We start from the raw sequence: 115343 nt of genomic DNA on the forward strand, positions 1-115343 counted from the left end.
GCACTGATCCCGGTGGCCGCGTGGCCGTCCATGCTCCCGGGCGAACGATCCGCCCGGCGGTGTACGGAGACGGGTCAGCGGCTGCGTTCGTAGTGGCGGCGGGCCTTTTCGCGGTTGCCGCAGACGGCCATCGAGCACCAGCGGGCACGGTTGGCGCGGCTGCGGTCGATCAGGAACAGCCTGCACGCCTCGTTTGCGCAGGGGCGCAGCCGGCCGGGCAGTTTCTCCTCGGTGTCCGCCCAGGCGAGAACGGCCTCGACGGCCAGCCGGGCGTGCGGGGGAGTCCTCACCGCCCACCGGAGACCGGCGGAGGTGATCTCCGGAGTCCGGTGGACGCCTTCGAGCAGCGGGCTCAACGCGGCGGGCGGGCGCTCTCCGCGCACCACGTCCCGCAGAACGTCCCGCGCCTCGCGGAGCAGCGCCAGTTCCTCGGGGCTGCCTTCGCCGCCGTGTTCCCGCGCCCAGCGCCGGCCTGCGGCCGGGTCGCGGAGCGCGTCCTGTTCCTCGCCGTTGACCACGGGCCTGCTGTTGAGCAGGTCCAGCAGGGTGTCCATCGGGCACCGCTCCCTCTAACCGTATTGATTCGTTTGACAGGTTAGCTCGCTCGCCTCATGCTTGCACAGCGACGAACTAACCGGATAGACGACGTTAAGGGGTTAGGTATGAGCTCGGTGCACCATCGGACCGCCATCATCGACGGTCACGAGATCTTCTACCGCGAAGCGGGCCCCGCCGACGCCCCCGCGATCGTCCTGCTGCACGGCTACCCGACCAGCTCGTTCATGTTCCGCGACCTGATCCCGCTCCTGGCCGACCGCTACCACGTCATCGCGCCGGACCACCTCGGCTTCGGCCACTCCGACGCCCCTCTCGCAACGGAGTTCAGCTACACGTTCGACGCCCTCGCCGGACTCACCTCCCAACTCCTCGACCGACTCGGCCTGGACCGCTACGCCCTCTACGTCCAGGACTACGGCGCTCCCATCGGGTGGCGCCTGGCACTCCAGCACCCCGAACGGATCTCCGCCCTCGTCACCCAGAACGGCAATGGCTACGAGGACGGCTTCATCGAGTCGTTCTGGACCGACGTCTGGGCCTACGGCGCAAACCCCGGCCCCGACACCGAACCCGCCGTCCGTGGCGCGCTGGGCCTCGACGCCATCCGCTGGCAGTACGTGCACGGCGTGCCCGACCCCAGCCTGATCAGCCCGGACACCTGGGAGCACGACGTCGCCCTCGTCTCCCGCCCAGGCAACGACGAGATCCAGCTGGCACTGTTCCGCGACTACCGGAACAACCGCCCTCTCTACCCGTTGCTGCACGATCTCCTCCGCCGCGGAGAGATCCCGGTACTCGCCGTGTGGGGGCGCAACGACGAGATCTTCGGCCCAGCCGGTGCACTTGCCTTCGCCCGCGACGCGAGGGACGCGGAAGTACACCTGATCAACGGAGGCCACTTCCTGCTGGAAAGCCACCTGCACGTCGTCGCGGGATACATCCGCGGCTTCCTCGGGCGGGTACTGGGACAACCAGGCCCAAGGCCGGCCGGAACACCGGGCCGCGCGGCGTGAACGACAGCGACGCGCCCTGCGCGATCGGCCAGGCGTGTTCGCGCCGGATGCGCAGGACATAACACCAGCGTCGGTCAGGGCGGAGCGGCTGAGACCGCCACTGGCCCAAGGCCTGACGGGCGGCATGGCCCGCATGCCCACGGCGCAAGGCCCCGCCCGCGTCCCTGTGAGGAGACGCGGGCGGGGTTCGCGAGGATGGCGGGTCAGTTCTTGGCGGTTCCCTTCGTGGGACTGCCCGTGAAGGTGAACTGCGAGCCCGGCTCGACGAGCAGGTCGCCGTCGCGCGAGTTCGAGATCGTCACGTTGGAGAGCGTGGCGTCGCCGCGGGCACCGCTCATCGCGAGGATGCCCGAGCCGTTGTTCGACTTGTCGATGCGCACGTCGGAGATCTTCGTTCCGGTGTACTGACCGCCCCCCGTCTTGAACTGGATGCCGTCATAGGTCGAGTCGAGGATGTCGGTGTTCCGGATGGTGACGCCCGGGATGCTGGTCGCCTGCGCGAAGAGCGTGATGGCGCCGAACTCCTGGTCCTCGTTCCAGAACGCCCCGCCGGTGCGGTTCAGCGTGTTGCCCGCGATGAGCGTCTGGCCGCTGAAGGGGATGGGGTCGTGGTCGGTGGCGAGCATGATGCCCGGGTAGTTCATCGTGTCGGAGACGACGTTGTTCTCGATGGTGTTCCCGAAGCCGCCGTAGATCGCGATTCCGTTGGCCCGCCAGGGCAGTTGAATGGTGTTGTTGCGGAAGTGGTTGTTGGAGCCGACGTCGACCGAGGTGTCCTTGACGTACTTGCTCGACCAGACGGCGAGCGAGTCATCGCCGGTGTTGCGGAAGGACGAGTTGTACACGGTCGAATTGCGGGTGCCGTTGGTGAAGTTGATGCCGTCCGCGTACGTGTCGCGAATCCGCATCCCGCTGAACTCCAGGCCGTCGCCCGGCCCCCACAGCTCGGGGATGTTGGAGTAGTCGCGGCCGACCCAGACACCGACGTTGGCGTGCTCGATCCACACGTTGGAGATCTTGGTGTTCTTCCCCAGGCGTCCGTTGATGCCGACGCCGCCCTCCGCGTTGCCGTCGCCGCCGCGGATTCGTCCGGAGCCGAAGATGGCGATGTCGGAGATTTGCGTGTTGTCGTCGATGTCGAAGCCGAAGTTGCCCTCGTGCGGGTGGTTGATGCCACCGGCGTCCTGCGGCTGGGTGAGGGTGTGGAGCTGCGAGTACCACATGCCGGCGCCCACGATCCTCACGTTCTTGATGCCGACCTGGTTGTACTGGCCGCGGTGCTGCGGGTCGGGCGTGAGTATCTTCTGTTCCTGGCGCCACTGCCCGGCAGGGATCCAGACGCAGGAGATCTGCCCGGCCTGGTCCGCAATCACGGCTCGCTGAAGGGCGTCGGTGTCGTCGATGCCGTCGTTGGGGACGGCGCCGTACTCGGTGATCGAGGTGCACTCGGACGGCTTCGTCTTCGCCGGGGCGACCTGTTCCAGGTCCACGAGGTCCACGATGTAGAAGGCCGCGGAGTCCCCGGCGTCGCGCTGCAACCGGAACTTGGTGCCCACCGGGTAGGTCTGGGCGAGCAGCGCGTTCGACTCGTCGAAGAGGCGCCGCGCGTCCCCGCCGGGGGTGTTGGTCAGACCCTCGGGGTCGTCGGTCGAGCCGTAGAGCCACGAGTGCTTCGAGGAGAGGTCGAGCTTGCGGACGAACTTCCCGTCCGCGTAGAGGCTGAGCGTCGCGGCCTGTCCGCCGCCCCCGGCGGCGTCCGGGATGGAGTTGCGCACCACGATCGAGTTGGTCGGGTTCGTGGAGGTGAACTCGACGTACTCACCGGTGTTGTCGAGCCGCACCGACTTGCGCCCGCTGGACTCGGTGGCGAAGTTGGTGTGGCCGAAGGTGCGCTTGGCGTCGCTGGTGAGCAGCTTGCCGGTGTACGTGCCGTTCTCGGCCTCGTACTCGGTGTACGGCACGGCGGCGCCCCGGCCGACGACGATCGAGCGGGCGAAGGTGTTGTTGTTCTCGTCGGTCTCGGCGACGGTGTTCGTCGCGTCGGCGCTCGCGCTGAGCGTCGCGCCGCCGTCGGTCGCGGTCCAGGTGCCGGAGATCGGCACCTGCACGGAGGCGCCCGCCGCGACGGCGGGGGTGGTGCCGCTCAGCGTGGTCGTCCCGGCCGTCAGCCGGGTGACGGTGCCGGCCGTGACGGCGCTCGTGCCGCGGTTCTTGACGGTGACGGTGAAGCTGACGCTCGCTCCGCTCGCCGGGCTCTCCGGGTTGGTGGCGATGCCGGTGACCTGGAGGTCGGGTCCGGGGCTCTGTGTGACGACGAGCGGCGTGGCGCCCGCCCGGCTGTTGTTGCTGTCGTCCTGCTCGACAACGGTGTTGTTCGGGTCGACGGCGGCGGAGACCGCGTAGGAGCCCTGCGGGTGCGTGCCGGTGTCCACCGTGACGGTCGCCGTGGCGCCGGCGGCGAGCGCGCCGACGGCGGCGGTGCCCGCGACGGTGCCGTCCAGACTGACGGCGACGGTGGTGGCGGGGGAGGCGGCCGTACCGGCGTTGCGGACGGTGGCCTTGACGCTCACCGCGTCCTTCTCGGACGGGGAGGCGGGCGTCCAGCTCAGGTCGGTCAGCGTGAGATCGGGGTTGGGCGCTGCGGTGCCGACGACCTCGACCTCGGCGATCTGGGCGCCGGGCGCACCGGAGTTGGCGCTGAGCGAGAGCCGGAGGTCGGCGGCGCGGCCGGAGACCGGGATGGTCACGGTGTTCTTGTTCCCGGCCGGGCTGAAGTCGTAGTTCGCGCGCGCCTTGAGCGTGGTGAAGGCGGAGGCGCTCTGGCCGCGGCCGCTCACCTCGATCGCCTGCGTCCGTGGGCCCCACGAGGTGTCGGGGTTGAGCTTCACGACGACGGCGGAGAGCTCCGCGTCGGCGCCGAGCTTCACGGTGAGCTGGCCCGGCAGTCCGGCGGACTCCCAGTACGTGTTCACGTCCCCGTCGTTGGCGTTGGCCGGGACGAAGGTGTGGACGTAGCTGTCGGCCTCGACGGGCTTGCCCTTGGCGAGGTTGGTGCCGGTGGGCGGAGTGCCGGGGTCACCGGGATCACTTCCGCCGCCCGCACCGCGGACCTCCAGTTCCGAGAGCTGCGCGGCCTGCCAGCCGGTGTTGGCGGTGACCTGCACCCGGACGTACCGGACGTCGGTGGCGCCGAAGCCGATGGTCACGGCGCCGGCGGCGACGGGGGTGAAGGTGCGCTCGGCGGAACTGGAAAGGGTGCTCCAGGTGTCGCCGTCGGTGCTGCCCTGCACGGTGAGTGTCTCGTCGCGCGCCTCCCACGTCGTGGGGAGCTTGAGGGTCACCTCGTCGACGGAGGTCCTGACGCCGAGGTCGACACGGATCCACTGCGGGAACGAGTTGGCGGGCCCCTCCCAATAGCTGGCCTGGTTCCCGTCGGTGACGTTGCCTGCGCCGTACTCGCCGTTGGCACCGCTGGCGGTGGCCGGACGGCCCAGGGCGAGGTTGGGTCCGGCGGCGACCGCCTGCGGCGCGGCGGCGTGCGCAGTGGAGGTGAGGAGTCCGACGGGGATCAGACAGGCCGCGAGCAGCCCGGCGACCAGTCGTCGGACGGATGACTTCCGTCTCATGCTGTCCTCTGTTCGGTGAGGGGTGGGGAGTAGAGGCGGGACGGTCCGCCCGGCCGGACGGACCCGGACGGGCGGCGGCCTCCGGAGGCGGAGACCGTGGTGACGCGTGGAGCAGGTGGAGCCGGGTGGGGCGAAGTCCCGCACCCAGGAGGGGTGGTGGTGATTTTTTAAGTGAACGCGTCGTGTTTTTGCAGATACTTGGAGACAGGTTTCTGACGCGTTAAAGATTTGTCAACGGTTCTAGCCATTCCGTTACGCTCGGTGGTTCCATATGTCTCATCGTGTGACAAGTGGAACGGGGGCTTCGGAGTTGGGTCTGGTCGTTCCGGTGGGGCCGGGGCGGGAAGACGGCACCGGCCTACCCGTCCCGCGCCGCAAACGTCCCGGGACGGGAGTCCTGCCGGGCGAATAGGGGGGAAACGCCGAGCACCGGCGAGTCCGGGCCCGCGACGAGCGTGCCTTCGCCCGGATGAAGTACTGCAAGATCCTCCGCGACTGCCGGCTACGCGGCACCGGCCACCATGCGGTCCGGGCGGTCGCCCACAAATGCGACCTCGCCCTTGCCGCATGACCGGACGAGTACCGACACCGACACCGGCTCCGAGCTGCCGGACGCCTCTTCAACAGGCTTCAGGGAACGATCAGCTCCGTGTCCGCCCACGGCGCGAGGGCAGTACGTTGACACCGATGTCGGTCCGCTCGGGCATGATCAACCCCGATCGGACTCTGCGATGGGGTGGTTTGGCGTGGGCGAGTGGCGGACCGATCCGACGTTCGCGATGTGCCGGGCGCTGGTGGACGGGGCCGAACTGTCCTCGTTCGCCGGCGGACCCTTCGACGTGCGGGCGGTGGTGGACGCCATCCGGCCCGAGGCCAAGGACGGATGTCTGCTCGGCGAAGTTCCCTGGGAGCACTTCCCTCAGGGGGATCGTGCCAGGGAGGCCGTCCACCTGCTGCACACCGGCGACTCGCCCGCTCGCACCAGAACAGGCGTGGTGAGCGGCATGTGCGCCAACGACATGCGGGCTGCTGCCGTGCTCGCCGTGCCGTTCTTGATCCGGATCGCCGCCGATGCCGGCCACCCTCGCCGTGCCGACGCGCTTGCCGAAGTGCCCTGCCCGGCTCGCGCCCGTCACTTCGGCGTCGCCTCCCGTGACCACATGCTGCTCCATCGCTCCGAGATCTACGACGATCTGTACGACGACTACGGCGTCGAGGTGAGTGGGTATCCGGCGGGCTGGTCGATCGCCGCCGCCCGGGCCGCGATCACCGCCGACACCGGCCTCCTGACGCCACTCCTCGATGACCCCGTCCCTGCTATCAGGATCCGCGCCGCTTACGCCCTGGCCTCCGCCGCCGACCCCAAGGGCGCGGTCCGTGCGGCCTTCCGTGCCCGGCTGGCCGCCGAGCCGGATCCGATCGTCGGAGCAGCCCTGGTCCTCGCCACCGCCGAAGCCACCCGTGCTCACCCCCACCCGCCGACCACCGGGTGGATGGGGGAGCAGTGGCGGGACGGGACGCAGGCGCCCGAGGTCCGGCTGGCCGCCGCGATCGGCTGGCTCTGCCTCACCGAGGAACCCGTCTCCGACGAGTTGCGCACCACCGTCGATACCCTCGCCACCGAGGAGCGCGCCCACGCCATGGACGTCCTGCCCTGGATGGCGGCCGCCGGCGGATCCGGCGAGACAGGTCTGCAGCGCTCCGTCCGAGAGATGGTCCACCCCGAGCAGCCCGATCCGATCGGGCACGAGGATCCGTGGGCTCCGCGTCGCTGACGACTGGTTCGCTGTCGAACGGGGATCGAACCTGTTGGGTGTTTTCCCAGTTCACCAGGTGTGGGTCGCGGGCTGATCCTGCGCTGCCGCGGCCGATGGGACCGGGTGATGCGCAAGCCCGTTCCAGTGCCGTCCGCCGCAGGGTGGACGGCCCGCCCAAGCGCGGCGAAGAGTTCGTCTTCGGTGCCCCGGCCATGTGGAGCGAGGTCGCCGCGATGGTCGTCCTGCTCCGCAGGTGCGGTCGGCGCGGTCTGTTCGTGGGCCGTTTGGTGGCCGTGTGCGGTGCTGCCCTACTGGTCCTTCGACAGTTTGCGCGCGATGTGGCCGAGGGCGGTGAGCTCCTCGGGTGTGAGGCGGTCGACGAAGTGCCGGCGCACGGAGGCGACGTGGTGGGGGGCGGCTTCCCGGAGCGTCTCCCTGCCGGCGGGGGTGAGGGCGAGCAGGCATCCTCGGCCGTCGGCCGGATCGGGTGCGCGGTGGATGAGGCCGCGGGCCTCCATGCGGGAGGCGTGCCGGGACAGGCGGCTGCGTGACCAGCCCATCTTTGTGGCCTGCTCGTGCAGGGTGCTGGTGCCGTCCGGTCGTTCGGACAGGGTGCTGAGCACCTCGTAGTCCGGTTCGGAGAGCCCGAGGGCGGCGAGGTCGTGCGCGGTGCGGACCTGGACGGTGGTGACCATGCGCAGGTAAGCCCGCCAGTCGCGCTCCTCGTCGGGCGAGAGCCAGTAGCCGTGGGAGTCGCTTTCCTCGTTCGTTGACATGTAATCAATCTACTGGCTACTTTCGTTTACATGACAACGAAGACTCTGCGTGTCCTCGTCCTGATCTGCAGTACTCGTCCCAACGCGCTCGGCCCCGCCGTCGGGCGCTGGCTGACGCAGGCACTCGCGCCGAGTTCCGTGGCGCTCGGGGTGGAGCTTGTCCCCGTATCGATCGGCGACCTCGACCTGCCGTTCCTGGACGAGGAGCAGCACCCGTCCAGCGGCATCCATCACCACGAGCACTCCCGCCGCTGGAGCCGGATCGTTGACGAGGCCGACGGGTTCGTAGTCGTGACGCCCGAGTACAACTACGGCATGCCGGCGACGTTGAAGAACGCTCTGGACTACCTGGGGCCCGAATGGGCCTGGAAGCCGGTCGGCTTCGTCAGCTACGGCCACACCTCGGCCGGCACCCGCGCGGTCCAGCACGCCAAACAGGTCGTGAGCACCCTGCGACTGGTGCCCCTGGGAGCCACCGTGGCGCTGCGGATCGCGGAGATGACGGGCGCCAACGGTCTGGAGCCCGATCCCCGCCACGTGGACGCGGCACAGGGTCTGCTGGCGGAACTCGTCCGACTCGCTCACGCCCTGAACCCGATGCGCGAGCGCGAGCATCCGGCATCCGTTCAGGGGCCGCTCCCTGGCTCGTACGCACGTCGGCTCGGCCCGCACGACGCGCCCGAAGTGCTCGTGCTGCAGCGTTGCTGCTGGACGGAGGAGGCGCTCGCCAACGAGACGCTGACCATCCCCGCCCTCCACGAGTCACTCGCTGACGTCCGCGCATGGCTGGCCGACTGGCACACGAGGGGCCTGTGGCGCGACGGCCGGCTCCTGGGCGTGGTCCGCGCCCGGCGTGCCGGAAGCGACCTGCACATCGGGCGGCTCGCCGTCGCCCCCGACTTGCGCGGACTCGGTATGGGCCGCTGGCTGCTACGGGAAGCCGAGTCAGTCGACGAGGGCTGCACCCGGATCGTCCTGTCCACCGGCGCGGCCAGCCACCGCAACGTTTCCTTCTATCTGCGCCAGGGCTACGTCCGCGTCCCAGGCCGCCACGAGGACGGCACCGTCAGCCTGGCCAAACCGGCTGCTGCCTGAGCACCCGCCCATTCCGGACCACGGGGGGCTGACCTGCCTTTGTTGATTCCGCCTGGCGATGACCAGCCCATGGCCGCACCGCGGGTCGCCCGCCCGCAACGCCAGTCGCAGTTTCCCGGGAGCCGCTCTGCCCGTACCGGCCGCTGTGTCGTGCGGCTCCGGGCGGCGAGGCAGACCTCGTGGTTCGAGGACTTGGCCGACGACCTAGGTGGGCCCGGGGCTGGTGTTCGCGGCTTGCCTCGCCACCGCAGGCCCCGAAGGTTCCGGCTCACTCGCCGAGTTCCTGATCCGCGCTCACCTTGACCGCTGATCACCAGGGGCGAGAGCCGGGCCCCTTCCGGGCGTCGGGTGGCCGCCCCTCATCCGGCAGCAGCCCTCAGGGCGTCGTCCGGTTGTGTACGTCCCGTTCCCGGTTCCGTGCCGCTCTGTACGGCACTCTGGTTTCCGGCCGTAGTGCGCCCTCGGCGATCGGGCAGGAGAACACGCTGACCTGAGTGGAGAGTTGGGGCGCGATTCAGAAGCCGGTCATCTGGCGTCGCCCGGTGAAAATCGCTCCTTCCCTCTGCAAGGGCTGCGGCGGCCGAGTGTTCTTCATGCTGGTCAACGCGTCTGGAGCGGAACGTGAGTGTTCTGCCTGTGGGATTCGCGCGTTCATCGCGGACAGCGAGGAGTACTGGAACGAGGAGTCCTGGGAGGACGACGAACCCGGTTCGGCCGGCTGCCCATGTGGGAGCGAGGAGTTCGAGGCCGCGGTCGCGTTCTCGCTCGGCGACGACGTATCGGTTCGCTGGGTGACCGTGGGCCTGCGGTGCACCAAGGACGGACTCTGTGGGGTGTACGCCGACTGGAAGATCGACTATGGCCCCACGGATCACCTCCTGACCATGGTCTAGGACTGGGTTGCTGCCCGAACGGGCTGGGATTCGTAGAAGGTGCCGTCCCTGAGCATCGCCAAGAGGACGTCGGCCGGTCGTCCGGCGGGGCCGAGCAGGGGCCCGGATGCGGTGCTTGCCCTGGGCGATCCATGAAGGCGTCCAGGCGTCCACCACCTACCGCGGCGAAGGACCTCGCCGTACGTACACCGAATGGTGGAGCCGGACCGGGGGACGACACCGGCCGGTGTACAACACGGTGTCACCATCGGGACGACGCGGCCGCCCCCGCCCCCTCCGTAGGTTCTGGGGCATCGGAACGACACGGAGGAGGACGGTATGACGGCGACGGACACGGCTCCGGCCGCGGGGGTACGGGCCCCGCTCACCCTGATCGGCATCGGGGCCCTGGCGATGGCCGTGGTGGAGACGCTCAACCCGGACTACGACCTTGTGAGCGAGACGCTCAGTCGCTACGTACACGGCACGGCCGGCTGGCTCGTCCCGGTGGCGCTGCTGGCCGTCGGCGCCGCATCCGCCGTCCTCGTGGCACGGCTGGGAGGCGGGGTCCACCGTGCCGGCCGGGCCGCGCTCGCGGCGTGGACGGCGGGCATTCTGGTCGCGGCCGTCTTCCCGGCGGACCCGCCCGGCCGATGGAGCCGCCCCTCCCTCTCCGAACTCGTCCACGGCAACGCCGCCTTCCTCGCCTTCGCGGGCCTGCCGATCGCCGCCGCGCTGCTCCGCCGGACGCTCGCGGCCCGACGGCCCGGCCTGCGAAGGGCCCTCGACACCCTGACCGCGGCCTCGGCCGCAGCGACGGCGGCACTCGCGGTCTTCCTCGTCGATGTGATGGGCGGCGGCCCGTCGCTCGGGCTCGGCGGCGCCCCCACACTCATCGGTCTCGCCGAACGCCTCGTTCTCGTCGTGGACTTCGGGTGGGTGGGGCTCGCACTGGCGGCGGCAGGTGTCCGCCACGAGCGGGGGCGGGGCCGTCGTGCATGATCAAAGCATGGACCGACCCGACGGCCGCACCCTCGCCACCCCTGGCACGGACCGTCTCGTCGACGGGCTCCTCGCGGCCGGAACCGCGGTCGCCGTCATGGCCGTCACGGTCCGGCTCGGCGGCCGCCCAAACGCCGCGGGGACCCTGCCGCTCGCCTTCTGGCTGGGCGCGCTGCTCCTGATGCGCCGTCGCCGGCCGCTCGCCGTGCTGCTGCTCAGCGTGCAGGCCGTCGTCGTGTTCCGCACCACCGGACTCACCGACGCCGGCTGGGTATGGCCGGCCTCAGTAGCGTATGCCGCCCTGGCGGCAGACGACCGGGCCGGCCGGTCCGGCTTGCCCTGGGCGGCGGGTGTGGGCCTGGCCGAGCTGGCCTTCGCCGGCGCCTGGGAGACGAGCGCCGGGGGTGCGACCGCGCGCGAGGCCCTCGGCTCCCTGGGCCCCGAGGCTCTCTGGCTCGGGGTGCTCCTGGCCGCCGCCACCGCTCACCGCAACCGGCTCCGCTGGCGTGCCGAACTCGCCGAGCGTCTGCTGCGGGCCGCGCGGGAACGGGACTTGGAGGCCGGCCGGCGGATCGCGGAAGCCCGCCTGGACATCGCCCGAGAGCTCCACGACGTCGTCGGGCACACCCTCACCGTCGTCGGACTCCAGCTCAGGGTCGCGGCCGAGGCCCTGGACGACTCCCCGGAAGAGGCGCGCAACGCACTCTCCACCGCGCAGCAGGTTCGCACCGAGGCACTGCGGGACCTCCGCGCGCTCGTCCACCTTCTGCGTGCGCCGGGGGACGGGCCGGTGGACCCCACGGCTGGGATCCCCGAGATCGCCGCGCTCGTCGACGGCATGCGGTCGACGGACCTGGACATCCGGCTGGAGACGGTCGGCGACCTCGACACCGTCCCCGCACCGGTCTCCCTCGCCGCCCACCGGATCGTCCAGGAGGCGCTGACCAATACGGTCCGGCACGCGGAGGCGACCCGGGCCGAGGTCGGCATCCGGTGCGGCGACGGGCGGGTCGAGATACACGTCATCGACGACGGCCGGCCCTCGGCCCAGCCACCCGCACCGGCCGGGCACGGGCACGGGATACGGGGGATGGACGAACGGGTCCGGGCGCTCGGAGGCGACTTCTCCGCCGGACCGCACGCAAAGGGCGGATGGCTCGTGCGGGCCGACCTCCCTGTGTCAGGCTTCCGCCCATGACGATCACAGTGCTCCTCGCCGACGACCAGGCCTTGGTACGCGCGGGATTCGGCAGCCTCCTCGCCCGCGCTGAGGACATCCAGGTCGTCGGTGAGGCGGGCACGGGCGACGAGGCGGTCCGCGTGGCCCGCGCCGTCCGCCCCGACGTCGTCCTCATGGACATCCGCATGCCCGGAACGGACGGCCTGGCCGCCACTCGTACGATCGTCCGGGACCCCGGACTGACGGACTGCCGCGTCATCGTCCTCACCACCTTCGAGACCGACGAGTACGTCTTCGCGGCCCTGCGCGCGGGCGCGAGCGGTTTCCTGACCAAGGAGACAGAGCCCGATGAACTGCGCCAGGCCGTCCGGGCGGTGGCGGCCGGCGAAGCCCTGCTGTCACCGGGCGCGACCCGACGCGTGATCGAACAGTTCGCACACCGTCCGGCAGCCCCCACCGACACCGCCGAACAACTCGCCGCCCTCACCGCGCGGGAACGCGAGGTCACCCGTCTGATCGCCACCGGCCTGTCCAACGACCAGATCGCCGCACAGCTCTTCATCAGCCCTCTCACCGCCAAGACCCACGTCACGCGCGCCATCGCGAAACTCGGCGTTCGGGACCGCGCCCAACTGGTCATCCTCGCCTACGAGACGGGCCTGGTCGCCGTCGGCGGCGGGTGCCCTTCGGAGAAGGGGCCATCGGCCGGCACTGCATCGAGCCGCCTTCCGGCGTGACAGACCTCCACCGCCCGTCCGCCGGTCCGGGCCCTCATCCGCGATGTGAAGCGAGCAGAGTATTGGTCGCGCGCAGCACGGCCTTCAACCGGGCTCCTCGGCCTGGTCAGGAGTTGGATCCTCCGGTTGAGGAGCCCGACCGGGCCGATACCGCGCGTCGTCGCAGGGGAAGGGTGCGCGGACGCCGCGCCGGCACGGCCCCTTCCGAGGGCTGTGCCGGCGCGGGGCGCGAGGTGTGTGTCAGCCCTCGCGGTGGTGCTGCGGCTTGCGGCAGCCGCCCTTGTCGCTTCGCTTGCCGCCCTGCTTGTCGCAGTCGGGCTTCGGCTTCGGCCGGCCGTCGGACTTGACCTTGACCGTGACGGTGGCCGTGGCCCGCTCGCTGGCGATTTCGTTGCCCTGCGGGTCGGTCGCGCCGGCGCGGGCGACGTTGGTGATCCGGCACTTGACCGTGCCGCCGCCGTCTCCGCCGCGAGGGCCGCTCCCCTGGCAGCGGGCGATGTCGGCCTTGGTGATCCGGTAGGTGCCGCGGCAAGTGGTGCTTGCGCCGGGCGCCAGCGTGGTCGCGTCGCAGTTCACCGGGGTGACCCGGTTGTCCGCCACGTGCACGTCGTGCAGCTGGGTGCTGCCGGTGTTGGTGACCGTGTAGGTGTACCGGACCTCGGAGCCCACCTTGAACGGGCCGCTGGAGACGACCTTCTTGCGCAGCGTCAGGTGGGGTTTGCCGACCGGGACGGTCTGGTACGTCTCCGGCGAGGTGACCGTACCCCCGTTCGCGGTGCCGGTCGCCGTGGCGGTATTGGTCACGGAGCCGGCCGTACCGTCGGCCTCGGTGATGGTGTAGGTGCCGGTGCAAGTGGTGCTGTCACCGGGGCTCCCGGCCGGGGCCAGCGTGGTCGACTCGCAGGCGATGCCCGTGACGTGGTCGTCCTGCACCGCGATGTCCGTCAGCTCCGTACCGCCGGTGTTGCGGACGGTGTACCGGTAGGTCACGGCCTGCCCGACCGCGTACGGGCCCGGGGTCTCCACGTGTTTCTCGATCCCGATGCCCGGCGTCCGCTCGATCGGCACGCTCTCCGACGACGGCGGTGAGGTGACCGGGCCCCCGTTCGAGGTGCCGCCCGCCGTCGCGGTGTTGTCGATCGACCCGGCGGCCACGTCCTCGGGCGTCACCGTGTACGTGGCCGTGCAGGTCACCGTCTCACCGGGGGCGAGTCGGGTCACGGGGCAGGAGACCGGGCCGATCTTCGGGTCCTCGACAGCGAGGTCGTCGATGGCCGTTCCGCCCGCGTTGGTGACCACGAAGTCGTACGGAACCTGCGTTCCGGCCGTGATGTCGCCGGGCAGCGGCTCCCGGGCCTGCTTCACGAGGTTCAGCCGGGGCAGCGGCCGCTCGGTGCGGACCGCCACGTTACGGATGAGGTGGGTGTCCGTGAACAGGCCGGTGGAGCCGGCGAACCCGAACTTGTACGTCGAGGGCACGGGGGTCGGCGCGGCGGTCTGGAGCACCTGCTGGGAGCCGTTGCCGTCGTTGAAGTCGATGGACACGGTGACCTGTGGGTCGGGGGCCGGGGTGATCACCACGTGCACCCGGCGGCGCGAGGGCTCCAGATCCTGCTCGGCCTGGACGGGGTCGTCCGACACCTCGGTGGTGGGCCCCTGGAGTTGGCCGGGCAGGGTCGACGGCCAGGGCCCGGTGGTCGAGAAGTTGCTCGTGGTGGCGGTGAGGAAGCAGTAGCCCTCGATGCCGTTGCCGGGACCGCGCAGGGTGACCATGTTCGGACCGGGCGCGGGCACGTGGAAGGTTGTCCCCGCGGGGGAGCGCTTGTCGGGCGGGCAGCCGTTGCCGCGGTGCTCCCAGTCGCCGAAGTAGTTCCCGAGGACGTCGAGTCCTACGCCCAGGTAGCCGTTCTCCACACCGGGGATGAACTCGGCGGCCGGGTCGTCGTCGGGCAGCTTCTGCGCGTATCCGAGGCTGCCTCCGAAGGCGCCCGGGCGGGTCAGCTCGGTGCCGCCGTCGACCAGGAAGAAGGAGATGCCGTCGGCGGGGGCGATGTTGCCGGTGGTGGTGCCGTACTGCCACTGGTCGAAGGTGACGTCGAGTCCTTCGGTGGCGGGCAGGGCGTGGTTGTAGAGGACGGCGCCCGACTGGTCGGGTGCGGAGTCCGTCAGCCGCAGATAGCCGTGCGGGGCGGCGTCGTTGGGCGGCTCGGGCCCGATGCCCTCCGTGCAGCCGCCGAGCGGGTGGTCGCCGGCCCCCGGCAGGGCGTCCACCTGCGGGGCACCGGTGAGACAGGCCGAACCGACCCCGGTGAAGTCCGGGGCCGTCGCCTGGGTGAACGTCTCCTCCAGGAGGAGGGAGCCGCCCTGCCGAGGCTGGGCCCGGGCGAGTTCGCCGGTGCCCGGGACCAAGAGGGGGGCACCCACACCGAATGCGAGGGCAAGCGCCGCCACGGCGAACCGTGGAGGCCGTACATGGCCGCAGAGCGGCGATGAGCGTGCTTTTCGTTTCATGGGGGACATACCTAGCAGTCACGTTATGTAATCGACCGCCCTGGGGAACATGTGTCCGCATGAAGCACCCGGCCAGCGCACCGCTGTGCGGGCAGAGGCCCGGGGTACCGGTGAACCGGCCGATCCGGCGCCTCGCCCGTACGGCCTCATGCCCGGCGCGTTCGCCGGAGGCCGTGGCAGGACCGGGCTAGGGTCGATGCGCACGCCGGAGACGGTGAACCCTTCTGCCCCCCGTCCCGCACCGACGTCATCCGTAGGGAGCGTGTTCAGCTTGGCCCGCAACCGCCGTCTGATCCTGAGCAGCCCCGCTGAGGTCTGGAGCCTGCTGGCCGACGGGCACCGCTACGGCGAATGGGTGACCGGCACGCAGCGGATCCTTGCCGCGGACCCGCACTGGCCGCAGGTGGGCGCCCGGCTGCGCGTTCGGGTGGGGGCCGGCCGGCTCGTCGTGGACGATACGTGCGTCGTCCGCATCTGCGAGCCCGAGCGCCGCCTGGAACTGGAGGCGAGGGCGGAGCCGTTCGGCGCGGCCCGTATCGCGATGAAGCTGGTGCCCTGGGGCGATGCCACACTCTTTGTCCTGGACTGGCACGCGCTGCGGGGCCCCGGCATCCGCATGCACGGCCTGCCCGTGGACTACCTCGTCGAGATCCGCAACGGCATGATGCTGACCAAGCTGGCCCGGATCGCGGTCCGGGAGCACAGCCGTGCGCTCGAAGGCGCCCAGGGGTGACGCACTCGGCCGACCACACCGCAGACCGAACGGGCAGTGAAGAGCGAGGAGATATCGTGCAGCACCCCATCATCGCCGGAATCGACGGCACGCCGGACAGCCTGCTCGCGGCCGGCTGGGCGGCCGACGAGGCCCGGCGCCGCGGCGCGCCGCTCCTGCTGCTGCACGGGCACGATCCCTCCTTCCTCGCGGATGCCGACACCGAACGCCGGGCCGGCGAGGAGGCTCTGGCGGGCGCCCTGGCCTGGGTGCACGAGCACTACGAGGGCGTCGAGGTACGCGCCGAACTGGCCGACCGGCCCGAGGCCGACCTGCTGACGGAGCGGGGGCGCGACGCTTTGATGATCGTGGTCGGGTCCCGCCGGCCGGGCCCGGTGACCGGCTTCCTCCTCGGCTCCGTCGGCCTGCGGGTCCTGAGCCGGGCCGACTGCCCCGTGGTGCTGATCCGCGGCGGCGACGTCAGCGGGCGTCGGCGGCAGGGCGAGATCGTGGCAGGCGTCCCCGAAGACGGCCAGGAGGCCGAGACGGTCCTCTCCTTCGCCTTCCGGACGGCGGCCGCGCACGGCGTCCCGCTGCGGGCGGCGAGGGCGTGGGACCTGCCCACGATGTTCACGAACCGGTCCGGCGTCCTGGGCCTCTCGAACCGGCCCGCCGAACTCGCCGAGCAGCACCGCCAGGCACTGATCGCCCTCCTGCGACCGTGGCGCCGACGCTATCCCGACGTCACCGTGACCGAACACACGGAAGTGGGGTTCGCCGCAGAGATGCTGGTCTCACTGGCCGCAGGCGCCCAGCTCCTGGTGGTCGGGCGCAGCAGCAGGACGGGCAGCCGGTACGTGGGACACGTCGTCCACTCGACGCTCCACTTCGCCAACGCCCCCGTCGCCGTCGTCCCCACGAAGGAGACCCCGGCGGACTGAGGCCGGGCAGCCGGGACCGGCGGGCCTGTCCAGGAGCACCCGGGACACGGCTACTGCACCTCGGGCGCCCTTCAGCCTCCGTGAGGCTGCACGCGCCCGGCCGCACTCCTCACTCGATCCTGAGGTCGGTCATCCAGCTAAGCTGGCGTGGTGACGGATGAGCAGGAGCGGGTGCGGCCGTCAGGAGTGTGGGCCACGGCTGTGGGGGTGGCCCGGGTGCGGGCGCTGGAGACCGAGCGGGAGAACGCACTGTTCCATGATCCGCTGGCCCAGGCCTTCGCTGCCGCCGGCGGCCTGTGGCCCTCCGCGCAGCCCCTGACCGGTGACGAGGCCGCGCGCCGCCGGCGGCTTGCGGTGTCGTTCTCCATCGTCATCCGGACGAAGTTCCTTGACGACCTGTTGCAGGAAGCTTCCGCGTCCGGGGTCCGACAAGTCGTGCTCCTCGGCGCAGGCATGGACAGCCGGGCCTTTCGGATGGGTTGGCCCGAGGGCACCCGCCTGTTCGAGGTCGACACCGCCGCGCCCCTGGACTTCAAGGCTTCGGTTCTGCGCCAGGAGCGCGCCGTCGCACGCTGCGAGCGGATCACCGTCGCGGTGGACCTGCGGGAGGACTGGCCGGGCGCGCTGGCCGCCGCTGGGCACGACCCGGCCGCGCCGACCGTGTGGATCGCCGAGGGGCTGCTGATCTATCTGCCTCAGGACGCGGTGGAGCTGCTGCTGGCCCGGATCAGCGCGCTGTCGGTGTCGGGCAGTCGGATGGGGTTGACGTTGGGCTCGCGTGGCGTGATCGAGCGCTTCGGCGCGGATGCCGTGCCGGGATCGGCTTCGTCCATGTGGGTCTCGGAGATGCCTGACGACCCGGTGGGCTGGCTGAGCGGGTACGGCTGGAGGGCCCACAGTTACACTCTGCGTGAGCGCGCTGCCGCCTACGGCCGCCCGAGCAGCGGTCCTCCGCAGCGCGAGGAGGGGCCCGGCGGTCTGATCTCAGCGGTCCGCCGGTAGACCGCGCCCCCTGGCGGTCAACACCTGGTCCCGTCGTGGGGGAGTCGTCCTGCGACGGCGTATGCGACGCAGGAGCCGGTACACGACGACCAGTTCCTACGTCGCACCCGCTTCGCCCGCCCGCCGACGCGGTCCGTGGCGAGGTGGGTGACCGACGCGTGGACCTCGTTGCCGGCGAGCATGGTTGCGGCAGCGGTCGGTGTTCTCGGCCGCCGCCCGCCGGAACTGCTGGGATCAGGTCGCGTAGACCTGGAGTCGGGCTATCTGGCCCGCGGGCCAGCCCGTGTTGGCGGTGAAGACGAGCCGCAGATGGCGGGTGGTCGTGGCGGCGGGCAGGGCCAGGGTGGCGGTGTTCCCGGTGAGCGGATCGAAGGAGCAGTCGGTGCTGCCGCGCAGCACGGAGAAGGAGGTGCCGTCGGTGCTGCCCTGGACGGTGATGGTCTGCGTGCGCGCGGCCCAGTCGGCGGACGGCGGCAGGGCGAGGACGACGCGACGGACGTCTGTGGTGGTTCCCAGGTCGACCTGGATCCACTGGGGAAAGGCGTGGTTGGCGCTCTCCCAGTAGGTGCCCGGATCGCCGTCCACCGCGTTGTTCGCGCCGTAGGTCTGGGTGTGGCTGCTTTCCGCGACCGGTCGGTGCAGGGCCAGGTCGCCCGTGGGGGTGCCGCCGCCGGCAGCTGTGGTGACGGTGACCCGGGCCGAGGCCGGGGAGACGGAACCCGCTGAGTCCAGCGCCTGGACGTCGAAGGTGTACGAGGTCGAGGGGGAGAGGCCGCTCACCGTGCACGTGGTGCTGTTCCCGGGGGCGGTGCCCACGGTGGTGGCCGTGTCGCCGGTGATCCGGCGCACGCGGTACCCCGTTACACCGGAGTCGTCCGTCGAGGCGGTCCAGGCCAGCGTCACGGTGGTGTCGGTGACGGTGGTGGCATGCGGGGTGCCGGGTGCTGTCGGCGGCTGGTTGCCGTTGCCTCCGACGAGCGGTGGGGTCGGCCGGGTGGCGGTGACGGGGAGCAGGCCCTTCAGCATGCGGCCGCCGTCACCGGTCAGCCGGAGGTAGTAGTCGGACGAGCAGGCGGTGCCGTCCTCGTCGAGCGCGAGGAAGCCCGATCCGGCCGGCACCCAGTCCCGGGACTCCGCCGTCTTGGCGATCTGGTTGCCCTCGTTGTACTCGTCGAACATGGAGATGTAGACGCTGGTGACCCCGGCCCGGCCCATGTTGTAGAACTGCCGCCACATGAAGTCGCCGTGGGCGCGCTGCCGTTCGGTGACGCCGCCGGGCAGGACGCACGGCTGGTAGTCGATGCCGTGCGCGGTGCACTCCGCGAGGTCGGGCACGGTGGCGGCGTTGTAGAAGTTGTCGGCGTCACCGGCGTTGCCGATCCGGCCGACCAGCCACGGCGAGAGCATGTCGAAGGCGTGGTAGACGCCACTGAAGCCCGGCCGGGAGTCCCGGTCGCCCGTTCGCCACCATGTAGGGACCCCTCCGATGACGTAGCAGCCCTGGGCCTTGAACCAGTTCAGCACGTCCAGACAAGCCTCCGGGGTGAACGGCCGCTGGGCGTCGTTGAAACCGAAGCCCCATATGCATACCACCGGTTTGCCGTTCTGCCGCGCATAGGCGGAAGAAGCGGTGTACGCACGCATCTTGGCTGTCCAGTCGGCCTTGATGTCCGTCTGCATGGCCGTCCAGTCGGACACGTCGTACATGATGTAGAACTTGACGCCCTCGGACTCCGCGGCGGCGCGCACCTTGCTCGCCATCGCGTCGCGCGTCGGCCCCTCGCCGCCGGTGGGGTTGAACCGCTGGAGGGCCGCCGCATCGATGCCGTACTGCTTCATCCACCGGAAGTGTGTGTCGACGGTGGACTGGTCGTAGGAGGAGAACAGCGAGGCCGGCCGTCCGTTGCCCAGGTTGCCGAAGGCGGTCTGGTACGTGGTCGGGTAGTCACGGACATCGGGCCAGGCGACGATGGCGTGGTTGGACGGGGAGGGGGTCTCTCCCCAGTTCCGCGCCCAGTGCCACCAGCCGTCGATCGGGGCGCCGTCGCCCTTGCACGCGAACCAGCCCTGATACCCCACAGTCACCTTGCCCACCACGTCGCCCGGTCCGCCGGCTGTGGGCGCCGCGTGCGCGAGCACGGCCTCCCCGCCGGCGATGGCTCCTGTGAGCCCGGCCGCCGTCGCTGCCCGTAAGAACGTGCGCCGCGTGAATCCCACCGAGAGCTCCTTCGATCAGTTCTCCACTGCGGCGCCCGCCGGACCGCGACCGGACCACCGGTAGCGCTGCAACTTTACGCGGGGAACTGTATTGACGTGAACACGTCTCCGCAAGGGATCGTCATGAGGATGAAAAAAACAGAGCTTCCGTGTGTCCGGGGCGGCTGTCCCGCTCGATGACTACCTTTCAGCCGGCCGAGCCGGGTGCCGGACGTGCGGCGACCCCGAGGAGGACGTTGTCGACCAGAGCGGTGACGAAGCCCTCGGTGACCGGCTCATCAGGTATCAGGAGCCGGTGGTACACGGCTCCCCAGAGCTGGTCCACCAGGACCTGCACATCGACGTCGGGGCGGATCTGCCCCCGCGTCTGCGCCTGTCGCAGCCGCTCGCCCGCGAGCCCGCGGCGGTGGGCGGAGTACAGGTTGCGGTAGGAGACGGCGAGGTGCGGATCGGTTTGTGAGGCGCCGATGAGCTCGGTGAGGACGCGGCCGCCGGGTGTCCGGGTCATTACCTCGGCGAAGGCGTGCAGCTGGGTGAGCAGATCCGCCCGGATGTCCCCGGTGTCGGGGAAGGCGAGGGTGTCCTCGACGGCGTGGCAGTATCCGTCGAGGGCGAGTGCGCCGATGGACGGCCACCACTTGTAGAGGGTGGTCTTGCTGGCGCCCGATGCCTTGGCGATCCGCTCGAAGGTGAGCCGGCCCATCCCCTCCGTCAGGAGCAGTTCGCCCACTGCGTGCAGGACCTCCGCCCGGACTTCGTCGGCGGGTCGCCGTCCGCGGCCTCTGTTCGCCGGTTCTTTCGCTGTCTCTGACACGAGCGCTCCTGGTGTTGTGAGGGGGTTTACGCTGCGGTGCGTGCCAGCGGCATGCGGGCCGAGGCCCGTACACCGTCGGTGCGCGGTCAGTGCCCGCCGCTCAGCAGGTCGGCGAGACCGATACGCCCGAGGAACGTGGCGCGTATGCGGTCGGCGGTGTCCGAGACCTCCTCCGACCCGTCGTTCGCGGGGTCGACGTGCACGCGGAAGGGCCGGTCGCCCGCAGGCAAGGCGATGATGCGCGCGATCTCGTCGGACACCATGGACGCGCTTGCCCCGGCCGGGGCGAGGGCCGCGAGCTTGTCCGCGACCTGGTTCATGAGCCCGGGATACCTGCTCTCGTACTCGGCCTCGACGGTGGTGTCCGCGGGGTGGCCGGAGTGGGCGAAGTGGTTGGTGCCGCTGGTGAACGAGCCGGGCACGACGATCGAGGTCTCGATGCCCCAGCGCGCCAGCTCCGCCGCGTAGGACACGGCGAGTGAGTCCATGGCGGCCTTGGCTGCGAAGTAGGGGGCGAGGTACGGGGGAGTGCCGCCCTTGACGCTGCTGCTGGACACCCAGAGCACGAGCCCTTGGCCCCGGCGGCGCATACCGGGCAGGGCGGCGCGGTTGAGGCGCTGGGTGGAGAGGACGTTGACGTCGTACAGCTCGGCGAGCTGTTCCGGGGTGAAGGCTTCTGCGGGGCCGGTGGCCATGTGGCCCGCGTTGTGGATGAGCACGTCGATGTGGCCGGACTCGGCCTCGACCTGTGCCACGGCCGCGTCGACGGAGCCCTGCGCGTTCACATCGAGCTCGATGGCGCGCAGATCGACGCCGTGCTCGCGGGCATAGTCGGCCGCGGCCTGGACCTGTGGCGCATTGCGGCCCGTGGTGTGGCGCATGCCCGCGTACACGGTGTGGCCGGCCTCGGCCAGGGCCCGGGCGGTGAGGGCGCCGAAACCGCTGGAAGCGCCCGTGATGACTATGACGTTGCATGTGGGAGACATGGGTGAACCTTTGGGTGGAGGCGGCTGGGGCCGTGTTACGCGAGGCCGCCGTTGGCGTAGATGACCTGGCCGTTGACCCAGCGGGCGGGGCCGGCGAGGAAGGCGACGGTCTCGGCGATGTCTTCGGGCCGGCCGAGGCGTTCCAACGGGGCGGCTTTGGCGAGCTTGTCGATGGTCTCCTCGTCCTTGCCCTGCAGGAAGAGGGGGGTGGCGGTGGGGCCGGGCGCCACGGCGTTGACCGTGATGTCGCGGCCGCGCAGTTCCCTGGCGAGGACGAGGGTCATGGCCTCGACGGCGGCCTTGCTGGCGACGTATGCGCTGTACTGGGGGAACTGGGTGCGGACCACGGACGTGGAGAAGTTGATGATCGCGCCGCCGGGGCGCACAGCGCGTGCGGCCTGCTGATTGACGACGAAGGTGCCGCGGATGTTGGTGCGGTGCATGCGGTCCAGCTCGGCGAGGTCGAAGGTCTCGACCGGGGCGAGGACCATGATGCCGGCCGTGTTGACCACGACATCGAGGCCGCCGAACGCGGACCCCACGGTCTCGAAGGCGGTACGCATCGCGTTCTCGTCGGCGACGTCTCCGCCCACGGCGATCGCCCGGCCGCCGGACGCGCTGATGGCTGCGACGGTCTCCTCCGCCCTGGCCTGGTTGCCGGAGTAGTGAATGGCGACCGAGAGCCCGTCCTTGGCCAGCCTCTCCGCGACTGCGCGGCCGATGCCGCCGGAGCCGCCGGTGATGAGAGCGACGCGGTCGGGTGCGGACGTGTTCATGAGGTCTCCTTGCTGTTCGATGGCCGCATATGAACGACACGTTCATATAACCATGAAATGAACGAGGTGGCCATTTCGGTGGGGGAGTAGGAGGGAGTGCCGGGGTGGGGCGGTCGGTGGCGCTGCACACCAGCGGCAACACCGGAACCTCCGTGGCAGGGGGCCGTCACCTGCCCCGGCGGAGGTCGTCGAGCCGTGCACGGAACGGGCGCTCACCGTGATGGAGGCGAAGGTCGTGTGCGTGCTCCGGGCTGTGCCCCTGGCCCCTGGGTGGCGTGGATCGAGAAGCGGCCGACGGCCGGGGCGAAGTGCATCCACGGCGACCGGGCCGCGCGATGGGCTCCCGCCCGGCCGTAGGGGCCGATGGCAGCTCCCGCCGACTCAGCCTTCCAGGCGTAGAACCGGCCCGGACCGGCGACACATCACAGGCGAGCGTCCTCGCGTTCGTCGAAGTCCTCGCGTGCGCGCTCGATGGCGGGCATGTGCTGCGAGGTCCACGCCAGTAGTACGTCGATGGGACGCCGGAGGGTCTTCCCCAGCCCCGTGATCCGGTACATGACGGCCACCGGGCGCGTGGAGACGACCTCGCGCTCGATCACACCGTTCCGTTCGAGGCGCCGGAGTGTCGCGGTCAGCGACTTCTGGGTGACCTGGGGGATGGCTCGGCGGAGTTCGTTGAAGCGGCAGGGGCGCTCGCAGAGTTCGTTGAGAACGGCGAGCGACCACTTGTCGAGGATCTGGTCGAGCAGTTCGCGGTGCGGGGCATCGATGCGGACTTCGTCGGCGGTATCCAAGGCGAAACCTGGTCTCGTTGAAGTGTCTTCTGCCTACTAAGTACCTTCACAATACCTAGAAGGACGAGGAGAGCCCCATGACTGTTCACCACTTCACTCCGCACGGCATGCTCCAGCCGGTCCCCTACCACCACGTGGCCGTGGGTACCGGGGCGAAGCACGTACACGTCAGCGGTCAGATCGCCCGCCGTCCCGACGGGACCCCCGTCGCCCCCGGCGATCTGGCCGGTCAGGTCGCGCAGGCGCTGCGCAACACCGCCGTCGGTCTGGCGGGCGCGGACGCCACGTTCTCGGACGTACTGCGCCTGACGTTCTACGTGACCGGGTGGGCGCCGGAGAAGATCGGCGACTTCATGGCCGGAGTGGAGGCCGTCGCCGAAGAGATCGGCCTCCCGACCCCGCTGCCTCCGGCCTCGCTCATCGGTGTCGACTACCTCTTCGAGCAGGACGTGCTCGTCGAGGTCGAGGCGACCGCTCTCCTGGACTGACCTTGGGGGGTGGTCCGGCTCGGCGGGCGATCCGCGAGTGAGTCGCCAGGGTCGTCCGGTCGGGCCCGAACGCCCGCGAGCGTTCGGCGTGTGAGCTCCGAGCTGACCCCGAGTCGCGTCACGACCGGAGGTTGCCCGCTGCCTCCGGCGTGAGGTGGCGGGCCAGCACACCCAGCGCCTCGCACACCGTGCGCAGCGTCTCAGGATCGTCGGTGCCCAGCGCTGCGCTCAGTGCGCCGTCGATCCGGGCGGTCCGCACCTCGGCCACCCGCTCCGACGCCTCGGAGGCCGTACGGATCAGCTGTCGCCTGCCATCAGTCGGGTCGGGGGCGGTGACGAAGGATCCGGTCTCCTTGAGCCGGGCCACGGCGCCCGATACCTGGCTCTGGGGCAGACCGGTGCGCGCGGCGATCTCGCTCACTGAGGTGCCCTGGTGCTCCAGGACGTCGCTCAGCACGACCAGGGCGGCCCGGGTGCCCCCGCGTCGTGCGGCGTCGGCGGAGGGCACCGGCTCGGGCAGTGCCTCCTCGCCGATCTTCATCAGGGTCCGGCCGAGCAGGAAGAGCTGGACCGGGGTCATCGAAGCGCTCATGAGCCGACTCTACTGTCATCCATCACTACAGATGCATCTATCTGAATCCATCTCTATTGATGCATCTAAATAGATGCACTATGGTGGAGGCACCCGCCGACGCCATCCGCGCCGGTCACCAGACGCCACCAGGAGAGCCTGATGTTCCTCGACACCAACGGCGCCACCCTGCACTACCAGGTCCAAGGCGCCGGTCCTCTCTTGCTCGTCGCCCAGAGCGGGGAGGGTGACGCCGACCGGAGCGCCGACCTCGTCAGACATCTCACCGACCGGTACACCGTGGTCACGTACGACCGCCGAGGCCTGTCCCGCAGCACGGTCGCGAACCCGGAGCGCGGCGTGACCATGGAGGAGCACGCCGACGACGTGCACCGGCTGCTGGAACGACTCACCGACGCGCCCGCGTTGATGCTCGGCTGCAGCATGGGCGCCGCGATCGGGCTCCACCTCGCGGTGGCGCACCCCGGTCAGCTCCACACTCTCGTGGCGCACGACCCGGTGTCCCCCTCCCTGCTCCCTGCCGGACCTCGCGCCGGACACGCGGCGGAACTCGTCCACCTGCAAGACGTGTACGCAGAGGGCGGGTTGCGAGCCGCGCTCCCGGAGATCGCCCGCGTCCTCGGTATCGACCCGACCCGCCAGGAGACCGAGCCGGACCTGACGCCCATGCCGCTCACCCCGGGCCGGGCCGCCAACTTCGGGTTCTTCATCGCACACGACTTCACCGCCGTCATCGAGGCCGAACTCGACGTGGAGGCACTGCGGACGTCCCCGGTGCGCATCGTGCCCGCGGGCGGTGCCTCCACGGCGCCGGACGTCTTCGTCGGCCAGTGCGCGCGTCAACTGGCCGGCCTGGTGGGGCGGGAGGTCGTCGCGTTCCCCGGCGGGCACAACGGGAACACCACCCACCCCCGGGCGTACGCCGCGCGGCTGCGCGCGGTTCTGGCGTAGGCCCGCGGCCGGCACTCGTGTCAGACGATGGGGCAGGAGCGCAGCTGATGGCGGGCGTGTGCCGTAGCGAGACGGACGGTGTGATGTGCCCCTGCCGGCCGCTGCGTTGAGCCATCGTCCTCCTCGCTGGAGGGGTCTTCACCGGTGGATCGCAGCTCCAGGACGTCGCACTCCGGCTCCGGGGCGATCTGAAGGCGCTGCGCGCACCCCTTTGACCGGACTGAGGATCGTCCCTGGGCGCGACGTGCAACCTGGACGATGTCGTCCCCACTGTGTGTGTCTCCACGATGCTGCGACACTGCCCGGATGAATGCAGACTTCTATCCGGACGTGATCAGGGCGGGTGGCTTGGCCGCCGCGCTCACGGAGTGCGCGGCGATAGCTGACACCCCGATCACCGTTGTCCCGAACGCCGGGAGAAGTCCCGAATCGGTCGCCATCGCCTCCGCCGCACCCGGACGGCTTGCCCTGGACGTCTTCCCGCGGACCGAGTGCCGTGTGTTCCAGATCATCGGCAGTTCCGCGGGCGTCGACATCGTCACCGGTGTGACCAGCAGCCTCCGCGAGGTTGTGGCGGTCAGCGCCGCCTGGGGAGCGGGCGCGACCGTGCCGCGGATGCGGGAGGCATTCCCCTTCCTGCAGTTCGCCCCGGTTGCCGAGGCGCACGAGCGCGGACCCGGCGCAGCGGTTGCCGCCCAGTGGGAGGTCCTGCGTGAGAAGGCGGCGGCCACACCCGGATTCCCGGAGTTCGCCGCGGTGCTGGAGGCCGCGTACGCGGAGTCCCGGCTGCGGTCACTTTTCCCCTTCACCAGCCACTGGACCGTCGCCTTCAGCTCCCGCACCGGGCGCCCCTACCGGTGCGAGGTGGCGATCGCTCCGCAATACGGCGGTGGGCCGTACCTGGTATTGCGGTATACGAACACCGGCGTGCACGGACAGACCACCACCGCGGCACAGGCGGTGGCGCTGGCCCTGGAACACCTTCCGGACTCCGTGGGCCCGGCCACCGCGGGGTTCGACTTCCCGCTCGACCGCGAATGACGAAGACCTGCAGAAAGACCCCGAGGTCCTGGGGGAGCGGGTCGCTCCCGATCTCCCACTCCTGTGGCCCTGTCGAGGCCATCCTGAGGGACCGCAGCTGGTGGAGCGGCACCGGGATGAACGCCGCGCTCTTCCAGGCCCGGGCGGCCCCGGGATTCGTTCGGACCCGCATGTCTGGACGGCGACATCCCTTGTCATGGCCGGGGTGACGCCGCGGCCAGGAGGGTGTGCCCTGCCTCGGTGAGTTCGTACATGGTCGTGCGGCCGGCCCGGCTGTGATCGACCAGCCCGGCATCCCGCAGGATTGCCAGGTGTTCGCTGGCGGTCGGGGCGGTGACGTTCACCAGTGCGGCCACCGCCGTCGTCTGCAGCGGAGTGGTGAGCGCGGTGAGGATTCTCGCTCGCGTCGCGCCCAGGAGACGGTGGAGGGACCTCGGAGCGGGGGGTGCCGCCCATAGGTACCGTCCGGACGCGGGGTAGTAGATCGCCGGAGTCCACTGGTCCGAGGTGGTGCACTGAACGCGGTCGGTGATGAACAGCGACGGAACGAGAATGAGCCCCTCCGGGCAGTCGACGTCGATGTCCACAGGCTTCTCGACGATGACGGTGTCATCTGCGTACGCCGCGGAGGGGTGCAGGCGCGGAAGGACCGCGCGCAGCCCCTCCCGGTTGACCTGGATGGCCCGGTCCAGCAACTCGGCACGCAGCGCCTGCCGCATGCCCACCCACTCCGGTTCCACAACGGTCTCCCAGAGGCGGCGCAGCGCATCGGCGGCCTCGGACCTGGCTCGCTCGGGGGCGTCGAGCAGGCGGCCGCCCACGCCTGTCTCACGTCCCCGCATGGCATCGACCAGTTCCGCGTGGGTCTGATCCGCCGGTGTGGCGAGGAGGGCCTCCATGCCTTCCTCGAACGTCGGCTCACTGGTCATCGGCGACGGGTCGAGGAAGTCGGGCCGGTACGCGCCGTCGGCCATGAAGACGGTGAGCGCCCGCAGGTCCGGGTGCGAGAGATGGAGGTGGCGACGGCGAAGCCAGGGTTGGAACACCGTGTGACGGTGCGGTTCGGTCAACAGCTGGGCAAGGCTGACCACTTCGTGGATCGGCGACATCGCCCACCGCACACTCGCAGCGCCGGCGCCCAATCGGTAGCGGATCACCCCCGTATTGTTAGGCCACCGCCGAAGTGAGCGCGAGCGGAACGGTGAACCCCCGAGACTCGGGCCATGACCGACACGCAGTCGAATGCCCCGTTCTCCAAGGAATCCGAGCGAGCCCAACAGACGCGAACGATCCGGCTGGGCGCCAGCGGATCGACCATCGAAGTCCTCGCCGGTCCGGTGGAGACCGGCGGGACGGTGAGCATCTACCGGTGGCGCATGTCGCCCTCCAGCCGGGGACCCGCCCCGCACTTTCACACGGCCTTCAGCGAGACCTTCATCGTGGAAGAAGGCGAAGTCGACTACTTCGACGGGCTGGCATGGCGGACACTGCAGCCCGGCGACACCGCGCACGCACCGATGGGCGGCGTCCACGCCCTCCGGAAGGAACGCGCCGAACCAGCCACCCTCCTGATGGCACTCTCGCCCGGAGTACCGCGGGAGGAATACTTCGCGCAGCTCGCCACGATCGACGAGCGGGAGTTGAGCAGGCTTCACGAAGCCCACGACAACCATTTCGTAGACCCCGACGAGCGGTGACGGCGGCGCACCCTGTCGGCTCTCGACGGCCAGGGTGCCTCAAGCGCCCCTCGGCAGGATCGCCACTGCCGCATGACCCCTCCCACTGCCAACCGATTTACGTGAAACGAACTCCGAGGCGTATCCCGCCTCGGAGTTGGGCCCGCTGCGCCATCGAAAGTCTCTGCCTCTCCGACACCGCCACGAAATGGATGCGTTTCATGCTCGTCGCCATCGCCACCACTCTGGCCGCCCTGATCGCGGCCGCTGTCGTCCTCGTCGGGGCCCGTTCCGTGTGGGCACCCCGCTCCGCCGTCGGCTTCGGCATCCCCAACACCCGCCCCGATGACCCGGCCATGCGATCATGGCTGGCCATCATGGGGGTGCGCGACATCGGCACCGGCCTGATTCTCGGGGTCCTGCTCATCGGCGCCACCACTCACCTGCTGGGCTGGGTCATGCTGGCCGCCGCGCTGATACCCGCCGGTGACGCGGTAGTTGTGGCCCGCAGCAAGGGGCCGCGCTCCGCCATCTACGGTATCCACCTCGGCACCGCCGCCACCATGGTGGTCATCGCTGCCCTCCTGGTCCTGGCCTGAAGGGCCCAGGGGGAGGGAAACCCGGCCTGGTATTTGTGCGCCGCCCGCCGTGCCACTCGACCGCGGGGCGCCTTGGCGCAGCCCGGCAGGGCCGGTTGTCGCGGTCTCCAGTACCGGCATGGGCTTCAGCACCCAGGCGGTACGGTCGCCGATTCCACCCGCACGGCGGGCGAGCGCAGACGTCAAGGGCCACTGGTTCCGTCCAGCTGTTCAGGCCCTGACCCGCGCCGGCCGGAGCCACAGCTTCATCGCCCGCGAGAGCGGCCCGGATCCGCTGATGCCCGGCCCCGCAGTCGCACTTGTGGATGGCGGGGGATCTCCGCCGCACGCGCGGAGGCATCACGCGGCCTCGTACCGGTGGGCCCGGCCGCCGCGCCACTGGACCCACGAGGGATCGTCGAGGAGCCGCTCGGCATCGGGCAGACCGGCCCTGCGCAGGAACTCGACGACATCGGCGTCGTCGTGGGCGAGTCCCACGATCTGCCCACGGATGGTGACTCTGCGCCCACCGGTGGGGGAGGGATGGTGGATGACGATGGGCGCGCTCATACACCCAGCGTGCTCCTTCACGCCGCCGCCTGCGATTCCGCCGGCCGTACGGGCTCGTGGTGTCCGGCGGCGGGCGGATGCCCGGTCCCGCTGCGCCGGGCTGCGGATCGCGTCAGTGGTCGGACCCCGGAGACGGCTTCCAGCCCTCCTCGGCCCGGATCGCCTTCATGATGCGGCGGCTGATGGCGAGCAGCTGTCGGGTCTGGGCCTGAGTCAGGGTGTCGAAAACCAGCCGGTTGACGGTCGCTACGTGGCCCGGGGCCGCCTGGTCGACCTTCTGGGCGCCGGTGTCGGTCAGTGTCGCGAGGGTGTAGCGCCCGTCGGCCGGATCCGGTGTGCGCCGCAGCCAGCCCTTCGTCTCCAGGCGCGCCGCCGCGCGGGAGAGGCGGGGCAGGGAGCTGTTGGCGTAGCCCGCGAGCGTGCTCATCCGCAGTGTGCGGTGGTCGGCATCGGCGAGCGCGAACATCACCCCGTACTCGAAGTGTGTCAGCTCGGCATCGCGCTGCAGCTGTGCGTCGAGGGCGGCCGGCAGCCATTCCAGGACCGTGGCCAGGGCCGCCCAGGTTTCCAGATCGTCGTCGCTGAGTCGTGACATGGGGGCATCCTAGCGTCATTGACTTGACCAGGAAAGTCATCGGACTTACGTTTCACTTGCTTGAGCAAGTGAAAATCACCAGCGACGCACCACAGGGACGAGCACGACTCATGGATCTGCGACTGAACGACAAGACCGCCTTCGTCAGCGGTTCGACACGAGGCATCGGCTTCGCCATCGCGCACGCTCTGCTGCGCGAGGGCGCCGCGGTCGTCGTCAACGGGCGAAGCGACACCGGTGTCCAGGACGCCCTGCGACGGCTCCGGGCCGAGTTCCCGGGCGCACGGGTCTCCGGCCTGGTCGCCGACTTCGGTGATCCCGCACAGGTCCGGGACCTGCTCGGATCGCTGGGCGACCTCGACATCCTCGTGAACAACGTCGGCCTCTTCGGCCTCGCCCGCTTCGAGGACATCTCCGACGACGAGTGGGGGCGCTACTTCGACCTCAACGTCATGAGCGGTGTCCGACTCTCGCGCCATGTGCTCGGCGGCATGCTCGACAGGAACTGGGGCCGCATCATCTTCGTCGGCAGCGAATCGGGCGTGAACATCCCCGCCGACATGGTGCACTACGGGGCGACGAAGGCGGCGATGCTGGCTCTCGGCAACGGTCTGGCCAAGCTCACGCGGGGCACCGGCGTCACCGTCAACACGATCCTCGGCGGACCCACGTACTCGGACGGCGTCGCGGACACGGTCACCCGGATCGCCCAGGATCAGGCCATGACGGCCGAGGAGATGAAGGCTGCGATCATCGGCGCCAACCGGACCACGCTGCTGCAGCGGTTCATCGAACCCGCCGAGATCGCACACCTCGCGCTCTACCTGGCCAGCCCACACTCATCGGCCACCAACGGAGCAGCGCTCCGCGCCGACGGGGGCGTTCTGACAGCGATGGTCTGAACGGCGTCGGAACGACCACGGACCGCGAACGCCGTCGTCACTCGGAAGGGCGCCGAGCGGCATCGTGCAACAGGACGATGGGTGCCGCGGCAGGGAAGGCCGGGGCGCCCGCCCGCCTGCCGGACGGGGCGCCGCGGTCCGTGTCGCGCCCACCGCCGAGCCCGGCAGTGGGACCACGGGCCACGGGCTGGTGTCAGTAGCGGTATAACTTTACCGGTATAACTTTACCGAATACTCGTCTGTCACCAGGAAGGCCCACATGATCGAGATCTTGAGCCCCACCCAGCTCGTCCGGGCGAGGAGTACGGGGGCGCTGGTCGCCGAGATACTCCGCACGCTGCGCAGCCGTATCTCGATCGGCACGAATCTCCTGGAGATCGACCAGTGGACGCGGAGGATGATCACCGAAGCCGGTGCGCAGTCCTGCTACGTGAACTACGCACCGTCGTTCGGACGCGGACCGTTCGGGCACTACATCTGCACCGCAGTCAATGACGCCGTGCTCCACGCGATGCCGCACGACTATGCCTTGGCCGACGGGGACCTGATCACGCTCGATCTCGCGATCGTCAAGGACGGGCTCGCCGCGGACGCTGCCGTGAGCTTCCTCGTGGGGCGGTCCCGCCCGCCGGAGAGCGTCGCACTCATCGACACGACCGAACGCGCATTGGCGGCCGCGATCTCGGCCGCCCGGCCGGGCGCACGCATCGGGGACCTCTCCCACGCCATCGGCACCGTCCTTTCCGAGGCCGGGTACCCGATCAACGTCGAGTTCGGCGGGCACGGCATCGGCTCGACCATGCACCAGGACCCGCACGTGGCGAACGCAGGACGCCCCGGCCGTGGGTACCCTCTCCGCCCGGGGCTGCTCCTTGCGCTGGAACCGTGGGTAATGGCGGACACCGACCGCCTCGTCGTCGCCGCCGACGGCTGGACGCTGCGCAGCGCGACCGGCTGCCGGACAGCGCACAGCGAGCACACCATCGCCATCACCGAGAGCGGCGCCGAGATCCTGACCCTCTAGGTCCCCAGGCGTCATTGCGACGCTGCGGCGTATCCGGCTGGAGCGCCGCGACCTGCGCCCCGACGACTTTGTCGTCCGGATGGACGGCTGCGGAGTCTGCCACTCGGATCTGCATGCCTTCGAACCCCGCAACGGCCAGGACGGCCTTGTGCCCGGCCACGAATCCACGTGCGTGGTGGCCGAAGTCGGGCCGTCGATTCCCTGATTCGGCGTCGGCGACCGTGTAGCGGTGGGAAACAAAACCACGTCTGCGGGTCGGTAGCGGGTGTGGTCGGGGGGCGGCTCCGGGAGCGGTCAAGGGGGCGACGGCGGTGATGCGGCGGAACGCGACGACGGCACCCACGGCGCCGAGGACGATGAGCTCGCCGTGCTGCCGCGCGAGCGGATGCCCGCCGCCTACCGTGAGGGCCGGGCCTCTGCCCGAGCGGCGGCTCAGGCCCCCCAGGGCGCGATCGGGTACCAGATCAGGTCACGCCGGGCCAGGATCCGCACGTCCCAGTACAGGAGCAGGAAGACGCCCGCCGTGATGAAACCCACCGCCATGAGCGCGGCGGTACGCTTCGGCGAATGCGTCATCCACCGGTGCAGCCGGTCGCCGAGGAAGCCGGTCACGAGCAGGAACAGCACCCCCATGACCAGGATGTTTCCCAGACTCTGAAACACGAAGGCGGCCGCTCCGTACAACACGTTGTGGCTTTCGGCGGCGTCCCGGAACAACTGGCGGAAGAGCGGGAAGGGGCGGCCTATGAGGAAGGCGCCGATCAGTGCACCCATGAACATCATGGGCACGCTGGGATGCTTCTCCGAAACCTTTGCCAGCGGGTCGCGTACGAAGCCCAGAGCGGCCAGACCGAGGTACGTCATCATCGCACCGATGATTCCGAAGACCACCATGGCCTGAATGAGCCGCCCCGAGATGCCGTTGCCCTGGCTGCTCTGGTCGAACTGGGCCATGTCCGTTCCGGTGCTCGCGACCACCGCACCGTACACGGCGGACACCACGACCGTTCCGGCCGCGAGATGTCCCAGCGGTCGAAGCCCGGCGGCCATCCGGCCGCGACGGGAGCGGGCCTGGCCTCCGCTCAGCGGAGCCAGCGCACTGAACACCGCGATGTTGCACGCGGTGAATGTTCCGGCGACGCCCGTGACCAGGGCGAAGAAGATGCCGGCCAAGGCGCTCGTGATTGGGGTGCCCTTGGCGGTGTGGCCCAGCAGTGTGTCCGCGACCGTGTCACCGATGGTCTGGTCGACGAACTTCGCCGACCACACCACCGTCAGGCCGAAACCGAGAACCGCAGCGATCACGAGGACCAGCATCCGTCGGCGGGGCGGGTGCCCGTTGAAGAAGAAGGACGTGGTGGGGTGTCCGGTGGACGCGGATCTGCTCCGCGCGGAATCTAGTGTGGCGGGTATCTGTGCCAAGGCGTGCCGCCTCCCCTGGAAGGAGTGAAGGAGTGGGAGATACGCGGGGAACGTTAGGGGGTGCCGAGGCTTTGTGGCGGGCAGCACCGAGGGTTCAGCACGCAGAGATAAATCCGGCGGATTCGACGTCGGGTCTGTCCCGAATTCCGTCCCTGACGCCGACGGATTGGGCTGTTTCGAAGAAGCTGCTGAAGACCATGTCCTATGTGGCGGGTTTGAGCAGCCGCTCGCACCCCGCCCCATGACGAGTTCAGCGACCGCCTCACCACACAGGACACGGTCTTGGGCCGACTCCGTGGGATCTTTCCTATTCAGCGGCGTCCCACTCTGCCTGCACCCAGGTCAGTTGTAGGTCGCTGAGAGGGGGGTCGAACCCTGCCGGGAACATCAGCATCTTCGGCTGCGGCCACATGTTCTCCGGCCCGTGCTCGTCGCAGTGCAGAGCGAGGAGATGCGGTCCTTCCCCGCAGGACTCGTGCAAGTAGGGGCGGTCATGCGTCTGGCAGAAGTACCCGAACCTCCAGCAGTGATCTTCTTCGGTCGGCTCGTGAAAGCTGGGATCGCGAACGATCATGGTTACCGGCTCCTGCCGGTTGAACCGGGGAATGGGCCGGGGGTCACACCACAGCAGTCGGGGAGGTATCACGAACCCATCCTGCCCCGAGGTGGACCTGTCCGGATCCCTGGGCCGGTGGCCATGCCACATTCACCTCGCAGGCATTCTCATCCGGACCGCACGTTGACCTCGATTGAGGCGCCGCAGTACGACTGGGGCGATAGCAGCAGGGTGCCGTCGAGGACGACGAACCCGGCCGCGAGTTGAGCGCGGGTGTCATCGCACCGCAGGTGGGCCAGGACGAGCAGGGCCTGACGTGGCACGGGAAGCGTCAACACAACCGGACGCGGTGTGTGACGGTGACTCCCGTTTACGGAGGGTTCTTCAAGGCTGAGCCCATGTCAGCTATGGCCTGTGAAAGCCATGTCAGGTTGACAGAGGCTCACTGCCGCTCAGGTGCGTTCTTCTTCGGCGAGCCGCACCAGGACATCCAGGTCCGGGACGTCGAGCGCTGGTATCCGCAGCCAGGCGAACGGGAATCCGTGCGCGCCGCCGTCGACCTCGTACTCCATGCGGAGCATCGCGCCCAGCTCATCCTCATCCTCGGAGAAGATGACGACGCTGTAGCGGCATGAGGTGATGGTCTGCCAGGGGATCTTCGTGCCGTCATGGCGCAACCCTTCCGCCGTGGCGATCAGAGGGCCGAAAACCACCTGGCCGCCAGCCGCGAGTGTCGCTTTCGCTCTGGCGAGATGCAGTTCGGTCACTGGAGCGTTGACGCGCTGAATCAACGACGCGATGTCAGAGGGCGGCGAGGACGACAAGTGGCCGGCGCGGAAGGCGGGCTCCGGCGTGACCACGGGCGGGTCGGCCAGCAGTGAGCCCACGACCGTGCCGTCGGTGAACTCCAGCAGCAGTTCATGCAGCCACTTCGTGATCATCGAACCGCCGGCCACTTCGCCGTCCATGTCGTTGGAGTGCCACATGTGGGCAACCTCCGACCACTGGTAGGCACGGCGCTCATCGCCGTCGGTCAGCACCACGCCGTCATCGTGCACGGCGAGCGTCGCCGCCCGACGTCCGCCAGGTCCGTCGATGTGCGCAGGCAGCGTCCCGTGCGCCGACCCGGCCGGGAAATTCGGCTCGCCCGTCACGGGCACGTGTTTTTCCGGCCGGGAATTCCTTCGCCACCAACCAGCCATGAACCCTCCCTTCACGTCGGCATTCAACAGCGGCGGCGTACACCGAAGTTGGCCACCTTCACCCTGACGATCACACTATCCGGCGGAAAGGATTCGGGGCCAGAGCAGCACAACAAGGGCCTCAGCCCGGGTGGGCCGGGAAGACCTGACATTGCGCGCGCTGCACTCGTTCCGACGAACCCCGAGACAACCGCCGAGGCCAGTAAGAGTTCATGTACCAGAGTGCGCCACCGAAAAAATTTGGCAGCGTGAAAGCTGTCCGGAACATCCAAGGTTCACCGAGCAGTCGCCAGAAGCCCTGCTACCGGGCCGCCCGACATCCAGACCATCTGGTGCCGGTCACCCATCCCGGTCCTGCACCGACCGGTTGAACTCGCCCAGCCACCACCGCCGAGAGGGCTTCTTCAGCAGCTTGAATCATGAACAGAGTGGCGGACCTGCCTCGAAGTTCGAGATGATCCGATCATGTCGGATGTCACGCCAGAACAAAGCCTTCCGAGCGGCTTCGGGTTCCGGCCGTATCGGGGGGACGAGGACCACGGTCCCATGGCCGCGGTGCGGCTGGGATGCGTCGAACGGGACCGGGTCGATGCCCGTTCCGTTGTGGAAGGACTCCCGACAGCGGCCGAGATCGCCGAGGCCTCTGCCAAGCTGGACGAGCCGTCCAGGAACCAGGTTCTGGTGGTGCGCGAGGGGAGCGTCGTCGGCTACTCGACGATCCGGTGGTGGCAGGAGCGAGACGGTACGTGGCTGTACCTGCACCGCGGTTACCTCTTGCCCGAGCATCGCGACCGGGGCATCGGATCAGCCATGCTGCGCTGGTCCGAAGCGCGGATCCGTCAGCTCGTCGAGGAACATGGCACGGCGCGGACCGCAGTGATCGGCGCGAACGCCACGGTCTCCGAGCAGGACGCCACGGCGCTTCTGCTCGCAGCCGGCTACCGACGTGTCTTCAGTCTGGTCGAGCTGGAGCTGGGCGATCTGCAGCAGTTGCCCGAGCCGGTCAGCGAACTCCCGGCCGGGGTGCGGACGGGGCCGATCGGGATCAGCCACTACCGTGCGGCCTGGAGGACGGTCGTCGATTCGTATGCGGACACCGGTTTCACTCAGAAGTGGTCCTTCCAGGACTTTGTCGACACCGCCGACCCGGCGTGTTGGAGGGCTGCCTGGAACGGGCAGGACATGCTCGGCGTGGCCCTCTGCTCCATCCGCAGCCACGATCACACCGTCGGCGAGGTGGAAGAGCTGAGTGTTCGAAAGGACCAGCGACGCCTCGGAATCGGGCGGATCCTGCTGCTGGACGGGCTGCGAAGCCTACGCGAGCAGGGTGCAACGACTGCCAGGTTGTTCACGGGCACGGCGAATCCGCACCGGTCCTACGATCTTTACGAGAGCGTGGGGTTCCGGAGACAGAACGAGTATGTCCGTTACCGCAAGCCGCTTCCCTGACTGACCAGTCATTGGGTTGACCGGTCAGTCCGCAGAAACTGACTATTTCTCATCGCGCGGATGAACGACGGCGGGCCCCGGCGAGGTCACATCCCGCCGACGGTACGAGCCCATGCCTTGGCCGTCGGCTACGTCGTACGGAAGGGACGAGGGCGCGACGCGCTGTGTCCTCGTCCACCAGGCCGCTCCTGCTGTGCCTGCCAGTGCGGTGGCACGCGTACGGGCAGGCCGCCCTTCATCGCGATGGTGCGGGTCGACGCACAAGGCGCGACGGACGGCGCCGCTTGCCCGGCGAGCGGAGCTGGCCAAACCGGATTCATGGCCCCGAACCGTAGATCCAGCACCGTGACTGTCCCAGTGCTCCGGCGGCCGTCAGGGAGCCGTACCGACTGATGCCAGGGAGCACCGCTTGGCCCCCTCTGGCGTTCAAAGCGTCGGCGGAGCCTGCTCGTTGGGCAGTCCCTCGCGACCCTTCGCGTGATCCCTTGACGAGGACACTGGTCTACACCTATGGTCACCGGCCAACACCTCGTTCACATAGGTGCCCCCCATTTACGCCGATGAACGGATGTACCCCCATGCAGGCTCGTCACAAACGGTCCCGAGTCCCCCTTCTTGTCGCTCTTGCCACCGCGGTTACGGCTGCGGTCGCCGGAATCGCCGTCTGGCCCGGAGCGGGCGGCGCCGACGCCGCGCCCGCCACCTTCGCGCACCCCGGAGTCACCGTCTCAAAGGGGCAGTTGGACCTCGCCAAAGCCAAGATCGATGCCGGGGCGCAGCCCTGGAAGGACGCCTTCGGCCAGATGATGGCGAGCAAGTACGCCGACCTGAACCGGACGCCCCAGCCCCGCGCCACCGTCGAGTGCGGGTCGTACTCCAACCCGAACTACGGCTGCACCGACGAGCGCGAAGACGCGATAGCCGCTTACACGGATGCGCTCGCCTGGTACTTCACCCGCGACGAGCGGTACGCGAAGAAGTCGATCGAGCTCATGGATGCCTGGTCCGGCACGATCAAGGAGCACACCAACAGCAACGCACCGCTGCAGACCGGCTGGGCAGGCTCCTCCTGGCCCAAGGCCGCCGAGATCATCAAGTACACGTACACAGGCGGCTGGGCGAACGAAGGCCGCTTCCGGACCATGCTGCGTGACGTCTACCTCCCGAAGGTCATCAGCGGATCGAATTCCAACGGCAACTGGGAGCTCTCGATGATGGAGGCAGCCGTTGGCATCTCCGTCTTCCTGGAGGACAAGACGTCCTACGACCAAGCCATGGCCAAGTTCCGGACGCGCACCGCCGCGTACGTATATCTGCCCACGGACGGCGCGTTGCCCAAGACCGTGCCCAGCCAGAACCTGGACACGAAGGCGAAGATCGTCAACTACTGGCAGGGTCAGTCGACCTTCGTGACGGGGCTGACCCAGGAAACCTGCCGCGACTTCACGCACGCCGGGTACGGCATCTCCGCCATATCCCACATCGCTGAGACGAGCCGCATCCAAGGACAGGACCTCTACACCACCGATGTCGGCGAGCGGCTGCGGCAGGCGCTCGGCTTCCAGTCCAGGTACGAACTCGGCGAGGTGCCGCCGAGCTGGCTGTGCGGTGGCACCGTCAAGCGTGGCCTCGGGCCGATCACCGAGGTCGGCTACAACGCCCTGCACACCCGCATGGGCACGGCCATGACCAACACCCAGAAGCTCACCGAGCAGCAACGGCCGGCCGGGTCCAACAACCTGTTCGTGGCCTGGGAGACGCTGACTCATGCGGAGAATCCGAACTAGTAGAGGCGGCACGGAAGTTCTTGAGGCGGTTGGTGGCCGCCGTGCCGGCCCCTGCGGGTCGGTCAAGTGTTCCCGTGTCCCTCATCGCAGGTGAATGCGGTTGCGGTGTACCCGCAAGCCCGGTGAGGTACCTCCATGAACGGTTCCACGGAGGGGATGCAACGGGCGGGAGCAGGGGAAGGCCGCAGAGTCGTGCCACGGACGTCTCCATGGCGTGGGCCGGCGGTGCTCGGGGCCCTGATGCTGGCGGCCTTCACCTTCAACACCGCGGAGAACCTGCCGGTGGGCCTCCTTGAGGTCATCTCCGGCAGTCTGCGGGTGTCCGTGTCAGCGGTCGGACTCCTGGTCACCGGTTATGGCGTGACCGTGGCAGTCGCGTCCGTGCCGCTCGCTCACGTCATGAGGGCAGTGCCGCGACGCCATGTACTCATCGGGCTGCTGGCCGCGCTGGTCGTATCCAGTCTGGTCGCGGCAGCGGCGACTTCGTACTGGATGCTCCTCGTGGCGCGGCTGCTGACTGCGCTCGCCCAGGCGCTGTTCTGGGCCGTGATGGGGCCGGTCGCGGTGGGCCTGTTCGCGCCCGCGGTCCGTGGTCGGGTGGTCGGAGCGCTGTCCGTCGCCGGTTCGCTCGCGCTTGTGCTGGGTGTTCCCGTCGGGACCTGGCTGGGGCAGCAGAGCGAGTGGCAGGTGCCCGTCGCTCTGCTGGCCGGCTTGGGGCTCGTCTCCCTCGTGACGATCGCCGTCGTGCTACCGACCTCGCCGCCGGGAGAGGAGCCTGCCGCCTACGGGACCAGCCCCGACGCCCGCCGGTTCGGGGTCGTGCTGGCAGCCGGAACCCTGTCCGCAGCCGGGGCGTTCACGGGATACACCTACGTCGTGAAGTTCCTGGGCGACGTGAGCGGCTTCTCCCCGGGCGCGGTCAGCGCCCTCTTCGTAGCTTTCGGGGTGGCGTGTCTCGTCGGAGTGAGCATCACCGGGGCAGTGCTGGACCGACATCCACAGACCGCGTTGACCAGCGCCGTGATCACGCAGGCGGTGGGGATGATCGGTCTGTACGCGGTCGGCCGCGATCCGGTGGCCGCGGTGGTGTTCCTGGTGCTGATGGGCGGTGCACTCGGGCCGGTGTTCATGACCACCCAGAACGCGATGCTTCTTTGCGCTCCGGGCCGCACGGACATCGCACTCGCAGCCAACTCCGGCCTCTACAACGCCGGCATCGCGGCGGGCGCCGCTCTCGGCGGGCTGATCCTTCCGCATGCCGACGTGCGCGGCACCTTCCTCGCCGGCGGCCTGATGACTGTCATGGCCTCCGCGGTGCTGCTCAGCTGGCGACTTCTGCGTCAACGGCCTGAGTCCAACGGGTAGCGCCGTTGTCATCGGGGGACAGGTGGCTTCTTCCTCCAGTTGTCGGGGCGCGTGCCCTCCCAGGCCAGGCCCGCCGGGGCATGAGCGTGATGGAGGCCCAGTACGGGTGGGCTTCGGAGAGCTGGGACAGACGTTCGCCTCGGCCCCGCACCTGCCGGGCATTTCCGATGCCCTCACCAGCACCACTATGACCGGGGAACGGCGAACCCTCAAAGACACGTACACCGGAGTCGACAGCGACTCCGTCGTCGAGGTTCTGGCAGGCATGGAGCCGTCACCGTCACCCGCATGCGGTGAACCGCGGTCAGGCGCGCGATGTCGGGCCGAAGCGACCCGCGAACCAGGGTAGGTTCGCACTACACAGTGTGTTCAAATGGCTTTGTCCAGAGCGCTGTTGTGTGAATCGAACGTGCCACCATGCGAAGGAGATCGTGTGTTCCCCAACGGGTCATTCGAACAGGGAAAGCCGCACCCGGCGCGGGTCTACGACAGCCTCCTCGGTGGCAAGGACAACTACCCGGTGGACCAAGCCGTCGCGGAAGGCATCGCCGAGCGCTGGCCGGAGATCCAGCGCAGTGCGCAGCAGAACCGGGCATGGATGGCGCGCGCCGTACGGCACATGGTGAAAGAGGGCGGTGTCACACAGTTCCTGGACATCGGCACCGGGATCCCCACCCGGCCCAACCTGCACGAGATCGCTCAGGGCTTGGCGCCGTCGGCCCGGATCGTCTACGTGGACAACGACCCCGTAGTACTGCGGCACGCCGAGGCGCTGCTCACCCCGATATCGCCAGAAGGCCGCTCGACCTACCTGCAAGCCGACCTGCGTGACCCGCGCGCGGTACTGGAATCGCCCGAGGTCACCGAGACACTCGACATGACACGTCCGGTGGGCCTGGTCCTGGCGGCGATCCTGCACTTCCTCGACGAGGACGAGGACCCGGCGGGCGTCCTGAGCGTTCTCGTGGACGCTCTTCCGCCCGGCTCGTACGTCGCGTTGTCCCATGCCTGCGGTGACGCAGATCCCGTGAGGGCGGCGGAGGCATCGGCCTTCTACCGGCAGAACAAAGTGTCCAAGCCCGTGGTGCTGCGCACACAAAAGCAGATCGAGGAATTCTTCACGGGACTGGAACTACTGGAGCCGGGCGTAGTGACCGTCGACCGCTGGCGCCCGGACGCATCGGTGTCGGAGGGGCCTGACGACATGGGGTTCCGCGGCGGGCTGGGCCTCAAGCGCAAAACCGCCTGAGGAGGGAGAGGCGTCGCCGACCGACCACGCTGGTCTGGACGCATGGTGAACCCCCACGGCCGGGGCGAGCGGGCGTGAACTACTACCCCGGCCTCGCCGCCGCAGCGGTCACGCACCCGGTCCCCGAGACCTGCCCGAGGCGGTAACCGCCCGATCGGCGGCGGACGGGCCCGGCCGGGGCGCCAAGCTGAGAACCCTCGCGATCGATGCCCCGGCGCTGGTTTTATTTGACCGATCATTCCAGAAAGGCTTATGGTCCTCGGTGTGGCCAGGACCAAGGAATTCGATCCGGACGTCGCGTTGCAGGCGGCCCTTGAGCTGTTCTGGCGGCGCGGCTACGAAGCGACGTCATTGACGGATCTCGTCGAGCATCTCGGCATCGGTCGCGCCAGCATCTACGCGACCTTCGGCAGCAAGCACGAGCTGTACCTGAAAGCCCTGGACCGGTATGCCGAGACGCGCGACCCGGCGCTCCTTGCAGAGCTGTCCCAGCCAGGCCCCGCGCTGCCTGCGGTGCGGGCGGTAGTGCGCCGCTTCGCCGCAGAGGCCATATCCCCGGAGGGGCGGCTGAACGGCTGCTTCGTCACCAACACCGCGGCCGAGCTCGCGCCGCACGACCCTGCGGCGGCCCGCCGCGTCGAGATCAGCTGGGAGCACGTCGAGACCCTGCTGCACTCCGCTCTCGTACGGGCTCAGGCTCAGGGCGAGCTGCCCGAGGAACGCGATCCGCGTGCGCTGGCCCGCATGCTGCTCGTCCTGCTGCAGGGGATACGGATCGTCGGCAAGGCGTCGATCGGTCCCGGCCGGGTGCGGGACGCGGCCGAACAGGCCCTGGCTCTCTTGGACTGACTCGCATCGAACGAATCCAACGGGCTCGCTTTCGCGTATCTGAATAATGGACCGATCGGTCAAAAATCGGGAGGATGGCATGCATGACCGCCCCAGGCGCTGCCCGCGTCGCCACCATGCGGCAGCGACGCACCTTCGTCCTCCTCGGTGGCGTCCAGACCACACTGATCTTCACGCTCGCCATACCGCTGCCGGCCTCCTTCGCCGGAGCCGCCACGCTCGCCCTCGATGGCGTGTCGCAGCGGCGGGCCGGGCTCGCGGGCGGCGTGCTCGACACCGCGACGGAATGCCGCCCGGCCGTCCTGTTCGCGATCCTGCTCACGCTCGGCCGCGATACCTCGTCTCTCGTTCCAGAAGGGGCGCTCTCGCAGCCCGTGCCCTGCTGAACCACCACACCAAGTAGTCCATCACTCATGGGAGCCTCCGCAAATGAACCGCTTCACCGGCAAGACCGTCCTCGTCACGGGCGCAGGCTCCGGGCTCGGCCGTGCAATCGCGCTCGCCTTCGCCGCCGAGGGCGCATCCGTGGTTGCCGCGGGACGCACCGCGGTCTCCCTGGACGAGACGGTCGGTCTCATCGAGGCCACTGGCGGCACGGCCACCGCCGTCACCGCCGACGTCACCGACTCCAGCCGGCTTCAGAACCTCGTACGCGAGAGCGTTGCCCGCTTCGGCGGACTGGACATCGCGGTCAACAACGCCGGCATACTCCGCGGCACTGTGCCCGTCGGTGAGGTGAGCGAGGAGGACTGGGACGCGGTGCTGCGAACCAATGTCACCGGTGTCTGGCTGGCCATGAAGCACGAGATCGCGCACATGAAGCGAAACGGTGGCGGCGCCATCGTCAACATCTCCTCCAACCTGGGCGCACACCTGCGCATCCCGAACCTTGCCGCGTACATCACCTCAAAGGCGGCGGTCTCCGCACTCACCCGCGCCGCCGCTCTCGACCACATCCACCAGGGGATCCGCATCAACGCGGTCAGCCCCGGCGCCTCCGCTGCTCCCATGTCGCTGCGACCCGGCGAGACCGAAGCCGACCGTGCCGAGCGAGTGAAGACACAGAACCCCCTCGGCCGGGTCGCGGAAGCCGAAGAGGTAGCGGCCGCGGTGCTCTACCTCGCCTCACCTGCAGCCGGCGCGGTGGTCGGCGCCGACCTGGTCATCGACAGTGGATCCTCGGCCTGACGGTTCGCAGGCTCCGGCGTCCCTCAGCCGGGGACGCGCCGCAGCAGCGAACGGCTGGCCAACCCGAGTCCGTTCGGAGGACGCGGTGGTCCGGTCGCGATGTGGCGCGCTTGCGGTCGGTCGAGCGCGGTGCATACCGCAGCCAGCCCCTCGGCGGCACGCACGACGAGGTCGCCGAGGGCGGGGCTCCGGCAGGACGTCTCCACGAAGGGACCGCTTCGCCGGTACGTCACGACGTACCTGGTCGACGTCATGGGGAGCCGGAGTCTCCTCGTGCGAAGGAGCGGTCAGGGACTGCCGCCGGGGCCGGCTCGTCGGCCGGTACCGCTCCGGCCCAGGCCACGCCGAGAGCGGCGCGGGGTGTCCAGGAGTGGTGTTTCCGATGCGGCCTGCGAAAACGTGGCCTGGCCGGCTTGTAATGCCCGAGTAACGCGGCCCTCCTAGCGTGCGGACGCGACCGTTCCGTTCCTGGAGGAGCATCTCGATGCGCCCTGACCGTGGCACCGGCGTGACCGTCGGCATTCAGAACCAGGGCGGTACGGACGCACTCCAGTACCCCTTCGACCAGCCGGTCCTTACCGCCGGCTCGGCCGTTCACACGCAGGAAGACAAGTGATGAGAGCCCACAACTCGCGACGGGCCCTGCGGCTCGCCTCCGGACTGGTTGCTGCGGGCCTCGCGCTGACCGCCGCCCCGCACGCCCTCGCCGCGGACAGCGGTGACTCCCAGGGCATGCGCCTCACGAAGACCCAGGCCGACAAGCTGGCCGAGCAGATGCAGGTCGATCTGTACGGCGACGGCGGGACGACGGCCGATGCCGCCAAGAGCGACGCCGTCACGGCCGGCGAGGACTCCGGCGCCTCGACCGAGGCGTCCGAGAACATCACCGTGACGCCGACGTCGACGATTGAGAACGTGCACGGTTTCGCCGCCACGATGCCCGTGGGCAACAAGCAGGGTGACTACTTCACCCTGCACAGCCTGGCCCACGTGACGCGGTCCGGTGGCGACGGGACCGAGCAGTGGAGCCGGGCCACCGACTCGCTGTACGCGGACTGGGGGATCAAGCCGCTGCGGGTGTGGATGAAGGAGTTCTACCCGCCCCACGTGGTGATGGGCTACGACGCGGTCGACGCGTTCACGCCCGCCTCGGACCAGGGCTACGACTCCGGTGACCTGACCGGCGACGGCGTGCCCGATGTGGTCTTCTCGGCCAATGTGGGGATGAGCCCGCCGGTCGGCGTCTCCATCCCCGGCACCACGATGACCTCCGGCACGATGGTGACGGTCCTCGACGGCAAGACCGGCAAGACGGTCTGGTCGAAGTACCACACGTACGCGAACCAGGTCAAGATCGTCGACGGTGCGCTGCTCGTCGCCGACTCGCCCGTGCTCAACCCGTTCGCCTCGTCGGGCGAGACGGCGAAGCTCACCAGCACCCGCTTCTCGTACGCGGACGGCAAGCTCACCGAGTCCAGCACCTGGACGTACGACACCGAGGAGACGGCTCCGGCCACCTGGGGCGCCCTGCGGGACCTGGGGGGCGGCAAGATCGCCGTCGGCTGGAACCTGCGCAAGACGGACACCAATGCCGCGCGAGGCCGCACCCTCGTCCTCAGCATGAACGACGGCGCGGTCCAGTGGCAGACCGACAGCGCGCTGTACGTACGCCAGCTGCGGGTGGACGAGGGCCGCGGGCAGCTCGTCGCCGTGGAGCAGGCCGACGGGTCGGACGGGGTGCGCTACGAGCTCGCCGCCTACGACCTCGCCGACGGCCGCCGTACCACGCTCGACAGCCGGGCCAACGTGCTGCCCACCGCTCTGGCAGTGGGGAACCTCACCGGCAGCGGGGACGCCGAGTACGCGGTTTCCGAGTCCTCGCTGACGGATTCCCTGTACGTGAACGCGAGCACCATCCGCGTTCTGGACGGCGACGACCCGCAGACCCCCCTGTGGCAGGACACCACCAAGCGTGATCCCTCCAACGGGGGTAACGGGCCCAGCACCTGGCGGCTCGACACGGTCGGCAAGCAGCTGATCGCCACCCGCGCCGACGACCGGGAAACCGGGACCGCCTCCAACGACAACCGGTACGCGTCCCTGACGGTGTTCTCCGGCAAGGGCAAGATCCGCTGGCAGACGAAGGGTGCCACCGCGTCCCCGACGTTCCAGGACGTGTACGAGGACAAGAAGAGCTGGCACATCCGGGTGGTCGACGCCGACCAGGACGTCCGGACGTACGCCCTCGCCGACGGCAGCCAGGAGCAGCTGACGCCGCTTCAGGGCGACATGGCCTACGGCACGGCGCTCGACATCGACGGGGACAAGAAGGACGACTTCGTCGAGGGCGGCACCTCCCACGGGATCTGGGCCTACTCGGGCACCTCGTTGCTCGACGGCAAGCCGAAGCAGCTCTGGCAGACCACCCTGCCGGGCTCGGTGCACGGCATCCAGACCGCCGACGTCACCGGGGACAAGACCCCCGAGATCGTCGTGGCCACCGACGGCGCGGTCGTCGTCCTCGACTCGAAGACCGGCGCGATCCTCAACACGATCGACGGCGAGGGCCAGTTCGTCCACACTGTGACGCTCACGGACATCGACGGCGACAAGAAGGCCGACATCCTCGTCCCGACCGACGAGCTGCGCGCGTACAAGGGCGACGGCAAGGCGCTGTGGACGTACGCCGCGCCGGCGAGCGCGGGCGACGTCCAGTTCTCCGACGCGTCGACGGCCGACGGCAAGCTGTACGTCCAGTACACGAGCAAGGACTCGTTCCTCCTGGACGCTCCCGTCATGCGAGCCGTTCAACTCGACGCGAAGACGGGCGCGCTCGGCTGGGAAGACGCGCCCGAGGCCCCGGCCGAGGCTCAGGACGGCAAGGTGCGCGGCGGTCTGCTCGACCGTGCGGTCCACGCCTCGTCCGCCATTCCGTACGCGGACGGCCACGCGGTCGCCTACACCTGGGTCGCCTGGACGCCCGACGACCTCTACGGCTTCAGCCCGAGCAACGTCGTCGAGATCCGCGACGGACGCACGGGCAAGGTTCTGCACACGGCGGTCACCGGCGGCCTGTGGACCCACAGCGGGTACTTCGACGGCGAGGACACGCTGTACGAGTCGGGCACCGCGTCCTTCTACTACTTCGGCGCCGACGGTGCCGCGGACGATCGCGTGGCCATGAGTCCGCCGACCGAGAACGGGTCCTGGATCACCGCGCCGAATGGAAAGAAGGCGCTTCTCAGCGGCGGCCAGGGCGGAATCTACGTCTGGGACCCGGCCATGCTGAACGGTGACGAGCTGCTTCCGGCCCCTCTCGGCGGATCGGCCAACGTCGGCGGTGCCCGCAACTACGCCACCGGCGACTTCGACGGCGACGGGTCGGACGAGGTCGTCATGCTCAACTTCGACGCGCGTGGCTTCAACCGGTCGGCCGAGCTGATCGGCGGCGGCTACCAGGTCCCGAACCCGTGGACGCACTACACGATCGCCCTCAAGCTCTCCTGAGCCCCGGCGGCCACCCGTTCGTGAACCCCTCCGGCACGCGCCGGAGGGGTTTCACGGCGTGTCCGGTGGGCGACTACGAGCCTGCGTGTTCCGCCGCACTCGCCACCCAGGCGCAACCGTGTTCGCGATTCCGTGCGACCGAACCGAGGTGTCGAGGTCGCCGCTTCCAGGGTGCCTGCGGTCGCGTTCGGGCTGCTGGGCCGGCCCTGCCTCGACCTGCCGCCCCGCTGGTTGAGGCTCGGCTACGGCCAGGGCCTGGACGTGTCCGTGTGGCACATCGCGCAGGCGGCGTGACCGGTCAGGTGATGGCGGGGCTGCGGCGTTCGACGAGGACGACATCGCGCCAGACACCGTGATGGCGCCCGATCCGCTCCCGTGTGCCGATGACACGGAAGCCGGCCCGCTGGTGCACGGCCAGGCTGGCGGTGTTCTCGGGGAAGATCCCGGACTGGATCGTCCAGATCCCGGCCCGCTGCGTGGAATCCACCAGAGCCTTCAGCAGGACGGAGGCGATGCCGCGGCCGCGGGCGGCCGGATGGACGTAGACCGAGTGCTCGACCACACCCGCGTACGCGCATCGGTCGGAGACCCGGCTCGCGGCGATCCAGCCCAGCACCGTTCCGTCGGCGTCGACGGCGGCGAAGCGGTGCCCGGGCAGCTTCGCCGCGTCGAACACCTCCCATGCCGGGGCAACGGTCTCAAAGGTGGCGTTTCCTTCGTCGATCCCCGCCTGATAGATGGCGAGCACCTGCCCCGCGTGCCCCGGTTCCAGCGGCACGATCATCGCACTCGCAGGTCCGCCCACCACGACCCCCTCCCTGTTCCCTGTCAGGCCGCGGCCGGCAGGGCCAGCAGATTGCCCATGGCGGCGAGCACGGCCGGCTCGACACGGTAGTAGACCCAGGTGCCGCGCCGCTCGGACGTGAGCAGCCCCGCCTCCTTGAGCTTCTTCAGGTGGTGGGACACCGTGGGCTGGGAGACGCCGACGTCGGAGATGTCGCACACGCACGCTTCACCCCCCTCGTGGGAGGCCACGGCCGAGAAGAGCCGGAGGCGGACGGGGTCGCCGAGTGCCTTGAACATCCGCGCGGCCGTCTCGGCCTCCTCGGCGGTCATCGGCCGCTCGGTCAGCGGCGGGCAGCATGGCGTGACGCCCTGACCGTCGCGTTCGAGCAGCGGCAGCACCTTCGTATTCGACATACGTCTATGTTGACACACATCGAACCCGTGTAGGAGGCCGTCGCCGGCGCGCAAGGTGGCGGCCGGTCGTCGGGCGATGCGCTCGGCGTCCCGGTCCACGCCGCGCGGCGAGTCCGATGGCAGGCTGCGCTGCCAGTCCGGGGCGACGGGCGTCCGGTACCCCGCTGGCGTGGCCTGTCCAGGTGGTCGGCGTAGGTGGCGAGGTAGGTCGCGACCTCGTCGCCGTGCGGGCAGCGGTCGCGGTCTGCGCCGTGGGCACTCCGGGCAGGGAGCTGTGCCGGGCGCGGCGAGAAGAGCGCGAGGCTGTCGTAGCGGTGTGGCCGCGACCCGGCCGTACGGTCGGACGTCTTCTCTGTCACCGGCCGCAGCTCGCGCCGTGGCGGCGTGCAGGCTGCGGCGACGCCGTGGCCGCCCGATCACGGCGGCGTCAATGTGCTCGATCAGTGAGCGCCTGGTTTCGATGAATGTCTATGTTGACGCTCATCGATGCAGGTGTCATGCTGGGCCGCGCAAGCCATCGACAGATGTCGAAACATGCAAGGAGTCGCCGTGAACGCGCCCGCTACCACTGAGCTGCCCGTCGTCGTGATCGGAGCCGGCCCCGTCGGACTGGCCGCCGCCGCCCACCTGATCGACCAGGGCATCGAGCCCCTGGTCCTGGAGGCCGGGCCCGCTGCCGGCGCCGCGGTGCGCGAGTGGGCGCACGTGTGGCTGTTCTCCACCTGGGGCGAGGTCATCGACCCGGCAGCCGAGAAGCTCCTGACACCCGCCGGCTGGACGCGGCCCGACCCTGTCACCTATCCCTCCGGCGGTGACTGGGCCGAGTCCTACCTGCAGCCGCTCGCTGACATCCTCGGCGACCGGGTCCGCACCGGCGCCACCGTCACCGGTGTCTCGCGCACCGGCCGGGACCGGATCGTGGATGCCGACCGCGCGGCCCAGCCGTTCGTCGTGCACGTCGCCCTCGCCGACGGCCGTGAGGAGCGCCTCTTCGCCCGCGCCGTCATCGACGCCTCCGGTACCTGGGCCACGCCGTCCCCGGCCGGCGGCAGCGGACTGCCCGCGCTCGGCGAGAAGAGCGCCGCGGACCGGATCACCTACCGCGTCCCCGACCTGAAGGACCCGGCAGCCCGTGCCCGGTACCTGGGCAGGCGCACAGCCGTCATCGGCTCCGGTGCCTCCGCCTTCACCGCCCTCGCCCACCTCGCAGACCTCGCCAGGTCCGGGGACGGCACGGGCACGAAGGGCGTCTGGATCCTGCGCCGGGGCATCTCCGGGTCCACGTTCGGCGGCGGCGAAGCCGACCAGCTCCCCGCGCGCGGCGCCCTGGGCCTGGCGGCCAAGGCCGCCGTCGACGAGGGCCACGCGGACGCGGTCACCGGCTTCCGCACCGAGGCGATCGAGCGGGACGGCGACGGCCGACTGGTCCTGGTCGGCGAGGACGGACGGCGCCTGGACCCGGTCGACGAGGTGATCGTGCTGACCGGCCTCCGTCCCGACCTCTCCTTCCTCGACGAGCTGCGCCTCGGGCTCGACGAGCGCCTCCAGGCCCCTGTCGCCCTGGCTCCGCTGATCGACCCCAATCAGCACTCCTGCGGCACTGTCTATCCCCACGGTCACCGCGAGCTCACTCACCCCGAACAGGGCGTGTATCTGGTCGGCATGAAGTCCTACGGCCGCGCCCCGACGTTCCTCGCGATGACCGGCTACGAGCAGGTACGGTCCGTCGCCGCTGCGATCGCCGGCCACCTCGACGCGGCCGACCGCGTCGAACTGACCCTGCCCGAGACCGGAGTCTGCGGGGGCGCCGGCCTGTTCGACGCCCCCGGCGCCGCTGAGGCCGACGGCGGTGGTTGTTGCGCACCCGCGCCCCAGCTCGTCCAGCTCGGCGCCCCCGCCACGGTCGGTGCGGCGGCTACCGAGCAGGACTCGCCGGGCGGCTGCTGCGGCTCGTGACCAGCCGGGGTACCCGCGCGCGTGGGCCGCGACCGGTGCAAGGAAGCGGTCGCGGCTCACGCCCGTGCACGGACTGTCCTCCGGTGACTTCTTTCCGGCAGCGAAACAGTTCCTGGGCACCTCGGCCGGGCTCCCGCCGGCCACCGTGACCCGCTCGGCCAAACAGTGGCAGGACGATCACGCTGCCCTCCAGGCGGGCGACCTGCCGGAGTCCGAATACGTTTACGTGGGGGCGGACGGGGTCCATCCCGAGGTCCGTCTCGTCCAGGCCCGCTTCTGCGGGCTGCTCCTCTTGGGCGCACGAGTTCACCGAGTCCTGGGCCGACCTGTTGAGCGACTGCCGACGACGCGGCATGCGCGAACCCGGACTCGCCGTCGGCGACGGAGCGATAGGACCGTGACGGGCGCTGGCGGAAGTGGTGCCCCGGGCCAGGCATGACTGTTGCCCCCAGTCGAAGGCATGACTTGGGGGGCGTCACCGGGTCCGGGGGTGTTCGTCGGAGACGCTGATCAGAGGTCCGGAAACCGTCCGGTCCGGCGCAATGCGGACGACTCGCGCCCGCAACGCCGGCCGCCGCGTCGCCTACCTGCCCGGCGATGCCATGCCCGGCGTCGGCGTCAGGACCCCCGCCGTCCTGCTGGTCATTGTCGGCGACGGCACCGGCTTCCCCACCGCCGCCCACCTCGTCTCCTACGCCGGCCTCGCACCCACCCGAAGTCGTCGTGGACCTCGATCCACGGCGAACACGCACCCCCGTGGCGGAAACTGCCAGCTCAAACGCGCCATGTTCCTGTTCGCTTTCGCCTGCATGAACGCCGACCCGGCCTCCCGCACCTACTACGACAAGCAGCGCGCCTGCGGCAAGACCCACACCCAGGTCCTCCTCCGCCTCCCGCCAACGCATCAGCGTCCTGTTCGCCATACTCCGGGACTGCACCTTCGGCGAGTCGCGCGTCCCCGAAACAGCCACCGCGTGACCGGCCTCGGACTTGCGGCAGCTGAACCAAACGGCCTCACAGGCAGTCGCATCCTGTGGAGTAGAGCAGCAGGAAGAGAGCCGTCAAGGCGGTCACGGTAAAACCGACAGCGGTCAGAGCGGCGAGGCCCCGACGGCCCTTCGCGGGGGTGCGGAAGGTCTGCCAGGCGCCGTGGGCGAGGACGAGGCCGAGCAGCCCAGCCCCCACGACGGTGAAGCGTGGGCTGAGGGACCAGCTCAGGTAGGCGATCAGAGCCAGGCCGCCGAGCAGGGCACAGGCGAGCAGGCTGAGGATTACCTCGGCGACGGCTTCACCCAGCGTTTCGACCAAGAAGTCGCCGACACTCTTCGCTGCCTTGCGGACCCCCATGACGCTTCTCCCTCTTGCGTCGATGGCCCCGAGCGGTGGCCTGGTATGGAGGACCCCCTCCGAGCCGGAATGGTTGCCGGGGCGCTCAAGAGTCGCCGACTGCGGCACACGGCCACACCTTGACGAAGGACATAGAGGGCCCCCTTGTTGCGCTTCACGATCTGGGGCCCCTGATGAGGGGCTTGAGCACCGGCTTCACCAAAGCCGGAAGAGATCTCCGTAACGTGGATGTGGCAGCTCGGTGTCCTGGCAAGGCCGGACGAAAGCGTGAAAGAACCATCGGCGGCGCGGACGAGACGATCGCTGAGCGGAGATGATCGTCGGGTTCCACGACCACCTGGCCGACGAGGCCACCCGGGTCGCGAACCGGCTGCACGGCCTGCTCACCCAGATCCACCCGTCGCTGGAACGTGTGTTGGGGCCGTGGTTGCAGTACCCGGCCGTCCTCATCCTGCTGGAACGGTTCGCGTCCCCGCCACAGATCCGCAAGGTCGGACGGCGCCGCCTGGTCACCCTGCTGCGGCCGAAGGGACCGGGGATGGCCGAGCGGCTGGTCGAGGAGATCTTCGCCGCGCTGGATTAGCAGGCCGTCACAGTTCCGGGGACCGAGGAGGCCGCGCTGATCGCCCCAAGCCTGGCAGCCTCGCTCGCTGCCGTGCTCGACCAGCGGAAACCTCTGGCGGGGCGGGTCGGGGAACTGCTGGAGGGCCACCCTCTTTGTAAGGTCCTGACGTCGATGCCGGGAGTCCGCGTCCGGACCGGAATCGCCGTTTCCTGGCGCCCGGAACGCTCAACGTGTCGACCGGCTGCCTGGGCGGCTCAGCAGCTGACAACATCCGTTCCACTGAACGTTGTTGGGGGAGAGAAGGGTGCCCGCACGTCTACCGGACCGCCGCCCGCGCCGCCACAATTTCGGTATGACGATCACGCCGGCCCCTCCGAGCGCACCGCCGACGCGCCGCACCCTCCTCGACCTCGCCCGCGGGATCCTCACGGGCGCGGTGATCGGAAGCTCGCTCGCCGCATTCGTCGTCGGCACTGTCCTCGAACGCGGTCCCCTGCTGATCGGCGGCCTGGCCGTCCCCATCGCCTACGGACTGCTGGTCCTCGCCGCTGGGGCGCCCCAGCGCGCACGCGATGCGGCCATCGTCCCCCGCACCGCGCTCGCCATGATCGAGAGCCTGCGCGCCACCGGTGGGGAGACCAGCGACGTGCCCGTCCGCTTCGACCTCACCGTCGCCCCGGACGACGGACCGGCGTACCGCGTCGAGTCCACCCAGTCCGTCAATCTCGTCGACCTGCCCGACTACAGACCCGGCGGCATCGTCGTCGTCCAGTACCCACCGCACCAGCCGTGGGCGGTGAAGCTGGTGAAGCGCCCGACACCGGAATGGGAGGACCGCGCGACCGCGGCCCGCATCGATTCGGCGCCCGGCCCGGTCCTGGCCGGCGAGCCGTCCCCGGACAGCACCGTCGGCGGCTACCTCACCCTCCTCGCCCTGCTGCTCGCAGCGGCCGGCGTGGTCTTCGCCTTCCGGGCCGACCTCTTCGGCCCGGAAGACCCTGCCGACCGGCCCCCCTCGGCCGCTGGGCCCGCCGACTCCGGCACTTCGTCCACCACGATCGTCTCGGCCGCGTCCGGCACCGTCGCCCTCGGCCCCGGACAGTCCCTGTTCGACGAGGGCCGGCTGCGCCTGGCGGTCGACTCACTCACCAAGGGCGACGGCAAGGAGCGCCAGGCACTCACCGTCGTCGTGCAGGAACGCCTCCTCACCGTCGTCTTCACTCCTGCGGGCTCGCAGGCACCCGGCTTCGACCTGGACGCCCTGCCCTACCCGCGCATTCCCGCCCTTGTCCGGGAAGCCAGAACCACTCTCGGCGTCCGCGCCCCGCGGACCTGGCAGCTCACCGCCGAGAGCCTGTCCGGCGCCCTCACCCTGAGAGTCGGGGTGGCTGGTGCCGATGGCGCCGCCTCGTTGGAGGCGAACGGCCACGGTGAGGTCGTGCGGCGCGTCCCGTCGCGCTGACGGGACGGATGGAACGGGCGCCCGGACGGAACGGGCGAGCCGTGCGGGGCAGGTTATCGGACCAGGAGGAGCACGGATGGGCTGGCACGGCTATCTGGCGTTGTGGTGCGTCGGCCTCGGCGCGGTCGCGGTCGTCGGATACGGACGGTCGCTGGCCAGGGTGACCCGCGGCCAGCGGGCGGTCCGCGTCATGGGCCGGATCGAACGGGTCACTGAGCCCCGGCACGGGAGCTCGGGACGCGAGGGTATCGCTGTGGTCGTCACCTTCCGCGATCCCGTCACGGGGCAGGAGTTCACCGTCACCAACGAGGGCGAGTGCGGCGACCGGATCAGCACGGCCTGGATGGGCCGGGAGATCGGTATCCGCTATCCTCCCGGCCGCCCGCACGCCTACCGCTTCACCACTGACCCGGACGCCGGACGGAGCGGGCTCGGCTGGCCCAACTTCGCGGTCTTCCTCATCTACGTCGGGCTGGTCGTCGTCGCTTCGATCGACTGGGGCTGGCCGTGGGCCCTCATCGGCTTCGGTGTCCCCTGGACGTTGCTGAGTGCGACCTACCTGCCCCGGGCCGTACGCGACTCGCGCCTGCGTATCGAGGGCCTCTCCTCCGGCGGCCCGGTCCCGGGCCGCGTCATCGCCGTACTGAAAGATGTCACCCTCGACGAGGGCAGCGGAACCGCCACCAGCCACACCCCGGTCGTCGCCTTCACCACCCACGACGGCACCGCCGTCACCGCCTACCGCACTGAAGGGTTGCGCGATCCCGCCGGCTCACGCGGCCGGGACCTCACGATCCACTACCGCCCCGACAACCCGGTCGTCTTCACCACGGACCTCGCCGCCGAACACCGCTCCCGCGTCGGTGAGATCGCGTTCGCTGTCGGGGCCCTTGTCGTGGGGGTCGCTGCGGCCGTGGCGGGAGGGATCCTGATCGCGGGCTGACGCCCGCCGCCCCCTGACGAGCCGGCCCCGCGGCGGCCCCGACGGCAGGCAGGAGCCGCCGCCTCCGAATCGCCGGTCACGCCTTTCGGAGCCGGAGGGTCGACGTGATGGCCAGGCTGCCTGGAGCTGCTGCGGGCGCTGGATCTGACCGCGTGTCTCTGCTTGCACGAGGCATGGGACAGCTGCTGCCCCTTTCTCAGCTCGCAGCACCTTCACCCAGCCGCCGTGCCGGCCACGGAGGGTGCAGTGGCCGCTGCTTCGACCACCCACCGGTTGCCATCCACTCGAACGGTCCCCGGGGCGGCCCGACCCGCAAGATTCACCTTGCCGGTAGTGCTTCGCCTGCGGCGGTGGCGGGCCTCGGCTTGCTCAGCCCGCTGCCGTGGCCCCGCGGGCCGGCCCGCTGCCTGACTGGACCAGTCGCGTAGCGCAAGGTGTCGAGCGCGGCAAAGACGGGTACAGCGTGGCGTGGACTTCTGGAAGGCCGAAGGTCGCGGGACGCGTCCCGGTGGGTACGGACAACGGCGTGCAGGGGAATGTCCGGCGCTGCTCACAGCCCGTTACGTGGGGGCCGAGGGTGCGCTCGGGACCTGCCCGCCTGCAGAGCGTCGAGAACAACCAGGTCCGCCCTTGACCTCCCTCGGCTCCTGACGCGGGCGGCTCACTGCTGCCCGGCCTCGTGCCGTGACCGAGTCCTTCGCGACGACGCGAGCACAGATCGTCCACTCAGACTCCCATCCTCTTGAGGAGAACATCATCATGAAGGTCCTCGTAGTCCTCACCTCGCACGACCGGCTCGGCGACACCGGCCGTGCCACCGGGTTCTGGCTGGAGGAACTCGCCGCCCCTTACTACCGCTTCAAGGAGGCAGGGTGGGAGATCACCCTCGCTTCCCCGAAGGGCGGCCGACCGCCGCTGGACCCCAAGAGCAACGAGCCCGACGCCCAGACCGACCAGACCCGCCGTTTCGAGGCCGACACCGGAGCCATGACAGCACTGGCCAACACCATCCGCCTCGACTCCGTCAACGCCGACGACTACGACGCCGTCTTCTACCCCGGAGGCCACGGCCCCCTGTGGGACCTCGCCGAGGACGCCGACTCCGCCCGCCTGATCGAGACCACCCTGCGCGTCGGCAAGCCCGTCGCCCTGGTCTGCCACGCCCCCGGCGTACTGCGCCACACCCGCAACGAAGACGGCACGCCCCTCGTACGTGGCAGGAAGGTCACCGGCTTCACCAACACGGAAGAGGAAGGCGTCCAGCTCACCGAAGTCGTTCCCTTCCTCGTCGAGGACGAACTCAGGAAGCTCGGCGGCCACTACACCAAGCAGACGGACTGGCAGCCCTACGTTGTCCAGGACGGTCTTCTTATCACCGGCCAGAACCCCGCCTCCTCCGGCCCCGCAGCCGACGCTCTCGTGCGGTTCGTCTCGGCTCACACCTGAGCAACCAACGACCGCGCGAGTGGCGTGGTGAGCACCACATGCGGCACTACGCCGTCGAGTTCAGGAACTGGATCGTCGCCGCGGCGGCGGCCCGCGCTTGAAGAACGCGGTCGGCGCTCAGGGCCGGCCGACGCCGTCGGGCCGGATCGCCGGGCGGGCGCGGACTCGACGCACCCGGGGCCGGAGCGGCCTTCGCTCGTCCGAGGTGCAGGCCGCCCGGTCCCGGCCTCGGGTCTCCCTCTCGGTGAACAGGGCTGTCCAGAACGGTTCCGACGCTGTGATCCCACGAGGTATCGCAGGATCATCGCACCTACGGTCTGCAGCCTTGGACGCCGGCTTGCCTCAGAACTCGAACCAGAGGTCGATGTTCGGATGTACCCGTTCGCGCAGGCAGTTCGAGTGTGCATAGGCCTGCTGGCGCACGGCGCCGCCTCGCACCGGGGCAACTGCACCCAGCCTGAGCTTGGTTGCTGCCCCGTCCTGGTCGAGATCGATGACCTGATAGCAGAAGCAGCAGATGGGGTTCGGGTTCAACGATGCCCTCTCATGTCGCCGAGCCAACATTGCCGGCCGTGATCCCTGCAGACTCTACGTGCGACGGCGCGCCGGAAGCGGGACTGCGCCTGAACATGCCAGTCCTCGACTCGCAGCTGAGGGCCGGGGAGGGCAGGGGAGGCATCCGTCCGCAAATCACCGGCATGGTGGCATTCCGCTACGCCACCTGCCGGGTCCATGATCCTCCCGGGGGAAACAGCCGTCCCGTGACGGCCGTCGGCACGGACCCGTGCGGCCCCCGTGATCGATGGACGTGCCTCAGGGAGCACAGCACATGCGTTATGGCATTCTTGGATCGCTCGAAGTGTCTGACGGGGACCGCCCGGTCGGGGTGGACCGTCCACGACGGCGCGCGGCCCTCGCGTTCCTTCTGCTCCACGCCAACCGCTCGGTGACCACCGAACAGTTGGTGGACGCGCTCTGGGAACAGGACCCGCCCGCCAGCGCACGCGGCCAAGTGCACACCGCGGTCTCGGAGCTGCGAAAGATACTTGGGGCGGGCGGAGAGGGACCGCTTACCTCACGCCACGGCACCTACCGCCTGACGGTCGCCGCGCACGCCCTGGACGCGGCCGAGTTCGCGAGCCGGTTGGACGAGGCGGGCCGGCTCGCCGGCGCAGGCGAGTCGCGCGAGGCAGCCCGTACGGTACGCGACGGTCTCGGACTGTGGCGGGGTGCGGCGCTCGCCGACATCGCGGCCCCGTTCGCCGGACCGGCGCGGATGCGGCTGGAGGAACAGCGGTTTGCGGCCCACGAACTTCTCGCCGACATCGAGCTCGGCCGGGGCAGGCACCGCGAGTTGGTGCCCGAGCTGACCGCCGTGCTCGCGAACCACCCGGCCCGGGAGGGCATCGCCGAGCGCCTGATGCTGGCGCTGTACCGCAGCGGCCGGCAGACCGACGCGCTCGCGGTGGCCCGATCCGTGCGCGCACTGCTGGTCGACGAGTTCGGGCTCGACCCCGGGCGGTCGCTGGTCGAGCTGGAGCAGGCGGTCTTGCGCGGCGACCCGGCGCTCACGGCCCCGGCCGGAGGCTCGGACGTCGCCGGGGCCGGCCGTGCGGACGGGACCGCCGTCGTGACCGGAGCGGGCGGGGGCGGTGGGCCGGAGCGCGCCCCGTCCGGCGCGCCCAGTCCGTCCGTCCCGTCCGCCGCGCTGGGCCGGCCGGCGACTGCCGCCGTGGGCCTGAGCTGGTCGGACCTGTGGGGGAAGGCTCCGCGACCCGCCCAGCTCCCTCCGTACACCGCAGGGTTCATCGGCCGCGACGAGCAGCTCGCTGCCCTGGACGCGGTGGGGGAGGGGGAATCCGGCGTTCCCCGTGTCGCGCTGGTCACCGGTCCGGCCGGCGTGGGCAAGACCGCGCTAGTGGTCCGCTGGGCCCACCAGCGGGCCGAGGAGTTCCCGGACGGGCAGCTTTTCGTGGACCTGAGGGGCTATGCCGAGGGCGACTGCGAGGAGCCCGGACCCGTACTGGAGCGGTTTCTCATCGCGCTTGGCGTGCCCGCCCCGCAAATCCCCGCATCGACCGCCGCGCGCGAGGACCTGTACCGGTCCTGCCTCGCCGGCCGCCGGGTCCTGGTGGTCCTCGACAACGCCCGTGACTACCGCCGTATCCGGCCGCTGCTGCCCGGCTCGGCGGGCTGTCTGACGCTGGTCACCAGCCGCAGCATGCTGGGCACCCTGCTGGTCGAGTCGGGGGCCGCGGCAGTGCGGGTGGACTCCCTGCTGCCCGAGCGGGCCGTAGAGGTGCTCGGCCGGGTCGTCGGTCCCGAGCGGATCGCGGCTGAGCCGGACGCTGCCCGAGAACTCGCTCGTTTGTGCGGCGAGTTGCCGCTGGCCCTGCGGATCGCCGCCGCCCGACTGATGGAGGGCGGGATGCCGCTGGCTGATCTGGTGGCCGAACTCGCCACGGACAGCGACCGGCTCGGCGCCCTCGAACTCCCGGGTGACGACAGCAGTGCCGTCGGCCGGGCCCTGGACCACACCTACCGGCATCTGCGGGCGGACCAGGCCCGCGCGTTCCGGCTGCAGGGAGTACACCCCGGCCAGTGGCTGGGGCCGGCCGCAGCCGCCGCGCTCACTCACACCGGCCCCGTGCTGCCGGCCCGTGCCGCCGGCGCGAACCGGAGACTGCTGCGCGAGTTGGAGGCGGTCCACCTGTTGGAGCGCCAGGCGCCGTCCCGGTACGCCCTGCACGACCTGGTACGGCTGTACGCGCGCAGCCGCGCCGACGGCGATCCGGTCGAACGGGACGCCGCCTTGGCCCGGTTGAACGACTGGTACATCGGCATCAGCAAGGCGGGCGAGCGGCTGCTCGACCCCGGCCGGGCGGACCTCGGCGTGCAGGTCGTGTACCCGCTCGACGATCCCGCGCCGCTCGCCGACTACGCGGCCGCGTTCGCCTGGTTCGAGGAGGAGTCGGAGAATCTGCTGGCCCTGCTGCGGCTCGCCGTCGAGCGCGGTGATCACCGGGTCGTCTGGCAGCTGGCCGACCACCACTTCGGCTATCTGCTGCGCAGCCACCGGCTCGATGCCCTGACCGAGTGCGCACGTCGGGGGGAGGATGCGGCCCAGGCGATCGGCAACGAACACGCCGCCGCGCGGATGGCCAACGGCCTGGGGGTCGTCCACTCGTTGCGCCGCGAACTCGGGCCCGCCACTGCCGCCTACGAGCGGGCCCTGGAATTCTACGAGCGGGCCGGGATGCAGCGGCCGGCCCTGGCCACCCGGGCCAACCTCGGCAGCCTGCACTACGACCTCGGCCGGCTGGCGGAGGCCCGCGCGTACCAGGAGAGCGCGCTCGCCGGGGCCCGGGATCTCGACGATCCGCGGTTGCTGACGGTCTCTCTCGCCAACCTGGGCATCACCCTGGCGGACCTGCACGAGCACGGCCCTGCGGAGGCCTTGGTGGGGGAGGCGCTGGAGGTGATGGCCGCCCGCCGTCCGGACGAGCCGTCGTACGTCTTCCGTTCCAACCTCGCCCGGGTGCGCCACCGGGGCGGGCGGTACGAGCAGGCGGCGCGGGACGCGCGGGACGCCCTTGCCGAGGCGCGTCGCCTCGGTGACGCGCTGCACACCGGGCAGATCCTGCACCAGCTGGGCGAGACGCTCGCGGCGAGCGGACAGCCGGACCAGGCGCGCGCGTACTGGCAGGAAGCCCTGGAAGTGTTCCTGGAATGCGGCAGTCCCGACGCGGAGAAGGTCCGGGCGCTGCTGGCGTGAAGCGGCCGTGGGGTGGGGGCCGGCCGGGCGCTTCGCGGCCCGCCCCACTGCGTGTCAGCCTGTCGTCGGGCGCCGGAGCAGATAAGCGAGGTCGTCCCAGCGGGTGACCGCTAGTCCGGCGACGGCCCCGGACAGTACCGCCACCGCTCCGGGCCCCGACACCACCCGGTCGCCGGGGAGCAGGACCACGGCGGTGGCGGCCAGTGCCAGTGTGGCGTTGCGGGCCACGAAGGCGCCCGGTCCGGACACGGCCGCGCCGGTGCCGAAGCACTGGCAGTCGGCGGCTCGGCCCGCCCGCAGCGTCACCCCCGTGAACGCCGCGAGCAAGGCGAGAGCGAGGAGGGCGCCAGGCCGTCCGGCCGGCACCATCAGGACCACCACTGCGGTCTCGGCGGCCAGCGTCGCGACCGCGGTCGCGACGCGCAGCCGGGCGGGGAGCCACCGGTGGTCGGCGAGCGAGCCGACGAAGAGCGCGAACTCCGTACGGCTGCGGGCCTTGCCCGCGACCGCGACCGCGAACACCACAGCCAGCAGGGCCCGGCAGGCCAGCTGCGCGAGGCTCATCACCGGCCGTCCGGGGCGTGGGCCGGCACCCGCTCGCCCTGGCCGGCCTCGGCGGCCTCGCCGGGCCGGTCCGGCAGCGTACCCGCCAGATCGTGCCCGGACGCGGTGACGACCGCGTCGCGCAGCACCAGCAGCGTCGGGAAGACGTCGATGTCGCCGAACGCCGACCCCACCTCTGGACCGGTGCCCACCAGGGCGACCTCGCCGAGCGCCGACAGTCGCCCGGCCATCTCCAGGGTCTTCGTGTCCGAGGGATCCCCCGACACGAAGAAGAACGACGGGAGCGCGCCGGCTGCGGAGCTTCTCGCGATGTCCGCGATCAGATCCCCGCAGGGTCCGCAGCCGACCTGGAGGAAGGCGGCCAACCGATCGCCGCCGAGCAGGTCGGCCCGCTCGATCGTCCGCCCGGACACCGAGCGCGCGGTGAAATCGCTCACCCGGGTGCCGACAGGCGGCCGGCGGGCAGGGCGCGCCCCGGTGAGTTCGACGGTGCGCAGCCGCCGCGCGAGGGCGGACGTCAGCAGGAGGTTCGCCGCGGTGGCGATCGTCAGCAGGACGACGAGTGCGGTGAGTGCGGGAAGCACGGCTGCCTCTCATGACGGGTGCACGCGAGGAGCGTGCGGACGGGAGGGGCTCGGAACGAGCGCGGGAAGAGCGCGAGAAGCGAACGAGAAGAACACGAGAAGGAAGCCGCGACAGAGTGGGGACACGGCCGGGATCCGCCCCGGCCGGCTCCAGCGAGAGCGGCCAAGAGGAGTCAACAACGGAAATTCACCGAAGTCAATTCGAAAGGCGGAATGACCGATATTCACCCCGTGATTCCCGGTATACGCCCAGCGTTATGCAAGTGCGCGACAATAGCCATTTCGGAAATGAAATATCGCCAGATCGTCAATTGGTGTGCGAAAAATCAGGGCAGCGAAAACGAACGCTTGACAACCTCGATGCCGAGGGGCTTACATCTGCCTCGTTCGAAGTCGTCCGAGGTAATTCGCCTTCGGATTTGAATAGCCATTCCCATATCGAGAACGGGGTACACCCATGTCTCTTTCCCGCGCCATTTCTGAGGTCGCCGACCGCATGCTCGGCCGCCTGCTCCCCAGCGCCGAGGCCTCCGCGCAGCTCGCACCCTACTGCTGGTACGAGGGTGGCGGCCTGGCCGGCCAGATCGACGTGCACGAGTGCTGCCGCTACAGCGACGGCAGCGTCAGCTGCCTCTGAAATCGCGATGACGTGATGCCCCGGCGTCCGGTCCCTTCGATCGGGTCCGGCCGCCGGGGCCCGACCCCGACCATCTCGAAGGGGAATTCAACAGTGAGGTCCGAGAAGCGTCCGACCGGATCGGCGAGCGCGCGCCGGCGTGCATTGCGCAGAGATATAGCCGTCCCGTTCCTCATTCTGCGCGTCGCATTCTCGGCGGCCCCACTTCCCGCGTTCGGATATCTCTTCTTCACCGTGCTCGGCGGAGTGGCGCCGACGGCGCTCGCCTGGTCGACCAAAGGTCTTCTGGACGGAATCGTGGGCGGTGTAACCACCGCCGGTATCGTCTGGCAGGCGTCGATTCTCGCGCTGCTCGGTGTCGCCTCCGCGCTGACGCCGCAGCTGGCCCGCCACTGCCAGTCCATCACCCAGCGCGCCGCACGGCTCTGGATGCGCGACCGGCTGTTCCGCGCCCTCGACGGCATCCGGGACATCTCCTGGTTCGAGAACCCGCAGTCGATGGACCACGTCCAGCTCGCTCTGAAGGCCAGTACCACCTCGCCCGAGGTGCTGCTCGGCGCCTGCCTCTCCACGCTTCAGGGCGTACTCGTCGCTGTCGGACTGCTCGGATCCCTGTGGACCATCAGTCCCGTGGTCTTCCTCCTGCTCGCGGCGGCCTCGCTCCCGGTCCTCCTGAGCCAGCTGATCTCCTCTCGCGAGCAGATCCGGCTGGAAGGGGACACCGTGCAGGCGTCCCGGCGAGAGGTGTTCTACCGAATGCTCATCACCAGCATCGACGCGGTGAAGGAGGTCCGCGTCTTCGGGCTCGGGGACTTCTTCCGGGAGCGGATGAACAGCGAGACCCGGTCGATCCACCGCGAGGAACAGCGCTTCGACACACGTCAGTTGAAGCGCCAGGCCGCCCTGTCGGTGCTGTCCGCCGTGATCGTCGGAGCGTCAGTGGTCTGGTCGGCCGCCCGCGCGGCGGCCGGTGCACTGAGCATCGGCGACCTGTCGGTCTTCATCGCCGCGGCCGCCGGTGTGCAGGGCGCGGTCCTGCAGATCGCGACCGGGATCGGCGACGGCTACAAGTCCCTACTCGCCTTCGGTAGTTACCGCGCCATCACGGACGCGGACCCCGGCCGGGCGCCCGCCCTCGCCCTGGTGCGGGATGCCGACGCCCGGGAGGCCTTCGGCGCTCCCATCCTTCCTGAACGGGTGCTCCTCCAAGGGGACATCGAGGTGAAGGACCTGTGGTTCCGCTACGGGGACGACGGCGACTGGGTGCTGCGGGGCGTCGACCTGACCATCCCAGCGGGCGGCTCGCTGGCCCTGGTCGGAGTCAACGGCGCGGGCAAGAGCACCTTGGTCAAGCTGCTGAGCGGCCTCTACCGGCCTACTCGCGGCACGATCCTGGTCGGCGGCCGGGACATCCGGACCGTGCCGGCCGAGGACTACCAGCGCGGCGTGGGCGCCATCTTCCAGGACTACATGTGCTACGACCTGACGGCGGCCGAGAACATCGGCCTCGGCGACCTCAACCGCCTCGACGACCGGCCGGCGGTGCGCGCCGCTGCCCGCAAGGCGGGCGCCGACGACTTCCTCGACGCCCTGCCCGACGGCTACGAAACACTGCTGAGCCGGATCTTCTTCGCGGGGGACGCGACGGCGCAGCGCCGCCAGGGCGCCCACCTCTCCGGCGGCCAGTGGCAGCGCATCGCCGTCGCACGCGGGCTCATGAAGCGCCGGACTCATCTGGTCATCCTCGACGAGCCGAGCTCCGGGCTCGACGCCGAGGCCGAGGCGGCCCTCCACGACCAGCTGCTGCGTGAGTCCGAGGGCGCCACCCGCCTGCTCATCTCGCACCGGCTCGGCACCGTCAGGGACGCCGACGCCATCGCGGTCCTGGAGGACGGAGTGATCACCGCCCGGGGCGACCACTCCGCGCTCATGGCCGCCGAGGGCACGTACCGCCGGCTGTTCACGCTCCAGGCAGCGGGCTACGCGGACACCGTCCGCTGACCGCCCGGCCCACGGCCGTACGGCCCGGAGCCGACCCGACCGCGCCCCCGTCACGGGGCCGTACCCACCAGGAAAGGGGGCCTTCATGACCGGCCTCACCGCCGCCGGCACCGTGGCCGTGGCACTCGCCGGCGCCGCGGCGCTGACGGTACGTCTGCTGAGCCGGCGCCTGTACCTCATCACCGTCGACGGCCGGAGCATGGCTCCCACCCTGATACCCGGAGACCGGCTGCTGGTCACACGGCCGCTGCCGCGCCCCCGACCGCCATCGCGCGCGCGGCAGCGGCGGGCCCGCCCTCCGGCGCGGACCGGGGACATCGTCATCGCCCCCGCGCCCCGGGCCGTCGGCTGGGCCGGCCAGCCCGCGCTCCGGCCGGCAGCCGACCGCGCCGACTGGGTCGTGAAGCGCGTCGCCGCCACCGCCGGCGACCGCGTCCCCGACCGGCTCCGCTCCTACTCGGGGCTGCGCGACCGGGACACCGTGCCCGCGGGCACCGTGATGCTGCTCGGCGACGGCAAGCACAGCGAGGACTCCCGCCACTGGGGGTTCTGCCCGGACCACCTCGTCCTCGGCCGGGTCCTGCTCCGCCTTTCCCGGGGGCCCGGAGCGCCCTCGAACGACCGCACCCCGCTCCGGCGACCGCCGGACCCACGACTCCCGGAGCCGGTCCCGGCTCCGGGCACCACCGACGCCGAAAGGAGGTGAGATGGATGACCAACGATAAGGAGCTCCACGAAGAGACCGCAGTGCCCCCGGTCCCGCACGAGGCGGAGACCGGCGTGATCGAGATCCGCGTCCTCGACCGCATCGAGACGATCGGCACCAAGTCGGTGAACAACTGACGTTTCAGGCGGGGCCGGTGGGATCCCCTCCCACCGGCCCCCCCCCGCCCCCAGGGAGAACCCTCATGCGACGTCCGAACGTCAAGGACGAGCACCTGCCCTACCGGACCGACGACGGCGCGGTCCGGATCGGCGGCGGGGTCTACGGACTCGCGGCCGAGATCCGCGACCCGCACGGCCGGGTGTGGGCCGCCCTCGGTCTCATGGACGGCACCCGCACCCGCGCCGAACTCGTCCGCGACCTCGGCGACCGGTGCCCCGGCCTGGCGCCGGACGAGGCCGCGCGATTGGTCGACGCCCTGGTCGCGACCGGCTACGTCGAGGACGCCGCCGCCGAGGACGACCGCCTGCTCAGCCCGTCCGAGCGCGACCGGTACCACCGCAACCAGGAGTTCTTCCGGATGGCCGACCTCCGTCCGCGCCCCGGCCGGTGGGACGCCCAACTCCGCCTCAAGCAAGCCGGTGTCGTCGTCCTCGGCCTCGGCGGCACCGGCAGCCACGCCGCCTGGGCGCTCGCCGCCGCAGGGGTCGGCCGGGTGCACTGCGTGGACCCTGACACCGTCGACCGGGCCAACCTCGCCCGCCAGGTGCTCTACACCGAGGACGACCTCGGCTGGCCCAAGGCCCTCACCGCGGCCCGGCGCCTGCGCGCCGTCAACTCCGAGATCACGGTCACCCACGAGGCACGCGCGGTGGACGGACCGCGCGCCCTGGCCGAGGTGACGGCCGGCTACGACGTCCTGGCCCTGTGTGCCGACGAACCCGACGCCCGGTCCCTGCGGGAGTGGGCCACTCAGGTCTGCGCGCACACCGGGGTGCCCTGGGTCGGCGGCGGCTACGACGGCCCGTTCGTCTCGGTCGGCGTCTTCGCCCCCGAGGGCCCCTGCTTCCCGTGCCTGGCCGCAGCCGAGGAAGCCCGGCTCCCGAGCGGCCCCGCCCCCCGGCTCGGCGGGAACGGGGTCATCGGCCCTTCCGCCGGGATCTCCGGCAACCTCGTGGCGTACGAGATCATCGCCCTGCTCACCGGCGTGTCCCGGAATCCGCCGGGCTATCTGCGCGGCATCAACCTGATCGCCCCGGACGACCTCGTCCTCGTACGCCACCCGCCCCGGCCCGAGTGCCCGCACTGCTCCGCGCCCCGGCCCGCCAGAGGGGGAGCCGGCGAGTGAACGGGCCGGTACAGCCGGTGGAGTTCCACCCACTGGGCATGCGTGAGGACGGCGGCGAGTGGATCGTCGGCCGAGCCGACACCGGGACCCATGTGGCCGTCCCCGCCCACGGCGTCCTCGCCATCCGTCTGCTCCAGCAGGGCCTGTCGACCGCCGAGGCGGCGCGCCGCGTCGAGGAGGAGACGGGCCGGCGGACAGCCGTCGACACCTTCGTGGCCTCCCTCGCCGCGCTTGGACTGGTTCGGCGGATCGGCGGCACGGAGGTCGACTCACCGCCCCCGGCCCGGCCGACCTTCCCCTGGCTGCGCGCCTCCCACGTCCGCTGGGCCCTCAGCCCCGTCCTGCACGCCGCGTTCCTGCTCCTGGCCGCCGCCGGCGCCGCAGCGGCCGCGTCCGACCCGCGCCTGCGGCCACACTGGCAGGACGTCCTGTGGAGCGGGCAGGGAACGGTGGTGCTCGCCGGACAAGCCGCGCTGACCTGGGCCCTGCTCTTCCTGCACGAACTCGCCCACCTGGTCACGGCGCGGGCCGCCGGCGTCCCCGGAACGATCCGGCTCGGCACCCGGCTCCAGTTTCTTGTCATGCAGACCGACGTCTCGGGCGTGTGGCAGTGCGACCGGCGCACCCGGTTCACCGTCTACCTCTCGGGCATGGTGGTGGACCTCGCGCTCGCCGGGAGCTGTGTGCTGGTGCAGGCGGCGACCGGCCCCCAGCGCCTCCTGGCGATCGTCGTACTCACCAAACTCTTCGCCGTGGCGACCGAGTTGCTGGTCTTCATGCGCACAGACGTGTACTTCCTGCTCCAGGACCTGCTCCGGCGCCGCAATCTGTACCGGGAGGCGAGCGTGTACGTACAGCACCTCGCGCTGCGCTGCGTACGGCCCCGGGCCGGGGCGGGCCCGCAGCCGCTGGCCGGACTGCGGGCGTCGGAACGCCGGATCGTCCGCTGCTACGCGTGCGTGATGGTGGCTGGTTCCGCCGCGTCGCTCGCCCTGGCCTACCTCGTGGTGACCCGGGTGACTCTCGTGCTGTTGGCCCGCGCCCTGCGCACCCTGGCCGACCCGTCCGACTGGGCGGCGGTGGCCGACGCGGTGACCACGATCACGATCCTCATCGGACTCCAGGCCCTATGGATCGGCGCCTGGTGGCGCCGCCACGCCCCCCGGGTACGCGCGGCCCTCCGCACGGCCCTGACCCGCCGGGGGCGACGCCGGCAGGCATGACGGACGACGGGACGCGACGCCCGGGAGGCGGTCCGAGGCGGCCGAGCGGTGGCAGTCCCAGATCCGGGCCGAGGCCCGCGAGAAGGCCGCGGCGACCGGCGGCATCGTCATCGCCGAACACCTTGAGTTCGACCTGTGGGCGAACAGCCCGTGCGTCCGTGGCGCAGACGGTGCGCTCGCTCGGCCCGGCCCGGTGTGTGCCCATCCCCCCGGACGTCCCCCTCGGGGACCTTGCGATGAGCACCTGGAGTCATGGCGAGGCCACCGGCGCCGCACCGCCGACTCGACCGGCTCGGCATCGAGGTGAGCCGCTCGATTGGCGAGCGCCGCCGACTCCGGCGCTCAGTCACATGGAAACGTACTCGTGAGCCGAAGCACGATGGTTGTCACGTCATCGGGCTTGTCGTCACTGCGCGTCCGTGGTGCCTCCGTGTGACTTCCGCGATGGATGGCATCGGTCGACCGAACTGACACCGGCCTGCGCCTGCCGAAGGCGTCCGCGCCCTTACTCGCCCGCCGGCCCGGAGGGCAGACTGCCTTCATGCAGCTCCCCGCCGAAGCCGTTACTGCCACCGTGCTGATCGAGGTCGTACGGATCTCCGCCCTTCCCACCAAGCGGGGCGTCCCGTACCCCGGCACGGTGGTTGCTCACTGGGCCGGGAGCGAGGCCGCCGCTGCCCTGGCGTTGATCGAGAGCCTGCCCGGCAGTGAACAGCAACGCTGCGGCTTCTCGCCGGGCTGGAGCGTCCGGGCGTACGAGGACTCTCTCGATCGGGCGCTGTTCGAGGCGGCGTTCTGCTTCACCTGCCATGAGGTTCGCATGCAGGGAACGGCGGTGCCTCCCGCTCTGGCTACGCAGTTCTTCGATCCGGCCGCCCTGCCGGCCCTGACGCTGCTGTCTCTCTTCCGCAAGGCAGCTTCGTTGACGATCGACTGAATGAGCGTCACGTCTCGGCCTCGTGACATGGGGCTGCCGATTGGACGTCTGTGACACGTAGCCTGCCTCCTGAGTGGCAACCACGTTGCTTGGAACACGTAACAAGATCTTGTCGATTGGCCCTGGTCGGGCGTGAGCGATGTAATGATCCGGCCGGTGCATCGTGTGACCACTCGGTGCCGCCTGAACGGTCGACGTTTTTTGTCTGCACTAGTGTCAGTGACTGCTGGCAGTATCACCCGCCATGAAGATCACGCGTACTACGCCGCCGCGGCCGCTCGACGTGACCGCGCTCTTTCCCCACCTGGCCCCGCTGGCCCGTACGGCAACCCGGTTGCACCCGGTTCCCGCATGCCCGTCCCCGCGTCACAGCTCGGTCGGCGGTCCGCTGCTGTGGCCCGCCGATGAGCCCTGGCCGCACTGCGACGGTCCGCACGAGTGGGACGCAACGAAACCGCTCAGAACGCTTGCGGACTTGAGACTGCTGCGCCGGATTCGCGCCGCCGCGCGGGGTCGCGACTTCACCCCGCAGGAACGGGAGGCCCTCGCCCGCATCGAGCCCCCGAGGACCTATCCGAGACCGAAACCGAACCTTCAGCCCTACGACGGGGCGATAGCCCTGTTGCCGCTGGCCCAGTTCTACACGCGGGACATCCCGGACCTGCGCACGCCCGCCGGCACGGATCTGCTCCAAGTGCTGTGGTGTCCCTTCGACCATCCTCCGAAAAGCTACATGCCCAGGACCGTGCTGTTCTGGCGGTCCGCAGCCGAGGTCACCAGCTTCCTCACCGCGCCCCCGGAGCCGCCCACGGTGCAGTTCGACGGCTACCTGCCCGAGCCGTGCCTGCTCCTCCCGGAGCAGATCACCGAGTACCCCCACCCCTCGGAGCTGAGCCCGGACATCCTGAGCATGCTCAACGACTGGGGCAGATGGGAGAACGCCGGAGACACGGTGGACAGCCGCTATGCGTCGTACCCGGCGGAGTTCTACGGGATCAATCTCTCCGTGGCGCCGGGCTGGAAAGTTGGCGGCTTGCCCTCCTGGGGCCTGACCGACCCGATCCCCCAGTCCTGCCTCACATGCGACACCACGATGACCCCCCTGCTGACCATCCCCTCGCACGAATGGGGCAGCAGCGACCGCACCTGGATCCCGTACGAGCTGCAAGAGCCACTGATTTTCACCGGGGGAGGTGAACCTCGACCCAATCAGCCCGCCGCCGTCCAGATCGCCCGCGGCTACAAGCAACAGCTCTACGTCTGCCCAGCCTCACCCGAGCATCCCCACACCGAGCTGATGCAGTAGACGCCCCAACAGCAGCCCACCACACGTGGTCTGGATCTGCAGCACGATCCTGTGCCATCTTGACCTGCCCCACCATGCGAGCTCCTGATGTGATGTTGACGCGGCCTTCTTGAGTCGCCTCCAGCAGATGAGGCTGCAGCCCAACGAGACGAAGGCGTCGTGGAGCTCGGTTCGACGTTCGCAGCGGATTGCGAGGCGTTTGAAGTGGGGGAGCAGGGCGAAGGTCTGCTCCACGACGTGGCGGAGCTTGCCGATGCCCTTGATGTTCGGTGACCCCTTGCGGGAGATGACGGGCAGGATCCGCCGGTGACGGAGCTCGTCGCGGTGTGCGTTGGAGTCGTAGCCCTTCCGGGGCCAGGATGTAGAACCCCGACATCAGCGCCCAGGAAAACCCCTGGCGCCAGGAAGGGCGCAAAGAGCACGGCCAGGAACAGAAGATCAGCCACGTCTGCCCAGACATCGCCCGAGGAGGAGCGGTTCCAGCGGGGCTGGTGACACCCACCAAGCTTCGCGCACCTTCGGTGACAGGCAGAGCGCCGCCTACGTGAGCACCGAGGCGATCGCGGCGGTCCCCGAGAATTCACGCTTCGATGCCCGGCAGGCGTCCCGGCAGGAGGACCTGGCCGGCGACCTTCGCGGCCCGGCGGAGCTCACGGTCGAGACTGCGGCACAATCTGCCTTCATGGCCTCCTCCCGTGATCCAGCCGCCCTGTATCCCGACATCGCAACGGAAGGCAGCCTGGCTGCCGCGCTCCAGGCCACGGCTAGCAGGCACTGCCTCGCCGTCTCGTTCGAGGCATCCGAATCCAATCCGCTGCTTCACGCTTCGGCCACGAGTCCGGTCGCGCATCGGACGCCGCTGGCGATCAGCGCCTGGGCGGCCGAACGTCGTTGGTCGATCCGCGGCTGCGAGCCGTTTCAGGACATGGCGCTCGTAGAAGGCAACACGCAGGAACTCGCGCAGGTCGCCCGGGTTGCGCAGGCGTGGCACGACGGGGTTGAGTTGGCCGCGATCCGCCGCGCCGCGCCGTTCGTGCACCTCACCGGGCGCTTCGAGGTACCCGACCACGATCCGGACCGACTGGCCGAGTCCGAATGGCAGCATCTGCGCACAGAGGCCGACGAGATGGACTGGCCCGAATACCGCGCGCTCATCGAGGCCGCATACTCCGAACCGGCGCTGCGGAGGCTCTACCCGTTCACCAGCCACTGGACGCTGCGCTTCTCCACCAGCACTCGCCCACGCCTCACGGTCGTCCCGCTGTGCCTGGATCCGCATCGGCAGAAGCCCTACACCCTCAGCACTCACTACATGGGAGAGGTCCTGGCCGAGGCCACGACAGCGAAGGAGGCCGTGTTGATGGCCCTGCGCCATCTGCCCTCCGGCCTTGTCGCCGTTGCGGCCGGGGTGGACTGAACGGACCAGGCTCGGTCTCGGACAGGCCCTAACCCATCGGCACCGGCTCCGGGTGCGCCGGTCGGGCTCGTTCGGTGTCGGAAGCGCCCGAGGCCGCTGTGGCTGCGAGGCTGAGGAGGACGGCGGCCACCACGCCGGCGATGAACCAGCCGGACGGGCCGTTTTTGCCGAGGTGGGTGGCCAGGAGTGGGGTGGTGCCGCCCAGGACGGCGCTGGTCAGTGCGTAGGGGAGGCCGATGCCGAGGGCGCGTACGCGGGGCGGGAAGATCTCGGCGAGCAGGGCGGGCAGGACCGTCGTGACGCAGACCAGGTAGACCACGCCGCTGCCGTAGGCGAGCAGCAGACTGGTGAACCGTCCGGTCATGGCGAGGTAGGCCCAGGAGCCCCCCGTGGCGAAGAGCAGGCTCGCCACGACCAGCAGCCGCCGTGGCCCGATCCGGTCGGCGAGCAGGCCGATCGGCACCTGGAGCAGGATCATCACGGCGGTGGCGCAGACCACGGCCCAGAACATCGTCCCCTCCGGAGCCAGTCGCTGCCCCATCGCCGGTATCACCGAGGTCCAGGTGCTGCCGACGGTTGCCATCCCGGCCACCAGCAGGACGGAGCGCAGGACCTGCTGCCGGTGGGTACGCAGGACCTCGCGCAGCGGACTGCGGTCCTGACGGGAGCTCACCTCGCGCCGGAAGACCTCGCTCTCGGTGATCCGGCTCCGCAGCGCCAGCAGGACCAGCCCGAGCACGCCGCCGATCAGGAACGGCACCCGCCAGCCCCAGGTCTCCATCGCCCCGGGCCCCACCAGGCCGGTCAGCATGCCGCCGAGCATCGCGGCGGTGAACGCGCCCGCGGCGGTGGTGAGCGAGAACAGGCTGCCGTAGAGGCCCCTGCGGCGAGGCGGGGCCAGTTCCATCAGGTACGCCGCCGCGGCCGGCCATTCACCGCCGGAGGAGATGCCCTGCGCGAGCCGGGCGCAGAGCAGCAGCACGGGGGCGAGGATCCCGACCTGCTGGTACGTCGGGGCGCTCCCGACCAGGACCGAACCGGCCGTCATCAGGAGAATCGCCAGCAGCAGCGCCGGCTTGCGGCCCCTGCGGTCCGCCAGCCGGCCCAGCAGCACGCCGCCGAGCGGCCTGGCCAGCACGCCCACCCCGAGCACCGCGAAGACACCGAGCAGCGAGGTGGTCGGATCGGCGGAGGGGAAGAACCGCTCCGCGAAGAGCGGGGCGAACAGACCGTACGCCAGCCAGTCGAAGGATTCCACGAAGTTCCCGACCACGGTCGCGGTGACGGCGCGGCGACGTAGCCGCACGGCCTCGGGCGAAGAGGCGGGCAGCGTGTGGAGCGGTCTGGTCTCGGTGTGCGGCATGGGTGGGCTACTCCCGGCGCGGACGATGTGAGGGCTCATGGTTCCGGGCGTCGGCGTCCGCTGCCTACTTCTCGATTGCTCTCTCCCCGCCGCCGCGCGCCCCGTTCGGTGGGCGGTTTCGATGTCCGGGAGCAACAGAGGAGTGGCCTCCTGCACGACGACCAGGGCCCGAGCACCGAGATTGCCCCCGCTTCGGCCGCCCCGGCCCCTGCGGACCTTGCTCGACGCCATCGGCAACCCTGCCGCGATGCCGCCGACGCCCGCTATCGGGCCACCCCGGCGGACGGCCCCCCCGCTCTCTGCGAGCGGTGCAAGCGACGCGCCCTCGTTGCCGTACAGCTCGGCCACTCTCTCTCGCTCGGTCGCATGTCCGGCGTCGACCAGGTGCCGGCCGGGCAACCGCCCGGCCTCTCGTGTCACCCGACGCGCTCCTCCAGCATTCGTTCCGGGACGAATCCCGCCCTCGCCAACCGTTTCCACAGCTCGTCCGGGATGGGGAACCGGGCCGCCGCCACGTTCTCCGTGACCTCTGCCGCCGAACGGCACCCGAGGACGACCGAGCCCACGGCGCCGTGCAACAGAGGGAACTGGATCGCTGCCGCGGCGAGCGGCACCTCGTATTCGGCGCACAGTTCGCGGCACTGCCGCGCCCGCTCCAGTGCGGCAGTGGGAGCCGGCCGGTAGTTGAACATGGCACCGGGTGCCGGGTCGGCCAGCAGTCCGGTGTTGAAGACGCCCCCGACGACCACCGAGGTACCCGTCCTCGCGCACAGCGGCAGCAGTTCGGGAAGCGCCTCGTGGTCGAGGAGCGAGAGGCGGCCCGCGATCAGTACGACGTCGACCTCGAACTCCGCCACGTACGACGCGAGCGGAGCGCTGTGGTTCATGCCGAACCCGATGGCCTTGACCAGGCCCTCCTCGCGCAGTCTGCGCACCGCCGGATAGGCGGTGCGGCGGATGTCGTCCGGGTAGTCGTCCGGGTCGTGGAGATAGAGGATGTCGACGCTGGAGCGGCCGAGGCGGGCCAGACTCGACTCCAGGGACTCCCGGATACCGCGCTCGGTCCAGTCGGTGATCACCTCTCCGGGCGATCCGTCCGGCCGGGGACGCAGCAGCCAGCCCGTCTTGGTGGAGATCACCGGGGCGGCGTCGGCCGAGGCGGGAAGCAGTCGGCCGAGGCGCCGCTCGGCGAGGCCGTGTCCGTAGCGGGGAGCGGTGTCGACGTACGACATTCCGCCCTCGGCAGCCGCCTTGAGGGTCGCGGCGGCTTCCTCGTCGCCGACGTCCTCGAACAGTCCGCCCAGGGGAGCCGTGCCCAGACCCAGGCGGGGGAGGGCGAAGGGCAGCCGGGTCGCTGCCGGCCGGTCGGTCATGCCGTCTCCCACGGTGAGGCGCAGGCCGCGCGGCCCGCGCGCAGGGTCATGGTCAGGGTCAGCCGGATCCGCGCGTTCCCGGGGAGGCGGACGCGGAAGTACGGTCCGCCGACCGGCTGCGCGGGGCCGTCGTCCACGCGGACGGCTCCGACATGGTGCTCGGCGAACGAACCCGCCTGGACCAGCAGGGATCGCGCCGCGCCGCCGAGGTTCACCAGCTCCACCACCGTGTGCTCCGGGCGGATGTCCGAGACGAGCGCCGCGACGTCCGGCGGAAGACCGGGACGGCGGGCGTCCGCGTCGTGGTAGCGCACATGCAGGTGGGCTGTGCCACCGTTGTAGAGCACCTGCGGGGAGCCGGTGGTCAGCTGCAACAGGGCTTCGGTCACCACCGGGTTGAGGTGCTGCCAGTGGTGGATGTCCAGCGCGCCGGGGCCGACCTCCGGGTCGACGGTGTCGTGCTCGATGGCTTCCATGCGCTCGGCGCAGCTCGCCAGGGCGCTGCGCAGCATCTGCTCGGGATACCGCGGGTTCCGTCCGCGCAGGAACTCGTACCAAGGCTCCTCATGGCCCGCCTCGTCCTTGATGCGCTGGGTGTGCACGGCCGTCCAGTCCCAGTTGGAGGCCGACCGAAGCCGTTCGATCCGGTCCTGGTCGGCCTCCTCGCGGCTGAAGTGCCAGAGCGCCAGCGGAAGCTGACCCGGCATGACCGTGTAGTCGAACCAGCCGGAGTCGTTGTGCCGCTGGGGGACCATGAGCGTGCGCTCGGCCTCCATGGACCGCAGGTGCGGCTCCCAGCGCTCTCCCAGCGTTCCCATCTCGTTCGCGGTGCGCTGCTCGGCGTGGGACATCACGGCGTCGAGCGGATTGCGGGCGAGTTCCAGAAACCCGCGGTCCCCTGTGACGAGGGTCGCGTTGGCCGCGCCGATGACGGTGGCGCTGCCGACGGGGGAGAGGCCGTGCGGCCACGACCATCCGTAATGGCCGCCGTACCAGCGGCCGTCCAGGTACTCGCCCACCACGCCGTTCAGGCCCGCGTTGTCGGGCACGACCTCACGGCCGGCGAGTCGCTCCCGCCACACGCCGACGTATTCGGCCACCCAGTCCGCGTAGCGCTGCTCGCCGCTGAGCAGGAACGCGTGGGTCGCGAGCCCCGTGGCCGCGAGGTTCACGATCGTGTCACCGCGGCCCATCCGCTCCCACATCGCCCGGCCGTACACGCGGGCACGCTCCTCGGACGCCTCCAGGTCCTCGAAGGACGCGAGGTCGTCGACCCCGTCCAGCGGCATCCCGTACGGGCGCAGGGCGGGGCTCCAGGGAAAGTACGGCTCCTCGTCACTGAACCCGAACCGTGGCCCCGTCGAACCGTTGTGCGGGGCGCGCAGCACCCGGTTCTCCGGGTCGTAGTTGGGTCCGCCCGGAAGGTAGAAGTCGGCGAATCGCAGGGCGAGCCGGCGCAGCTCCTCGTCGCCCGGATCCGCCAGGCACAGACCGTAGAAGAGGAGCAGGCCCTCGCCCTGGTGGAACCAGTCGTAACCCCGCTCCAGGCCGTCGACGAGCATGCCCATCTCGGTGAGCTGGGCGGTGACACCGCTCCAGTGCCGCCGTGCGGCCGGCAGCAGATCCGTACTGCCGCCGAGCACATACAGCATCGGCCAGTTGAAGAACGGCTCGTAGAAGTCGTCCACGCCGTCCCGGCCGTCCAGTCCGCGGCCGAGCGTGTCGCGGAAGACGAGACGGCCGTCCCCCTCGGTGTAGCGGTCGGCGAAGAGCCGCCAGGCTTTGTCCTGGAGGGCGAACAACTGCCGCTCCAGCTCGGCCCATCGAGGGACGTCGGTGATGGTCCGGGTCGCGTGCAGCAGAGGGCCCTGTGCCTCATCTCCTGTATGTGTGCCGCCGGTCCGCTCAGGGCTGAGCATCGAGAACACCTGCTCCCTCGTCACGTAAGGATTGAATAATCGCCCATCGATAGCCGATGGTTAGACTCACCGGCGGGGAGCGGGCGTGTCAATACTCAGGAGCAGCCCGCCCGCTGGAGGAGGAGGCGCACCGTGATCGACTGCCACGTCCACCTGTGGGATCCGGGACGGGGATTCCCCTGGATCAAGCCCGGCAGTGAGCACCATCGCGTCTTCGGCGAAGGCGACTTGGACCGATCGGGCGCCGGCATCGGCCTGGTCGGCGCGATCCTCGTCGAGGCGTCGCGCGGAGACGTGGGCGAGACGTCCGCACTGCGCCGACTGCGCCTGCGCCGCCCGGATCTGGTCGCCGGATACGTGGCCAACCTGCACGTCCACGGCTCCGACGGGGCCGGCCCGTTCCGTTCCCTGCTGCACGCGTGGGGTGCCTCACGTCCGAACGGGATGCGACTCGGCGGAACCTCCTGGACGGACACCCCCGAGGCAGCCCGCGCGCTCGTTCCCGTACTGGCCGACGAAGGCGTGGTGCTCCAGCTCAACCTGCATCAGGGGGCGTTGGGAGCGGCGGCCGAAGCTGCGGCCCGGCACCCGGAGTTGAGAGTCGTGGTCGACCATCTGGGCAATCCCCCGCACCTTCGCACACCCGAGGTGGGGGAGTGGTACCGCGACATCGAGCGCGCGGCCGGCGTATCCGGTGTGGTGGTGAAGATCTCCGGACTGCTCACCCAGCAGCACGGCGCACCGCCGCAACGAGTCGCGCACATGGTGCGGCACGTCGTCGACACCCTCGGCCCGGACCGCTGTCTCATCGGCTCGGACTGGCCGATCTGCCTGCCCAGGGGCTCTCGCGCCGAATCGCTCGCGATGTCCCGGCTCGGCCTGGCCCACCTGACGGACGACCAGCGCGCTCGCATCCTGCGTACGACCCCGGCCCGCGTGTACGGACTCGACAGCTGAGCGTGCGCCCGGTTGACAGTGCTCGAACGCCCCTGATTCGATTCCCTCGATGATCGATAGGCGATGATCAGCGACCCGGCTCGGCGTAGTCGAGAGCGGGCCCCGACCTCTGCGGAGATGTTCATGGCACAATTCGACCTTCCCCTGGACCAGCTGGAGCGTTACCGGCCGGCTCTTGCCGAGCCGGACGACTTCGACGCCTTCTGGCGGGAGACCCTGGCCCGCCACGACGACATCGACCTCGCGGTCTCGTATGAACCGGTGGCCAACGGGCTCGTCACGATCGACACCTTCGACGTGACCTTCGCGGGCTACGGCGGCCACCCGGTACGCGGCTGGCTCCACCTGCCGGTGACCCGCACCGGCCCACTGCCGGCCGTCGTGGAGTACCTGGGTTACGGCACCGGGCGGGGAGCGCCCCACGAGACGCGCCTGTGGGCGGATGCGGGCTACGCGCACTTCGTCATGGACACCCGCGGCCAAGGCGCCGAGACCCCCGACGCCGACCCGGCGACCGGCGACATCGCGGCGCCCGGCTTCCTCACCCGCGGCGTCCTCGACCCGCGTCGCTACTATTACCGGCGCCTCTACACCGACGCGGTGCGGGCCGTGGCCGCGGCGCGCACGCACCCGGACGTCGATCCGGCCCGCGTCGTGGTCACCGGAACCAGCCAGGGCGGCGGCATCACACTCGCCGCCGCGGGTCTGGTCCCCGACCTCGTGGCCGTCATGCCGGACGTGCCGTTCCTGTGCCACTTCCCGCGCGCCACGACGCTCACCGACATGCCTCCGTACGACGAGGTCACCCGGTTCGTGAAGCGGCATCGGGAGCACGCGGCAACGGTGGCCCGCACCCTGTCCTACTTCGACGGGGCCGCCCTGGCCCGGAGGGCCAACGCGCCGACCCTGTTCTCCGTCGGCCTGATGGACCGTATCTGCCCGCCCTCCACGGTGTACGCGGCGTTCAACCACTACGGCGCCCAAGGGAACGTGGGCCAGTCCGACAAGCAGATACGGGTGTATCCGTACAACGACCACGAAGGCGGCGGGGCCGCCCACGAGGTGGCCAAACTGGAGTGGCTGGCCGATCGGCTGGAATCCTCGGTGTGACCCCATCGAGGGAGGACGGGCGCGTATTATGTCGCAACTGACGTGCCCCAATGCAGGATTGGGAAATCATGGCACCACATGCGTCCGGTGGGTTCGTCTCCACACTGGCCACCAACAAGGACCGGTTCCGCAAGACCCTGATCTCGGACCAGGTGTACGACCTGCTGCGCCAGGCCGTCGTCGAGGGTGATCTCGCGCCGAACGACCGCGTCGTCGAATCCGAGATCGCCCGGCGGCTCGGTGTGAGCCAGGCCCCGGTGCGTGAGGCGGTCAAGAGGCTGGCCCGTGAGGGCCTTTTCACGCACGTCCCACGCCGCGGCCACTTCGTCGTCGAGATCTCCTCGCGGGACGCGGAGTACGCGCGCCAGGTACGCGAACCACTGGAGGGCCTGGCCGCGCGGCTCGCCGCCGAGCACATCACCGAGGACCAGCTCGCCGAACTCGACGCACAGGTCGCAAGGATGCAGGAGGCGGTCGCCACGAACGACGTCAGCAGCTTCCGCGACGCCGACATCGAGTTCCACACCCTGGTCAGCCGGTTCGCGGGCAACCCGTTCCTGGCCCGCATGTGGGAGGTCATCGAGCCGAGTCTGCGCACCCTGCGGGCCATCTCCGATCCGCTCTTCGACGGTGACCGGCGCGCCATGGCCGAGGAACACGGCCGTCTCGTCGGCCTGTTGAGGTCCGGAGAGCCCGCCAAGGCGGCAGAGGCGTTCGCCGACCACGCTGCCGGCCGGGGGCCCGTTCCCGACGCACGGGAAACGAAGCGGCCGGCCAGGAAGGCCACCGCGGCGAAGCGCACGACGTCCAGGAAGAGCGGGCCGAAGCCCAGCTGAACGCACAGCCATGGGCCCGGTCCGGGACATCCGGACCGGGCCCGCACACATGCCGGCAGCGGTCTACCGGCGGGCGCCCGCAGTCCACTTGGGGGCGCCGTACTGGTAGGCGCCCAGGCTCGGCACCGCATCCGTGGAGCCGTCGTTGATCCCTGGCAGCGCGAGCGCCTGACTCCGCGCCGGTGAGCCGACGGTGAGCCGGTAGTCGTGGCCGGCCGCGTCGACGAACAGCGGGTCGGTCTCCGGGGGGAGGTTGTGGGAGAGGACGAGCCCGCCGTCGGTGGCGCCGGTCAAGCCCCGGATCGTCCCGAGGTTGTTGTAGATCTTCGTACCGGTCGACTGCCCCGGCTCCTTCACGTAGAACAGCGTCATCCCGCCGGTGTTGTTGTAGACGCCGTTGTCGTGCGATCCCGTACCCAGACCGTTGAGCATCACCGTTCCCTCCCGGTTGCCCCAGCCCACGTTGTTCGCGATCACGAGGTCGCTCTGGCCGTTGTCCGCGTATACGCCCGAGATCCCGAAGGTGGTGGAGGTGGTGGCCGGAGCCGGGTCGTGGAGCACGTTGTGGTCGATCGAGGTGCCCATCATCCAGGCGCTGCAACAGGTGTAGATCGCGGCGACGTCCAGGCTCATGCGGGCGTACCCCGAGATGTCGTTGTACGCGATCAGGTCCTTGCCCGGGGTGAGCCCGGAGACCTCGTTCCACTGGAGGTTGATGCCGCTGCGGCCGACCCGGGAGATGGTGTTGTGCGTGACCGTCTGACTGTTGCCCTGCACGGCGATGCCCGCCGCGTAGGTGCCCATGTAGTCGACGTCGTGGATGACGTTGTCGGTGGCTGTGTTGTTCTGTCCGCGGAGCGCGATCCCGTTTCCGGCGCTCAGCGACAGATCACTGTTCACGATCTTGTTCCGGGTGCCGTCGAGGACGATGCCCGTGTCGCCGACGCCCCGCGTCACCGTACTGCCGCAGTCCGTCGCGCCCCGGGTGATGTCCGTGTAGTGCGAAAGGTACCGGCCGTTGATGCCGTCCAGAGTGACGCCCGTGCTGGAGGGGCCCGTGGCGATGGTGGCCGCGAACAGACCGATGCCCTCGACCGTCGTGTGAGAGGTGCCCGTCAGGTCGAAGCCCAGGGTGCGCCGTTTGGCCTCGACGGTGTGGGTGTCCGGATCGTCCGTGCTGTAGACGTACAGGCGTTTCGCCGTCGGGTCGTAGAACCACTCGCCCGGATGCGCGAGTTCGCCGATCTTCCCGGAGAGCGCGTACCGGGTCTCCTCGGGGACGATCTTGTGGACGCACGGCGGTGCCGCGTCCAGCGTCACCGAGCCGACGGCGGAGCTCTTGACCGTGGTCGTGGCCGACACGTACCAGTAGCCGGTCAGGGCCCGCGCGCCGTCCCAGTATCCCGCAGGACGAGTCAGATCCGTGTCGGCGACGGTGGCGTCGGCGCTGCCCGCACCGGCGTACTGGAGTGAGGGAGCGAGCGGGTCGAGGCCGGGATAGGGCCACTGGGCCTCGACGCCCATCCTCCCGTCGGTGAACACCTGCACCGTGGTCACGTCCGGCCCGAGGTCGGCGCCGGTGCTGTACACGTGCCCGTCCGCCACGGCGTCGCTGAACCGCGAGCCGACGGCGAACGGATCCCTCGCGGCGATCTCGGCGACATCCGCGGCGGTGACCGGCTCGAAGCCGCCGATCCTGGAGGCGCCGCTCACCGTCACCTTCGCGCCGGGGGCGGCGCGATAGGAGACGGGTAGTTCGGCGGTGCCGGAACGCGCGGGCACGACCGTCTCCGCGTACGTGCCGGACAGGACCAGGCACGTGTCGCCCGGCACCATCACATCGGCGCACTTCTGGATGTGCCGGAACGGGGAACTGTCACTCCTCCCGTCCGCGGTGTCGCGGCCGGACGGTGACACGTAATAGGTGTGTCCCGCCTTGGACGTGACCGGGTGGGCGGCGGCGGGGTGCCCCACCGCGACCATGGCCAGCGAAGCAACGAGGGCGGCAGCGGTCCACGGTCCTCCACGGGACCGTCGTTTCGGGTCTCTCAGCACACGTGGTCCTTTCTCGGCTCTCTCTGGGACGGGACGGGCGACGCGGGTCGGGTCAGCCCTTCACGGCGCCGACGGTGAGACCGCTGATGATGTGGCGCTGCATGTAGATGAAGAAGATGACGACGGGGGCGATGGCGAGCAGGAGGTTGGGGAAGACCTTCGTCAGGTCTGTCGAGTACTGACTGATGCCGGCGTAGACCGCCGTGGTCACGGTGTAGTGCCCCGAGGACGGGCTGAGCAGGATCTGCGGAGAGATGAAGTCGTTCCAGATCCCTATCGAGTTGAGGATGAGCACGGTGACCACCGCAGGGCGCATCAGGGGGAACACGATGGCCCAGAATGTGCGGAAGCGGCCCGCACCGTCGATCGTCGCCGCATGGTCGATGTCCACCGGAATGGTGCGGATGAAGCCGACGAACAAGAAGATGCTCACCGGCAGAGTGGACGCCACGTCGTGCGCGACCAGGCCGGTCACGGTGTTCGCCAGCCCGATCTCGCGCAGTACGTAGATCACCGGGATGATCACGGCGGCGCCCGGAATGAACGTTCCGGCCAGGAAGTACAGCAGAACCAGCTGCGTCCGCCGCTTGAGGCTGCGTGCGATCGCGTACGCGGCGGGGCCGGCAAGCAGGATGCACAGCACGTCGACGAGCACGACGATGAACAGCGTGAAGCCGTAGCCGTCGATGACGTTGAACTGTGGACTGCTGATCGCGGCTGACATGTGCTCGAAAGTCATCCCGCCCAGCGGGATGGAGAAGGGGTTGTCGAGGATGTCCTGCTGCGACTTGAAGGCGTTCACCACCAGCAGGTACACCGGCACGATCATGACGACGAACAGCACCCCGAGCAGCACCCACCGTCCGGGCGAGCGAGGCTCCCCGCGCTTCGTGCCCGGTCCCTCCCCGCCCTGGGCCGACGCGGCCTGCGGCCTGTCGCGGACCTCTGCTTCCAGTACGACCACCAACGGCTCCTAACTTCCTGTCGCGGCCTGGTCCTGGCGGTTGCGCAGCGCCGTTACGACGAGGGCGAGCACCGCCGAGACCACCATCAGGAACACCGCCTGCGCGGTCGCGTATCCGACCTTGGTGCCCTCGAAGGACCGGGCGAGAATGAGATAGGTGAAGGTCTGCGTCGACCCGGCGGGACCCCCGCCGGTGAGGCTGACCACGATGTCGTAGGCCCGGACGAGACCCACCAGGTTCAGCACCGTCGCCACGGTCACCACGGGCGCGATCATCGGGATCACGATCCGCAGATTGATCTGCCGCTTGGACGCGCCGTCGATCGCCGCCGCCTCCAGCAGCTCCGCCGGCACCGTCTGCAGCGCGGCGACGAACAGGACGACGTTGAAGCCGAACCCTGCCCACACGATCACGCCGATCAGCGAGATCAGCGCGAACTGCTCGTCGAAGAGGAACCCGAGCGGCTCGATGCCGAACTTGGCCAGCGTGTTGTTGATGGCGCCGTTGGTGCCGAGGATCGCCGCCCACAGGTATCCGAGGATCAGCGCGCTGATGACGTGGGGGAAGTAGGCGACGGCCCGGTAGAAGGAGTTCGCGCGCGAACGGCCCTTGAGCGCCAGCGCGTACACGAGCCCCAGGCCCACCATCAGGACGGTGCCGACCGCGGCGATCAGCGCTGTCACGTACCAGGCGTCCGACGAACTCGGGTCGTCGAACAGGTGCGCGTAGTTGTCCAGCCCGATGAACGCGGCCTGGGAGAACCCGTCCCAGTCGGTGAGACTGAGATAGACCGCGACGCCCACCGGAACGACCGTCATCACCGTGTACAGGAGGACGGCAGGACCCATCATCGCGAAGGAAACGGCCGACTCACGCACTCTTGCCCGGCGCCGCGCCTGCCGGTCGCCCCCTGCGGTCAGCTCTGCGAGTTCCACCACTTGTCCAATCCGCCGGCCACGTCCTCGGGGGAAGCGCCTGTGTACAGGGACTGGATCTGCTTGTTGAGCTCGTCGCTGAAGCCGGCGATCGGCTGCCTCTGTCCGGACTTCACGATCACCGACGGCGCCTTGTCGAGGATCTGCTGCACGGAGGTGCCGAGGCTGGACGTCGGGTAGGTGAAGCCCTCGCGGAGGTTGCCGTCGGAGGCGAGCTGGCTCTTGATGGCCTCCGGATCGGTGGTCGCCCACTTCACGAACTCGATCGCCTCGGCCTTGTGACGGGACTTGTTCACGACGACGTACGGGTTCGAGATGTTGCCGAACTGACCGGACGGGTAAGTCCCGTCGGTCGGCATGGGGAACACTCCGATGTCGTCGCTCTTCTTCGCGGCATCCGCGGCGGGCACGAAGAACGAGCCCATGATGTACATCGCGGACTTGCCATTCAGGAACGCCGTCTGGCCGTCCGCGTAGGTGAGGCCGAGTGCGCTCTTGTCCAGGTAGCCGTTGTCGATCCAGCTCTTGTAGTGATCGAGGTAGGACGTGTATCCGCTCTCGGCGAATGAGGTCTTGCCCTGGGTGCGCTTGACCGTCCACTCGGGATCGGCGGTGAGCACACCCGCGTCGGCCATCATCGAGAACTGGGACCCCGTGACCCACTGCCCGGCAGTCTGCAGCGGCTTGTAGCCGGCGTCCTTCAACTTGCCCATGGCGGACGTGAACTGCGCCATCGTCCTGATCCGTGTCGCGTCGAGCCCCGCCTTCGTGAAGGCGGCCTTGTTGTAGAAGACGAGCGACTGTATCTGCTCGCCCACACCCACCACGTAGTGCTTGCCGTCGACGGCGTACTGGTCGGCCAGCGGAGTCTTCCTGGTCCAGGGCTGGTCGGACAGGTCCGCGAAGAGCGATGCCGTGTCGGCCGTAGGCGTGATCTGCTGCGCGACGTCCGGGGGATCGCCCGCGGCCAGGTCCTGCCTCAGCTTCGCGTCCGCCGAGATGGTGCCGGTCAGTTCGAGCTTGACGTTCACACCGGGGTGATCCTTCTCGTACCCGTCGAAGAGGTCGTTCCAGAACTTCTCCGTCAGGTTCGGGGTGATGTTCACGATGACGCGGAGGGTCGTGCCCTCCGACGCCTGGTCGGACCCGCCCCCGCAGGCGACGGCCGAGACCATCACCAGGGGAGCCACCGTGAGCCCGCAAGCGCGGCGCCACATTGTTTTCATCGGGACACGCTCCGTTGCGTAGTCGTGAATAATCGATAGCTGGCATCCAGCCGTGGATTCCTGAGGGGAAGACGGCGGGAGGGTGCGGGCGCCCGAGGGATCGGTTCGCCCGGCGGGATGGTGCGATGTCGTGGAGGCGGGGCCGGACCCACGCCTCCCAACAGGGCTATCGTCTATCGATTGTTGATGCTAGAGCGGGCTCGTTGCTTCTTCAAGGGTGCTGCCGCAACTCTGAGTTCCGGTACGCGTGTCCAGCTCCAGCTCGATCACCGGAAGGAGCACATCGGGCCTGGCGATGGGCAGAGTCAGGGTCAGGGTGCCCGGAGGCTGACTCGGGGGTGCGAGGTTGTTGTGCTCGTGCCGTGCGCCGTCCGTCTCATGGAAGCGGATCTCCGAACCGTCGTGCAGGAACTGGGCGTAGCGCACGTGTCCGGCCAGCCCCGGCAGGTGAAGGTGCTTGAGCGGCCAGGCCGGCAGATGCAGATACAGGCGGTTGCCGGACTGGGTGTACAGGCCGTGCGCGGGTGGCGCGAAGGAGCTTGGCCCCGCGCCGTACACGGACCGTGCGTGGAGTGTCGTCCATGCGCCGATGGCCCGGAGCGTGGCTGCGGCCTGCGGATCCAGGGCGCCCCGCCCGTTGGGCCCGACGTTCAGGATGAGGTTGCCGCCGCAGGCGACGGACTGCACCAGCATCCGGACCAGCATCGCCGGATCCTTGAAGTCACGGTTGTCGCGGTCGTAGCCCCATGAGCCGTTGAGCGTGTGGCAGGCCTCCCACCTCACGGGTTCGCCGTTGCGCTCCAGCTGCCGGTCGGGCTGGTACTGCTCAGGCGTGACGTAGTCGCCCGGAATGCCGAGCCTGTCATTGACCAGGATGCCCGGCTGCAATGTTCGTACGGTGTCCAGGAGATGCTCCGCCCCCCACTCCTGCGGCCCCTTCTCCGGGTACGTGAAGTCGAAGAACAAGGTGTCGATCGGCCCGTACTGGGTGAGGAGCTCACGTACCTGGCCCTCCATGTAGGCGCGGTAGCTCCCCATATCGCGCGGCTCCTGCCGGGCCGGGGTGTCCCGGAGGGGGTGGTGCTCGTCGACCGGGAAGTCGGGGTGATGCCAGTCCAGCAGTGAGTAGTACAGGCCGACACGCAGTCCTTCGGCGCGCATCGCGTCGACGAACTCCCGGACGAGGTCGCGGCCCACCGCGCGCACCGACGTGTAGTCGGTCAGCGCCGAATCGAAGAGGCAGAAGCCGTCATGATGCTTGGCGGTCAGTACCGCATAGCGCATCCCGGACTCCCGTGCGGTACGAGCCAGTTGGCGGGCGTCGAAGAGGTCAGGATCGAACCGGTGCAGATAACGGTCGTACTCCTGCTGCGACATGGACTCGCGGCTGCGCACCCATTCGTGCCGTGCTGCCAGGCTGTACAGGCCGAAGTGGACGAAGAGGCCGAAGCGCGCTGCCTCGAACCACCCGGTGGCATCCGAGGAGTCGGCTGATTTCGCGGACGCACTGTTCATGGAGGGCTCCTGACGCATTGACAGCACTAATCGATTGGCTGTTATCTACCATCGATAGGCGATGATGTCACTGGCGTTGCGTGCGGTGAGCGCGCGGAGAGGCACGTGCATGCACCAGAGCGGGAGTCAGGAATCGGCGTCGGCAGTGGAGGCCCGCGTCGGCGGGGTGGAGGGGGCCGGGGTCTACGAGTCGATGCGCGCACCGGTGTACAGCTCCGCCTACGTGCGGCCCACCCCGCAGATGGTGGACGCGCTGGAGGACGTGAGTGCGGCGACGGCCTGTGCCAAGCTGCACCAGATGGGTATCACCCGCACGTTCATCGACGGACCCGTGCCGTTGCACCGGGAACCGGACGTCAAAGTCACCGGCGGTGCCGTGACGCTGCAGTTCCTTCCCCAGCGGGAGGACGTCTTCAACGGCGCGGAGCAGGAGGACATCGAGCGCAAGACCCCGCTGTGGGGCGTACTCGAATCCATCCAGCCGGGAGACGTGCTGGTCATCTCGGCCCAGGGCAGTCACTTCACCGGCTGCCTCGGCGACATGCTCGTGCGCTACTTCAAGCTGCGCGGCGGCGCCGGGATCGTGGTGGACGGACGGGTACGGGACGCAGCCCGGGTACGCGCGCTCGGCGTGCCCATCTGGTGCACCGGTGTCACCCCCCACTATGCCTCGCAGACCGAGCTGTTCCCGGCCGCGTTCAACGTGCCCGTCGGGGTCGGCGGCTCACTGGTGACACCCGGCGACCTGATCATCGCCGACGAGGACGGGGCCGTCGTCGTGCCGCAGCGGAACGCGATCCCGCTCGCCGAGGACTCACTGCTTCACCAGGACCGGGAGGCGTTCGCACGCCGCCGCCTCGATGAGGGCGCGAGGCTCTCCGACTACTATCCGCTCACCGGTGAGAGCATGACCGAGTACCTGGCGAGCCGGTCCGCCACCTGAAGGGCGCCGGGATGCCGACGCCTCTGCGGAAGGCGCTTGCGCGGCAGCCGCCGCACCACTGAGGGCCGGCTGGACGAGATCCGCGGGGCGCCGCCACGCCGAGGGCGGCGGGCGGGGATGACGCCGCCCGGTCCCCGCCCTCTCCGCTGCCCAGGCCGTCCGGCAGCGCGAGCAGCCGGGCCCCGGGCGGCCCGGCACCCCGAGGGGCCGTTCGAAGCCTCGGCATCGCGGTCCCCGGCGGGCGGCTGTCCACCACGTAGCCACCGGACACCGGGTGCGTCGGGCCGCCGCCCCGTCGCCACCGCCGGACACTGCCGCCCGGATCACGGACGGCGGCCCCGGCCTCACCGACTGGCCCGGCATCCTCGACCTCTGCCGCCCCTCCCGCGGCGTCCAGGCCGAACTCCGATCCGCGGAGCCCTCTGGTGCGCAGGGCCCCCGGCGAGCGAGGATGATCAATGAACGGGCGGTGGCGAGGGGAGTGTGGCACTGCGGATGGGCGTCGAGCGGAACACGACATCGGACCTGGTCGTACGCGCCCCCGAAGGCGCCTCCCCGCGCGCTGCGGACCCCCGCGCCGATCATTCCCCGCAGCCCCGGCCGCCCCGCTTCGTCGGCCGGGAAAGCGAACTGCGCGACGTGCTCGACGCGCTGGCCCCCGGGCGTCCGGCCGCCCTCGTCGTGGTCGAGGGGGAGGCCGGGGTCGGCAAGAGCCGCCTGGTGCGGGAGGCACTGACGCACCGGGAGGTCCGGAGTGCGGGCGGGGTGCTGACCGCCGTCTGCCCCCCGTTCCGTGAGGCTCCCACCTTCGGGCCGCTCATCGACGCCGTACGGGACGGCCGCCCCCAGGGCCCCGCCGGCCTCGGGCTCTCTCCCTTGGCCGGCGTGCTGCGCCCGCTGCTTCCCGAGTGGGCCGAGGACCTGCTGCCCGCGCCGGAGCCCCTGACCGATCCCGGTGCCGCCCGGCACCGCCTGCTGCGTGCCCTGGCCGAACTCCTCGACCGCCTGGCCGTGCGCGTCCTGGTGATCGAGGACCTGCACTGGGCCGATGACGCCACCCTCGACTTCCTGCTGTTCCTCACCACCCGCCCCGTGCGCACCATCCATCTGGTCCTCACGTACCGCCCCGAGGACCTTCCCGCCGACTCCCTGCTGCCGCGTCTGACGTCACGGCAGGCCGCCGGCACCCCGCACATCCGCCTGGCCCTGCGCCCCCTGGGTGTCGCGGACACCGCCGAGCTGGTCTCGTCCATGCTGGACGACGACCACGTCTCCGAGGCCTTCTCCACCTTCCTGCACGCCCGCACCGATGGTCTCCCGCTCGCCCTGGAGGAGTCCGTCCATCTGCTGCGGGACCGCGCCGACCTGGTGCGCCGCGAGGACGAGTGGGTGCGGCACGCGCTCGCGGACATCGCCGTGCCGCCCACGATCCGCGACGCCGTCGCCGAGCGCGTCGCCCGGCTGGATCCGGATGCCCGCACGGTGCTGGAGGCAGCCGCCGTCCTCGGTGAACCCGCCTCCGAGGAGCTGCTGTTCGCCGTCGCCGGACTACCCGCCGACCGGGCCCGCCCCGCCGCCGACGCCGCTGTCCGGTGCGGCCTGCTCACCGACGGCCCGTACGGCAGACTCGCGTTCCGGCACGCCCTCCCCGCCCAGGCTGTCTACGACGGCTTGACCGCCCGCAACCGGGGCCGCCTCCACGGCCGTGCGGGCACCGCCCTGGAGGCGGAGCCGCAGCCGTCGCCGACCCGGCTCACCCATCACTTCCGCTGCGCCGGCGACACCGGTCGGTGGCTCACCCACGGCGAGGGGGCCGCCGACCTGGCACTCGCCGCGGGCGACCAGAGTGCCGCCGCGGCTCTGGTGCACGACCTGCTGACCATCCCCCGTCTGCCCGCCCAGGACATCGTCCGGCTCGTCCGGAAGGTGCCCCTGCACACCTACGGCAGTTTCCACAACCGGGACGAAGTGGTGCGCACCCTGCGGGACTGCCTGACCAGCGAGGACCTTCCGGTACGGGACCGGGCCGGCATCCATATGCAGCTCGGCCGGATCCTGCACGCCGCGGGCGAACTGCGCGCGTCGCAGCAGGAGTTCGAGCGGGCGATCGACGGCCTCGCCGACGATCCCGCACAGGCCGCGCGGGCGATGATCCTGCTCGGTATACCGACGGACTCCCCGCTGCCCGTCACCGAACACCTCCGCTGGCTCGACCGCGCCGAGGAACTGATCAACCGCGCGATACCCGCGGAGAAACGGTTGTTCTACGTCGTCAGCTGGTCCACCGCGCTCCTGCAGCTCGGTGAGGAGGCCGGCTGGCGGCCCGTCGACGGCTTCCTCCTGGACGAGGACCGAGTCGCCCCGGGGGACGTCGTCCAGCTCAACCGGGGCCTGCTCAACTCCGGTGCCTGTGCCATGAGCTGGGGCCGCTACGCGGATGCCCGACGGCTCCTCACCTGCGCCCTCGACCAGGCGAGCCGCCACCACATACCCGGTCAGCACATGATGACGGCCGCCAACCTGGTCCACCTGGACTGGTTCCAGGGCCGCTGGGACGACTACCCGACCCGGGTGGACGCCCTCGCGGAGTCCGAGGACGACCCGCGCTTCCTCGCCGAGAAGCTGCTGCTCCACGGGCTGTACGACCTGGCCGCCGGTGACAGCCGCATCGCGGAGGAGCGGCTGGGCACCGCCCTGGACGAGGGCCTGCGCGGCGGCGACCTGCTGCTGCAGGCCGAACCCGCCGGGGCCCTCGGCCGGCTGCGGCTGACCGCGGGCGACGTCGGCGGGGCGCTCGCGGCCACCGACCGGGTGACCGGCACCCTGACCGCGAAGGGCCTGTGGGTGTTCGGGGCCGAACTCATGCCGGTCCGGACCGAGGCGCTGCTCGCGGCCGGCCGGGCCGACGACGCGGAGCGCCTGACGGAGGCGTTTTCCCGGGGCACCCGCGGCCGCGCCATCCCCGCCGCGGCCGCGGGTGCCCTGGTCTGCCGGGCCCTCCTCGCCGAGGCGCACGGGCCCGCCGCCCGGGCGGCCGACGCCTGGGCGGACGCCGCCGCGGCCTGGCGGGCACTCCCGCGCCCGTACGAGGCGCTGCTGGCCGCGGCGCGCGAGGCCCTGTGCCGTATCGCGTCCGGTGCCTCCGATCAGGGCATCGCCCAACTGCACGGTGTGCGGCGCGCACTGGACACACTCGGCGCCCGAGGTGAAGCGGACCGGGTCGCGGCGGCGCTGCGCGCCCGGGGCGAGGCGGCACCGGTGGTGTGGCGCGGGGGGCGGCGCGGTTACGGTGACCGGCTCTCGCCGCGCGAGACGGAGGTCGTCCGGCTGCTGCTCAACGGCCTGACCAACAGGGAGATCGCCGCCGCCCTCTCCCGGTCGCCGAAGACCGTGGCGGCGCAGCTCAAGTCGGCCATGCGCAAGAGCGGGGTCACCACGCGAACGGCGCTCGCGGTGAGCGCGGCGAAGGCGGGGCTCACGCCGGACCCGGTGACGCACCCCAAGGTGTAGGCCCCACCGCCGCGTCCGAGGTTCTTTGAGGCATCCGCCCCATCGCAGCCCGGCCCACCGGCGTCGCAGACTTCGTGCATCAGTCAACTACTCGCGACCGCACGAGAGCACCCCTTCCCATGAACAGCCCTGATTCCGCGGCGGAGCACGAGCCGGACGTCCCCGCGACTCCGCCGCTTTCCGGCCCGTCCCCGTACGCGCCGCCGCCTCCGTCCGAGCTTCCGCCGCCCGATCCGGACGGCTACGAACCCCTCTGAAACCGGCTCCACTCCGAAAGGTCCCCCGTGAGTTCCAGACCCGACCACCGACCGCGCCGCAGCCGCCGGCGCATACGCACTCTGTTCGCGTACGCCGCCGCGGCCTGCCTCGGCCTGGGCCTGCTGTCGGCATCGCCCGCGGCCGTCGCGGTGACGAACACCCCGGCGGCCGGCACGACGGCCGCCGACGACCCGACCGTCCGTCCCTACACCCCCACGGACTGCAACGATCCGGCCCAGAAGACCGGTTACGCCCGCTGTCTGTCCGTGGTGAACACCCCCACGAACCAGCGCACGCGGGCTCGCGCCGCGACGAGCGGCCCGCCGGCCTCCGCACTGGGACCCGCGCAGATCCAGTCGGCGTACAAGCTGCCGAGCGGTGGCGGTGACGGGCGCACCGTCGCCATCGTCGACGCCTTCGGCAACTCCCGCGCCGAGGAGGACCTGGCGGTCTTCCGCGAGCACTACGGCCTCCCGGCCTGCACGACGGCCAACGGCTGCTTCCGCAAGGTCGACCAGCGCGGCGGCAGCGACTATCCGGCCGACGACAAGGGCTGGGCCACCGAGACCTCACTCGACCTGGACGCCGTATCCGCCGCGTGCCCGGGCTGCAAGATCCTGCTGGTCCAGTCCGACGACAACTCCCTGGAGAACCTCGGCGCGAGCGTCGAGACGGCTGTCCGTCTCGGTGCCAAGTTCGTCTCGAACTCCTACGGCGTCGACGGTGAGGGCACCGACCAGGCGCTCTTCGACCACTACTACGACCACCCGGGCGTCGTCGTCACCGTCTCCTCGGGCGACACCGGACACGTGCAGAGCTGGCCGGCGACGAATCCGAACGTGGTCGCGGTCGGCGGGACGAGGCTGACCGCCACGCCCGGCACGGAGCGCGGCTGGACCGAGGCCGCCTGGGACGACGGCGGCTCCGGCTGCTCCCTCTACGAGGCCACCCCGGCCTACCAGGAGGGCATCGACACCGGCTGCGACACCCGGTCCACCGCCGACATCTCCGCCGTCGCCGACCCGGCCTCCGGCCTCGGCGTATACGACACCGTGGGCAGTGACGGCTGGCTGCAGGTGGGCGGCACCAGCCTCTCCGCGCCGCTCGTCGCCGCCATGTACGCGCAGGCCGGCGACCCGGCCGCGCACACCTACCCGGTGACCTACCCCTACGCGTACACCGGCGACAGCGGCCTCAACGACATCACCCAGGGCGCCAACGACACCTGCGGCGACATCACCTGCACGGCCGGTCCCGGTTACGACGGTCCGACAGGGCTCGGCACTCCCAACGGCGTGTCCGCCCTCACCCTCGGGGACAGCGGCACCTTCAGCGGCCGGATCACCGGGGGAGCCGACAACGGCCCCCTGGCCGGGGCCGTGGTGCGCGCGGCCGACGACGCGACGGGACGCAGTTTCCGTACGACCACGGACGCCGACGGCCGCTACTCCCTGACCGTCCGGACCGGCACCTACCGGGTCACCGCGTCGCTGTTCGGCTACGCCGACGCCACCGGACCCGCGACCGGGATCGCCAAGGGCGAGAGGGCAACGGTCGACCTGAGCCTGACCAGGACCGCCACCAGCCGGGTCAGCGGCAGGGTCACGGACGGCGGCGAGCAGGGTTGGCCGCTCGCCAGCAAGATCAGCGTGGACGGCTACCCGGGCGGTGCCGTCTACACCGACCCGGATACCGGCGCCTACTCCGTCGACCTCCCGCGAGGCGCGACGTACCACCTGCATTCCACCCCGCTCTACCCCGGCTACCACACCACCGACCTCACGGTCGAGGTCGGCGGCTCGGACCTGACGCGGAACGTCACCTCCGTGCCCGACAGGACGGTTTGCGCCGCGCCCGGCTACGGCAACGCCGCCGCGACCGGCTTCGAGGGCTGGACCGGCACCACCGCCAAGGACGGCTGGACCGTCACCGGCACCGACCCGGCCGCGCCGGGCTGGGAGTTCGACGCGCCGCTGGGCATCGAGAACATGACAGGAGGCAGCGGCAACTTCGCCACCGCCAACACCCTCGCCCACGACTTCGCGGCGGAAGACACCGTCCTCACATCCCCGGTCGTCGACATGCGCGGACACACGGCGCAGCTCGACTTCGACTCGATGTTCGGCGGGGGCGACGGCACCACCGGGACCGTCGAGGTCACGGTCGACGGAGGGAAGACCTGGAGCACCGTGTGGAAGGCGGTCAACGACCCGGTCGACATGACTGCGGGCCACGAGACCGTCGCGCTGCCGCAGGCCGAGGGCAGAGCTCAGGTCCAGATCCGGTTCCACTTCACCAGCACGGCGGGCGAAGTGGGGGTCTGGCAGACCGACAGCGTCCAGCTCGGCGGATGCAGCGCCCTCACGGGCGGCCTGGTCACCGGCATCGTGACGGACGGGAACACCAGGAAGCCCGTCAACGGTGCAACGGTCACGGACCCCGCTGCTCCGTACGCCACCGGGCACAGTGCGGCGACCGCCGGCGACCCTGCCGACCGCGGCGGCCGTTACTGGCTGTTCGTTCCGGGCGCGGGCAAGCACACCTTGACCGTTTCCGCGCCGCGCTACGCGACCGGCACCCACGCGGCGAGGATCACCGCCGGGCGGATCAACCGGGTCGGCCTCGGGCTCGAAGCCGGGCATGTGGTGGCGACGCCGGCGGTCTCGTTCGACGCCCGGCTCGGCCGCAAGGCCACCAGGACGGTCACCTTCACCAACACCGGCAAGGCGCCGGTGGAGGTGGACCTCGGTGAGCAGAGCACATCCGGCAAGGCGGGCGACTCCACCGGGGACGCGGCCTGGACGAGCCTGCCGGACTACCCCGAGCCCGTCATGAGCAACGCGGTGGGCACGTACGCCGGCAAGGTCTACTCCGTGGGCGGTTTCGACCGGGCCGTCGGCGCGACGCTCACGAAGCACGGTTACGTGTACGAGCCGGCGGTCGGGTCGTGGCGACGGATCGCCGATCTGCCGGAGGCCCTGGCCGCCACCTCGTCCGCCTTCGTCGACGGCACGCTGTACGTGGCCGGCGGTCAAGGCAGCGACGCCTCGGCGCGCGCCACCGTGCTGGCCTACCACCCGGACACGGACACGTGGACGCGGGCCGCGAACCTGCCCCGGGCCGTGAAAGCCGCAGGCGTGGCGGCACTGGACGGCAAGCTCTATGTCGTCACGGGTTGCGTGGACGACTGCGCCGAGCGGACGAAGGCCGTCTACCGGTACACACCGGCCTCCGACCGCTGGAGCAGGGTCTCCGATTACCCGAAGGCGCTGACCAACACGGTGTGCGCGGGGCTGGCCGGTGAGGTCGTGTGCGCCGGTGGCGCGGATCCCACCGAAGAGACGGGACTGACCGCTGCGGCCTATGCCTACAACCCCTCCGCGGACTCCTGGCGGCGCGTCACCGACATGCCCACCGCCACGGTGAGCGCCGCCGCGACCGGCGCGAACGGCCGGATGCAGGTGGTCGGGGGTTACACCTCGGGCAGCATGGCCAATACGACTGCGGTCGAGTACGACCCGGTCGCCGGGCTCTGGTCCGCGCTGCCGGACTCGAAGTACCCCATCTACCAAGGTGGTGTCGGCTGCGGGCTCTACCAGGTCGGCGGCGGGCAGAGCGTCCGCTCGTACCTCGTAGGGGGCGTCCGCGCCGAGTACCTGCCGGGGTACGACCAGTGCGAGGGCGACGACGTGTCCTGGCTGTCCGAGGTTCGGACGCGGTTCACGCTGAAGCCCGGCCACGCGGTCACCGTCCCCGTGACCGCTGATGCCGGTGCGGTCCCGGCGGCGGGCACCTACACGGCCGACCTCACGATCGGTACGGACTCGCCCTACACCGGGCAGGCCGTCGCGATCACGCTGGAGGCGACGGGCCGTCACACCGGTCACTGACCGATCCGGCAGGGGCCCGCGCGGACGCAAGCCGGCCGCGTGGGCCCTTCCCCCGTCCCACAGTCGTCGTGCCCGCACCGCTCTGCCCGGGAGCCTGCACGCCCTCCCCGACCCGGTGCGTCCCGACGGCGCCGCCGCGTAAGCACCTGCAGTGAACACGCCTGCATCCGCTGCCCGATGCTCAGCATCAGCCCGAAGCCGGTGAACCGGCCCTCGCCATCGCCATGCTCTGGATCGAGTGCACGCCCTTCCTCGAACCCGGCGGGCGAGCCTCGGTTCGACTCGCGCCCCTTGACCCTCAGCAGTGGCGGCAGCTTGAGTCCGGCCAGGTGATCACCATGCATGAGGACCGATCCGTGGCCGGGACGGCCGTCGTCCTGGAGGTTCAGCGACCCTGCGGCCACGCCCACGGCGCGGAGTCGAACGATCAGTAGCGACCGCGGGAGGAATATATGGCGGAGCGGAGTTGGCAGCTCGGACAGGGGAGCGGCTGGTGGGAAGACGCGACGGTCTACGCCCGGGACCTCGTCCTCGTTCCAGACAGCGGCGGAGCCGCGATCACGGAGTTCCTGATTCGGATCGGGGCGGTGGCCGCTCGGTTCCGTCACTGATCCCACGCAGTCACGCTCCTGCGGACTACTCACGCCGCGTCGGTGCAGAGAAGGCACAGGGCGCGCGTCCGGTCTCCGCGCTGTCTGCCGGGCCGGGCCGCGTCTTTGCTCTGCCTTCCTACGAGACGCGCGCGGCCCTGCAACTCGATATCCGTCGAGGACTACGCACCGTCCGCCGCTGCGCGAGACGGGCGGACGCGGTCGTAGACGAGGGAGAGCGTGCCGTGCTCGCCCGCCTTCTGGGCGGTGAGGGACCACTGCGCGGCGGGCAGGCCGTCGTCGAAGAGACGGGGGCCGCTGCCGAGGAAGACCGGGAAGACCGTGAGCGCCAGCCGGTCGACCTGGTCGGCCGCCAACAGGGCCTTGATGACGCTCGCACTGGAGAGCACGAGGATGTCGCCGCCCGCAGTGCCCCTCAGGTCCGTCACCGCCTCGGCCGCGGGCTTGTCGACGACCGTCGTCCGCTCCCACGGGGCTTCGTCCAGGGTGGAGGAGAGCACCACCTTGTCGGCGTCGACGAGCCATTTGGCGAAGCCTTCGTCGCGCGGGTCGACGCCCTCCATTCCGATGACGGTCGGCCAGAAACCGAGAAAGCCCTCCGCGTTGACCCGGCCGAGCAGGGCCGTCGTGGCCGTCTCCCAGAGGCCGGTGAGGTGGTCGCGGGCAACGTCCGTCACGGCGTACGGCATCACCCAGCTCATGTCGAGGGGGTTGTCCGGTGCCGCGTAGCGGCCGTCGAGCGAGAGGGCGATGTTGGTGACCACCCGGCGGCAGTCGGTTTGCGCTGTCATCTCGCGCTCCTGGGTTCGGTGGTGTCGGGGGTGTTGTCCGCGGGGTTGCCGGTCGCGTGCGCGTCCTCTGCGAGGGCGGCTGCGAGCTTGTCGAGGCTCTGGCCGTAGCCGATCTCGATGCCGGCCATGAAGTCGGCCGAGTCGATGGTGCTGTCGGTGATGCGCCAGTTGACGTCGAGGTCGGTGCCGGAGGCGGTGGGCCGCAGGTCCATGTCGACGTGGGCAGTGAAGGCGACGCTGCCGTCGGGGAGCAGTGGGGAGAGCCGGTAGGCGAGGTGTTCGCCGGGACGTGCGTCCTCGACCACGCCCTCGGCGCGCCCGGCGACCGCGGCGGTGCCGTCGGAGTCCTCCGCGTCGCGGTACTCCTGGACGATCCGTTCGCCGGGCCGCGCCTCGAAGACGAGCTGGGAGACGCGGAGGTCGTCGGGGGCCCACCAGCGTGCCAGCAGGTCGGCCTCCGCGAGGTGGCGCCAGACCAGCTCGGGGCGCCCGCTCAGTGGCCGGTGGAACCGGAACGTGCGGCCGTCGGCCCACCCGTCGTCCTTGGCGGCGAGCCGTTCCGCCTCCAGACCGATCCCGTAGCGCTCGAACGTCGCGCGCGGGCCGCCCGGTTCGTCGGCGCCATCCGCGAGCCGGCCGAGCGCGGCCGCCAGGTCGCGCAGAGGGCCGGGCCTCAGGGCGTAGATGCGGCGCTGTCCGGTGCGCTGCGAGGTCACGACGCCCGCGCGCTCCAGCATCTGGAGGTGCTTGGTGGTCTGCGGCTGGCGCGCGCCCGCCAGCTGGGCGAGAACGCCGACCGAGCGGGGCTGCTCGGCCAGCAGGCCGAGCAGCCGCCAGCGCGCCGGATCGGCGAGCGCGGTGAGTGAGACCAGGAGGGGATCGTCGTCCATGAACACGAGTATTCCCCATGGAGAATATTCGCGTCAAGGAATAACTCGACCCGCGTGTCGCTCCGACGTTGGACGCGCCCTGGCCGTCCCGCAGGCCGCCGCTCCACCGTGCTCAGGAGCTGGCCGGGCTCCCACCGGGACGGCGGCTGGGGCGTGGTCTGCGTGCGCTGGGGCTCACCGAGGGCGGCCAGAGTGTCCGAGCGTCAGCGGGAGCCGCGTACCTCGAAGGCCGTCCGCGGACTCAGCGCCTGCTCCACTTCTGGTTGTCCTGACCGTTGCAGTCCCAGAGCTGGAGGCGGGCGCCGCTGCCGGTCTGCGCGTTCTTCACGTCCACGCACTTGTTGGCCTGTGGGTTCACCAGGTCGTGGGCGGCGCTCAGCACGAACTGCTGGGCCGGGTTTCCGCTGCACCACGCGATCTGGATCACCGCGCCGTTGTCGTGCGAGCCCCACGCCACGTCCATGCAGAGGCCCATCGAGCGGATGGTGCCGTCCGGGCGGAAGTCCCATTTCTGCCAGTTCTTGCCGGTGCAGTCGGCGATCTGGAGGGGGGAGCCGTCCGCCCCCTTGTGGGCCACCATCTCTATACAGCGGTTGGAGGCGTGTCCGAAGAGCGTTGTGCCCGGCGCCGCGGTCACCGTGGTGGTGACGGCGGGCTTCGGGGGCGTCTTCTTCTTCGGCTTCGTCGGCGTCCTCGACGGCTCCGGGTTCCTCGGCGCGTCCTCCGTGCCCTTCGGTGCCGCCGGGTCCGCTGCTGCGGCGCCCGTCTTCCGCTTGCGCTTCCCGCCGTCCTCCCTGTCCTTGCTCGCGGACGGCGACGGAGACGACGGGCCCGGGTCGGCGGTTCCGTAGACGCCGGGTTCATCCCCACTGCCCGAGTTGTTCAGCACCGTTCCCGCGTCGGCCACCCGGTCCGCCGATCCGCCGGTCCCCGAACCCGATCTGTCCAGTGCCCCCGACACCAGGAACGGCACTCCGACCAGCAGCGCCCCCGCGATGGCGGCACCGGCCAGCAAGCCCCGGGACGGGCGGCCGGAGGGGCGGGGCGCCGTGGACTTGCCGCCGGCCGCGTTGGTCGCGGCCTCGGCCTGCGCTTCGGCCTCTGCCGTGGCCGTCGGTTCAGTGTCCGGCGCCGCCCCCCGCGCGGCGGCCGCGTCCGGTGCCTCGGGCGCGGTCCCGACCTCCGGGGCGGCAGGCTCCGGCTCGGCGGTCCTCGCCGGTTTCGGAGACGCCGCTGCTTCCGGCGCGGTCGGGAGCAGCGGCTCCGGCTCCTGGGTGGTCGGCGTCGCCGCCGACTCGGCCGCCGCGGCCTGGTGGTGCGGTTCGTTCTTGCCGGACATGGTCTTCCTTTCGGGGTGGTGTTGCGGGGATCAGGCCGTGCCCGTGATCAGCTGCCGGGCGGGGCGGGCGAGAAGCGGCGGCCGTCGAAGAGCAGGTTCAGGGGGGCGCCCTCCTCCGTTCCGAACTCGCGGACGCCGTCCCCGGGTCCGAGCACCCGCACCCGGCGTCCGGTCTCCCGGGCGACGAGCGCGGCCAGGGTCGCCACGTACGCCGGGGAATCGGGGCGTGCCAGAACAAGAGCGAGGCGCGCGGCGTCGTCGAGTCCGGCCTCTTCCACGGTCACCCGGCCGCCCTGGAGGATCGACTGAGCGCGCAGCGCGTCGGTGAGGGCATCGACCCGGTCCAGGTCATCGATGCTCACCAGCGTCTCGCCCTCCGGGAGTTCGGCGTCCTCCGGGGCCCGGCGTGCCGCCACGTCCGTACGCGCCCACTCGCGCAGCGCGCCGTGCGGGTCGCGCGATCCGGCCCACGCCGGGGCGTCGCCCGATGCGGTCAGCAGGCGGGACAGCGAGGCGACGAAGGAGTCCGGACGCTCACCCCGGGAGACGGGCGGAGGCCCGCCCGCGTCCTCGGCGTCCTCGTCATCGCTGTCCTCCTCCGACTCCGTGTCCGACGCGTCGCTGTCCGCGTCGAACTCCTCCTCGATCCTGGGCGGCGCCGGCCGGCCCGTGCGGATCGGCCAGCTCGCAGGTGTACGGGCGAACGAGCCGGTCGGGAGCTGCACCGTGCCGTCGCCCGCCGCCGCGCGCTCCGCCTCCAGGAGGGTCACGAGATCGGTCAGGCTGTTCTGGGCGTCGCGCTGCCGGTCCGCCTGGCGGGCCTGTTCGGCGAGGGTTTCGCCGACCCGGCGTTCGAGGCCGTGCACCCCCCGCTGGGCGGTGTCGAGCGCCGCAACCGCCGCGTCGTGGCGTTCGGTGGCCGCGGTCAGGACGTCACGGGCCTCCTGATCGGTTCGCGACACTCTCGTGGCCGTGTCACGGGCGCGGGCCAGGGCTGCGGCCGCGGCGCCGGCCGCGTCGCGAGCCATGTCGCGGCGGCGGGCGGCGTCCTCGGCCGCGTGCCGGGCGGCGTCGGCGGCGCGCTCGGCCGCCTCTCCTGCCGTCCTGGCCCTCTCCAGCGCGGCGCGGGCACTGTCCCGGCGTACGGTGCGGCGGGCGACCGACCCGCTGGAGCGGCTGGACCCGTCCGAGCCGACCGGACCGCCGGACCTGGAACCGCCACGCGAGGCCGCCTCGGCCACTGCCTCCCGCAGGCCGCGTTCCATGGTCTCCAGGTGCTCTCGCGCGGCGCGGACCGCCGCCTGGGCCTCCTCCGCCTGCCGGGTCGCCGCCGTTGCGTGGGTCCGGCGGTCCTGGGCGTCGGCCGTCAGCTCCGCGACACGAGTGCGCCGTTCCCGGTCGGTGCGCTCGGCGGCGGTGACCGCGCGCTCGGCGGCCGTACGGGCGTCCCGTGCGGCCTGCGCGGCGGCGCGAGCGGCGGCCAGCTCCCGCCCCGCACGTGCCACCGGGGGCCGCGCCTCGTCCAGCGCCCGGCGAGCGTCGGGCAGTTCGGCCTGGGCGGCCGCCTCCTCAGCGCGGGCCGTCTCCTCCGCGTGCGCCGCCGCGTCCAGCGTGCCGGCCTGCTCCCGGACGGCCGCCCAGCCGGCGCCGTTCTCCTCCGGGCCGGCCGGCTCCGGTTCGCCGTCGGCGTCGAAGCGGCGGAAACGAACGCCCTCGTCGTCGCGCAGCGCCAGTTCGACCGGACGGCGCAGCAGCGCCGCCGCGCCCGCGGCGGCGTAGAGCGCGCGTGCCGTCTGCCCGGGGCCGCCGTCCACGGCCAGCCAGATCCGCACGCCGTCCACGGCCGCCCCGCTGTCCGCCCGGACGCCTTCCGCCAGCAGCGGTGGCAGGTCGCGCAGCGGCACCGTGCGCCAGTCACGCAGTACGGCGTCGGCGGTGGCGTCGGCCGGGGCGCCCGCCGCGTGGGCGCGGGCGTCGGCGGTTGCCCGCACCAGGGCCGCGCCGTCGAACGTCGCGGCGTCGGTGCGGGCGCCGGTAACACCCAGGCCCAGCAGATCGCGCTCCAGGGGACGCATCCGCACTGTGCCCGTTACGTACCGCACGCCGTCCGGGCCGTGCACGGTGATCAGCGCGTCGGCCAGGATCTCGTGGCTGCGGGTGCCGCGCGAGCCCTCCGGGGCGCTGGTGTTGCCGTGCTTGAGCCAGTCCCGGCGAGTGCCGCTCACGCCGGCACCGGGCCCGGGCGCCTGCGGCTGGCGGGCCAGCACCGGGACGGTGAAGTTGACGATCTGCCGGTTGTCGTCGGTGGCGGTCGGCCCGCCCTGTGCCGCGAGTCCGGCGGTGACGCCCGCTTGCGAGGAGGACGCCGCACCGTACGTGCTCAGCCGCAGCCGGTCCACCGTCACATCCCCCGTATCGGTGACCGGGCGCGGACGGTAGAGCTCCACCGTCAGGCGGGGCGGGGTGCCCGGCGCGCCCTGGAAGGGGTAGGCACCCGGCATCGTCGTGGCCGGGCCCGCCGGGCCGCGGGGATGGTCCAGCGAGAGCGTGCCGGACTGGATCAGCTCGCCCATGCGCACGGCCGTGGCGTCCGCGGATCCGGAGGAGGCCAGGGAACGCCAGGAGCGGGTGAGCGCCGGGGCCACCTCGCCCAGCGCCGCGGCCAGTTCCGCGCCGCCGTCGAAGGCGTACACGGGGGCCGGGCCGTGCGGTACGAAGCGGTCCCCGGCGACCGCGGGCCGCGCGGTGTGCCGGGCCACCGGCAACGGCGTAAGCGCGGGGGCCGGTTCGCCCGTCTCGCTGCCGGTGAACCGGAGCGCGGCGGCGGTGTGCACAGCGGTGGTCCGCACCGGCCGGCCCCCGAACAGGTGCGCGATGCGGTCGGCGAGCGTGGCGTCAGCCTCGGTGAGGCTCAACACGCCGTGTTGGAACAGAGTGCCCGGCAGGTCGAGGAGCCACTGCGCGGCCGGGGTGGACCGCACCTCGGCCACCACCCGGTACGGCACGCCCTCGAAGTCGGCGGCGTTGTCTGTTCGCTGCCAGAAGCGGTCCTCGGCGGAACGGGTGACGCGAGCCGCGTTGCCGCGCGTGGTGTCGGCGCTGATCAGCGCGCCCGCCCGGTCGGTGCGCGGGCCGCCGGTGGGCCGCGGGAAGCGCGACTGGAGCTGGACGAATCCGGCGTGCCGCACACTGCGCGCCGTCCGGTCGGTCACCGAGGAGGGCACATGGCCGAGGAACTGCTCGATGCCCGAGCCCGAAGCCGCCGGATGCCCGCGCAGCGCACGCAGCGCGTGGTCGTCGGCGTCCGGCTCGGTGCGCAAGGTCACCTCGACCAACTGGGCTCCGCCGTAGCCGAGACAACGGAACCGGAAGCGCTGCACATGTTCGGGACCACGACCGGCGAGAGTGCGCAGGCCGGCCGTCGAGGACAGGTCCGCGACACGGGTCGCCACGCCCGGCAGGTAGGAGGAGTGGCCGGGCCGGGTGATACCGGGCGCTTCCTCCTCGATCAGTGCGAGGAGCCGCTGCCGCAGCACGTCGGGGCGCTGCACCGTGCGTGTCGCGTCGGTGAACTCGTCCACCGCGAGGACACTGCCCAGACCCACTTCGCGGGAGGCCGTGAACCGGCGTGGCAGCGGCACCGAGCCCACCCCCGGGTCCGGTACGGCGAGACCGGCCACGCCCGCGAACCACGCCGCGTGCCGCCGGATCTGCGCCGGGGTGGCCAGGAACCGCACCGCGTCCGTCAGGTCCAGCGCCACCGTCACCGCGCGGCCCTCGCCCTGCCCGAACGCGTTGCCGACGACATTGCGGCGACCCCGGCGGAACGTCACCAGCAGCGTCGCGTCGGCCGTGATCCGGTGCTGGGTGCCGCTCTCGGTGGCGGTGCGGTACGCGGTCGTCGTGGAGCCCAGCGCCCGCGACCGCTCGCTCCGGGCCGTACGGGTGTAACGCCCCGACGGGTTGAGCGTGCTCGGCCGGGACGCCGACGGCGCACCGCCCTCCTCACCGGTGCGATCGGCGCGGGTCACCAGGATGTCGTCGAAGTCGTTGCCCGCCGCCTGGTCGGCGGCCGGTGTCTGCGCCGACGACGTGTTGCGGACCGCGCGGAGGCCGCCCGCCCACTGCGAGGTGCCCGCCGCGCCCCGCTGCTGCGCCGCTCCATCGGTGGCGCTCAGACCGGTCTCGAAGTACTGCGCGAAACCGTCCGTCGCCCTGGGCCGCCGCAGCACGCCGCGGATCTCCACCGACAGCACTTCGTCCGAGGCGAGCCCCGGGAGCGTCAGGCCCTCCACCACGTAGGCGCCCTTGAACACCTGGTGCCCCCGTGCCAGGAGCGCGGCGGGGCTGCGCGCGGCGGACAGCATCTCCGCCGCCACCGTCGTCGGATCGGTGGCCGCCGAGCCCGCCAGCGACTCGCCCAGCGCCCGGCCGGCCCGCGCCACCGGACCCGGGGTGCGCCCGGCGACCGCGTCCCGCACGTCGTCCAGCAGACCGCGCGCCGGATGCCCCGGATAGGTGTTGCCGAGCACCGCGCGGACCGCCGAGTCCAGAGCGGCGGACGCCCGGAACACCTCCATGATCGCGTCGTCCGGCAGCAGCACCGTGTCCGGCAGCGCGGCGCCCTCCTCGTCCGTCAGGCCGAGCAGGTCCCGGTCGGCGTCAGTGGCCGCCCGCAGCACCGGCGCCGGAGGAGCCGCCGGCAACGGCGCCCCGGCCGGAAGCGTGCGGTGCGTCGGCACCGAGAAGCGCAGCGTGCCCGGCACGCGGTCCGGTGGCGGGCCCGGCGGCTCGGCGGGCGGAGCACCATGCGGCACGAACGGCACAGCCACCGTCCGGTGCGCGAAGCGCACCGACGGCTGCTCGCCAGGGCCCTCGTACAGGTCCAACGCCAGAGCGGCCGGTACCTCGAAGACCTCGCTGCGCTGCCCGGCCCCGCTCCCGATGAACAACTGGTCGTGCCCGACGCCCAGTTGCACGCTGTTGTCGTGTCGCACCTGGTGGCCGCGCACATAGTCGCCGCTGCCGCCCAGCGTCCACGAGCCCTTCGGCAGCCCGAACGAGCCGCCACCACCGTACGAGAGTCCGTACGAGGAACCGCGATGGTCGGCGCCCGCCGCCGACAGCGACGCCACGCCCATGCCCTGCACGTCCGGCAGCACCCGGCTGTGCACACTGTCACCGTCCCCGCGCACCGCGCTGAGCACCAGCCGCACCCGCCGCGCCCCGGTCGACGTCGGGAATTCCAGGAACAGCGTGTGGCCACCGTCCAGCATGGCATCCGTGGCGGCCCGCTGCCCCACCTCCGAACGCCCCTGCTCGAACCGGCGCAGATTGTTCAACTGGGCCTGCACCAGGGCCTCGTCGGGCAGGACACGGTTGCGCACCGTTGTGTCACCGGGCAGGAAGCCCTCCCGGCGCAGCCAGTTCTCGGCATGTACGAAGAGCGGCGCGGCGCCGTCCACGGCCAGCGGCGTCGCCGTGGTGCCGACCGACCGCAGGTGCTCCAGCTCCGCGGGCAGCCGCCGCAGCTCGTCCGCCGACGGCACGTGTCCGTTGGCGTCCTCGGCGGTGAGGAGCCGCAGGTGCATGCCGCGCGGCCAGGGGTCCGGAGTGAACTCCCGCCGCCCGCCGCCCGGCAGGTGCAGCACCAGGGTGTGCCGCACCTCGGCCGGAGCCAGGAGGTGGCTGCGGTTGGTGCGCACCGCGTGCATCAGCGCCGTACTGCCGCTCTGCACCAGTTCCTCGTGCGTGCCCGCCTGCGCGGACACCCGCCCCAGCACACCGCCGCCGGGCCGGTGGGCGGCGTTCGGATGCCCCTGCGACCGGTCCGCCGTGAGCGCCGGGCCGGCGCTCGCGGACAGGGAGAGCCCGCTGCTGAACCGCGACTGCGAATCCAGCTTGACCACCTGGGTCAGATGACTCTCCAGGTTGATCTTCCCGGCCACGCTGCGCCGCAGCGGTTCGCCCACAACGACTTCGGTCCGCAACTGGAACATGCCGAGGGCGCGCCCCGAAGTGTCGAGCAGCACCGGCGAGAACACCCCCCGGTCCCGCTGCATCGGCAACGTGCCCCGCAGCAGCGGCTCCGACAGGAACGTCTCCAGCTCCGCCGCCGAGTCCTCGTCCAGCGTGCTCAGCTCGGTGCCGAAGAAGCCCAGCGCCTCCGCGAGCAGCCGCTGCGGCTCGGCGACCGTGTCCACGCCCCACACCGGCAGGTCGTCCAGACCGGCCGCCTCCGGCAGCTCCTCCGCCTCGTCCCGCGCCAGGTGCTGCGGGAACCAGAACGTCACCGGCCCGTGCGCCCGTGGCGGCCCCCAGGTGACCGGCGGCGCGAGCCGCGGCGCGTCCACCCGGACCTCCCACGAGGCCGTGAAATCGTACGGCTCCGAGGGCTCGTTGCTGCGCTGTGCCGACGTCGTCTGCACCACCGTCGTCACCGACGAGGTCGAGGACAGCTGGTTCAGTGTCATCGCCAGCGTCAGCGCCACATCGACACCCCGCACCGGGATCGCCCGCGTCACCGGGAACAGACCCGTCCACGGCAGCAGCAGGGTACGGACCGTGCCCGAAGCCTCCGCGGACACCGACTCCTGGGTGCCGATGCCGCGCCGCTCCACGCGCACGTCCCGCTCGGCGCCCTCGGTCCGCCCGTACCGCGCCGACGCCACCGGGTCCGACAGCCGCATCCGTACGTCCACGGTCCGGTCGCGGCCGTCCGCCCGGACGGTGAACCGGAAGCCCAGACTGCCGCGCACATAGGGCAGGTTGAGGATCAGCTGCTCACCGCCCGCCACCGCCCGGAGCTGCTCACGCACCGGGTGCCCGTCCGGGGCGTCCGCCAGCCCCAGGGCGCCCATCACCTGCTGGTGCAGCCCGTCCACCACCGCCGGTGGCAGCGGCTCCAGGTACACCAGGCCGACGTTGCCGTCCAGTTGGGCGCCGTAGGCGAGCACGTAGGTGGAGGACGGCGCCGGAACCGGTGCCCGGGAGGTGGGCCAGTCGGGGGCCTCGGCGGCCGGAACGGGCGTGGCGTCGGGATCGGTGGGGGACTCGGTGGTCGCGGGGGTGTGGTCGTGGAGCTGCGGCCCGGAGTCCGTGACGTTCTCGATGGTGGCGAGGTAGCGGTAGGGGAGTGGCGCGAGAGTTTCGGTCCTGGCCATGAGGCCGTCGGTGCGGACGGCTGTGGCGTCGGGGTGGTTGCGGAAGAGGAAGTCGTTGTCGCGCTGTTCGTCGGGCAGCCCGAGGTAGTGCAGGACTTCGTGGAGGAGCCGGCTGTCGCTGTGGTTGAGGTCGAAGTGGGTCTGGTCGGGGCGTGCGGGGTCGTCCGTGTGCGTGAGGGTGATGGCTTCCGGGTGCTCCGGGCTGTCGACGAGATTGACGTTGACGCGGAGCTGGTCGCCCGAGGTGGGCAGGGCATAGCCGGTGTTGAGGTGGTCGTCCACCAGACGCCCGAGGCGTTCTCCCAGCCGGGCGGTGTGCCGGGGGTCGGCCGCGTCGACGGGGAGGTTGAGGGTGTAGTCGCGTACCCATTGGCCGCTCGGCGCCTGGATACGGCGGATCTGGGCGCGGATGAGGGTGGTGGCGCCGGAGAGGAGCCCGGGCCGGGGGGCGTCGGCGGTCGGGTCGGCGTGGGGGTCGAAGCGTTCGGTGCGCAGGGTGGCTGGGCGTGCGTGGGGGCGGAGGTGGTGCCAGGTGTCGGGGTGCGCGGGCTCGGCGACGCGGGGTGCGGGCCGGTCGTCACGGGGTGCGCGGCGAGGCGCGGGGCGGCGGCGTCCGGCGGGCCGCGTGCTGGGCGCGTCCCGCGGGCCACGCGGCGCACTGGACGTCGGGATCGCGGTGAGCGGGTCCGCGTCGCTGGCCGTGTAGTGGTTCAGCCCCCAGTAGTGGACCTCCAGGACCCGGCCCGCGGTGGGTGAGCCGACGCGAGTCACCGTGCCGAGTCCGCTCGTGGGATCGGGCCGCAGCACCTCCACCGTGACGCCGAGGGTGTCGGCGAGCAACGGCAGGAACATCTCGCCCTGGTCGCTCTGCCACGCACCGGACCAGTTCCGCACCGCGGCGAGGGCGTGGTTCAGCTCCTCGTCCGTGAAGGGGACGGTGCTCTCGGTGTACGCCGAGTCGATGACCTGGCGGAGCTGGGCGTCGTCCAGTTCGGCGAGGGAGGGCAGCCGGCCTGTGTCGCGCAGGTGGTTGAACATCTGGATGACGCCGGGGTCGGACGGTCGGTCGGTCACCCCGTCCTCGGTCAGCGCGGCGTCGAAACGGGCGTTGAGGTCGTTCAGTTCCTCCGGCCGGCGCACCCCGTCGATGCCGTAGCGCCCGGCGGTGGCGAGGAGCTGGGACCGGTTCATGGCGGCCGTGGCCCGGGTGAAGCGTGGTGCCAGCGTCTGCCGGACCTGGCCCACCACGTCCTGCGGCAACGGCCGTCCGCCCCGGTGCGCGTCGAGCAGCCGCTGCTCCGCAGCCGAGCGGAGGTGGTCGGCGGCAATCAGCAGGTGGTTGCGGGCCTGCGGGGCCGCGGGGGAGGTGCCGCCGCGGGCGGCCAGGCTCAGACCGGTGCGCACGTCGTCGATGCGGCCCAGCCAGGCGTACGTCTCCGGGGCCTGGGTGCTCAGTCCGGGCACCCGTTCGCGGACGCGCTGCGGGTCGGTGCCGATGAACGTGTAGAGGATGCAGCGCCCGTCATCGATCGTGGGCACCGTGTTGCCGCGCGGCGCACGCACCTGGAAGGGCGCGGAGAGGGGCGGCGGCGGTGCCGTGCTCCCGGGGCCGGAATCGGCGTCGGAATCGGGTACGGAGCGGGTGTCGCCGTCCTCGGAGGTGTCCTCGCTCTTGGGCGGGACCGGGGGCGTCGGGTCCGGCACGGTGATCGCGGTCTCGGCCTCGGACGGGGCGTCGCGGTCGTCGGAGCGCGGGTCCGAGGCAACCGAGGCGGTGGAGTCCGATGCGGCGTCGGACTCGGTGTCGTCCCCGGTGGCAGGGGTGTTGCCGGTGGACGGGCCGGACGTCCTGGGGAGCGTGGAGCCCGGCGGGTGCGGGGTGGCGGCGGACAGCGAAGACCGCGAGGGCGGCACCGCCGCCGGGCCGTTCGTCAGGACCGGCCCCGCCGCCGCGGGCAGGGCGCTCTCCGCGTCGGCGCGACGGGTGGCGGCGTCGTCGCGGCGGCCGAGGATGCCGTCCAGTGCGTGGTCGATCTCGCTGAGGCGCAGCTCGGCCCGGTCGTGCGACTCCTGCGCCTCCTGGCGGACCAGTTCGGTGTCTTCGGCGTGGCCGCGCGCCGCGTAGGCGTCGGAGCGCAGGTCGCGTGCGGTGCCGATGAGGTCCGGGAGCTGCCTGTCGAGCTCCTTGAGGGCCGCCTCGTCCCGGGCGACGGATATCCCGGCCTGCCGGAGGTTCGTCCGGTCGAGTGTCAACTTGCTGCGGATGGCGTCCAGTTCTGCGTCGATCCGGTCGACATCGGCGGTTGCGGCGTCGATCCGCTCGGTGAGGCGCGGGTCGACGGCCGGGGGCGCCGCGGGTGCGGCCGTGGGCATCGTGGAGGTGCCCGGCCCGGTGGTCGGGTCCGGCGCGGGAGGTGCGGCGGCGGTCTCGTTCAGGGCGTCGAGAGCGTCCTGCGCCGCCTTCAGATCGGCGTCGAGACGGGTCTGCCGGCGCCCGCCCTCGGTGAGGGATCCGGTGAGCGCGTCGATCGTGCCGCGCGTGTCGGCGATGTCCGTGGTCAGCTTGTCGATCCGGCCTTCGAGGTCGCGGACGTCCTGCTCTGCCCCGTCGGCCTCGGTCTCCGCCGTGGTGGCCGCCCGGTCGGCGTCGTCGGCCACCGTGCGCGCGTCGTCCAGTGTCGTGGCCGCGTTGCGCAGGCCGTCCACCGCGTCCGACCGGAGGTTCCGCATCTCGACCTCGTCCGCGAGGGCCTGCGCGTGGTCGCCGTGGGCGCGGTGCAGATCGTTCGCGACGGTCTCGAAGCCGGACCAGGCGCGGTCCAGAGCCGGGTCGCCGATGGGCGGCGCGCTTTCCGTGCCCGGCGCCGAGGAAGGGGGCGGGGCGGTCCGCAGGGAACCGTCCGGGCCGAACGACCAGAACCGCAGTCCTTCCGGGCCGCGCGTCACCAGCTCCACCGGACGCCCGGTCAGCCGGGCCGCACGCGACGCCCCGTACAGCGCGAGGGCGAGCCGGGAGCGGTCCGGGTCCGCGCCGGTCGCCAGCCAGAACTGGTACCCGTCGTCCTCCGGATCGACCCCGGCGACAAGGGCCTCCGGCAGGTCGCGCGGCGGTGTTGACGCCCACTGCCCCGGCGCGCTGCCCGTCTGCGAGGCCAGCAGCGCCGGCAGGTCGTAGACACGCGGGAGGGGACGGGGCGGGGTGATGCCGTGTCCCAGTGCGTCGCGCTCCTCGATGCGGAGGGTGGCCGTACCGGTGACGTGCCGCACCCCCTCGGGGCCGCTGACCTCGATGTGCACGTCCGCCTGGACCTCGTAGCCGCGGGTGCCGCGCCCCTCGACCGGGGCACTGGTGCTGCCGGTCTTCAGCCACTCGCGGCGCCCGCCGGAGACAGTGCTGCCGAAGTTGCTGGGGTCGATGGGCCGTTGCAGCACGGGCGGAGTGGCGCCGACCAGATTGCGGTCGGGGTCGTCGGCGCTCAGCACGAACGGCAGTGCCAGACCGAGGGCGGTGTCGTTGCCGGAGACCGTGCCCGAGGAGTCGGTGACTATACGCAGCCGGTCCACGGCGACGTCGCTGCTCTCGGTGACAACCCGGGGCCGGTACAGGGACACCGTCAGTGTGGGGCCCTCCGGGGAGTCCAGGAGCGGGAAGGCCCCCGGCATGGCCGGCAGCATGCCGCCGACCTGACGCGGGTTGTCCAACGTGATCGAACCGGCCTGCAACAGCTCCCCGAGGCGCACCGAGGCGTTCTCGTCGGAGGTGGACGCGGGTTGCGCGCGCCAGCCGCTGCCGGTGGCCGGTGCCACCTGGTCGAGGGCCGCGTAGAGCTGGTCCCAAGCGTTGAAGCCGTACACCGGCACGTTGCCGTTCGGGTGGAACAGCCCGTCGTCGCGCAGCGCCGGCTGCCCGTGCGGCACCGCCCGCGGGTCGACCCGGGACACCGACACCGGAACCGGCAACGGGTTGCCGCCGCGCGGGTCGGCCGTCTCACCGCCCGCGAACCGCAGGCTGACGTGCGCCGGGACCCGGGCCCGGCCGCCGATCTCGCCGGCCAGGGTGCGGCTGATCCAGTTCCGGGTCGGCGAGTCCGCGTCGCTCCAGGCGATGAAGCCGCGCTGCACCAGCGCGCCCACCACGTTCGGTGGCCAGTCCGTGACCCAGGTGGAGCGGACGGTGGCGACCAGTTCGTAATCCAGGCCGTCGAAGTCGGCGGCGTTGTCGGTGCGCAGCCAGAACCGGTCCTCGCCGGTGCGGCCCCGTTTGTCGGTCTTCACACTGGCCGACGTCCACTGGACGGAGGGGCCGAGCCGGTCGGTGCGCTCGTCCGCGTCGGGCCGGGTGAAGCGGGCCGTCGGATTGACGGTGAGCCGGTGCTGCCGGCTCACCGTGTCCGCCGTGGACCGGCCCGCCGGGGTCTGCGAAGTCCAGCTCTCCAGACCCGACTTGTCACCGGGGACGGCGGTGCCGCGGCGCGTGCCCCGGTCGGCGGCCGTCGTCGTGGGCCGGGCCGAGAACGTCACCTCGACCAGCGCCGCGCCGCCGAACCGGTGGTGCCGGAAGCCGAACCGGGCCTGTCCGCCGCCACGTCCGATCAGCGCGCGCTTGCCCGCGGTGCTCGTCTGGTCGGCGATCAGCGCCGCGACGCCGGGCAGGTACGAGGCGTGGCCAGGTGTGGTGGCGCCGGGCGCGTACCGGTCGAGGAGGCCGAGCACCTCGTCCTGGAACCGCCGGCGCTGCGCGGTGCCCGGCAGGCCGGACGGGCCGAGCTCGGTGACCGAGGTGACAGAGGCCAGGCCCAGCGTGCCGTCCCGCACATAGCGGCTGGGCAGCGGCGGGCTCACCGGACCGTTGGGCGGCACGTCGGCGGGCAGCCCCTCGACGCCGCCCATCCACTGCCGGTCGCGGCGCAACTGACTGTCGGTCATCAGGAATTGGAGGCCCTGCGGCACGTCCACGGCGAGCTGGACGGTCTGCCCGTGGGTGTAGCCGACGAAGTTCGCGAACGCGTTGCGGTGCCCGGAGCGGACGGTGATCACATAGGTGAGGTCGGCCGTGACCCGGTGCTGGATGCCCGTCTGGGTCGGCACCCGGTTGGTCGTGGTCGTACTGATCGAGGTGTCGGACTTGTCGGCCTTGCGGTCGTACTGGTAGCGCAGGGACGGGTTGAAGCGGGACGGCTGCCGAGTCTCCGCCGTGCTGGGCTGCGGTGTCGAAGTGGCGCCGTCCTGCTGCGTGTTCGGCTCCGGGCCGGTGGCGGGGGCGGGCGACTTCGGGTTGTTCTGTGTCGCTGTGCCCGCCAGCCCGAACTGGTGCGTCTTGCCCAAGCCCTTGAGCTGCTGCGCCGAGTCGGCGGCGGAGACGTCCGACTCCATGTACTGGGTCGTGCCGGACGTCAGCCGCGGGTGGTGCGCGACGGCCTGGATCTCCACGGAGAGCTGCCCGTCGGCGCCGAGACCCGGAAGGGTCAGGCCCTCCACCACGTAGCTGCCGCCGAGTATCTGCTGCCCTCGGGCGACCAGCGAACCGGGCGAGAGCGCCGCGGCCCGGGACTCGGCGGCCACCGTGGTGGGGTCGGCGAACGGGTTGCCGGCGAGCGAGCTGCCGACGAACCCGGCGAGGCGTCGCAGCAGCGAGGGTGCCGGGGCGGGGGAGACCGGACCGGGGGCCGGAGCAGTGGTGCCGGTGGTGGGTGCCGTGCCGGTGACGATCCGCTGGAAGGCGTCCTGGAGAGCCGCCGAACCCCGCATCACGTCCACCAGGGCGTCGTCCGGGACTCGCACCACGTCCGGGCGCGGTCGGCCGGTGCCGTCCGTCAGGGCCAACCGGTCCCGGTCGAGCCGGGAGACCGGGCGCACGGTGAACGGCTCGCCGGCCGGCGCCTGCGCCGGGGCGTCCAGGGTCCGGCCGTGCGGCACGCCCAGCCGGACGGTGCCCGGCACCCCCGCCGGCACGGTGCCCGGCGCGGACTCCAGGTCACCGGGCGGGTGCGGTCGGGGCTCCGGGGTGCCGAAGCGGACCCGCGGCGCGGGGCCCGTGCCCTCGTACAGATCGAGCGTGAGCCGGGCAGGCACGTCGAACTCGTGGGCGTCCTGGCCCGAGCTGATGAAGAACTGGTCCTGCCCGACCACCGACGAGGTGGTGTTGCCGAGGGAGGCGTTGCCGACGAACTGGTAGTCACCGGTGCCGCTCAGCGCCCAGGAGCCGTTCGGCGTGGGGACACTGGGGCCGCCGCCGAACCCGAGGCCACCGCTGTAGCTGTTGCCGAGCCTGCCGCTGCCGCCGGCCGTCGACGACGACACGCTGATGACGGCGATGCCGGGAAGCACCCTCCTGTGGACGGGTGGCCGGTCCCGCTCCGCGGTCGCGCCGAGCACCAGCCGCACCCGGCGCCGCCCCGTGGACGAGGGCGTCTCCAGGAACAGTGAGTGCCCACCGTCCATCATGGAGTCCGTCGCACCCCGCAGCCCCAGCCCGGAGCGCAGCTCCTGGAGCCGCCGCAGGTTGTTCAACTGCGCCTGCACCAACGTTTCGTCGGGCAGCCGGCCCCGGCTCGGCGCGGTCGCGGGCGGAGGCAGGAAACCCTGATCGCGCAGCCAGGTCTCCGCCTCAGCGAACAGTGGGGCCGTGCCCTCCACGCCCAGCGGCACCGCCGACTGCCCGATCGAGCCGAGCGACGCCAGCTCGGCGGGGAGCTGTCTGACTTCGGACTCGGCCGGCGTACGGCCCCGGGCGTCGTCCGCGCTGAGCATGCGCAGGTCGAGTCCGTGCTGCCATGTTCCCGGCGTGTACGAGTCGGTACTGCCGTCCGGCCGGATCAGGGTGACGGTGTACGAGACATCGGCCTCGGTCAGCAGATGGCTGCGGTTGGTGCGCAGCGCGTGCACGGAGGCCGCCGATGAACTGGTGCCGAAGGCGTTCTGCGCCCCGAGCTGGAGAGTTCCCTTGCCGCTGAAGCTCCCGCCGACGGCGTCGGTGGCGTCCGGGTGGCCCGGCCGCGTATCACCGGTGAACGACGGGCCGATACTGCCGGCCAAGGCGACACCGCTGTTGAACGTGGTGTTCTGGTCGTTCTTGACCGTGTTGACGAGGTGGCTCTCCAGGTTGATCTTCGCGTCGATGCTCTTGGCGACCGGCGCGGTCGGCGTGACCCGCGCGTCCAGCCGCACCATGCCGACGGCCCGACCGCTGCCGTCCGTCAGCACCGGCGAGTACAGCCCGCCGTCATGCTGCATCGGCAGTGTGCCCCGCAGCACCGGCTCGGAGAGGAAGTCGGCGAGCTGCGAGGAGGACGTGGCGTCGAGATCGGCGCGGAAGTACGCCACCGCGCCCTCGTACAACCGCCGGGGGTTGAGCACCGAGTCGACGCCCCACAGCGGCAGGTCGTCCAAGGCGGCGGGGGTGGGCAGCTCCTGCGCGGGGTCGGCGTCCGCGTCCACCAGGTGCTGTGGGAACCAGGCGGTGACCGGTCCGTGCTGACGCACCGGCGACCAGCCGTCGGCGGGGTCGCTGTCGGTGGAGTCGCTGGTGGTGGACGAGGCGGTCGGCGCGGGAGCGTCCACGCGGACCTGCCAGTCGCCGTCGAAGTCGTAGGCCCGGGACGGCTCGGCGCTGCGCTGGGCGGTGGTGGTCTGCGTGACCTGGGTGACGGTGACGGAGCCGTCCGCCTGGTTGTGCGTGACGGTCGCGGACAGCGCCATGTCCAGCGAACGGACCGGACCCGGCGCGGTGATGGGCAGTGAGCCCGTCCAGGGCACCGGGATCGTCGAGAACGTGCCGGACGGCTGGGTCGAGACGTTCTCCCGGGTGCCCTGGCCGCGCCGCTCCACGTGCTTGTCGGGGTCACTGGTGTCCAGTCCGCCCTGCCGCGCGGACGGCCGTCCCCCGTCCAGGGCCAGCCGCACGTCCACGCTCCGGTCGGTGCCGTCGACGCGCAGCGTGACGCGGTGGCCGCCGAGGCTGCGTAGATACGGCAGGTGCTGGGCCATCTGCGCCGCCGACAGCACGTCCCGCAACTGGGCGAGGACCGGGTCGTCGGGTCGCGGGGCGGGCCGGCCGAGGGCGGCGATCACCTGGCGGTGCACGGCGTCCAGCACGTCCGCCGAGAACGGCTCCATGAGGACGAGCCCGACCTGGCCGTCGTGCCGGCGTCCGTAACCGCCGAGGTAGGAAGGGCGGGCGCCGTGTCCGGACGTCGTCTCCGGCTCGGGGGCCGGGTCCGGATCGGGCAGGGGCCGGGTGTCGCCGTCCGCCGTGGTCAGCGTCAGCTCCGGCACCACCGTTGGAGACGTCGCCTCCTCGGAGGTGACGACGGGCGGGGGCACGGTCGTGTCGTCCGGGACCGGTGCGGACGTGGTGCTGATCGGGGCCAGCGGCACGGCTTCCGGGTCCGAGGCCGGGTCGATGGCCGGTTTGGGTGCGGGCGCCGAGGCGGGTGGGACGACCGGCGCCGGCGGGTCCGCGCCGAGGTCACCGGTGACCGGTACGGTCGGCGTCGCGGAGTCGCGCCGCTCACCGCCGGGGCGCGGCCGGGGCGCGTCGGCGGGGTCGCCCACCAGCGTGCCGATGAGCTGGAGGTGCCGGGGCCGCAGCCCGCCCGGCTGGTAGCCGGCCGGCTCCCGCGGGGGGACGGGCGCGCCGGTGACCGGCGGCGCGTCGCCCATGAGGCTCTCGTTGCCGCCGCGGTGCGGCGCGGCCGGGTCGAGGCCGCTCTCGTCGCGCAGGCCGAGCTGGTGGCCGATCTCGTGGGCCAGCGCAGAGTCGGAGATGTCGGTCGGCCACGAGTGGTGCGTGGTGGCCACACCGTCCGCCGGGTGGGTCAGGGTGACGTCCAGGTCCGGTGTCCGGCCGGCGGCGGCCGGAGCGACGGTGACGTGCAGCCGGCTGCCGTCGGGCAGGCGGTGGCCGGGGGCGTTGAACACCCTCCGCACACCCTCTTCGAGCCGCTGCCGCACCCCGTCGGCCTCCGGGCCGAGCTGCGGGTCGCCCGTCACGCGGTAGGTGACGGTGAGGTCGGTGACGGACTCACCGCCATGCGTGAACTGCCGGACGTCGAAGGAGGAACGCACCACGTACTGTGTCGGCCTGCCGTCCGGACCGGTGGGCCGGGAGACAGGGTCCACCCAGGTGTGACTCCGCGGTGTCGGCGTCGCCCCGTTCCGCGCCTCCTCGAAACTGCCCGGCGCGGGGTGGGGCGCCGGGGTGACGGGCGGCGTCGAGGCCAGGACCACCGGCTCCGGAACGGCGTTGGCCACGGGGTCCGGTATGTCGTTCCGTACGGGGTGCGGTGCCTCGTTCCGTACGGGGTCCGGCGTCGAGTCCGAGGACGACGTGTGTACGGGCGTAGGGCGGGAGGTGGGCCCGACGGCCGGCGTGTGTTCGGGTGTGCCACCCGAGGCGGCACCCTGGGGGAGGCCGGTCGGCGGCGGCGTGGTGCTGCCGGTGGCGATCGGCTTGGGCGCTTCGGTGAGGGGGTCGTGCGTAGCGGTGCCGTCGAGGTCGGTGATGTCGCTCTCGGCGATGGTGTCGGCGTCACTGAACACGGAGTCCGTGTCCGAGTCGCTCCCGGTCTCGGTGTCGCTGTCCACGCCGGTTCGGGTGTCCGTGTCGGTCGTTGTGCCATCGGGCTGCGACGTACTCCCCGGACGCGGCGTGCCGTTGGTGGCCGGTGACTGCTGTGGAGCGTTCTGCGCCGGTGTCGCTCCGCCGGGGACCGTCACCGGCGGGGTTGTCGTGGGGGCCTGAGCCGACGGATCGGTCACCGGATTCACGTCGGGATCGTTGACCGGGTGGGTGGCCGGAGTGCCGATCGGAGCAGGGACAGCGCTGTCGTCGGCGTTGCCCTGCTGCGGCTGCGGCTGCGGCTGCTGGTGCTCGTGCGTCACCGTCTCCGGACGCGTGGTGCCGCTCGTCGTGCCCGGGGCGGTGGAGGGGTGCGGGACGTTGCCGCCGTGATCCGGGACGTCGCTGTGAACGTCTGCCCCGTCGATCTTGACAGGGTCCACGTGTACGCCGTCGAAGTGCACCTCGGACGGACCGTCGGCGGTGATCCCGCCACCCGTCACCTCCACGTCCGGAACGGACGATTGCGTCGGAGGCCGGAGGGTGACCGGCCCGCCCCGCCCGCCGCCCGCCGCGGACGGGCCCGGGGTCGGCACACCGTCGCCCGGCCCCGGGGTGGGCGCGCCCGGCCGGGGGCCCTTGCCGTCGTCGTTGCCGGGGCGGGGAGCGCCGTCCGCCGAGGAGTCGTCGGGCGTTTCCGGGAGGTGCGCGGTGTTCACGGTGGGCGGTTTGGTGAAGTTGAACTTGTTGCCCAGGGCGGACGCGCCCTGCCCCAGGTGCCGTTCGCTGACCGCGCTCAGCCCGCCGCCCAGGAAAGTCATCGGCCCCTCGACGGGGAGGTGGAAGATCGCTGCCGTGGCCAGTTCTCCCAGCGCCTCCGCGCCGCCCTCGGTGAGAAAGTGTCCGATGTCCTCACCGAACTCGTGCTTGATCCTTTCCCCGAGACCGGGAGTGGGGGTGGGTGGCGGCTTGGGCAGCGGGACCGGATTGGGCTTGGGCGTGGGGGTCGGCTCGGGGCCCGGCTTCGGCGTCGGCTTCGGGTCCGGCCGGTGGGAAGGCCCGTCGTTGAGGTGGTGGTCGTCGAACTTGTTGGTGTGGAACTTGTTGCCGTTGCCGTCGATGCTCTTGAACGGGTTGTTCCCGCTGCCCCAGAGGTTCTTGAAGTTCTTCTTCAGGTTATTGAGGATGTCGTTGAGGAACCCGTGGAACAGCCCGGTGAACGCGCCGAAGACACCGTCCTGGACGATCTGCGACCAGTCGAAGCCGTGCGGCCGCCGCCCCTTGGGCGCACCGAGCATCATCGCGAGGCGGACCGCGAACGTCGTGAACGCCTCTTCGATCATCTCGGAGAGGGCCGGCAGCAGGTGGGTGCGCTTCATCAGCCAGTCCAGCAGCGTGAGGATCGCCACCCGGCTGCGGGCCTTGGCGACCGCCGCCTGGCTGGAGGCCGAACCGCCCGTGAAGATGGACAGCGCCATGATGATGGCCAGCTCGATCAGCAGCCGGATCAGCTCGGCGATGATCTGCCACTTCGCCTCCATGATGTCCATGGAGGATTTGGTGCGCGCCTTCTCCAGGTCGTCGAGCTGGTCGGCGAAGTCCTTCAGGTAGTTCTTGCCGCCGCTGTCCAGGAACAGGTGCATGGCTTTGACGTACTGGTTGCCCACCTGCGGCGGCAGCGAGCGCCCGACGCCACCCGCGGTCTGCTCGATCAGGTCCGACAGCTCCCGCACCCGCCGCCCCAGCCGCCCGTAGGGCCGGCCGTTGGCGAAGGCCATGTCCTCGTCGGCCTGCAGCATTTTCTCACCGATCAGCACGAACAACAGATTGTTCAGCTGCGGTGAAACCTGGATGCTCATGGGGCGCGGTCCGGTCCGTCAGTGCCTGCCGCCGCCGTGCGTGCCGCCGGAGACGTTGCTGTTGTCGATGTGGGACTCGTGGATCGCGTCGAGATTGCCGCCCAGCGTGGTCAGGACGCTCTTGAGGTTGGCGAGCGTGCCGTCGCCCACGCCGACGATGGCCTCGGTCAGGGCCTGGCCGGTGCTCACCGCGCCCTCCCGCTGCTTCTTCTCCTGCGGGATCATCGTCTTGGCGTAACTGTCGTCCTTGCCGGGCCAGTCGCTGGTCGCCGACACATCGTGGAAGAACTCGTTGAACATGTCGACGGCGTAGTCGCTGATCGCCTGGAGCTGCCGGGTGCCGCCGGTCAGGCCGGGAAAGTTGGCGTAGTACGCGTTTTCCGTCATCGTTTCCTCAGTCCTCCGGGTCTTCGCTGATCTCGTCACGGAGCCGGCCGGAGCCGCGGCGGCGGTCGCCCTTCGGGCCCTGCAGCACGCCAGGCCCGAAGATCTTGTTCCAGTCCACGTCGAAGCCGGTGAGTTCGGGTGCCTCCGGGTTCGC

The 115343-nt window shown here is 70.9% G+C and carries 86 protein-coding genes and 4 pseudogenes (2 of these 90 only partly in view); 52 read left to right on the top strand and 38 right to left on the bottom strand.

The window, feature by feature from the left end:
- Together ACZ6C6_RS08405 and ACZ6C6_RS08410 are read right to left on the bottom strand one after the other, a co-directional pair.
- Positions 1 to 32, bottom strand: a pseudogene (locus tag ACZ6C6_RS08405) (AraC family transcriptional regulator) (its annotated part extends 127 nt beyond the left edge of the window); the annotation flags it as partial.
- A 42-nt stretch (positions 33 to 74) separates the two neighbouring features.
- On the bottom strand, positions 75 to 554 hold the full coding sequence (locus ACZ6C6_RS08410) for a CGNR zinc finger domain-containing protein (RefSeq protein WP_469200397.1): 480 nt from the start codon (positions 552 to 554) through the stop codon (positions 75 to 77).
- Between the two features lie 108 nt (positions 555 to 662).
- Here ACZ6C6_RS08410 and ACZ6C6_RS08415 point away from each other — a divergent pair, with 108 nt between their 5' ends.
- On the top strand, positions 663 to 1571 hold the full coding sequence (locus ACZ6C6_RS08415) for an alpha/beta fold hydrolase (protein ID WP_469200399.1): 909 nt from the start codon (positions 663 to 665) through the stop codon (positions 1569 to 1571).
- 203 nt (positions 1572 to 1774) lie between these two features.
- Here ACZ6C6_RS08415 and ACZ6C6_RS08420 read toward each other — a convergent pair whose 3' ends face one another.
- Positions 1775 to 5197, bottom strand: a complete 3423-nt coding sequence (locus tag ACZ6C6_RS08420; RefSeq protein ID WP_469200401.1) for a CARDB domain-containing protein — start codon at positions 5195 to 5197, stop codon at positions 1775 to 1777.
- A 346-nt stretch (positions 5198 to 5543) separates the two neighbouring features.
- Here ACZ6C6_RS08420 and ACZ6C6_RS08425 point away from each other — a divergent pair.
- Positions 5544 to 5768, top strand: a pseudogene (locus ACZ6C6_RS08425) (IS5/IS1182 family transposase); the annotation flags it as partial.
- 175 nt (positions 5769 to 5943) lie between these two features.
- The gene (locus tag ACZ6C6_RS08430) at positions 5944 to 6972 is read left to right on the top strand and encodes a hypothetical protein (RefSeq protein ID WP_469200403.1); all 1029 of its coding nucleotides are present in this window, start codon (positions 5944 to 5946) and stop codon (positions 6970 to 6972) included.
- A gap of 290 nt (positions 6973 to 7262) precedes the next feature.
- On the opposite strand, the gene ACZ6C6_RS08435 is transcribed toward ACZ6C6_RS08430, so the two are convergent.
- Positions 7263 to 7730 carry a MarR family winged helix-turn-helix transcriptional regulator gene (locus ACZ6C6_RS08435; protein WP_469200405.1) on the bottom strand — a complete coding sequence of 156 codons (468 nt, stop codon included), beginning with the start codon at positions 7728 to 7730 and terminating at the stop codon, positions 7263 to 7265.
- 30 nt (positions 7731 to 7760) lie between these two features.
- Here ACZ6C6_RS08435 and ACZ6C6_RS08440 point away from each other — a divergent pair, with 30 nt between their 5' ends.
- The 5 genes from ACZ6C6_RS08440 (at position 7761) to ACZ6C6_RS08460 (ending at position 12616) form a co-directional block, all read left to right on the top strand.
- Entirely contained in the window at positions 7761 to 8825 is a 1065-nt protein-coding gene (locus ACZ6C6_RS08440) for a GNAT family N-acetyltransferase (protein WP_469200407.1), read from the top strand.
- A 494-nt stretch (positions 8826 to 9319) separates the two neighbouring features.
- Entirely contained in the window at positions 9320 to 9718 is a 399-nt protein-coding gene (locus tag ACZ6C6_RS08445; RefSeq protein WP_469200409.1) for a hypothetical protein, read from the top strand.
- A gap of 318 nt (positions 9719 to 10036) precedes the next feature.
- Positions 10037 to 10699, top strand: a complete 663-nt coding sequence (locus ACZ6C6_RS08450; RefSeq protein WP_469200411.1) for a DUF998 domain-containing protein — start codon at positions 10037 to 10039, stop codon at positions 10697 to 10699.
- A gap of 7 nt (positions 10700 to 10706) precedes the next feature.
- A complete protein-coding gene (locus ACZ6C6_RS08455) occupies positions 10707 to 11897 on the top strand; it encodes a sensor histidine kinase (protein WP_469200413.1) in 1191 nt (396 codons plus the stop codon).
- Complete coding sequence (locus ACZ6C6_RS08460; protein WP_469200415.1) at positions 11894 to 12616, top strand: response regulator; 723 nt, start codon at positions 11894 to 11896, stop codon at positions 12614 to 12616. Before ACZ6C6_RS08455 ends, ACZ6C6_RS08460 begins: the two co-directional genes overlap by 4 nt.
- A 240-nt stretch (positions 12617 to 12856) precedes the next feature.
- On the opposite strand, the gene ACZ6C6_RS08465 is transcribed toward ACZ6C6_RS08460, so the two are convergent.
- Positions 12857 to 15025, bottom strand: a complete 2169-nt coding sequence (locus ACZ6C6_RS08465) for a DUF7507 domain-containing protein (protein ID WP_469200417.1) — start codon at positions 15023 to 15025, stop codon at positions 12857 to 12859.
- 373 nt (positions 15026 to 15398) lie between these two features.
- On the opposite strand from ACZ6C6_RS08465, the gene ACZ6C6_RS08470 reads away from it, so the two are divergent.
- From ACZ6C6_RS08470 to ACZ6C6_RS08480, 3 genes are all read left to right on the top strand, one after another.
- Complete coding sequence (locus ACZ6C6_RS08470) at positions 15399 to 15860, top strand: SRPBCC family protein (RefSeq protein WP_469200419.1); 462 nt, start codon at positions 15399 to 15401, stop codon at positions 15858 to 15860.
- Positions 15861 to 15916: 56 nt separating this feature from the next.
- Positions 15917 to 16780 (top strand): universal stress protein, encoded by an 864-nt coding sequence (locus ACZ6C6_RS08475; RefSeq protein ID WP_469200421.1) that lies wholly within the window; start codon positions 15917 to 15919, stop codon positions 16778 to 16780.
- Between the two features lie 150 nt (positions 16781 to 16930).
- Positions 16931 to 17782, top strand: coding sequence for a class I SAM-dependent methyltransferase (locus tag ACZ6C6_RS08480; protein ID WP_469200422.1), 852 nt, complete (start codon positions 16931 to 16933; stop codon positions 17780 to 17782).
- 234 nt (positions 17783 to 18016) lie between these two features.
- Here the strand turns inward: ACZ6C6_RS08480 and ACZ6C6_RS08485 are convergent, their stop codons facing one another.
- The 5 genes from ACZ6C6_RS08485 to ACZ6C6_RS08505 form a co-directional block, all read right to left on the bottom strand.
- The gene (locus ACZ6C6_RS08485; protein WP_469200424.1) at positions 18017 to 19999 is read right to left on the bottom strand and encodes a discoidin domain-containing protein; all 1983 of its coding nucleotides are present in this window, start codon (positions 19997 to 19999) and stop codon (positions 18017 to 18019) included.
- Between the two features lie 187 nt (positions 20000 to 20186).
- Positions 20187 to 20729 (bottom strand): TetR/AcrR family transcriptional regulator, encoded by a 543-nt coding sequence (locus tag ACZ6C6_RS08490; protein WP_469200426.1) that lies wholly within the window; start codon positions 20727 to 20729, stop codon positions 20187 to 20189.
- Positions 20730 to 20899: 170 nt separating this feature from the next.
- On the bottom strand, positions 20900 to 21799 hold the full coding sequence (locus tag ACZ6C6_RS08495; protein WP_469200428.1) for an SDR family oxidoreductase: 900 nt from the start codon (positions 21797 to 21799) through the stop codon (positions 20900 to 20902).
- Between the two features lie 35 nt (positions 21800 to 21834).
- On the bottom strand, positions 21835 to 22575 hold the full coding sequence (locus ACZ6C6_RS08500) for an SDR family oxidoreductase (protein ID WP_469200430.1): 741 nt from the start codon (positions 22573 to 22575) through the stop codon (positions 21835 to 21837).
- Between the two features lie 422 nt (positions 22576 to 22997).
- A complete protein-coding gene (locus tag ACZ6C6_RS08505; protein ID WP_469200431.1) occupies positions 22998 to 23369 on the bottom strand; it encodes a winged helix-turn-helix transcriptional regulator in 372 nt (123 codons plus the stop codon).
- 77 nt (positions 23370 to 23446) lie between these two features.
- Here ACZ6C6_RS08505 and ACZ6C6_RS08510 point away from each other — a divergent pair, with 77 nt between their 5' ends.
- A complete protein-coding gene (locus ACZ6C6_RS08510; RefSeq protein ID WP_469200432.1) occupies positions 23447 to 23857 on the top strand; it encodes a RidA family protein in 411 nt (136 codons plus the stop codon).
- A gap of 118 nt (positions 23858 to 23975) precedes the next feature.
- On the opposite strand, the gene ACZ6C6_RS08515 is transcribed toward ACZ6C6_RS08510, so the two are convergent.
- On the bottom strand, positions 23976 to 24437 hold the full coding sequence (locus ACZ6C6_RS08515; protein ID WP_469200868.1) for a MarR family winged helix-turn-helix transcriptional regulator: 462 nt from the start codon (positions 24435 to 24437) through the stop codon (positions 23976 to 23978).
- A 153-nt stretch (positions 24438 to 24590) separates the two neighbouring features.
- Between ACZ6C6_RS08515 and ACZ6C6_RS08520 the strand changes: the two genes are divergently transcribed.
- Both ACZ6C6_RS08520 and ACZ6C6_RS08525 read left to right on the top strand, forming a co-directional pair.
- A complete protein-coding gene (locus tag ACZ6C6_RS08520) occupies positions 24591 to 25400 on the top strand; it encodes an alpha/beta fold hydrolase (protein WP_469200434.1) in 810 nt (269 codons plus the stop codon).
- A gap of 306 nt (positions 25401 to 25706) precedes the next feature.
- Positions 25707 to 26441 (top strand): DUF6193 family natural product biosynthesis protein, encoded by a 735-nt coding sequence (locus tag ACZ6C6_RS08525; RefSeq protein ID WP_469200436.1) that lies wholly within the window; start codon positions 25707 to 25709, stop codon positions 26439 to 26441.
- Between the two features lie 194 nt (positions 26442 to 26635).
- Here the strand turns inward: ACZ6C6_RS08525 and ACZ6C6_RS08530 are convergent, their stop codons facing one another.
- On the bottom strand, positions 26636 to 27598 hold the full coding sequence (locus tag ACZ6C6_RS08530) for a DUF5937 family protein (protein ID WP_469200438.1): 963 nt from the start codon (positions 27596 to 27598) through the stop codon (positions 26636 to 26638).
- 66 nt (positions 27599 to 27664) lie between these two features.
- Here ACZ6C6_RS08530 and ACZ6C6_RS08535 point away from each other — a divergent pair, with 66 nt between their 5' ends.
- Positions 27665 to 28138 carry a cupin domain-containing protein gene (locus ACZ6C6_RS08535; RefSeq protein WP_469200439.1) on the top strand — a complete coding sequence of 158 codons (474 nt, stop codon included), beginning with the start codon at positions 27665 to 27667 and terminating at the stop codon, positions 28136 to 28138.
- Between the two features lie 200 nt (positions 28139 to 28338).
- Positions 28339 to 28716 carry a DUF4267 domain-containing protein gene (locus tag ACZ6C6_RS08540; protein WP_469200440.1) on the top strand — a complete coding sequence of 126 codons (378 nt, stop codon included), beginning with the start codon at positions 28339 to 28341 and terminating at the stop codon, positions 28714 to 28716.
- 339 nt (positions 28717 to 29055) lie between these two features.
- On the opposite strand, the gene ACZ6C6_RS08545 is transcribed toward ACZ6C6_RS08540, so the two are convergent.
- Both ACZ6C6_RS08545 and ACZ6C6_RS08550 read right to left on the bottom strand, forming a co-directional pair.
- The gene (locus tag ACZ6C6_RS08545; RefSeq protein ID WP_469200442.1) at positions 29056 to 29265 is read right to left on the bottom strand and encodes a hypothetical protein; all 210 of its coding nucleotides are present in this window, start codon (positions 29263 to 29265) and stop codon (positions 29056 to 29058) included.
- A 112-nt stretch (positions 29266 to 29377) separates the two neighbouring features.
- Positions 29378 to 29860: a MarR family winged helix-turn-helix transcriptional regulator gene (locus ACZ6C6_RS08550; RefSeq protein ID WP_469200443.1), complete on the bottom strand. Its 483-nt coding sequence runs from the start codon at positions 29858 to 29860 to the stop codon at positions 29378 to 29380.
- Between the two features lie 110 nt (positions 29861 to 29970).
- On the opposite strand from ACZ6C6_RS08550, the gene ACZ6C6_RS08555 reads away from it, so the two are divergent.
- The 3 genes from ACZ6C6_RS08555 (at position 29971) to ACZ6C6_RS08565 (ending at position 31991) form a co-directional block, all read left to right on the top strand.
- On the top strand, positions 29971 to 30762 hold the full coding sequence (locus ACZ6C6_RS08555; protein ID WP_469200445.1) for an SDR family NAD(P)-dependent oxidoreductase: 792 nt from the start codon (positions 29971 to 29973) through the stop codon (positions 30760 to 30762).
- A gap of 259 nt (positions 30763 to 31021) precedes the next feature.
- Positions 31022 to 31786, top strand: coding sequence for a type I methionyl aminopeptidase (gene map / locus ACZ6C6_RS08560; RefSeq protein WP_469200446.1), 765 nt, complete (start codon positions 31022 to 31024; stop codon positions 31784 to 31786).
- Positions 31787 to 31838: 52 nt separating this feature from the next.
- Positions 31839 to 31991, top strand: a complete 153-nt coding sequence (locus tag ACZ6C6_RS08565) for an alcohol dehydrogenase catalytic domain-containing protein (protein WP_469200870.1) — start codon at positions 31839 to 31841, stop codon at positions 31989 to 31991.
- 227 nt (positions 31992 to 32218) lie between these two features.
- On the opposite strand, the gene ACZ6C6_RS08570 is transcribed toward ACZ6C6_RS08565, so the two are convergent.
- The 4 genes from ACZ6C6_RS08570 to ACZ6C6_RS08585 all read right to left on the bottom strand — a co-directional run bounded on the left by ACZ6C6_RS08570 (position 32219) and on the right by ACZ6C6_RS08585 (position 34966).
- Positions 32219 to 33208 (bottom strand): hypothetical protein, encoded by a 990-nt coding sequence (locus ACZ6C6_RS08570; protein WP_469200448.1) that lies wholly within the window; start codon positions 33206 to 33208, stop codon positions 32219 to 32221.
- Between the two features lie 307 nt (positions 33209 to 33515).
- On the bottom strand, positions 33516 to 33782 hold the full coding sequence (locus ACZ6C6_RS08575) for a hypothetical protein (protein ID WP_469200449.1): 267 nt from the start codon (positions 33780 to 33782) through the stop codon (positions 33516 to 33518).
- A 149-nt stretch (positions 33783 to 33931) separates the two neighbouring features.
- Positions 33932 to 34087 (bottom strand): hypothetical protein, encoded by a 156-nt coding sequence (locus ACZ6C6_RS08580; RefSeq protein ID WP_469200888.1) that lies wholly within the window; start codon positions 34085 to 34087, stop codon positions 33932 to 33934.
- A 129-nt stretch (positions 34088 to 34216) separates the two neighbouring features.
- On the bottom strand, positions 34217 to 34966 hold the full coding sequence (locus ACZ6C6_RS08585; protein ID WP_469200451.1) for a hypothetical protein: 750 nt from the start codon (positions 34964 to 34966) through the stop codon (positions 34217 to 34219).
- A 465-nt stretch (positions 34967 to 35431) separates the two neighbouring features.
- On the opposite strand from ACZ6C6_RS08585, the gene ACZ6C6_RS08590 reads away from it, so the two are divergent.
- From ACZ6C6_RS08590 to ACZ6C6_RS08635, 10 genes are all read left to right on the top strand, one after another.
- Positions 35432 to 36415: a GNAT family N-acetyltransferase gene (locus ACZ6C6_RS08590; protein WP_469200453.1), complete on the top strand. Its 984-nt coding sequence runs from the start codon at positions 35432 to 35434 to the stop codon at positions 36413 to 36415.
- Positions 36416 to 36993: 578 nt separating this feature from the next.
- Positions 36994 to 38202, top strand: a complete 1209-nt coding sequence (locus ACZ6C6_RS08595; RefSeq protein WP_469200455.1) for an alginate lyase family protein — start codon at positions 36994 to 36996, stop codon at positions 38200 to 38202.
- Positions 38203 to 38442: 240 nt separating this feature from the next.
- Positions 38443 to 39567 carry an MFS transporter gene (locus tag ACZ6C6_RS08600; protein WP_469200457.1) on the top strand — a complete coding sequence of 375 codons (1125 nt, stop codon included), beginning with the start codon at positions 38443 to 38445 and terminating at the stop codon, positions 39565 to 39567.
- A gap of 433 nt (positions 39568 to 40000) precedes the next feature.
- Positions 40001 to 40816, top strand: coding sequence for an SAM-dependent methyltransferase (locus ACZ6C6_RS08605; protein WP_469200459.1), 816 nt, complete (start codon positions 40001 to 40003; stop codon positions 40814 to 40816).
- Positions 40817 to 41080: 264 nt separating this feature from the next.
- On the top strand, positions 41081 to 41665 hold the full coding sequence (locus ACZ6C6_RS08610) for a TetR/AcrR family transcriptional regulator (RefSeq protein ID WP_469200461.1): 585 nt from the start codon (positions 41081 to 41083) through the stop codon (positions 41663 to 41665).
- Positions 41666 to 41748: 83 nt separating this feature from the next.
- Complete coding sequence (locus ACZ6C6_RS08615) at positions 41749 to 42051, top strand: hypothetical protein (RefSeq protein ID WP_469200462.1); 303 nt, start codon at positions 41749 to 41751, stop codon at positions 42049 to 42051.
- A 43-nt stretch (positions 42052 to 42094) separates the two neighbouring features.
- The gene (locus ACZ6C6_RS08620) at positions 42095 to 42853 is read left to right on the top strand and encodes an SDR family NAD(P)-dependent oxidoreductase (RefSeq protein WP_469200464.1); all 759 of its coding nucleotides are present in this window, start codon (positions 42095 to 42097) and stop codon (positions 42851 to 42853) included.
- Positions 42854 to 43337: 484 nt separating this feature from the next.
- A complete protein-coding gene (locus tag ACZ6C6_RS08625; protein WP_469200466.1) occupies positions 43338 to 43469 on the top strand; it encodes a hypothetical protein in 132 nt (43 codons plus the stop codon).
- Complete coding sequence (locus ACZ6C6_RS08630) at positions 43469 to 46360, top strand: FG-GAP-like repeat-containing protein (RefSeq protein WP_469200468.1); 2892 nt, start codon at positions 43469 to 43471, stop codon at positions 46358 to 46360. The genes ACZ6C6_RS08625 and ACZ6C6_RS08630 overlap by 1 nt, the downstream gene beginning before the upstream one ends.
- Before the next feature lie 171 nt (positions 46361 to 46531).
- A complete protein-coding gene (locus tag ACZ6C6_RS08635) occupies positions 46532 to 46654 on the top strand; it encodes a hypothetical protein (protein WP_469200890.1) in 123 nt (40 codons plus the stop codon).
- Between the two features lie 4 nt (positions 46655 to 46658).
- On the opposite strand, the gene ACZ6C6_RS08640 is transcribed toward ACZ6C6_RS08635, so the two are convergent.
- Both ACZ6C6_RS08640 and ACZ6C6_RS08645 read right to left on the bottom strand, forming a co-directional pair.
- Complete coding sequence (locus tag ACZ6C6_RS08640) at positions 46659 to 47144, bottom strand: GNAT family N-acetyltransferase (RefSeq protein WP_469200872.1); 486 nt, start codon at positions 47142 to 47144, stop codon at positions 46659 to 46661.
- Between the two features lie 44 nt (positions 47145 to 47188).
- Positions 47189 to 47560 carry an ArsR/SmtB family transcription factor gene (locus tag ACZ6C6_RS08645; RefSeq protein WP_469200470.1) on the bottom strand — a complete coding sequence of 124 codons (372 nt, stop codon included), beginning with the start codon at positions 47558 to 47560 and terminating at the stop codon, positions 47189 to 47191.
- A gap of 549 nt (positions 47561 to 48109) precedes the next feature.
- On the opposite strand from ACZ6C6_RS08645, the gene ACZ6C6_RS08650 reads away from it, so the two are divergent.
- The 3 genes and pseudogenes from ACZ6C6_RS08650 to ACZ6C6_RS08660 all read left to right on the top strand — a co-directional run bounded on the left by ACZ6C6_RS08650 (position 48110) and on the right by ACZ6C6_RS08660 (position 50595).
- A complete protein-coding gene (locus ACZ6C6_RS08650) occupies positions 48110 to 49516 on the top strand; it encodes an FAD-dependent oxidoreductase (RefSeq protein WP_469200472.1) in 1407 nt (468 codons plus the stop codon).
- Between the two features lie 64 nt (positions 49517 to 49580).
- Positions 49581 to 49914, top strand: a pseudogene (locus ACZ6C6_RS08655) (IS256 family transposase); the annotation flags it as partial.
- 204 nt (positions 49915 to 50118) lie between these two features.
- Positions 50119 to 50595 (top strand): IS110 family transposase, encoded by a 477-nt coding sequence (locus tag ACZ6C6_RS08660; protein WP_469200874.1) that lies wholly within the window; start codon positions 50119 to 50121, stop codon positions 50593 to 50595.
- Here ACZ6C6_RS08660 and ACZ6C6_RS08665 read toward each other — a convergent pair.
- Entirely contained in the window at positions 50531 to 50863 is a 333-nt protein-coding gene (locus ACZ6C6_RS08665) for a lysine transporter LysE (RefSeq protein ID WP_469200474.1), read from the bottom strand. The two genes, ACZ6C6_RS08660 and ACZ6C6_RS08665, sit on opposite strands and share 65 nt — an antisense overlap.
- A gap of 272 nt (positions 50864 to 51135) precedes the next feature.
- On the opposite strand from ACZ6C6_RS08665, the pseudogene ACZ6C6_RS08670 reads away from it, so the two are divergent.
- The 4 genes and pseudogenes from ACZ6C6_RS08670 to ACZ6C6_RS08685 all read left to right on the top strand — a co-directional run.
- Positions 51136 to 51623, top strand: a pseudogene (locus ACZ6C6_RS08670) (IS110 family transposase); the annotation flags it as partial.
- 157 nt (positions 51624 to 51780) lie between these two features.
- A complete protein-coding gene (locus ACZ6C6_RS08675) occupies positions 51781 to 52890 on the top strand; it encodes a hypothetical protein (protein ID WP_469200476.1) in 1110 nt (369 codons plus the stop codon).
- Positions 52891 to 52966: 76 nt separating this feature from the next.
- A complete protein-coding gene (locus ACZ6C6_RS08680; protein WP_469200477.1) occupies positions 52967 to 53833 on the top strand; it encodes a DUF3592 domain-containing protein in 867 nt (288 codons plus the stop codon).
- A 759-nt stretch (positions 53834 to 54592) separates the two neighbouring features.
- Positions 54593 to 55279 carry a type 1 glutamine amidotransferase domain-containing protein gene (locus tag ACZ6C6_RS08685; RefSeq protein ID WP_469200479.1) on the top strand — a complete coding sequence of 229 codons (687 nt, stop codon included), beginning with the start codon at positions 54593 to 54595 and terminating at the stop codon, positions 55277 to 55279.
- A gap of 342 nt (positions 55280 to 55621) precedes the next feature.
- Here the strand turns inward: ACZ6C6_RS08685 and ACZ6C6_RS08690 are convergent, their stop codons facing one another.
- A complete protein-coding gene (locus tag ACZ6C6_RS08690) occupies positions 55622 to 55813 on the bottom strand; it encodes a hypothetical protein (RefSeq protein WP_469200480.1) in 192 nt (63 codons plus the stop codon).
- Positions 55814 to 56138: 325 nt separating this feature from the next.
- Between ACZ6C6_RS08690 and ACZ6C6_RS08695 the strand changes: the two genes are divergently transcribed.
- Positions 56139 to 59054, top strand: coding sequence for an AfsR/SARP family transcriptional regulator (locus ACZ6C6_RS08695; protein ID WP_469200482.1), 2916 nt, complete (start codon positions 56139 to 56141; stop codon positions 59052 to 59054).
- 54 nt (positions 59055 to 59108) lie between these two features.
- On the opposite strand, the gene ACZ6C6_RS08700 is transcribed toward ACZ6C6_RS08695, so the two are convergent.
- Together ACZ6C6_RS08700 and ACZ6C6_RS08705 are read right to left on the bottom strand one after the other, a co-directional pair.
- A complete protein-coding gene (locus ACZ6C6_RS08700; protein WP_469200484.1) occupies positions 59109 to 59618 on the bottom strand; it encodes a MauE/DoxX family redox-associated membrane protein in 510 nt (169 codons plus the stop codon).
- The gene (locus tag ACZ6C6_RS08705) at positions 59618 to 60202 is read right to left on the bottom strand and encodes a hypothetical protein (protein ID WP_469200486.1); all 585 of its coding nucleotides are present in this window, start codon (positions 60200 to 60202) and stop codon (positions 59618 to 59620) included. Before ACZ6C6_RS08705 ends, ACZ6C6_RS08700 begins: the two co-directional genes overlap by 1 nt.
- A gap of 457 nt (positions 60203 to 60659) precedes the next feature.
- Between ACZ6C6_RS08705 and ACZ6C6_RS08710 the strand changes: the two genes are divergently transcribed.
- From ACZ6C6_RS08710 to ACZ6C6_RS08750, 9 genes are all read left to right on the top strand, one after another.
- Positions 60660 to 60839, top strand: coding sequence for a hypothetical protein (locus ACZ6C6_RS08710; RefSeq protein WP_469200487.1), 180 nt, complete (start codon positions 60660 to 60662; stop codon positions 60837 to 60839).
- Positions 60840 to 60854: 15 nt separating this feature from the next.
- The gene (locus ACZ6C6_RS08715) at positions 60855 to 62840 is read left to right on the top strand and encodes an ABC transporter ATP-binding protein (RefSeq protein WP_469200489.1); all 1986 of its coding nucleotides are present in this window, start codon (positions 60855 to 60857) and stop codon (positions 62838 to 62840) included.
- A gap of 85 nt (positions 62841 to 62925) precedes the next feature.
- Entirely contained in the window at positions 62926 to 63546 is a 621-nt protein-coding gene (locus ACZ6C6_RS08720; protein WP_469200491.1) for a S26 family signal peptidase, read from the top strand.
- Between the two features lie 5 nt (positions 63547 to 63551).
- On the top strand, positions 63552 to 63683 hold the full coding sequence (locus ACZ6C6_RS08725) for a hypothetical protein (RefSeq protein WP_469200493.1): 132 nt from the start codon (positions 63552 to 63554) through the stop codon (positions 63681 to 63683).
- 65 nt (positions 63684 to 63748) lie between these two features.
- Positions 63749 to 64852, top strand: coding sequence for a HesA/MoeB/ThiF family protein (locus tag ACZ6C6_RS08730; protein ID WP_469200494.1), 1104 nt, complete (start codon positions 63749 to 63751; stop codon positions 64850 to 64852).
- Complete coding sequence (locus ACZ6C6_RS08735; protein WP_469200496.1) at positions 64849 to 66075, top strand: hypothetical protein; 1227 nt, start codon at positions 64849 to 64851, stop codon at positions 66073 to 66075. Before ACZ6C6_RS08730 ends, ACZ6C6_RS08735 begins: the two co-directional genes overlap by 4 nt.
- Before the next feature lie 541 nt (positions 66076 to 66616).
- A complete protein-coding gene (locus ACZ6C6_RS08740) occupies positions 66617 to 67012 on the top strand; it encodes a hypothetical protein (protein ID WP_469200498.1) in 396 nt (131 codons plus the stop codon).
- A gap of 475 nt (positions 67013 to 67487) precedes the next feature.
- Positions 67488 to 68318 (top strand): hypothetical protein, encoded by an 831-nt coding sequence (locus tag ACZ6C6_RS08745; RefSeq protein WP_469200500.1) that lies wholly within the window; start codon positions 67488 to 67490, stop codon positions 68316 to 68318.
- Positions 68319 to 68862: 544 nt separating this feature from the next.
- Positions 68863 to 69735, top strand: a complete 873-nt coding sequence (locus ACZ6C6_RS08750; protein ID WP_469200501.1) for a DUF6193 family natural product biosynthesis protein — start codon at positions 68863 to 68865, stop codon at positions 69733 to 69735.
- Between the two features lie 28 nt (positions 69736 to 69763).
- Here the strand turns inward: ACZ6C6_RS08750 and ACZ6C6_RS08755 are convergent, their stop codons facing one another.
- From ACZ6C6_RS08755 to ACZ6C6_RS08765, 3 genes are all read right to left on the bottom strand, one after another.
- Positions 69764 to 71098 (bottom strand): MFS transporter, encoded by a 1335-nt coding sequence (locus tag ACZ6C6_RS08755; RefSeq protein WP_469200503.1) that lies wholly within the window; start codon positions 71096 to 71098, stop codon positions 69764 to 69766.
- Between the two features lie 416 nt (positions 71099 to 71514).
- The gene (locus tag ACZ6C6_RS08760; RefSeq protein WP_469200505.1) at positions 71515 to 72471 is read right to left on the bottom strand and encodes an aldo/keto reductase; all 957 of its coding nucleotides are present in this window, start codon (positions 72469 to 72471) and stop codon (positions 71515 to 71517) included.
- Positions 72468 to 74414: a DUF8034 domain-containing protein gene (locus tag ACZ6C6_RS08765; RefSeq protein ID WP_469200507.1), complete on the bottom strand. Its 1947-nt coding sequence runs from the start codon at positions 74412 to 74414 to the stop codon at positions 72468 to 72470. The genes ACZ6C6_RS08760 and ACZ6C6_RS08765 overlap by 4 nt, the downstream gene beginning before the upstream one ends.
- Positions 74415 to 74522: 108 nt before the next feature.
- On the opposite strand from ACZ6C6_RS08765, the gene ACZ6C6_RS08770 reads away from it, so the two are divergent.
- The 3 genes from ACZ6C6_RS08770 (at position 74523) to ACZ6C6_RS08780 (ending at position 77293) form a co-directional block, all read left to right on the top strand.
- Positions 74523 to 75347 carry an amidohydrolase family protein gene (locus ACZ6C6_RS08770; RefSeq protein WP_469200509.1) on the top strand — a complete coding sequence of 275 codons (825 nt, stop codon included), beginning with the start codon at positions 74523 to 74525 and terminating at the stop codon, positions 75345 to 75347.
- Positions 75348 to 75470: 123 nt separating this feature from the next.
- Positions 75471 to 76457, top strand: coding sequence for an acetylxylan esterase (locus ACZ6C6_RS08775; protein ID WP_469200511.1), 987 nt, complete (start codon positions 75471 to 75473; stop codon positions 76455 to 76457).
- Between the two features lie 68 nt (positions 76458 to 76525).
- On the top strand, positions 76526 to 77293 hold the full coding sequence (locus ACZ6C6_RS08780) for a GntR family transcriptional regulator (RefSeq protein ID WP_469200513.1): 768 nt from the start codon (positions 76526 to 76528) through the stop codon (positions 77291 to 77293).
- A 63-nt stretch (positions 77294 to 77356) separates the two neighbouring features.
- Here the strand turns inward: ACZ6C6_RS08780 and ACZ6C6_RS08785 are convergent, their stop codons facing one another.
- The 5 genes from ACZ6C6_RS08785 to ACZ6C6_RS08805 form a co-directional block, all read right to left on the bottom strand.
- On the bottom strand, positions 77357 to 79348 hold the full coding sequence (locus ACZ6C6_RS08785; RefSeq protein WP_469200515.1) for a right-handed parallel beta-helix repeat-containing protein: 1992 nt from the start codon (positions 79346 to 79348) through the stop codon (positions 77357 to 77359).
- A gap of 52 nt (positions 79349 to 79400) precedes the next feature.
- Positions 79401 to 80312, bottom strand: coding sequence for a carbohydrate ABC transporter permease (locus ACZ6C6_RS08790; protein WP_469200517.1), 912 nt, complete (start codon positions 80310 to 80312; stop codon positions 79401 to 79403).
- Between the two features lie 9 nt (positions 80313 to 80321).
- Positions 80322 to 81251 carry a carbohydrate ABC transporter permease gene (locus ACZ6C6_RS08795; protein WP_469200519.1) on the bottom strand — a complete coding sequence of 310 codons (930 nt, stop codon included), beginning with the start codon at positions 81249 to 81251 and terminating at the stop codon, positions 80322 to 80324.
- Positions 81230 to 82474 carry an ABC transporter substrate-binding protein gene (locus ACZ6C6_RS08800; RefSeq protein WP_469200521.1) on the bottom strand — a complete coding sequence of 415 codons (1245 nt, stop codon included), beginning with the start codon at positions 82472 to 82474 and terminating at the stop codon, positions 81230 to 81232. Before ACZ6C6_RS08800 ends, ACZ6C6_RS08795 begins: the two co-directional genes overlap by 22 nt.
- A gap of 189 nt (positions 82475 to 82663) precedes the next feature.
- Positions 82664 to 83989, bottom strand: coding sequence for an alpha-L-fucosidase (locus ACZ6C6_RS08805; RefSeq protein ID WP_469200523.1), 1326 nt, complete (start codon positions 83987 to 83989; stop codon positions 82664 to 82666).
- 109 nt (positions 83990 to 84098) lie between these two features.
- Here ACZ6C6_RS08805 and ACZ6C6_RS08810 point away from each other — a divergent pair, with 109 nt between their 5' ends.
- The 3 genes from ACZ6C6_RS08810 (at position 84099) to ACZ6C6_RS08820 (ending at position 92590) form a co-directional block, all read left to right on the top strand.
- On the top strand, positions 84099 to 84932 hold the full coding sequence (locus tag ACZ6C6_RS08810) for an RraA family protein (protein WP_469200525.1): 834 nt from the start codon (positions 84099 to 84101) through the stop codon (positions 84930 to 84932).
- 483 nt (positions 84933 to 85415) lie between these two features.
- A complete protein-coding gene (locus tag ACZ6C6_RS08815) occupies positions 85416 to 88442 on the top strand; it encodes an ATP-binding protein (RefSeq protein WP_469200527.1) in 3027 nt (1008 codons plus the stop codon).
- Positions 88443 to 88726: 284 nt separating this feature from the next.
- Complete coding sequence (locus tag ACZ6C6_RS08820) at positions 88727 to 92590, top strand: carboxypeptidase regulatory-like domain-containing protein (RefSeq protein WP_469200529.1); 3864 nt, start codon at positions 88727 to 88729, stop codon at positions 92588 to 92590.
- A gap of 772 nt (positions 92591 to 93362) precedes the next feature.
- Here ACZ6C6_RS08820 and ACZ6C6_RS08825 read toward each other — a convergent pair.
- From ACZ6C6_RS08825 to ACZ6C6_RS08850, 6 genes are all read right to left on the bottom strand, one after another.
- Positions 93363 to 93992 (bottom strand): dihydrofolate reductase family protein, encoded by a 630-nt coding sequence (locus ACZ6C6_RS08825; RefSeq protein WP_469200531.1) that lies wholly within the window; start codon positions 93990 to 93992, stop codon positions 93363 to 93365.
- The gene (locus tag ACZ6C6_RS08830) at positions 93989 to 94882 is read right to left on the bottom strand and encodes a metalloregulator ArsR/SmtB family transcription factor (protein ID WP_469200533.1); all 894 of its coding nucleotides are present in this window, start codon (positions 94880 to 94882) and stop codon (positions 93989 to 93991) included. Before ACZ6C6_RS08830 ends, ACZ6C6_RS08825 begins: the two co-directional genes overlap by 4 nt.
- 241 nt (positions 94883 to 95123) lie before the next feature.
- Positions 95124 to 96221, bottom strand: coding sequence for an RICIN domain-containing protein (locus tag ACZ6C6_RS08835; protein WP_469200535.1), 1098 nt, complete (start codon positions 96219 to 96221; stop codon positions 95124 to 95126).
- A gap of 47 nt (positions 96222 to 96268) precedes the next feature.
- Positions 96269 to 114802, bottom strand: a complete 18534-nt coding sequence (locus ACZ6C6_RS08840; RefSeq protein WP_469200537.1) for a hypothetical protein — start codon at positions 114800 to 114802, stop codon at positions 96269 to 96271.
- Between the two features lie 18 nt (positions 114803 to 114820).
- Positions 114821 to 115189, bottom strand: coding sequence for a hypothetical protein (locus tag ACZ6C6_RS08845; RefSeq protein ID WP_469200539.1), 369 nt, complete (start codon positions 115187 to 115189; stop codon positions 114821 to 114823).
- A gap of 7 nt (positions 115190 to 115196) precedes the next feature.
- Positions 115197 to 115343, bottom strand: partial view of a YbaB/EbfC family nucleoid-associated protein gene (locus ACZ6C6_RS08850; protein WP_469200541.1) — the 3' portion only. It continues 303 nt past the right edge of the window; 147 of the gene's 450 nt are visible here — the last part of the coding sequence; its start codon lies beyond the right edge, outside the window; its stop codon occupies positions 115197 to 115199.

This window comes from Streptomyces sp. NPDC041814 (genome assembly GCF_055590565.1).

What these genes read in the sequence shown, in the direction of transcription:
- ACZ6C6_RS08410 (WP_469200397.1), bottom strand. Translation starts at nt 554, where the DNA reads ATGGACACCCTGCTGGACCTGCTCAACAGCAGGCCCGTGGTCAACGGC.
- ACZ6C6_RS08415 (WP_469200399.1), top strand. Translation starts at nt 663, where the DNA reads ATGAGCTCGGTGCACCATCGGACCGCCATCATCGACGGTCACGAGATC.
- ACZ6C6_RS08420 (WP_469200401.1), bottom strand. Translation starts at nt 5,197, where the DNA reads ATGAGACGGAAGTCATCCGTCCGACGACTGGTCGCCGGGCTGCTCGCG.
- ACZ6C6_RS08435 (WP_469200405.1), bottom strand. Translation starts at nt 7,730, where the DNA reads ATGTCAACGAACGAGGAAAGCGACTCCCACGGCTACTGGCTCTCGCCC.
- ACZ6C6_RS08440 (WP_469200407.1), top strand. Translation starts at nt 7,761, where the DNA reads ATGACAACGAAGACTCTGCGTGTCCTCGTCCTGATCTGCAGTACTCGT.
- ACZ6C6_RS08450 (WP_469200411.1), top strand. Translation starts at nt 10,037, where the DNA reads ATGACGGCGACGGACACGGCTCCGGCCGCGGGGGTACGGGCCCCGCTC.
- ACZ6C6_RS08455 (WP_469200413.1), top strand. Translation starts at nt 10,707, where the DNA reads ATGGACCGACCCGACGGCCGCACCCTCGCCACCCCTGGCACGGACCGT.
- ACZ6C6_RS08460 (WP_469200415.1), top strand. Translation starts at nt 11,894, where the DNA reads ATGACGATCACAGTGCTCCTCGCCGACGACCAGGCCTTGGTACGCGCG.
- ACZ6C6_RS08495 (WP_469200428.1), bottom strand. Translation starts at nt 21,799, where the DNA reads ATGTCTCCCACATGCAACGTCATAGTCATCACGGGCGCTTCCAGCGGT.
- ACZ6C6_RS08500 (WP_469200430.1), bottom strand. Translation starts at nt 22,575, where the DNA reads ATGAACACGTCCGCACCCGACCGCGTCGCTCTCATCACCGGCGGCTCC.
- ACZ6C6_RS08510 (WP_469200432.1), top strand. Translation starts at nt 23,447, where the DNA reads ATGACTGTTCACCACTTCACTCCGCACGGCATGCTCCAGCCGGTCCCC.
- ACZ6C6_RS08515 (WP_469200868.1), bottom strand. Translation starts at nt 24,437, where the DNA reads ATGACCCCGGTCCAGCTCTTCCTGCTCGGCCGGACCCTGATGAAGATC.
- ACZ6C6_RS08520 (WP_469200434.1), top strand. Translation starts at nt 24,591, where the DNA reads ATGTTCCTCGACACCAACGGCGCCACCCTGCACTACCAGGTCCAAGGC.
- ACZ6C6_RS08525 (WP_469200436.1), top strand. Translation starts at nt 25,707, where the DNA reads ATGAATGCAGACTTCTATCCGGACGTGATCAGGGCGGGTGGCTTGGCC.
- ACZ6C6_RS08535 (WP_469200439.1), top strand. Translation starts at nt 27,665, where the DNA reads ATGACCGACACGCAGTCGAATGCCCCGTTCTCCAAGGAATCCGAGCGA.
- ACZ6C6_RS08540 (WP_469200440.1), top strand. Translation starts at nt 28,339, where the DNA reads ATGCTCGTCGCCATCGCCACCACTCTGGCCGCCCTGATCGCGGCCGCT.
- ACZ6C6_RS08545 (WP_469200442.1), bottom strand. Translation starts at nt 29,265, where the DNA reads ATGAGCGCGCCCATCGTCATCCACCATCCCTCCCCCACCGGTGGGCGC.
- ACZ6C6_RS08550 (WP_469200443.1), bottom strand. Translation starts at nt 29,860, where the DNA reads ATGTCACGACTCAGCGACGACGATCTGGAAACCTGGGCGGCCCTGGCC.
- ACZ6C6_RS08555 (WP_469200445.1), top strand. Translation starts at nt 29,971, where the DNA reads ATGGATCTGCGACTGAACGACAAGACCGCCTTCGTCAGCGGTTCGACA.
- map (WP_469200446.1), top strand. Translation starts at nt 31,022, where the DNA reads ATGATCGAGATCTTGAGCCCCACCCAGCTCGTCCGGGCGAGGAGTACG.
- ACZ6C6_RS08575 (WP_469200449.1), bottom strand. Translation starts at nt 33,782, where the DNA reads ATGATCGTTCGCGATCCCAGCTTTCACGAGCCGACCGAAGAAGATCAC.
- ACZ6C6_RS08585 (WP_469200451.1), bottom strand. Translation starts at nt 34,966, where the DNA reads ATGGCTGGTTGGTGGCGAAGGAATTCCCGGCCGGAAAAACACGTGCCC.
- ACZ6C6_RS08590 (WP_469200453.1), top strand. Translation starts at nt 35,432, where the DNA reads ATGTCGGATGTCACGCCAGAACAAAGCCTTCCGAGCGGCTTCGGGTTC.
- ACZ6C6_RS08595 (WP_469200455.1), top strand. Translation starts at nt 36,994, where the DNA reads ATGCAGGCTCGTCACAAACGGTCCCGAGTCCCCCTTCTTGTCGCTCTT.
- ACZ6C6_RS08600 (WP_469200457.1), top strand. Translation starts at nt 38,443, where the DNA reads ATGCTGGCGGCCTTCACCTTCAACACCGCGGAGAACCTGCCGGTGGGC.
- ACZ6C6_RS08615 (WP_469200462.1), top strand. Translation starts at nt 41,749, where the DNA reads ATGACCGCCCCAGGCGCTGCCCGCGTCGCCACCATGCGGCAGCGACGC.
- ACZ6C6_RS08620 (WP_469200464.1), top strand. Translation starts at nt 42,095, where the DNA reads ATGAACCGCTTCACCGGCAAGACCGTCCTCGTCACGGGCGCAGGCTCC.
- ACZ6C6_RS08625 (WP_469200466.1), top strand. Translation starts at nt 43,338, where the DNA reads ATGCGCCCTGACCGTGGCACCGGCGTGACCGTCGGCATTCAGAACCAG.
- ACZ6C6_RS08630 (WP_469200468.1), top strand. Translation starts at nt 43,469, where the DNA reads ATGAGAGCCCACAACTCGCGACGGGCCCTGCGGCTCGCCTCCGGACTG.
- ACZ6C6_RS08640 (WP_469200872.1), bottom strand. Translation starts at nt 47,144, where the DNA reads ATGATCGTGCCGCTGGAACCGGGGCACGCGGGGCAGGTGCTCGCCATC.
- ACZ6C6_RS08645 (WP_469200470.1), bottom strand. Translation starts at nt 47,560, where the DNA reads ATGTCGAATACGAAGGTGCTGCCGCTGCTCGAACGCGACGGTCAGGGC.
- ACZ6C6_RS08660 (WP_469200874.1), top strand. Translation starts at nt 50,119, where the DNA reads ATGCCCGGCGTCGGCGTCAGGACCCCCGCCGTCCTGCTGGTCATTGTC.
- ACZ6C6_RS08665 (WP_469200474.1), bottom strand. Translation starts at nt 50,863, where the DNA reads ATGGGGGTCCGCAAGGCAGCGAAGAGTGTCGGCGACTTCTTGGTCGAA.
- ACZ6C6_RS08675 (WP_469200476.1), top strand. Translation starts at nt 51,781, where the DNA reads ATGACGATCACGCCGGCCCCTCCGAGCGCACCGCCGACGCGCCGCACC.
- ACZ6C6_RS08680 (WP_469200477.1), top strand. Translation starts at nt 52,967, where the DNA reads ATGGGCTGGCACGGCTATCTGGCGTTGTGGTGCGTCGGCCTCGGCGCG.
- ACZ6C6_RS08685 (WP_469200479.1), top strand. Translation starts at nt 54,593, where the DNA reads ATGAAGGTCCTCGTAGTCCTCACCTCGCACGACCGGCTCGGCGACACC.
- ACZ6C6_RS08700 (WP_469200484.1), bottom strand. Translation starts at nt 59,618, where the DNA reads ATGAGCCTCGCGCAGCTGGCCTGCCGGGCCCTGCTGGCTGTGGTGTTC.
- ACZ6C6_RS08710 (WP_469200487.1), top strand. Translation starts at nt 60,660, where the DNA reads ATGTCTCTTTCCCGCGCCATTTCTGAGGTCGCCGACCGCATGCTCGGC.
- ACZ6C6_RS08715 (WP_469200489.1), top strand. Translation starts at nt 60,855, where the DNA reads ATGCCCCGGCGTCCGGTCCCTTCGATCGGGTCCGGCCGCCGGGGCCCG.
- ACZ6C6_RS08720 (WP_469200491.1), top strand. Translation starts at nt 62,926, where the DNA reads ATGACCGGCCTCACCGCCGCCGGCACCGTGGCCGTGGCACTCGCCGGC.
- ACZ6C6_RS08725 (WP_469200493.1), top strand. Translation starts at nt 63,552, where the DNA reads ATGACCAACGATAAGGAGCTCCACGAAGAGACCGCAGTGCCCCCGGTC.
- ACZ6C6_RS08730 (WP_469200494.1), top strand. Translation starts at nt 63,749, where the DNA reads ATGCGACGTCCGAACGTCAAGGACGAGCACCTGCCCTACCGGACCGAC.
- ACZ6C6_RS08740 (WP_469200498.1), top strand. Translation starts at nt 66,617, where the DNA reads ATGCAGCTCCCCGCCGAAGCCGTTACTGCCACCGTGCTGATCGAGGTC.
- ACZ6C6_RS08755 (WP_469200503.1), bottom strand. Translation starts at nt 71,098, where the DNA reads ATGCCGCACACCGAGACCAGACCGCTCCACACGCTGCCCGCCTCTTCG.
- ACZ6C6_RS08760 (WP_469200505.1), bottom strand. Translation starts at nt 72,471, where the DNA reads ATGACCGACCGGCCGGCAGCGACCCGGCTGCCCTTCGCCCTCCCCCGC.
- ACZ6C6_RS08775 (WP_469200511.1), top strand. Translation starts at nt 75,471, where the DNA reads ATGGCACAATTCGACCTTCCCCTGGACCAGCTGGAGCGTTACCGGCCG.
- ACZ6C6_RS08780 (WP_469200513.1), top strand. Translation starts at nt 76,526, where the DNA reads ATGGCACCACATGCGTCCGGTGGGTTCGTCTCCACACTGGCCACCAAC.
- ACZ6C6_RS08800 (WP_469200521.1), bottom strand. Translation starts at nt 82,474, where the DNA reads ATGAAAACAATGTGGCGCCGCGCTTGCGGGCTCACGGTGGCTCCCCTG.
- ACZ6C6_RS08805 (WP_469200523.1), bottom strand. Translation starts at nt 83,989, where the DNA reads ATGAACAGTGCGTCCGCGAAATCAGCCGACTCCTCGGATGCCACCGGG.
- ACZ6C6_RS08810 (WP_469200525.1), top strand. Translation starts at nt 84,099, where the DNA reads ATGCACCAGAGCGGGAGTCAGGAATCGGCGTCGGCAGTGGAGGCCCGC.
- ACZ6C6_RS08825 (WP_469200531.1), bottom strand. Translation starts at nt 93,992, where the DNA reads ATGACAGCGCAAACCGACTGCCGCCGGGTGGTCACCAACATCGCCCTC.
- ACZ6C6_RS08830 (WP_469200533.1), bottom strand. Translation starts at nt 94,882, where the DNA reads ATGGACGACGATCCCCTCCTGGTCTCACTCACCGCGCTCGCCGATCCG.
- ACZ6C6_RS08835 (WP_469200535.1), bottom strand. Translation starts at nt 96,221, where the DNA reads ATGTCCGGCAAGAACGAACCGCACCACCAGGCCGCGGCGGCCGAGTCG.
- ACZ6C6_RS08840 (WP_469200537.1), bottom strand. Translation starts at nt 114,802, where the DNA reads ATGAGCATCCAGGTTTCACCGCAGCTGAACAATCTGTTGTTCGTGCTG.
- ACZ6C6_RS08845 (WP_469200539.1), bottom strand. Translation starts at nt 115,189, where the DNA reads ATGACGGAAAACGCGTACTACGCCAACTTTCCCGGCCTGACCGGCGGC.